The sequence below is a fragment of the Eubacterium oxidoreducens genome (assembly GCF_900104415.1).
In the GTDB taxonomy this organism is placed as follows: domain Bacteria; phylum Bacillota; class Clostridia; order Lachnospirales; family Lachnospiraceae; genus Eubacterium_C; species Eubacterium_C oxidoreducens.
Map to the genome: position 1 here is coordinate 1 of NZ_FMXR01000008.1, position 113669 is coordinate 113669.

General features: G+C 38.3%; 141 protein-coding genes and 2 tRNA genes. 136 read left to right on the top strand and 7 right to left on the bottom strand.

What is annotated here, in order from left to right; all coding sequences use genetic code 11:
• Positions 1-377: 377 nt before the first annotated feature.
• The 3 genes from BLS20_RS05205 to BLS20_RS05215 all read right to left on the bottom strand — a co-directional run bounded on the left by BLS20_RS05205 (position 378) and on the right by BLS20_RS05215 (position 2754).
• Positions 378-815 carry a hypothetical protein gene (locus tag BLS20_RS05205; protein WP_090172975.1) on the bottom strand — a complete coding sequence of 146 codons (438 nt, stop codon included), beginning with the start codon at positions 813-815 and terminating at the stop codon, positions 378-380.
• Positions 812-1309 (bottom strand): type II toxin-antitoxin system antitoxin SocA domain-containing protein, encoded by a 498-nt coding sequence (locus tag BLS20_RS05210; RefSeq protein ID WP_176762299.1) that lies wholly within the window; start codon positions 1307-1309, stop codon positions 812-814. Before BLS20_RS05210 ends, BLS20_RS05205 begins: the two co-directional genes overlap by 4 nt.
• Before the next feature lie 305 nt (positions 1310-1614).
• Entirely contained in the window at positions 1615-2754 is a 1140-nt protein-coding gene (locus BLS20_RS05215) for an RNA-guided endonuclease InsQ/TnpB family protein (protein ID WP_090172979.1), read from the bottom strand.
• 79 nt (positions 2755-2833) lie between these two features.
• On the opposite strand from BLS20_RS05215, the gene tnpA reads away from it, so the two are divergent.
• From tnpA to BLS20_RS05230, 3 genes are all read left to right on the top strand, one after another.
• Positions 2834-3238, top strand: coding sequence for an IS200/IS605 family transposase (gene tnpA / locus BLS20_RS05220; RefSeq protein WP_090172981.1), 405 nt, complete (start codon positions 2834-2836; stop codon positions 3236-3238).
• Between the two features lie 338 nt (positions 3239-3576).
• The gene (locus BLS20_RS05225; RefSeq protein WP_090172983.1) at positions 3577-8820 is read left to right on the top strand and encodes a hypothetical protein; all 5244 of its coding nucleotides are present in this window, start codon (positions 3577-3579) and stop codon (positions 8818-8820) included.
• 78 nt (positions 8821-8898) lie between these two features.
• On the top strand, positions 8899-9195 hold the full coding sequence (locus tag BLS20_RS05230; RefSeq protein WP_090172985.1) for a hypothetical protein: 297 nt from the start codon (positions 8899-8901) through the stop codon (positions 9193-9195).
• 35 nt (positions 9196-9230) lie between these two features.
• Here BLS20_RS05230 and BLS20_RS05235 read toward each other — a convergent pair whose 3' ends face one another.
• Complete coding sequence (locus BLS20_RS05235) at positions 9231-9785, bottom strand: hypothetical protein (protein WP_090172986.1); 555 nt, start codon at positions 9783-9785, stop codon at positions 9231-9233.
• Between the two features lie 334 nt (positions 9786-10119).
• Between BLS20_RS05235 and BLS20_RS05240 the strand changes: the two genes are divergently transcribed.
• The 90 genes from BLS20_RS05240 to BLS20_RS05680 all read left to right on the top strand — a co-directional run bounded on the left by BLS20_RS05240 (position 10120) and on the right by BLS20_RS05680 (position 63613).
• On the top strand, positions 10120-12543 hold the full coding sequence (locus BLS20_RS05240; RefSeq protein WP_090172988.1) for a fibronectin type III domain-containing protein: 2424 nt from the start codon (positions 10120-10122) through the stop codon (positions 12541-12543).
• A gap of 87 nt (positions 12544-12630) precedes the next feature.
• A complete protein-coding gene (locus BLS20_RS05245; protein ID WP_090172989.1) occupies positions 12631-12894 on the top strand; it encodes a hypothetical protein in 264 nt (87 codons plus the stop codon).
• Positions 12887-13399 carry a P-loop NTPase family protein gene (locus tag BLS20_RS05250; protein ID WP_090172990.1) on the top strand — a complete coding sequence of 171 codons (513 nt, stop codon included), beginning with the start codon at positions 12887-12889 and terminating at the stop codon, positions 13397-13399. Before BLS20_RS05245 ends, BLS20_RS05250 begins: the two co-directional genes overlap by 8 nt.
• On the top strand, positions 13386-13760 hold the full coding sequence (locus BLS20_RS05255; protein ID WP_090172992.1) for a hypothetical protein: 375 nt from the start codon (positions 13386-13388) through the stop codon (positions 13758-13760). The genes BLS20_RS05250 and BLS20_RS05255 overlap by 14 nt, the downstream gene beginning before the upstream one ends.
• 456 nt (positions 13761-14216) lie before the next feature.
• Positions 14217-14684: a type III toxin-antitoxin system CptIN family toxin gene (gene cptIN / locus BLS20_RS05260; protein ID WP_090172994.1), complete on the top strand. Its 468-nt coding sequence runs from the start codon at positions 14217-14219 to the stop codon at positions 14682-14684.
• 208 nt (positions 14685-14892) lie between these two features.
• On the top strand, positions 14893-15123 hold the full coding sequence (locus BLS20_RS05265; protein ID WP_090172996.1) for a hypothetical protein: 231 nt from the start codon (positions 14893-14895) through the stop codon (positions 15121-15123).
• A 330-nt stretch (positions 15124-15453) separates the two neighbouring features.
• On the top strand, positions 15454-17031 hold the full coding sequence (locus tag BLS20_RS05270; RefSeq protein WP_090172998.1) for a hypothetical protein: 1578 nt from the start codon (positions 15454-15456) through the stop codon (positions 17029-17031).
• Positions 17032-17410: 379 nt separating this feature from the next.
• Complete coding sequence (locus BLS20_RS05275) at positions 17411-18559, top strand: hypothetical protein (RefSeq protein WP_090172999.1); 1149 nt, start codon at positions 17411-17413, stop codon at positions 18557-18559.
• 57 nt (positions 18560-18616) lie between these two features.
• The gene (locus tag BLS20_RS05280; RefSeq protein ID WP_090173000.1) at positions 18617-19132 is read left to right on the top strand and encodes a hypothetical protein; all 516 of its coding nucleotides are present in this window, start codon (positions 18617-18619) and stop codon (positions 19130-19132) included.
• 2 nt (positions 19133-19134) lie between these two features.
• Positions 19135-19554, top strand: a complete 420-nt coding sequence (locus tag BLS20_RS05285) for a hypothetical protein (protein WP_090173002.1) — start codon at positions 19135-19137, stop codon at positions 19552-19554.
• A gap of 61 nt (positions 19555-19615) precedes the next feature.
• Positions 19616-20707: a PARP domain-containing protein gene (locus tag BLS20_RS05290; protein ID WP_176762300.1), complete on the top strand. Its 1092-nt coding sequence runs from the start codon at positions 19616-19618 to the stop codon at positions 20705-20707.
• Between the two features lie 255 nt (positions 20708-20962).
• Positions 20963-21217 carry a hypothetical protein gene (locus BLS20_RS05295; protein ID WP_090173006.1) on the top strand — a complete coding sequence of 85 codons (255 nt, stop codon included), beginning with the start codon at positions 20963-20965 and terminating at the stop codon, positions 21215-21217.
• The gene (locus BLS20_RS05300) at positions 21195-21449 is read left to right on the top strand and encodes a hypothetical protein (protein ID WP_090173008.1); all 255 of its coding nucleotides are present in this window, start codon (positions 21195-21197) and stop codon (positions 21447-21449) included. Before BLS20_RS05295 ends, BLS20_RS05300 begins: the two co-directional genes overlap by 23 nt.
• Positions 21450-21845, top strand: a complete 396-nt coding sequence (locus tag BLS20_RS05305) for a hypothetical protein (protein ID WP_090173010.1) — start codon at positions 21450-21452, stop codon at positions 21843-21845.
• Positions 21839-22363, top strand: a complete 525-nt coding sequence (locus tag BLS20_RS05310; RefSeq protein ID WP_090173012.1) for a hypothetical protein — start codon at positions 21839-21841, stop codon at positions 22361-22363. Before BLS20_RS05305 ends, BLS20_RS05310 begins: the two co-directional genes overlap by 7 nt.
• Positions 22364-22531: 168 nt before the next feature.
• Positions 22532-23677 carry a hypothetical protein gene (locus tag BLS20_RS05315; protein ID WP_176762301.1) on the top strand — a complete coding sequence of 382 codons (1146 nt, stop codon included), beginning with the start codon at positions 22532-22534 and terminating at the stop codon, positions 23675-23677.
• 68 nt (positions 23678-23745) lie between these two features.
• Positions 23746-25248: a hypothetical protein gene (locus tag BLS20_RS05320; protein ID WP_090173016.1), complete on the top strand. Its 1503-nt coding sequence runs from the start codon at positions 23746-23748 to the stop codon at positions 25246-25248.
• Positions 25249-25341: 93 nt separating this feature from the next.
• Complete coding sequence (locus BLS20_RS05325) at positions 25342-25548, top strand: hypothetical protein (RefSeq protein ID WP_090173018.1); 207 nt, start codon at positions 25342-25344, stop codon at positions 25546-25548.
• 94 nt (positions 25549-25642) lie between these two features.
• The gene (locus BLS20_RS05330) at positions 25643-26110 is read left to right on the top strand and encodes a Cas9 inhibitor AcrIIA9 family protein (protein ID WP_090173020.1); all 468 of its coding nucleotides are present in this window, start codon (positions 25643-25645) and stop codon (positions 26108-26110) included.
• Positions 26111-26123: 13 nt separating this feature from the next.
• A complete protein-coding gene (locus BLS20_RS05335) occupies positions 26124-26309 on the top strand; it encodes a hypothetical protein (RefSeq protein WP_090173022.1) in 186 nt (61 codons plus the stop codon).
• Entirely contained in the window at positions 26306-26569 is a 264-nt protein-coding gene (locus tag BLS20_RS05340; RefSeq protein WP_090173024.1) for a SpoVG family protein, read from the top strand. The genes BLS20_RS05335 and BLS20_RS05340 overlap by 4 nt, the downstream gene beginning before the upstream one ends.
• Before the next feature lies 1 nt (position 26570).
• Positions 26571-28256, top strand: a complete 1686-nt coding sequence (locus tag BLS20_RS05345) for a PcfJ domain-containing protein (RefSeq protein ID WP_090173026.1) — start codon at positions 26571-26573, stop codon at positions 28254-28256.
• A 90-nt stretch (positions 28257-28346) separates the two neighbouring features.
• A complete protein-coding gene (locus BLS20_RS05350) occupies positions 28347-28919 on the top strand; it encodes a DUF5688 family protein (protein ID WP_090173028.1) in 573 nt (190 codons plus the stop codon).
• 35 nt (positions 28920-28954) lie between these two features.
• Entirely contained in the window at positions 28955-29194 is a 240-nt protein-coding gene (locus tag BLS20_RS14000) for a DUF5688 family protein (RefSeq protein WP_143010228.1), read from the top strand.
• A gap of 147 nt (positions 29195-29341) precedes the next feature.
• Positions 29342-30367 (top strand): DUF262 domain-containing protein, encoded by a 1026-nt coding sequence (locus tag BLS20_RS05360; RefSeq protein WP_090173032.1) that lies wholly within the window; start codon positions 29342-29344, stop codon positions 30365-30367.
• Between the two features lie 16 nt (positions 30368-30383).
• Complete coding sequence (locus BLS20_RS05365; RefSeq protein WP_143010229.1) at positions 30384-30659, top strand: hypothetical protein; 276 nt, start codon at positions 30384-30386, stop codon at positions 30657-30659.
• Between the two features lie 123 nt (positions 30660-30782).
• A complete protein-coding gene (locus tag BLS20_RS05370; RefSeq protein ID WP_090173036.1) occupies positions 30783-31430 on the top strand; it encodes a hypothetical protein in 648 nt (215 codons plus the stop codon).
• A 48-nt stretch (positions 31431-31478) separates the two neighbouring features.
• Positions 31479-31982, top strand: coding sequence for a hypothetical protein (locus BLS20_RS05375; protein ID WP_090173038.1), 504 nt, complete (start codon positions 31479-31481; stop codon positions 31980-31982).
• Between the two features lie 126 nt (positions 31983-32108).
• On the top strand, positions 32109-32384 hold the full coding sequence (locus BLS20_RS05380) for a type II toxin-antitoxin system RelE family toxin (RefSeq protein ID WP_090173039.1): 276 nt from the start codon (positions 32109-32111) through the stop codon (positions 32382-32384).
• Positions 32385-32397: 13 nt separating this feature from the next.
• On the top strand, positions 32398-32607 hold the full coding sequence (locus tag BLS20_RS05385) for a hypothetical protein (protein WP_090173041.1): 210 nt from the start codon (positions 32398-32400) through the stop codon (positions 32605-32607).
• Between the two features lie 144 nt (positions 32608-32751).
• Positions 32752-33060 carry a hypothetical protein gene (locus BLS20_RS05390; RefSeq protein ID WP_090173043.1) on the top strand — a complete coding sequence of 103 codons (309 nt, stop codon included), beginning with the start codon at positions 32752-32754 and terminating at the stop codon, positions 33058-33060.
• Between the two features lie 215 nt (positions 33061-33275).
• Positions 33276-33479: a hypothetical protein gene (locus tag BLS20_RS05400; RefSeq protein ID WP_090173352.1), complete on the top strand. Its 204-nt coding sequence runs from the start codon at positions 33276-33278 to the stop codon at positions 33477-33479.
• 4 nt (positions 33480-33483) lie between these two features.
• Positions 33484-33723, top strand: coding sequence for a hypothetical protein (locus BLS20_RS05405; protein ID WP_090173047.1), 240 nt, complete (start codon positions 33484-33486; stop codon positions 33721-33723).
• A gap of 9 nt (positions 33724-33732) precedes the next feature.
• Positions 33733-34272 (top strand): replication/maintenance protein RepL, encoded by a 540-nt coding sequence (locus BLS20_RS05410; protein ID WP_090173049.1) that lies wholly within the window; start codon positions 33733-33735, stop codon positions 34270-34272.
• A complete protein-coding gene (locus BLS20_RS05415) occupies positions 34265-34477 on the top strand; it encodes a hypothetical protein (RefSeq protein WP_090173051.1) in 213 nt (70 codons plus the stop codon). Before BLS20_RS05410 ends, BLS20_RS05415 begins: the two co-directional genes overlap by 8 nt.
• Positions 34478-34724: 247 nt before the next feature.
• Positions 34725-34922 (top strand): hypothetical protein, encoded by a 198-nt coding sequence (locus BLS20_RS05425; protein ID WP_090173055.1) that lies wholly within the window; start codon positions 34725-34727, stop codon positions 34920-34922.
• A 57-nt stretch (positions 34923-34979) separates the two neighbouring features.
• On the top strand, positions 34980-35300 hold the full coding sequence (locus BLS20_RS05430) for a hypothetical protein (protein WP_090173056.1): 321 nt from the start codon (positions 34980-34982) through the stop codon (positions 35298-35300).
• Positions 35301-35416: 116 nt separating this feature from the next.
• Positions 35417-36097: a fibronectin type III domain-containing protein gene (locus BLS20_RS05435; RefSeq protein WP_090173058.1), complete on the top strand. Its 681-nt coding sequence runs from the start codon at positions 35417-35419 to the stop codon at positions 36095-36097.
• Positions 36098-36389: 292 nt separating this feature from the next.
• Positions 36390-36557 carry a DpnD/PcfM family protein gene (locus BLS20_RS05440; protein ID WP_143010230.1) on the top strand — a complete coding sequence of 56 codons (168 nt, stop codon included), beginning with the start codon at positions 36390-36392 and terminating at the stop codon, positions 36555-36557.
• A 14-nt stretch (positions 36558-36571) separates the two neighbouring features.
• Entirely contained in the window at positions 36572-36877 is a 306-nt protein-coding gene (locus tag BLS20_RS05445) for a hypothetical protein (RefSeq protein ID WP_090173062.1), read from the top strand.
• Between the two features lie 68 nt (positions 36878-36945).
• Entirely contained in the window at positions 36946-38595 is a 1650-nt protein-coding gene (locus BLS20_RS05450; RefSeq protein ID WP_090173064.1) for a single-stranded-DNA-specific exonuclease RecJ, read from the top strand.
• Positions 38596-38641: 46 nt separating this feature from the next.
• A complete protein-coding gene (locus BLS20_RS05455; RefSeq protein ID WP_090173066.1) occupies positions 38642-38995 on the top strand; it encodes a hypothetical protein in 354 nt (117 codons plus the stop codon).
• A gap of 11 nt (positions 38996-39006) precedes the next feature.
• Complete coding sequence (locus tag BLS20_RS05460) at positions 39007-39609, top strand: cell wall hydrolase (RefSeq protein WP_090173068.1); 603 nt, start codon at positions 39007-39009, stop codon at positions 39607-39609.
• 13 nt (positions 39610-39622) lie between these two features.
• A complete protein-coding gene (locus tag BLS20_RS05465; protein ID WP_090173070.1) occupies positions 39623-39868 on the top strand; it encodes a hypothetical protein in 246 nt (81 codons plus the stop codon).
• Positions 39869-40358: 490 nt separating this feature from the next.
• Positions 40359-40745 carry a hypothetical protein gene (locus tag BLS20_RS05470; protein ID WP_090173072.1) on the top strand — a complete coding sequence of 129 codons (387 nt, stop codon included), beginning with the start codon at positions 40359-40361 and terminating at the stop codon, positions 40743-40745.
• The gene (locus tag BLS20_RS05475) at positions 40746-41312 is read left to right on the top strand and encodes a hypothetical protein (protein ID WP_090173074.1); all 567 of its coding nucleotides are present in this window, start codon (positions 40746-40748) and stop codon (positions 41310-41312) included.
• 104 nt (positions 41313-41416) lie between these two features.
• Positions 41417-41830 carry a hypothetical protein gene (locus BLS20_RS05480; RefSeq protein WP_090173076.1) on the top strand — a complete coding sequence of 138 codons (414 nt, stop codon included), beginning with the start codon at positions 41417-41419 and terminating at the stop codon, positions 41828-41830.
• 71 nt (positions 41831-41901) lie between these two features.
• Positions 41902-42150: a hypothetical protein gene (locus BLS20_RS05485; RefSeq protein WP_090173078.1), complete on the top strand. Its 249-nt coding sequence runs from the start codon at positions 41902-41904 to the stop codon at positions 42148-42150.
• A gap of 283 nt (positions 42151-42433) precedes the next feature.
• The gene (locus BLS20_RS05495) at positions 42434-42664 is read left to right on the top strand and encodes a hypothetical protein (protein ID WP_090173083.1); all 231 of its coding nucleotides are present in this window, start codon (positions 42434-42436) and stop codon (positions 42662-42664) included.
• A complete protein-coding gene (locus BLS20_RS05500) occupies positions 42610-42900 on the top strand; it encodes a hypothetical protein (protein WP_143010231.1) in 291 nt (96 codons plus the stop codon). The genes BLS20_RS05495 and BLS20_RS05500 overlap by 55 nt, the downstream gene beginning before the upstream one ends.
• Entirely contained in the window at positions 42897-43190 is a 294-nt protein-coding gene (locus BLS20_RS05505; protein WP_090173086.1) for a hypothetical protein, read from the top strand. Before BLS20_RS05500 ends, BLS20_RS05505 begins: the two co-directional genes overlap by 4 nt.
• A 15-nt stretch (positions 43191-43205) precedes the next feature.
• Entirely contained in the window at positions 43206-43922 is a 717-nt protein-coding gene (locus BLS20_RS05510; RefSeq protein WP_242870536.1) for a DNA/RNA non-specific endonuclease, read from the top strand.
• Positions 43919-44104, top strand: a complete 186-nt coding sequence (locus tag BLS20_RS05515; RefSeq protein ID WP_090173090.1) for a hypothetical protein — start codon at positions 43919-43921, stop codon at positions 44102-44104. The genes BLS20_RS05510 and BLS20_RS05515 overlap by 4 nt, the downstream gene beginning before the upstream one ends.
• A 46-nt stretch (positions 44105-44150) precedes the next feature.
• The gene (locus BLS20_RS13705; RefSeq protein WP_176762302.1) at positions 44151-44303 is read left to right on the top strand and encodes a hypothetical protein; all 153 of its coding nucleotides are present in this window, start codon (positions 44151-44153) and stop codon (positions 44301-44303) included.
• Positions 44304-44306: 3 nt separating this feature from the next.
• A complete protein-coding gene (locus BLS20_RS05520) occupies positions 44307-44549 on the top strand; it encodes a DUF3850 domain-containing protein (RefSeq protein WP_090173092.1) in 243 nt (80 codons plus the stop codon).
• A 17-nt stretch (positions 44550-44566) separates the two neighbouring features.
• Complete coding sequence (locus BLS20_RS05525) at positions 44567-45007, top strand: hypothetical protein (RefSeq protein WP_090173094.1); 441 nt, start codon at positions 44567-44569, stop codon at positions 45005-45007.
• A complete protein-coding gene (locus BLS20_RS05530) occupies positions 45004-45435 on the top strand; it encodes a hypothetical protein (protein WP_090173096.1) in 432 nt (143 codons plus the stop codon). Before BLS20_RS05525 ends, BLS20_RS05530 begins: the two co-directional genes overlap by 4 nt.
• Complete coding sequence (locus BLS20_RS05535; protein ID WP_090173098.1) at positions 45432-45674, top strand: hypothetical protein; 243 nt, start codon at positions 45432-45434, stop codon at positions 45672-45674. Before BLS20_RS05530 ends, BLS20_RS05535 begins: the two co-directional genes overlap by 4 nt.
• Complete coding sequence (locus BLS20_RS05540) at positions 45671-45934, top strand: hypothetical protein (protein ID WP_090173100.1); 264 nt, start codon at positions 45671-45673, stop codon at positions 45932-45934. The genes BLS20_RS05535 and BLS20_RS05540 overlap by 4 nt, the downstream gene beginning before the upstream one ends.
• Before the next feature lie 3 nt (positions 45935-45937).
• A complete protein-coding gene (locus BLS20_RS05545) occupies positions 45938-46183 on the top strand; it encodes a hypothetical protein (RefSeq protein WP_090173102.1) in 246 nt (81 codons plus the stop codon).
• On the top strand, positions 46180-46449 hold the full coding sequence (locus BLS20_RS05550; RefSeq protein WP_090173104.1) for a hypothetical protein: 270 nt from the start codon (positions 46180-46182) through the stop codon (positions 46447-46449). The genes BLS20_RS05545 and BLS20_RS05550 overlap by 4 nt, the downstream gene beginning before the upstream one ends.
• Positions 46450-46623: 174 nt before the next feature.
• Positions 46624-46824: a hypothetical protein gene (locus BLS20_RS05555; RefSeq protein ID WP_090173107.1), complete on the top strand. Its 201-nt coding sequence runs from the start codon at positions 46624-46626 to the stop codon at positions 46822-46824.
• The gene (locus tag BLS20_RS05560; RefSeq protein WP_090173109.1) at positions 46825-47010 is read left to right on the top strand and encodes a hypothetical protein; all 186 of its coding nucleotides are present in this window, start codon (positions 46825-46827) and stop codon (positions 47008-47010) included.
• Between the two features lie 10 nt (positions 47011-47020).
• Positions 47021-47416, top strand: coding sequence for a hypothetical protein (locus BLS20_RS05565; protein ID WP_090173111.1), 396 nt, complete (start codon positions 47021-47023; stop codon positions 47414-47416).
• Entirely contained in the window at positions 47417-47824 is a 408-nt protein-coding gene (locus tag BLS20_RS05570) for a hypothetical protein (RefSeq protein WP_090173113.1), read from the top strand. It begins immediately after the preceding gene.
• Positions 47811-48146, top strand: coding sequence for a hypothetical protein (locus BLS20_RS05575; RefSeq protein WP_090173115.1), 336 nt, complete (start codon positions 47811-47813; stop codon positions 48144-48146). Before BLS20_RS05570 ends, BLS20_RS05575 begins: the two co-directional genes overlap by 14 nt.
• A complete protein-coding gene (locus BLS20_RS05580; protein WP_090173117.1) occupies positions 48143-48370 on the top strand; it encodes a hypothetical protein in 228 nt (75 codons plus the stop codon). The genes BLS20_RS05575 and BLS20_RS05580 overlap by 4 nt, the downstream gene beginning before the upstream one ends.
• On the top strand, positions 48370-48642 hold the full coding sequence (locus BLS20_RS05585) for a hypothetical protein (protein ID WP_090173120.1): 273 nt from the start codon (positions 48370-48372) through the stop codon (positions 48640-48642). Before BLS20_RS05580 ends, BLS20_RS05585 begins: the two co-directional genes overlap by 1 nt.
• Positions 48615-48929: a hypothetical protein gene (locus BLS20_RS05590; protein ID WP_090173122.1), complete on the top strand. Its 315-nt coding sequence runs from the start codon at positions 48615-48617 to the stop codon at positions 48927-48929. The genes BLS20_RS05585 and BLS20_RS05590 overlap by 28 nt, the downstream gene beginning before the upstream one ends.
• Positions 48926-49174, top strand: coding sequence for a DUF7336 domain-containing protein (locus BLS20_RS05595; protein WP_090173124.1), 249 nt, complete (start codon positions 48926-48928; stop codon positions 49172-49174). Before BLS20_RS05590 ends, BLS20_RS05595 begins: the two co-directional genes overlap by 4 nt.
• A complete protein-coding gene (locus BLS20_RS13710; RefSeq protein ID WP_176762303.1) occupies positions 49171-49332 on the top strand; it encodes a hypothetical protein in 162 nt (53 codons plus the stop codon). Before BLS20_RS05595 ends, BLS20_RS13710 begins: the two co-directional genes overlap by 4 nt.
• A 13-nt stretch (positions 49333-49345) precedes the next feature.
• A complete protein-coding gene (locus BLS20_RS05600; protein ID WP_090173126.1) occupies positions 49346-49555 on the top strand; it encodes a hypothetical protein in 210 nt (69 codons plus the stop codon).
• Positions 49556-49565: 10 nt separating this feature from the next.
• Positions 49566-49763 carry a hypothetical protein gene (locus BLS20_RS05605; protein WP_090173128.1) on the top strand — a complete coding sequence of 66 codons (198 nt, stop codon included), beginning with the start codon at positions 49566-49568 and terminating at the stop codon, positions 49761-49763.
• Between the two features lie 12 nt (positions 49764-49775).
• Complete coding sequence (locus BLS20_RS05610; protein WP_090173130.1) at positions 49776-50138, top strand: hypothetical protein; 363 nt, start codon at positions 49776-49778, stop codon at positions 50136-50138.
• Positions 50139-50477: 339 nt separating this feature from the next.
• Positions 50478-51341: a hypothetical protein gene (locus tag BLS20_RS05620; protein WP_090173134.1), complete on the top strand. Its 864-nt coding sequence runs from the start codon at positions 50478-50480 to the stop codon at positions 51339-51341.
• A gap of 99 nt (positions 51342-51440) precedes the next feature.
• Positions 51441-53933 carry a type IV secretory system conjugative DNA transfer family protein gene (locus BLS20_RS05625; RefSeq protein WP_176762304.1) on the top strand — a complete coding sequence of 831 codons (2493 nt, stop codon included), beginning with the start codon at positions 51441-51443 and terminating at the stop codon, positions 53931-53933.
• Between the two features lie 157 nt (positions 53934-54090).
• Positions 54091-55182: a S1 domain-containing protein gene (locus BLS20_RS05630; RefSeq protein WP_090173137.1), complete on the top strand. Its 1092-nt coding sequence runs from the start codon at positions 54091-54093 to the stop codon at positions 55180-55182.
• 26 nt (positions 55183-55208) lie between these two features.
• Positions 55209-55838: a hypothetical protein gene (locus tag BLS20_RS05635; RefSeq protein ID WP_090173138.1), complete on the top strand. Its 630-nt coding sequence runs from the start codon at positions 55209-55211 to the stop codon at positions 55836-55838.
• Position 55839: 1 nt separating this feature from the next.
• Entirely contained in the window at positions 55840-56040 is a 201-nt protein-coding gene (locus BLS20_RS05640) for a cold-shock protein (protein WP_090173140.1), read from the top strand.
• 15 nt (positions 56041-56055) lie between these two features.
• Positions 56056-56226: a hypothetical protein gene (locus BLS20_RS13715; protein WP_176762305.1), complete on the top strand. Its 171-nt coding sequence runs from the start codon at positions 56056-56058 to the stop codon at positions 56224-56226.
• 82 nt (positions 56227-56308) lie between these two features.
• Complete coding sequence (locus BLS20_RS05645) at positions 56309-57451, top strand: ATPase, T2SS/T4P/T4SS family (protein ID WP_090173142.1); 1143 nt, start codon at positions 56309-56311, stop codon at positions 57449-57451.
• Positions 57444-59066 carry a hypothetical protein gene (locus tag BLS20_RS05650; protein ID WP_090173144.1) on the top strand — a complete coding sequence of 541 codons (1623 nt, stop codon included), beginning with the start codon at positions 57444-57446 and terminating at the stop codon, positions 59064-59066. Before BLS20_RS05645 ends, BLS20_RS05650 begins: the two co-directional genes overlap by 8 nt.
• Positions 59067-59080: 14 nt before the next feature.
• On the top strand, positions 59081-59455 hold the full coding sequence (locus BLS20_RS05655; RefSeq protein ID WP_090173146.1) for a hypothetical protein: 375 nt from the start codon (positions 59081-59083) through the stop codon (positions 59453-59455).
• A 12-nt stretch (positions 59456-59467) separates the two neighbouring features.
• A complete protein-coding gene (locus BLS20_RS13720) occupies positions 59468-59614 on the top strand; it encodes a hypothetical protein (RefSeq protein ID WP_176762306.1) in 147 nt (48 codons plus the stop codon).
• A 10-nt stretch (positions 59615-59624) separates the two neighbouring features.
• Positions 59625-60140 (top strand): hypothetical protein, encoded by a 516-nt coding sequence (locus BLS20_RS05660; RefSeq protein WP_090173148.1) that lies wholly within the window; start codon positions 59625-59627, stop codon positions 60138-60140.
• Positions 60141-60154: 14 nt separating this feature from the next.
• Entirely contained in the window at positions 60155-60790 is a 636-nt protein-coding gene (locus tag BLS20_RS05665; protein ID WP_090173150.1) for a hypothetical protein, read from the top strand.
• Positions 60791-60802: 12 nt separating this feature from the next.
• The gene (locus tag BLS20_RS05670) at positions 60803-61141 is read left to right on the top strand and encodes a hypothetical protein (protein ID WP_090173152.1); all 339 of its coding nucleotides are present in this window, start codon (positions 60803-60805) and stop codon (positions 61139-61141) included.
• 336 nt (positions 61142-61477) lie between these two features.
• On the top strand, positions 61478-61963 hold the full coding sequence (locus BLS20_RS05675; protein ID WP_090173154.1) for a hypothetical protein: 486 nt from the start codon (positions 61478-61480) through the stop codon (positions 61961-61963).
• A 169-nt stretch (positions 61964-62132) separates the two neighbouring features.
• Positions 62133-62309 carry a hypothetical protein gene (locus tag BLS20_RS13725; RefSeq protein WP_176762307.1) on the top strand — a complete coding sequence of 59 codons (177 nt, stop codon included), beginning with the start codon at positions 62133-62135 and terminating at the stop codon, positions 62307-62309.
• A gap of 71 nt (positions 62310-62380) precedes the next feature.
• Entirely contained in the window at positions 62381-63613 is a 1233-nt protein-coding gene (locus tag BLS20_RS05680) for a tyrosine-type recombinase/integrase (RefSeq protein WP_090173156.1), read from the top strand.
• 78 nt (positions 63614-63691) lie between these two features.
• Here the strand turns inward: BLS20_RS05680 and BLS20_RS05685 are convergent.
• Positions 63692-63764: transfer RNA gene (locus BLS20_RS05685), tRNA-Thr, on the bottom strand.
• Positions 63765-64211: 447 nt separating this feature from the next.
• On the opposite strand from BLS20_RS05685, the gene BLS20_RS05690 reads away from it, so the two are divergent.
• Positions 64212-65483 (top strand): diaminopimelate decarboxylase, encoded by a 1272-nt coding sequence (locus BLS20_RS05690; RefSeq protein WP_090173158.1) that lies wholly within the window; start codon positions 64212-64214, stop codon positions 65481-65483.
• Between the two features lie 19 nt (positions 65484-65502).
• On the opposite strand, the gene BLS20_RS05695 is transcribed toward BLS20_RS05690, so the two are convergent.
• Complete coding sequence (locus BLS20_RS05695; RefSeq protein ID WP_090173160.1) at positions 65503-66678, bottom strand: ion transporter; 1176 nt, start codon at positions 66676-66678, stop codon at positions 65503-65505.
• Between the two features lie 109 nt (positions 66679-66787).
• Here BLS20_RS05695 and BLS20_RS05700 point away from each other — a divergent pair.
• The 40 genes from BLS20_RS05700 (at position 66788) to BLS20_RS05890 (ending at position 111036) form a co-directional block, all read left to right on the top strand.
• Positions 66788-66871 (top strand) — tRNA-Leu (locus tag BLS20_RS05700).
• 115 nt (positions 66872-66986) lie between these two features.
• Positions 66987-68240 (top strand): adenosylhomocysteinase, encoded by a 1254-nt coding sequence (locus tag BLS20_RS05705; protein WP_090173161.1) that lies wholly within the window; start codon positions 66987-66989, stop codon positions 68238-68240.
• 193 nt (positions 68241-68433) lie between these two features.
• The gene (rfbF, locus tag BLS20_RS05710; RefSeq protein WP_090173163.1) at positions 68434-69216 is read left to right on the top strand and encodes a glucose-1-phosphate cytidylyltransferase; all 783 of its coding nucleotides are present in this window, start codon (positions 68434-68436) and stop codon (positions 69214-69216) included.
• On the top strand, positions 69216-69875 hold the full coding sequence (locus BLS20_RS05715; RefSeq protein WP_090173165.1) for an acetyltransferase: 660 nt from the start codon (positions 69216-69218) through the stop codon (positions 69873-69875). The genes rfbF and BLS20_RS05715 overlap by 1 nt, the downstream gene beginning before the upstream one ends.
• 15 nt (positions 69876-69890) lie before the next feature.
• Positions 69891-70127, top strand: coding sequence for an acyl carrier protein (locus tag BLS20_RS05720; protein ID WP_090173167.1), 237 nt, complete (start codon positions 69891-69893; stop codon positions 70125-70127).
• A 9-nt stretch (positions 70128-70136) separates the two neighbouring features.
• On the top strand, positions 70137-70886 hold the full coding sequence (locus BLS20_RS05725; RefSeq protein WP_090173169.1) for an SDR family NAD(P)-dependent oxidoreductase: 750 nt from the start codon (positions 70137-70139) through the stop codon (positions 70884-70886).
• Entirely contained in the window at positions 70887-71693 is an 807-nt protein-coding gene (locus tag BLS20_RS05730) for a transketolase (RefSeq protein WP_090173171.1), read from the top strand.
• Complete coding sequence (locus tag BLS20_RS05735; RefSeq protein WP_207645151.1) at positions 71662-72660, top strand: transketolase family protein; 999 nt, start codon at positions 71662-71664, stop codon at positions 72658-72660. Before BLS20_RS05730 ends, BLS20_RS05735 begins: the two co-directional genes overlap by 32 nt.
• An 8-nt stretch (positions 72661-72668) precedes the next feature.
• Entirely contained in the window at positions 72669-73802 is a 1134-nt protein-coding gene (locus BLS20_RS05740) for a DegT/DnrJ/EryC1/StrS family aminotransferase (RefSeq protein ID WP_090173175.1), read from the top strand.
• Positions 73789-74826, top strand: a complete 1038-nt coding sequence (locus tag BLS20_RS05745; protein ID WP_090173177.1) for a glycosyltransferase family 2 protein — start codon at positions 73789-73791, stop codon at positions 74824-74826. The genes BLS20_RS05740 and BLS20_RS05745 overlap by 14 nt, the downstream gene beginning before the upstream one ends.
• Positions 74827-74839: 13 nt before the next feature.
• On the top strand, positions 74840-76852 hold the full coding sequence (locus BLS20_RS05750) for a radical SAM protein (RefSeq protein WP_090173179.1): 2013 nt from the start codon (positions 74840-74842) through the stop codon (positions 76850-76852).
• Positions 76853-79108 carry a glycosyltransferase family 2 protein gene (locus BLS20_RS05755; protein WP_090173181.1) on the top strand — a complete coding sequence of 752 codons (2256 nt, stop codon included), beginning with the start codon at positions 76853-76855 and terminating at the stop codon, positions 79106-79108.
• A 32-nt stretch (positions 79109-79140) separates the two neighbouring features.
• Positions 79141-80085, top strand: a complete 945-nt coding sequence (locus BLS20_RS05760; protein ID WP_143010232.1) for a hypothetical protein — start codon at positions 79141-79143, stop codon at positions 80083-80085.
• A gap of 12 nt (positions 80086-80097) precedes the next feature.
• Entirely contained in the window at positions 80098-81111 is a 1014-nt protein-coding gene (locus tag BLS20_RS05765; protein WP_090173185.1) for a radical SAM/SPASM domain-containing protein, read from the top strand.
• 12 nt (positions 81112-81123) lie between these two features.
• Positions 81124-82356, top strand: a complete 1233-nt coding sequence (locus BLS20_RS05770; protein ID WP_090173187.1) for a class I SAM-dependent methyltransferase — start codon at positions 81124-81126, stop codon at positions 82354-82356.
• Positions 82357-82367: 11 nt separating this feature from the next.
• Positions 82368-82841 (top strand): 3-hydroxyacyl-ACP dehydratase FabZ family protein, encoded by a 474-nt coding sequence (locus BLS20_RS05775; protein ID WP_090173189.1) that lies wholly within the window; start codon positions 82368-82370, stop codon positions 82839-82841.
• A gap of 59 nt (positions 82842-82900) precedes the next feature.
• Positions 82901-84145: a LicD family protein gene (locus tag BLS20_RS05780; protein ID WP_090173354.1), complete on the top strand. Its 1245-nt coding sequence runs from the start codon at positions 82901-82903 to the stop codon at positions 84143-84145.
• Positions 84108-85571: a Coenzyme F420 hydrogenase/dehydrogenase, beta subunit C-terminal domain gene (locus tag BLS20_RS05785; RefSeq protein ID WP_090173190.1), complete on the top strand. Its 1464-nt coding sequence runs from the start codon at positions 84108-84110 to the stop codon at positions 85569-85571. The genes BLS20_RS05780 and BLS20_RS05785 overlap by 38 nt, the downstream gene beginning before the upstream one ends.
• A gap of 17 nt (positions 85572-85588) precedes the next feature.
• Entirely contained in the window at positions 85589-86851 is a 1263-nt protein-coding gene (locus BLS20_RS14080; protein WP_176762308.1) for an adenylyltransferase/cytidyltransferase family protein, read from the top strand.
• 145 nt (positions 86852-86996) lie between these two features.
• Positions 86997-88376, top strand: coding sequence for an AMP-binding protein (locus tag BLS20_RS05795; protein ID WP_090173193.1), 1380 nt, complete (start codon positions 86997-86999; stop codon positions 88374-88376).
• Between the two features lies 1 nt (position 88377).
• Complete coding sequence (locus tag BLS20_RS05800) at positions 88378-89454, top strand: LuxE/PaaK family acyltransferase (RefSeq protein WP_090173357.1); 1077 nt, start codon at positions 88378-88380, stop codon at positions 89452-89454.
• A gap of 1 nt (position 89455) precedes the next feature.
• Positions 89456-90661, top strand: coding sequence for an acyl-CoA reductase (locus BLS20_RS05805; RefSeq protein ID WP_143010233.1), 1206 nt, complete (start codon positions 89456-89458; stop codon positions 90659-90661).
• Positions 90662-90665: 4 nt separating this feature from the next.
• Positions 90666-91721: a CDP-glucose 4,6-dehydratase gene (gene rfbG / locus BLS20_RS05810; protein ID WP_090173196.1), complete on the top strand. Its 1056-nt coding sequence runs from the start codon at positions 90666-90668 to the stop codon at positions 91719-91721.
• A gap of 119 nt (positions 91722-91840) precedes the next feature.
• Positions 91841-95803 (top strand): efflux RND transporter permease subunit, encoded by a 3963-nt coding sequence (locus tag BLS20_RS05815; RefSeq protein ID WP_090173198.1) that lies wholly within the window; start codon positions 91841-91843, stop codon positions 95801-95803.
• A gap of 10 nt (positions 95804-95813) precedes the next feature.
• The gene (locus tag BLS20_RS05820; RefSeq protein ID WP_176762310.1) at positions 95814-96938 is read left to right on the top strand and encodes a cation diffusion facilitator family transporter; all 1125 of its coding nucleotides are present in this window, start codon (positions 95814-95816) and stop codon (positions 96936-96938) included.
• Between the two features lie 125 nt (positions 96939-97063).
• Complete coding sequence (locus BLS20_RS05825) at positions 97064-97564, top strand: DUF2798 domain-containing protein (RefSeq protein ID WP_207645152.1); 501 nt, start codon at positions 97064-97066, stop codon at positions 97562-97564.
• A gap of 3 nt (positions 97565-97567) precedes the next feature.
• On the top strand, positions 97568-98164 hold the full coding sequence (locus tag BLS20_RS05830) for a cytidylate kinase-like family protein (RefSeq protein WP_090173202.1): 597 nt from the start codon (positions 97568-97570) through the stop codon (positions 98162-98164).
• Between the two features lie 175 nt (positions 98165-98339).
• Complete coding sequence (locus tag BLS20_RS05835) at positions 98340-100019, top strand: formate--tetrahydrofolate ligase (protein WP_090173204.1); 1680 nt, start codon at positions 98340-98342, stop codon at positions 100017-100019.
• A 90-nt stretch (positions 100020-100109) separates the two neighbouring features.
• Entirely contained in the window at positions 100110-100433 is a 324-nt protein-coding gene (locus BLS20_RS05840; protein WP_090173205.1) for a hypothetical protein, read from the top strand.
• A 96-nt stretch (positions 100434-100529) separates the two neighbouring features.
• Complete coding sequence (locus BLS20_RS13730) at positions 100530-100676, top strand: hypothetical protein (RefSeq protein WP_176762311.1); 147 nt, start codon at positions 100530-100532, stop codon at positions 100674-100676.
• A 54-nt stretch (positions 100677-100730) separates the two neighbouring features.
• A complete protein-coding gene (locus tag BLS20_RS05845) occupies positions 100731-101408 on the top strand; it encodes a hypothetical protein (protein WP_090173207.1) in 678 nt (225 codons plus the stop codon).
• A gap of 196 nt (positions 101409-101604) precedes the next feature.
• Positions 101605-102102, top strand: a complete 498-nt coding sequence (locus BLS20_RS05850) for a hypothetical protein (protein ID WP_090173209.1) — start codon at positions 101605-101607, stop codon at positions 102100-102102.
• Positions 102103-102511: 409 nt separating this feature from the next.
• Positions 102512-103867: an MFS transporter gene (locus tag BLS20_RS05855; RefSeq protein ID WP_090173211.1), complete on the top strand. Its 1356-nt coding sequence runs from the start codon at positions 102512-102514 to the stop codon at positions 103865-103867.
• Between the two features lie 170 nt (positions 103868-104037).
• Positions 104038-104445 carry a VOC family protein gene (locus BLS20_RS05860; RefSeq protein WP_090173213.1) on the top strand — a complete coding sequence of 136 codons (408 nt, stop codon included), beginning with the start codon at positions 104038-104040 and terminating at the stop codon, positions 104443-104445.
• 79 nt (positions 104446-104524) lie between these two features.
• A complete protein-coding gene (locus BLS20_RS05865) occupies positions 104525-105844 on the top strand; it encodes an ABC transporter substrate-binding protein (RefSeq protein ID WP_090173215.1) in 1320 nt (439 codons plus the stop codon).
• A complete protein-coding gene (locus BLS20_RS05870; RefSeq protein WP_176762312.1) occupies positions 105831-107666 on the top strand; it encodes a cache domain-containing sensor histidine kinase in 1836 nt (611 codons plus the stop codon). The genes BLS20_RS05865 and BLS20_RS05870 overlap by 14 nt, the downstream gene beginning before the upstream one ends.
• Positions 107641-109224: a response regulator transcription factor gene (locus BLS20_RS05875; RefSeq protein ID WP_090173220.1), complete on the top strand. Its 1584-nt coding sequence runs from the start codon at positions 107641-107643 to the stop codon at positions 109222-109224. Before BLS20_RS05870 ends, BLS20_RS05875 begins: the two co-directional genes overlap by 26 nt.
• Positions 109225-109275: 51 nt before the next feature.
• Complete coding sequence (locus BLS20_RS05880; RefSeq protein ID WP_090173222.1) at positions 109276-110151, top strand: hypothetical protein; 876 nt, start codon at positions 109276-109278, stop codon at positions 110149-110151.
• 3 nt (positions 110152-110154) lie between these two features.
• Complete coding sequence (locus tag BLS20_RS05885) at positions 110155-110613, top strand: DnaJ domain-containing protein (protein WP_090173225.1); 459 nt, start codon at positions 110155-110157, stop codon at positions 110611-110613.
• Between the two features lie 96 nt (positions 110614-110709).
• A complete protein-coding gene (locus BLS20_RS05890) occupies positions 110710-111036 on the top strand; it encodes a hypothetical protein (protein ID WP_090173227.1) in 327 nt (108 codons plus the stop codon).
• A gap of 105 nt (positions 111037-111141) precedes the next feature.
• On the opposite strand, the gene BLS20_RS05895 is transcribed toward BLS20_RS05890, so the two are convergent.
• Positions 111142-111927 (bottom strand): ZIP family metal transporter, encoded by a 786-nt coding sequence (locus BLS20_RS05895; protein ID WP_242870537.1) that lies wholly within the window; start codon positions 111925-111927, stop codon positions 111142-111144.
• 168 nt (positions 111928-112095) lie between these two features.
• Here BLS20_RS05895 and BLS20_RS05900 point away from each other — a divergent pair, with 168 nt between their 5' ends.
• Complete coding sequence (locus BLS20_RS05900; RefSeq protein WP_090173229.1) at positions 112096-112713, top strand: cyclodeaminase/cyclohydrolase family protein; 618 nt, start codon at positions 112096-112098, stop codon at positions 112711-112713.
• Between the two features lies 1 nt (position 112714).
• Complete coding sequence (locus BLS20_RS05905; RefSeq protein ID WP_090173231.1) at positions 112715-113566, top strand: bifunctional 5,10-methylenetetrahydrofolate dehydrogenase/5,10-methenyltetrahydrofolate cyclohydrolase; 852 nt, start codon at positions 112715-112717, stop codon at positions 113564-113566.
• The last annotated feature ends 103 nt before the right edge of the window (positions 113567-113669 follow it).

The window sequence follows — 113669 nt, forward strand, 5'->3', positions numbered from 1 at the left end:
AAAAAGTTGCACGATTGATTCCGTGTAATTCAAGCCATTCAGTGCCTGTCATGTCGGCCGGACGAGATTTGTAAGCTTCAACTTCAGCAATCCATTTCTGAAGTCGCATGTTTTGTTTAATTGTTGTTGGATTGTTCATCTGATAACCTCCCGTAGTTCATAGACTATATGGACTCTATAGAGTATATGGAGTCTATAGACTCTATAAAGTTTAACTACAGGAATTATCTCAAATGAACATGCTAGTTACGAGGTACCGATGGTTTACCGGTTACTAGAGAACGCAAACCACTCTCTTTTATAAAAGAATTGCACAAAAAAAGAGCCATTAATTCTTCTATTGTCAGAAGTTTTAATGGTTCTTTTTTTATACATAATTAGCGGTTCAATCGACTATTATATCCTTTAAGTTCAGATTCAGACACATAGACTTGCTTATTTTCATCTATATAATTGTTGTTTTGATAGTCGATATAAGCTCTAATTACTTCTTGAAATTTCTTATCGCTCAATTTGTCTTCTTGCCGTCGTAATAAACAAATATCATCAAAATATTCTATTCTTAAGCAATTATCTAACTGTATAAAGCTATCTTTATCTATTACTGTTTCAAGAGGGGCATCACAATAGATAATTTTGTTGCTTTTCTTTAACGCCTTATATTCCTTGTTTTTCAACGAATCTACCTGAGCGATTTCAATATAATTATCATCAGCATTAACGAATAAAACCAAATATGGATGTGGATTAAGGATAGTTCCAGAATTATTTACTCTCATTCGTAATGTAATAATCTGTCCGATTTCTATATTCATGCTATTCTCATACGATTTAATACTTTTATCATATCAGCGTATTGTTCTTCGTATATCTCCTTATATCGCAAGCTATCCATTTTCTGTTCTGCCATAGTTGTGCCATTATGTTTATCAATCCATGCCTTATCTTCATGGTCGATTTCGATAATTTCATCTATGTCAGCATTTTTTAATGCTTCAAATAGTTTCTTCAACAATACCTTTTGTTCATCACTAATGTTTGTATATTCATTTCTGCTATTCAATAATACACGATAGTCACGCTGAATATTTGGAATAACAGCTCCATTGCTGTATGCATAAAAAGGAGAATCTATTAACAAGTTGCCTGTCATGGCAATATAAATGTTTTGAGCCAAATGCATATACTTATTAAGTCTCGCATTTCCTTCATAAAATGTAGAGCCGTTGCGAACAATTAAGTTTTGATTAAAATACTGACGGTCAGGGTCTAAACTCAAAAAATAATTTGCTAAATCTCTTGCAGTCATTTTTGTCCTCCTTTTAACATGATTGAAATGTATCATTTCTATGCCATGATAGTAGCATAAATACGTGAAAAACTCAATAAAGTAAACAAATAATATCAGAGATGCAAGACATTGCACCTCTTTTTTCGGCAAAAATTAGTTTGGTGTACTTATATAAGTCAACTACCCATCACTTAAAGGTAATGGGCTTGTAACTGCCCAGTCGTAGTAACGGCTTATGCCTCCGACCTTTGACCCCAATAGGTATTATTACCTAAAGTGGCGTTACATTATAGGGTGGTTGACAGCACCCTTTACGACAAAGTTTACTCTGCCGTAACTGTATCCGGTACTTGGCTATCTGCAAGATAGTTGATTCCCATGCGGTACAGATTCATTGCTCCAATGCGGTCATCATTAGATTTGTAGCCACAGTTTTTGCAGGTAAACAGATGCATCTTCTTATCACGGTTAGCTTTTTCAATATGTCCACATACAGGACAACACTGACTCGTGTAACGAGGGTTGACCTTGATAACGGTAGACCGATTCTGTTTAGCCTTATAGATAAGTTTCTGTTCAAGGTCATAGAAAGACCATGACACAGAAACATAGCGGTCTTTAGTCCTGACACGCTCTGTAGCATTGCGAACGCCCGACAAATCTTCAATGACAAAGAGTGTATGCTTCGGGTTGTTCAGGGCGAGTGCCTTTGATACCTGGTGGTTTACATCCTGCATCCAACGGTTTTCTCGCTGACCGATAGCTTTAATCCTACGTCTTGCAGATGGAGTGTGACGCATTTGGAGTTCTTTACGAAGTTTAGAATAGTGAGCACGTTTCTGTTTGATAGATTTACCACTGACAAATCCAGACTTGTGCTCACTATCATAGGTGGCAACAACAAAGTTAATACCTCTGTCAATGCCAACAACATTGCAGATGTCAGAGATATTGCTTTCCTCTACATCATAAGTGACAGGGATATGCAAAAAATATTTGCCATGCTTATTTACAAGCTTGGCTGTACCAAACTTATAGATTGTATGGTCAAAGTATTTAGACATGCCTTTAGTGAAATAAGGCAGCTTAACACGTCCATTCAGCGTATTCACTGAAAAGCAATTTTGAGTCAGGGAATAATCCCTGTTCCAAACAAGGTCGTACTGTGGTTTCTTGAAATTAGGCTGAATCCACTCTTTCTGATTTTCAAGAATGGTTTTGTATCTTGCGATAACCGTCTTAAACACGGACTGAGCCATTTGGGATTTAAGACCAAACCTTTCTCGAAGTGTGGAATACAGAACCTTATTCAAGGAAAACTGCTTTAAGTCATGAGTACGGAATACATAGTTAGACACGTAGTTACAAGCATCAGAATAAACAGACATGGTTTCATCAAGTAAAACCTTACTGTCCGCATTAACGGATATCTGAATTTTAGCCGTAACTGTCATTTGTTCCATATATTCACCTCATAGATACTTCACTAGATATATGTTATACTATTCATTAGTGAAAGTCAATATGTTTGAGGAATTCGATATGGATAATAGATATAACCGTCATAACAGACGCAAATACAGTCTGAAAGTGCATATAGTTCTTGTTACAAAGTACTGCAAGCAGATACTTAAGGGTTCTATTGCTGATGATGTAAAGCAAAAGATATACGATATCTGTAATTCCAAAGGTTATGGCATTATTGCTATGGAAACTGACAAAGACCATATACATTTTCTTATTAACTACGATACTACAGACAGAGTTTGCGATATTGTAAAACTTATCAAACAACAGACTACATATTATCTATGGCAGAAATATCAAAACTTCCTGTCGAAACAGTATTGGAAGAAGAAAATCTTTTGGTCTGATGGGTGCTTTGTTTGTAGTATAGGCGAAGTATCGTCGGCTACCATACAAAAATACATTGAGAGCCAGGGTTAATGGCTACGAATTTACAAGGCTCCTCCCACCGCCCAAGGGCAGTGGGTTTCCGCCTATGACAACCGAAAGGATTTTATTTATGAAGTGAAAAAACAAACGGCTATTGAATTTTTGCAGGAACGTGAAAATGAGTCGTAATTTTTGAAGTACTTATGAAAGGGGATTCCCCTTTCTCCTCTAAGAAAGGAGATGGTGCTTATGTGCATTGTATAAAGCTATCCTATTTGCCTTTCGTCGCGAGAAAGAGCAGTGGGAAGAGGATTTTTCACATGTTACTTATGGGCTAAAACCCATTAGCTTTAGCTGATGGGTTTTAATTACTAAGGAGGAAGAAAATATTGAAACGATTTATTTCATTTATTTCAGGGCTTGCTATCACGGTTACTACAGTTGCAACTCCGCTGATGGCTTCGGCGAATGTAACCGAATTTGATAGAGCAAGCGAATTTTTAGCAAAAGTCGAAGCAAATGATAATGTCGTTTTGGTTTCGTCTGATGCCGATACGAGCGACTATGATACTGTATATAAATACAGGGGTGTTAGTGCAATCGTAGCGGAGGACAAAGATGAAGCGAAAGACATTCAAAAAGAAGTAAGCGGAGAAACCAATTATTCAAGTAAAATTGAAGATTGCGACATTGAAACAGTTGCAAAGACTCAGGTAGAAACGGATAAGGCTGATGAGGACGAGGTAATTGCCCTTATCGACACGGCTGTTGATACCGAATATGTACAAAATATTGTCAATGATTCTATGGCAGGAGATGGAGATACTTCTTCTCACGGCACGATTATGGCAAGTATTTTAAATGAATATTCTGATGCAAGTATTTTGCCACTTGGGGTATACTCTGATAACGGCACTGCAACAGTTTTGGAAACTTATGTTGCCATTGAACTTGCGATTCAGCAAAAAAATGTAACAGTTATCAACCTTTCTGTTGCAAATACAGGCAAAAGCAAACTTTTGCAAGAAGCCATTCAAGATGCGAATGACAAAGGCATTGCGGTTATTTGTGCAGTTGGTAATGATAGTGCGGATTCAAAAGATTATATTCCTGCAAATATAGATGGAGCGATTGGCGTTGGTGCGGTAGAAGGAGGTAGCCTTGCTGATTATTCCAACTATGGAGATTATGTAGATTTTGTTTCAGATGGCGAATACTCTTATGACGGAACGATTGTAAGCGGAACGTCTATCTCATCTGCCTATGTATCCGCTCTTTATTCAACGCTTGATGGCGACTTAGAAGAAAGACTTGACGGACTTAGCAAAGTTGCTACAAAAACAAGTGATGGTTATGACTTTGTTATGCCGACAAAGGTAAAGGAAACTGAGGAAGACGCATCTAATGATGAAGTTGAAACTATAAAAGAAGATGCCTCTGATGACTCAACCGAAGACACCTCTGAGGAAACGTCTGAGGACTTGTCTACGCAATATGAAAGCGTTCTGCAAGAAAAAAGCACTTCTTCTGATGACGGAAATCAGACTTTAAAAACAACAGTGGATTCTTCTATAAACAGATATCCTGTGCTGGCTACAAAAGACATTAAGATTGTATATTCTAATCCGACTTCAAGCGGAGTATATCGAACCGCTACTGTGTCGATTAATACGTCTGATTATGACAAAGGGGCAACGGCAACAATCGCATGGTTATTTAATCAGTTAGGTGCAGGAAAAATTACAGACAAGCATTATGTAAAGGCTAACGAAGTAGACATTAATTTAACGTCTTTAACAGTTAATGTAAATGCAGGTTTCACACAAAAAGCAGTCGAGAAAGGTGATTTTAAGTGGCGAGACGAAAGTGAATGCGGAGCGTTTTCAGGAACTTTTTCAAACAAATACGGCTGTTCTGCAACAATCAACCTTAATGGAAATAAAATTGTAGTTGGGGCAGGACTTAGTGATGCAGTAGTGATTAATGTTGATAACGGCAGTACGACTACTGTTACCTCAACAAATAGCAGTGGTTATACAAGCACACAAGGTGCTTATGGCGAGAATGGAAGTAGCGTTAATCGCTCGCAGGTTGCCTTTTCGGTAAAAGGTGGAGGTAGTCTTTACTTTAAAAATGTTGAAATACTAAACTTTAACAACACAGCAAGCAAAGATAGTGACACAAACACGTCTGTAGCTTATGCGGATAACTATTCAACACTTTCTTTTAATGGCTGTAATATTCATGGTAATAAGTCTTACAAAGGTCTTACCATTTCAGTTTCCACAGAATCAGGTGATAAAGGACATTGCGAGTTCGAAATGAATAAGACATCTAGCTCTATTACGAATGGCGGACGTGCTACTTCTTTTTATGATAATTACGGTGGAATTTCCACTCGTCTTGCGACAATAACATTAAATGAAGCAAGTCTTTCTAATAACCGTAGTTGCACCTATGTCAATAGCGGAAACACCCAAGATACAGCAAATGCCGTTTTTCGCATAAAAGGCGGTTCGACTGCTACACTAAGCGGTGTAGAAATTAAGAACAACACTACCTACGCAACAGGAACTATTGTTGTTACAAATTCCACAGTTACGCAAAACGGAAATGTGTCAATTCATGATAACAGTGTTAAAGCTCAATCAGATGAAAGTTGCGGCTCTGCGGGAGGACTATATCTTAATGGAAATTCGTGGTACATAGATGGACATACTTTAAATGTGTATAATAACACCGCTCAGCAAAATGGAGGTGGGATTGTAATTGGTTCAGGAACGCTTTATGCATCAGGAACATTAAATGTGCATGATAATACTGCAAGCAGTTCTTCGGGTGGAATTAGAGTTACAGGTGGAACGCTTGACGCATCAGGAACTGTAAAAGTTTATAAAAACAAGGCAACAAATGGTGGTGGAGGAATTCATGTATATGGAGGTACAGTTACTTCATCAGGAACAGTAGAGGTTTATAAAAACACGACTTCATCATCTGCAAGCGGAGTTTTAGTAAATGGAGGAGGAAAGTTCAATGTAAATGGCGGCACAATGACTGTATATGAAAACAGCGGTGGTTCAAGTAGTGTAAAAATTGGAGCAAGTAGTACTTTTACAAATACAGGCACTCTTACCATTCGGACGGATAAGACTTCAAGCGGTCTTGTAGCACTTTTGTACGACATTGGAACTTTCACAAATGACGGAACTCTCTCTTTGTACGAATCTCCAACTTATGGACTTCGAGTAGGAGATAGCAGTGATAGCGGAGTTTTTAAGTCAACAACTAACCTTTCGGTTGGAGTAAGCAAAGCAAATACATCAGGTGGTATTTATGTTACAAATGCATCATCGACAGTTTCTATCAGTGGCGAACCTGTTCTTTATGGAAATACAGGAAATGCCTTAACTGTAAACAACGGAAAAGTAACCGTGACAGGTGCAATGTTTGCCAATTCCAGCAAGATGCTCTATGTCACTTCTAATTCAAGCAAAACAGTAACTTTAACTAGTTGCAAAATGAGTGGTGACAGCTCATCTAGCACATCTAATTATGTGTACGATGGCGGAGAAGGAACTGTAAATCTTACAAAATGTTTTATTGGTTGCACGAGCGAAAGCTCTGTTAATACAAACGGGCAAATCGCAATTGTAAAAAATGGCAGTGGCAAAATGTTTTTGAATGAAAACCTTATTGCCTCTAGTGCTAAAGGAAACGGCGCAGTATTAGATGTTGAAAGTGGCAGTGTTTACAGCGGATTTTCTAATACTTCTTTTACCACTTCTTCAGGAAATACTTATGCAAGCCAAAACACCTCAGCTACATCAGTTGTAAAGGTTGCAAATAACGGAACTTTGTACGATTACAATTCTCAAATTGTAGGAAAAGGAACATATGGAGTCTATAGCACAGGACAGACAGCGTTAAACTACACGGAGATTGACGGAACAATCACCTACACGAGCACAGGAGCAGAGACAGGAAAGAACGGAGAGGACGTAACAGGATTTGAGACTGGCGTGTATGAGCCAAGTGCTAGTGGGGAAGATATTGACATAACTAAGACTAATCGTGAAAAACAATATGTAGACCTTGAAAACATCACAATCAAAGGAACTTCGAATAAGAGCGTAGTAGCAGAGACGGAATGCTTTTCTAGTGAGTATAAAGACGGTGTCGGTGGTAGTGAAAACTCTCTTGTCATGGGAGGAACATTGTCACTAGAAGATGCTGTTCAGCTAGGAGCATATGCAAGAGTTTCCGTATCTTCTAAAATCACTTCTGATGAAATTGAGCTTGTCGTTGCAACAGGCAGTGATTCGCAAGAAGATGGTCGAATTTTGACGGATATTGTGTCAAGTGAGAACATCAACGGAGATGGAAAATTAAAAATTGCTAATCAGGCAAGAGTGAAAGCCAACTCAGCTAATTCAAAATCCTTGTCTGTTTATTCAAGTAAAAAGACAACATCTTATCAGACACATGAAGATGAAGAAAATGCAATCATTACTTTTGTGTATGCAGGAACGACAGCAAAAAGTGAATCTGCTACTACAGATAACATTGGAATTGGAGAGTATGTGAAAAAAGAACCTGATAAATCAAATAATATGAATGGTTTATATTACCTTTACAGGGGCGACGTTCTAACAACCACTTCTTACGCACAATCCACCTTTTTGTCGAAACAGGTAGATGTCAATGTAGATACGTTTGTAAATACATTAGAGTCCTCTGTTCCAACAAGATTTGAATATACGGGTTACAATACAAATGTTAGCAATTATAAAATCACCTATGCGTCAAGTGATGATTGGTTTGAGAATTGGGATAATTCCAAAGATGTTTGCACTATACAAACATGGTGGTGCGAAGGTCTTGGCGTAAAAACCCCATCATCAGTCTCTTTGATTGATGATGGAAACGGAGATGTAAAAGATGTTGCAACTTTTAAAAAATGGGTAATTAACCATGATGGAACGTATACGACAGATACAAGTAAGATTGATGAAGACGATACGCTTTATGCAATCTTTGATACAACCTATGAGGTAGCTTATCATTATTCTAATCTTACGAAAGAAAAGACCAAAACAAAGACTTCTACTTATGACTTGGTGGATTATGAGAAAGCGGAAAATGCGATGGATATTTCAACGCAGACTTATTCGGATTCCATCACCGATACTACATACGATTCCTTTAGTGAAATTAACGAAATCATTGCAAAGGAAAATGCGGACGCAACAGACGAAGAATTGTTAAGCGTAAATTACTACGCATCTTCTAATGGAAGTGACGAAAAGGTCATTATGGAAACGGATGAAGATGGCAACATTGTAGGTGTAGGACAGTTCATGGGATGGTCTACAATAGATGATGCAAAGGTAGCCATTGATGATGAAAGCATTACAAGAGAAAATATCTTTGGTGATGATAGTTCTTATACAACTGGCGTATTGTCAACAGATAGTAGAACGCTTTCTGCATCTCAGAAGTCATCTGTTAAGAAATTGTTTAACAACGTAGATTACACAGCACTTCCGTGCACGAAAGTAATCTACTTATTTACCGCAAAAGACAAAATGCCATATTCAGTATTAAAGGCACAAAATTATCTAACAAACAATTAAGATTTATGTGGGGAGCAATTGCTCCCCCATACTCATATTATAAAATTACTTTAAAGTTAGTGAAATATGGAGGCGTGTATGAGTAAAATTTTTATAACAAATATAATTTCTGACACATTAAAAACAAATGGCAAACCTGAAATAACAAATCTAAAACTTCATGAGCTTATTTGCGACCGTCAAATAGAAGGTGGAACTTTAGAAAGACAGGTAACATCTATTTTAGATTTTAATGAATATCAGTCTGTTATCAGTAATGGTTTTTATACTGTAAATGATGAAAAGGATTCACCCTTATCCGTTGACAGTCCTTTTAACGAAAAAGAATATGAAAATGGTAAAATTATACAAATAGGATATCCGAAAAGATATTAAAAGGAAGAGGGCAAATAAGCCCTCTTTTTTTGAAATTAGATAATAGTATTTAGCCAATATATTGTTTCTATGAATTGCCTAGAATTAGGTTCTAAAAAGCTTAAGACTCTTTTATCTGCCAACATGAAACACTTAAAATTGTAATCCAAATTATTTATTTTTTCTAAAACGCGATGGTTGCCATCTATTATCAAGAATTTTGGAAATCCCGGCAACATCGCTAATACTATATAATCCCTCTTATTCTGAGATTTTAAACCTAGTTTAATTTCATTAAATACTTCACGTGTCTGCGGTGCATTAAAATCAATTATTGTTTTCAATTCCCTTACTGTATGATACTCAAAATCACATTCATTCGGTTCATATTGTAACAACTTTTCAATATTCCATGTAATGTTAATTGTTCCACAGTTAAAAATATTCAATTCTTGATAAAAGGATTCATGATTATTTGATAGGATATCTGGCAATTCGATATCTTTAAGCCGTTCTTGCAGTTTCTGACGATTATAGACTTTAAGTTTAGGGAAGTTGTTTAGAATTGTATGATAACAATGTTCTAATTCTTTCGTTTTGAATTTTGTCATATATTATTCTCCTTTTGATTTATAATGCAACAGCATCGTATAAGTTTAGCCAACTTGCGATGCTATTTTTGATGCATGAAGGCATCGCTATTTATATTTTATCTTTATATTTAGCAGACTTATCGAAATACGTCAATGGATTTTTTATCTTAACTTAACGACATTCTCCTTTTTTGTCTAATTTTTCTTGAATTAACACTATATATAAACGAAAAGAAGACAACCTTTTTTTACAAAGGAAAAGGCTTCGGGTTGACAATAAATAACAAATTTTACTACAATAACAATAACGAAAGAAAGTGAGGGAAGCTCTAGGTAGTAAGAGCGAATTGATATGATTAAGAAAATTTTAGCATTAGTTTTAATGGGAACAATTGGAATTGGGGGATTAAATATCACTAGCACTTGTTATGCGAATGCAAAAGATAACGTATCTTATTATTCAGGCGGAAAGTATTTGGGTTCTAGTTGGTTTGATTTTTTGACAGAAGATACTTATGATTCAGTAGGTAAGTATTGGCTGTATAATGAAGGTCTTTTTCTTATGAGTACGGGAAGTCTTGCTGCAACTTACGTTGATTACTATAATAAAAGTTCCTGTGAATGTTTTGGATTAAATTGTAAGGGAGAAGAAGGCACAGCATTAGAAGGCTATTATTATTCAAATCCAGCCGATTATGAAGATACAGATGAGTCAGTAATTGCGGAAAATAATGATTATACAGAGCTTCTAGTTGGAAACGAACAAGTGGCTTTACAAGAAGCTGATTCAACTGTAATCAAGGGTGCGGGAACATTTACTGATTATGAAGAATATTCGGATGGCTTAACAGTGACACTTCCAACTTGTTATCAGAATATTGAGATTAGTGGAAATGTACGATACTTATTTGATATTACTGATTCATCTGATAAATCAGAGTTTACTTGTCATTTTACTGATGGAGCAATTTTCATTCATACAAATATAGAAGGTGCAATTGAAGGAAATCCCGAAATTGATGATGATTTTATTGATACAATACAAGATTCTTTAAATAGCACAAGATTCTCGGCATCCATGGATTCTGTTAGTAGGTTTTTAAGTAATTATGGAATGTCGGGAACAGATTACGGACTTGCTTTTTCTTCCATTGATGAATATAACGAATATGTTTCCTCTCATACATTTAATATTCCTTCAGGAACGTATAGGTTTTATAATGATAATGGAGCAGATTTTTATTACTATACAACAGAAAATCCAACGTCTATAAATATTGATGAAATATATGAAAAATATGCATCAGGTGATTATCCTATTTTGATAGGTACTGGCGAGGTAGACGAGTATGAAGAAAAAAACGTATCAGAATTTTTTGCAACATATGTGGGAACATTTAACAATACCGAATTTAAAGTCGTAGATAACTCCACTAATACTGAATTAGAAACGTGTCAAGGTGTGCAGGTGGACCCATCTGAACTTTATGGAGGGGGAAATCAACTTGTTGCACACGTTACAGCGAATACAGATAATCTTGTAGATGGAAAATCTTCCATTCATGCAGGAATTAGTGGAGAAGATACGCTTATCTATGATGAAGATGAAAATGCGTTTATAAGCTCGAGTGATGGAATAAGTTATTCAATTGATGATTTAACAACTGAGGGTGTGTATTGTACTATGTGTACGGATGAGGTGTATCTTCAATACACAAGTACTACTAAACTTGAATTTGAGTATGGAATTATTGGATTAAATGATAATGGTGACGTAGCATTTGTAACAAAAAGCGGAGAAGATATAACAGATTGGCTAGATGATTATGGGTGCCTTTGCGACTATGTGACTCCTCACTCAACGAAAACGGTTTCCTCGACTGTCAAGGGCTTGTCGGTAACTAATAAAACGAATGGAAATGTTGCTCTGTCTTGGAAGAAAGCAGCGATAGAAGCTAAATTAGAGCTAGCAATGAAAGATTCGAACCTCGACTACGTCAATAGATATCTAACTTCCTACAAATATGCAGACAAATATAAGATAGAAGCATCTCTTGACAATGGAGCGAGTTGGAAAACAGTCGGAACAACTTCAAAAAATTCTTATACGTTTAATCCGCATGATAAGATAGGTGCAAAATATAAAACGGATATTAAGTTTCGGGTAACACCAATTTACAACAGCTCCTTCGAAAAGTTCAATCAAACGATTACGATAAATGCAAACCCGTCTAAAATAGCTACCCTTTATCTCTATAACTATTGCGTTTCAGCTCCGTCTAAAATAACCATTTCAGACAATGGCAAGATTTCTTGGAGTGAAACAGATGCGGATAAGTACTGTGTTTATTATAATCTTAATGGAACAAAGAAAGAAATCACAACCAAAAAGACATCTTTAAAGGTATCATCTTTAAAAGCAGGCTCTTATTTGGTCGCCTCAGTAATTGCGATAAAAAATGGATTTGAAAGCTCAGAAGTATCATCAAAAGTTGTTGTAAAAAAACCAAAGAAGGCAACGATAAAGAAAATAAAGGTAGACAAAAGAAGTGATTTTGCAACCGTAAAAGTTACTCCAAAGAACGTGCTGTGCACAAAATATGAGATAAGATATGCGACAAACAAAAAGATGAAAAATGCCACAAAAAAATCGGGTCTTAAGATTAATGGTTTATCACGACACAAAACGTACTATATCCAAGTAAGGGCAGTAACAAAATATGGCGGCACAACGAAATACGGCAAGTGGTCAACGATAAAGAAAGTAACGACCTAATGAAGAGGCATCCCATAGCGGGGTGTCTTTTTTTTGTCCCAAAAATCAAAAGATGTACTTATATATAAGAAAAGGAGGATAAAAAATATGAATAGATTTAATGGAAACGTGTATCAAAATGAAATAGATTTATCAAACCCTGACTTTGATGCAAATAACGACCAATTGTATTTTGAACTTGAAAAAAATGGCGAAAAAATTTTATTAGGATTAAAAGACTTGTTGATTTGCTTGCGATTTGCAGAGCTAAAAGGCGAAGTAATGAAATTACCAACTTCATGGTGGGTTCAAATGCAAAGTTTGTATGGAAATGATATACTTCTTTTAGACGAAAGGAGCTATCATGATTGAGATTAAATACCACAAAGGCTTTGTACCAACTTACCCTGTAGATAAAAAATCATTTGAGGACAAAACACATAGGGAATTTCCATATGCACAAAAAGACAATTATTATGCACTATGTCCAATTTGCGAAAACCCTGTTATTTTGTTGGGCTTGAAAAAAACAATTTTGAACAAAAAGCCTCATGCAAGGCATACAAAGTATGATGTTGAGGGCATAAGTGATTTTGAGGAAATAAAATACGAAAAATGCCCTAATCACAAAAAAACTTCCAATTATATTTTGGAAACAAGAAATGAAACCGCAGAAAGCATTGAACTGTACCATTTGGCAAGAGAAAATTTTGATAAAATCATTTACTTGATTCGGCAACATCTTCCAATTATTATCTCAACAAATGATGCAAAAAAATTATTGAAATATTTTATAACGCACAAAGGTTGGACTTACCCTAATGCAAATGAACATAATTTGTGGTTGATGTTTTTTAGACACAATGCATGGAATTGATTTATTTGGAAAGTTAGTGAAAAAAGACACTACGCTTTATCAGTTTTTGCAACAAAATAAGTCGGTTCGTCTTGTAGATAATAATGATAATACAGCAAAAATTCTCAACAAAGATGGCTGTTTTGTTGATTTGAATTTAATTGTTACTAAAATATGGTATTCTACAGATAATGCAGATAATCTTATTAATCATTTTGAATATGTTGTTGGGGAACATGATAAATGGGGAACATATAATACTGTTTTTTTAGACACAAAGGACGTTGACTATTATCATTTTTCTCACTTAATTCATTCGACAAAAGCATATAAAAATAAGGATTTGTTAGATATTGCAAAAGAGATGATGCCTTTAAGGTAGTGGCTTAAACTTTTTAAGAAAATTTCCACAAATAATTTACGAAGTCTATTGCATTTTACTTGTTAATAGGTATATAATGTACTTACAAAGAAGGGTGAACCTCCACCAATAAGCGAGGAACGATAAAGATGGGTGAACGTCCACCAATAAGCGACGGACGATAAAGTTTGGTGAACCTCCACCATATAAGAGAGAACCGAAAACTGAGAGACGGTTTTAAACGTCTCTTTTGTAGAATAAATGATTTTTAATGGTGAGGTTCTACCTTAGTGAACATGAGCGTGGTCCTGCTTAGTGGACGATTCAAAATTGTTTGTTTGCCGGGAACGTATATCGGCATAATATAAAAGGTACGTAGGCAAATGTTTCCGCTACCCGATATGCGGATAATAAAAGGTCGGGATGCAAATGCTTGCCCCCGCTATATAAGCGGGGCATTTTTTTGGAGAAATTGATGTGATTGAAAGACATTTTTACTTTGTAAAAAACGAATTTTACAACGCCTTACCTAATTGTTATCTTATGGCAAATAAAGGCGGTGGAACAGAAAAAGGCGGTCGACCTTGTCACTACTGTTTTAAGTATGATGATTTGTTTTGGATGATTCCAATTTCTTCACAAGTAGAAAAGTATAGGCGCATATACGAAGATAAGATTGAAAAACGGGGACATTGTGATACCATAAGGTTTGGTTATGTAAACGGAGAAGAGAGAGCCTTCCTTATTCAGAATTGCTTCCCGATTACTGAACAGTACATTGACACAGAATATACGATTCAAAATGGCACAGTTCCGGTTACCATATCAGCCGACTTTTCTGATAAATTGGATAAGCTGATGCGTAAAGTAATTCGGATGTATCATAAAGGGATTATACTCCCATTAACAAAGATTGATGAAATTACAAAGTTTTTAGAGCCGTAAGCCCCACGGTTAATTCCGAATGAAAATGAGATTAGCCATTTTTATTTCGTAACTAATCACACAGTTGCGATTTTAAAAAACTAGAAGACGCTTGTAAAACATATCAAAAATAAAAAGTAATAAAGAGACATCTCATAATGAGGTGTCTTTTTTTTATGTCCAAAAAAGATTTTAAAATACTTATTTATTAGAAAAGGAGGAATCTATCATGGCAAATATTATTCCAATCTTCGCACCAAAGTACAGCACGGAGTCGTTTTTGCTTGCACAATACAAGGTTAAGGACGGAGAGAATATCATCAAAATCACAAAGGCAAAGCATATGCTAGGCTACGAATTTTCCATTGATGGCGAAGATGCAAGGCAATATCCGTTGCGTTCAAACGGAAAGATAATGTGCTACGAAGTGCCGATTTCCGCTTGCAAACGTGTAAAATAGCCTAAATTCGAAGTTTTGCGTTCTATCGCAATTAAGGAGTAGCGGTGGGCTGAATAACGCCAAAATAAGGCAAATACGAAGGCTAGGAAGAACCTTCAAGACCGCCTTTGGCAAAATGAGTAAAGAGAGTCAAAAAAACGGCTCTCTTTTTTATGTGTAAAACAGAGAAAATTTAGAAAAAACCTATACACATTGCACAAAAGGGGCTTGGAATAAGGCTTTTTAGGTCAATCCTCCAAAAAACAAACTTTGTACTTATGAAGTGAAGGGAATTATTTGTCCAATTTTAATTCCTTTCAAACTACTTAATAACAGAAAGGAGGATTGAATATGAGAATCAGCGAAGAATATCAGCGATTTGCAACACAAAGACTAGCAGAAGACAACTTCGGCATAAATGAAGCTCTTTTAAAACTTTTTGGAACAACCGAAGACGGAATTTTTCTTATCAATTACTTTGGACATGATGAAGAAGTTTTTGACAGACATTTTCCAGCGTCTACTTCAAAACTTTGTCCAAAAAGACCGTCTACATTAAATATTGGTGACGTTTCTTCCAATTATTTACCATACAAAAACATGATAATGTCACCTGCTATTTACAGATACTCTAAATCGCAAAGAAAATATTATCCAATTTTTTCAAACATGATGATGGTTGATATTGACGATTGGGAAGATGTCTATGAGAAAGAAGACCTCTTGTTGGCTTTTTATGAAAAATATCCATTTATGAGAGATTTAGAGCCATACGCAATTATTGCAACAGGCTTTAAGGGTGCTCATGTTTTGTTCCGCTTTGACGAAAATCTTTTGAAAAAGAGAAAGCAAAGCGAAAAGTTGCAAAAATTACTTGCAATTTTATTAAACGGAGATTTAAATCATCTTGGTCTTGAGGCAGCCTTCCGTATTCCATTTTCTTACAACTACAAAAACGGCGAAGAAAGACAGACGAAAATGCAAATCAATTCTGATGCAAAACCTCTGTCTGTTTATAATGCTCTTAGTCTTGCTAGGGCAATGTCTGATAAAGTTGTTTATGAAGAAACCAACGATATGGATTATGTGTATTATTTAGCAGATGAATATGCTCATTATTATTGCGATTATGATGAAGATGATAACCCAATTTTCCCATCGACTGTATTAAATGCAAAGCAAATGTACGAACTTCGTTTTGGCGAGAATTTAGATTATTCTATTGCCAAAAAGGTAAGATATGCTCCAAAAAGACATAAATCAAACCCAAATAGGTATAAAAAACAAACACATCTTAGCGTCCGTTCAAAATTAATTTTAAATGATGTTGAGCGTTGGCTTAGTTTGCAGAACTATGATATTAAGGGAAAACGTAATTTAACCTTATTCATTCTCGGCTTAATTCATGCCAAAATCGCAAGAACACAGGCAGAAGTGTTTGATATCCTTATGAGATACAATAATTCGTTAAAAGAGCCACTCAGAGCGTCTGAGGTGCGTTCTTTGGCAAAGTACTGTTTCCGCAAGCAACTTCATTATTCTCCAAAAAAGATAGCATCCCTCTTAGGTTATAGCAAGGAGTTTATGGAGTCTTCTCAAATTGCTTATACAAAGGAGCAGTCTTTTGAACTTTATCAAAACAGACAAGAGAGAGCGAAAAACAAGAGAAAAAACAGAACTTTTAAGGCAAAATCAAAGAATATTAATAAAATTATCAACATTTATAAAAAAATGGGTGACAGTGACAATGCAATTAAATACATGATGAAAGCTACTTCTTGGTGCAAAAAAACAGTATTAAAATACATTGTTGTCGCAAAAATTAAAATTGCATTCAAGGAAAAGAAAATCACATTTTTAAGAGCGATTTATGACTTGTCGCTTTATTTAGCATGGTCGTATAACGAAAAACTTCTTTTAACAGGCTGACAGGGTGAGAAGTGAATATTTTTTACAGCAGGCTAGGAAACTAGTCTTTTTGTCGTGCAAAAAATTAGAAAATTATGGATTCAAAAGCCGATTTCGGCTTATTTTTTTGCTCATTTTTGCTCAAAACAAGAACTAAATTATAAATCTTGGAAAAAATCGTCACGCCTTTAGAGAGAGGGGCTTTAGAGAGCTTTTAGAGTAGCAATGTAGAGAGGAGGTATATAGAGTATAGGCACTAGTATAGGGCACTAGGGTGTGTGCAGGGCACTAGGATATACCGCTATCTCTCTACCCACCTTATTTACGTAGTACTTATAGATTGAAGAAAATAACAGCCTCTTAATCTATAGAGGACAAAACAATAAGGAGGATTTGCAATATGGCAAACTTTACAACCGTGGCATTAAAGCCACACGAAGAAATCAAATGCACGGACAAGGAAAACTTCTTTGAGGTTCTTTCGTCCATTGAGGAGCAGGAGTACTACAAAGAAGTTCCGTGCGACTCTCTATCAGTTATTGGCAGAGAGAATGCCCCGCTTATTTATCTTGGAGAAGAAAAGCGGTATGGGGCAAATTACGAGGAGGACGTAAAAACGAACCTCTTTCGCAATACTCTTTCATCTACAGGCATTTTTGTAGATGAAATTGGAGTAGAGGAACGAGGTTTGTTCAGTCTTGCAAAAAGATGCGGTGCTCATTGCGAAATGGTAATGAATACGGAGTCTAGCAAGATGGTGGACGTTCTCCCTAATGAGCAAAGAGGAAAACTTCTTGCTCTTGGAGCATCACTTCACCATGATACGGTGAAAGTATTTGTTTCTAACGGAATGATTTATTTCGTTGGAAGTAATGCTTATTTACCGTTAAAGGTAAGCAAGGGAGTAAACCTCGCCCTTGATGTTTGCCAAAAAGAATTTGAAGATTCGTTCTTTAAGTTCGGCTATATCTCTCATGATATGGCAATGGTAGACATTGGGGTAGACTCAGACCTTCGTTTTGACTTCGAGGAAAGGCTCAAAGAAAAGAAGGTTATTGGGGCAGATTCAGAAGTATCATTCACTTTTCGAATGACTACTTCGAACATTGGAAACTACAAGATGGCTGCCCGTCTTATGGTTTCTATCGGGAAAGTGCTTATCCCAATTTCTAAGGAAAAGGGAATTAAGCATATTGTTACCAAAGAGAACCCTTGGACAAAGCTCAAAAATGAGTGGTCTAAGGTAGGAAGTCTTATCAAAGAATTTGAAGACGAGATGGAAGGACTTGGTAACACCGATATTAAGCATCCACAAGGATGTTTATACCATGCTTTGAGGGCAGTTAAATGCCCGACAAATGAGGCAATGGTTCTTGCTAAGGCATATTCGCCTAGTGGAGATGTAACAGCTATTGATATTTATTTGTCGGTTGCAGAATACGCAAACTCTTTGCCATATTCAGGACGTTTCTTGGACGCTCTTGAACTTACGGCAGGACTTGCAAAATCCAACTTCAAAACTTTCGACAAGGTTTTGAACGAGGATTAAGTAACTAGAGTCATGGATTCTTCTGTGGCTCTTTTTTTAGAAGAAAGGAGAGAGTAAATGGCAGAGTATATTGATAAAGAAGTCGCTTTTCAAATATGTATGGGCTCGTGGGATGCATCAGAAGCAGGTCATGACATTAAATACGAGCCGTCAGCAGATGTGGTAGAGCGAGCAGAATATGACAAGATGGTGCAATCCTTTAGGGATAGGAATGAAAACCTAAAACAAAACCTTATCAATACTAGAGATAGTTACTTTAAACTCGAAAAAGAAATAGCAGAGTTAGAGGTTAGGATTGATAAGGCTATTGCAGAAATAGATAATCAAGAAACGTGGCTCTTAAGTGCGGGATATAACGCATATAACGCTGACATTGCTTTCAGTGCAATTAGAAGGTCGTTGAAAGAGCCTTGCGAAAAAAGCGGCAACCATGCACATTGGATTGACAACCATAACGGCACTGTTTCTTGTAGTTATTGCGGCACATGGTTTTACAAGGACGAGAGGTATTCTTATATGCATTATTGCCCTTGTTGCAATACAAAGATGACAGAAAGTGAGGAAGGAGAATAAATATGCTTTATCTTTGCTACCCTGCATCAGGTAAAACATTCAATGCCTCAGATGCAGTTTTGGATTTAGACTCACACTCTTTTGCGACTCATAAGGGCTGGCAAAAAGAGTTTGTCGATGCCATTGAAGAAAACTTGCCAAAATACACTCATGTGCTTGCAAGTTTCTCTCATGAAATTGCGAGAGAATGTGTAAGACGAAATTTAGACTTCATTGCAGTTCTTCCACGCATGGAGTCTAAGGAAATGATGATAGGTCGCTATTTGCTTAGAGGTGGGTTTCATCATTTAAAATGGATAAAAAGAAGAGCCAAAATGTGGGAGGCTTCTTTAAATCCACAGGTGCTAGAAGAAATTTTGGACGGACGGAAAGTACAGTGGCTTTCAGAGTCGCATCCATATTTAGAAATAGAGGAGGAGTAAGATGGAAACTATATATCTTCATTTTACGGACGGTGTGGAGAATCATAACAAAGATTATATTATGATTCCTCACAAAGGCTATTTTATTGCCGAGTATGGAAGAACGGGTGCTCGGCGAATGTCTAAGAAATATCCTATGTCCTCATGGGATAAAATCTTAAGGCAGAAGTTAAGTAAAGGTTACAAGATAAGAGAGAATTTTGTAGCGGGTAAAACAGAGTCAAAAGCAGTATTTAAAAATGACTCTAAAATAGTTGTCAAGTGGTTAGAGTTCCTGCTTAGTTGCTCAAAGCAATTTATTAGCAGAAACTATCAAATTGACGCTTCAAATGTTTCCGACAAGGAAATTAAGGAAGTGTCTATGCTTCTTGACAAGCTAGAAGGTTGCTTGGTTAGTGAATTTAATCAGACGCTAATTCAGGCATTTGACATAATCCCTCGAAAGATGAGAAATGTCAAAGACTTTCTTGCAACAAAGGAAAGCGACTTTGACAAAATCATTCGCAGGGAAAGAAAGTATCTTGAATCTTTGGAAAACTCTTCAAAGGTTATCAACGACTCGGCAAGAGGAGAAGATATATTAAAGGGCATAAAGATTCGAGAAGCGAATAAGGAAGAAGAAGAACAATGCAAAAAGCATCTTAGAGGTTCATCTTCTTTGTTCAAAAGGGCCTTCGTTATCGAAAACGAGGTTCAAGAGCAAATCTATCAGGAGTGGAAAACGAGCCATGATGCAAAAGAAGTTTATTTGTATCACGGTTCAAGAACGGAGAATATTCTTAGCCTTATCCGTTCAGGCGGTCCAACTCTTGATATTAAAGGGGCGAAAACCACGGGCAAAATGTTCGGTTTTGGAAAGTACTTTGCTCCTGATGCAGGCAAAAGCCTTGGCTACACTTCTCTAATAGGAAGTAGATGGGCGAAAGGCGGTAGCGACAAAGGCTATTTGCTTGTAGTAAAAGTCGCTTATACCAATGCTCTCCATGTAAATAAGTGGGAGTCTTGGTGCAGTAATTTAACCCCAAGTGAGATGAAAAGAAAAGGTTATGACCTTCTTTTTGCTCACAAAGGGCAGTCTCTTTTAAGAGATGAAGAAATCGTTTATGACGATAGGCAAACTTCTATTGCCTATGTAATCGAAATGAGCCGGTAAAGCAAAGAGCCATCCTAATCTTATTTTTGAGAAAAGGGTGGTTCTTTTTTTATATTAAAAAATTTTACAGTTTTCTTTCACATAATTTTTCGTTACACGTCCTTATTAAAGTATTTTTACAAATGATGGTTTATGCCACTGCGTGAAAACAGCAAGTTCTTTTTGTGTAAAATTACCAAAAACTGACCATGCAAAAGCCCTGTTTATTAGCAAATTGATGATGATGTACTTATAAAGAAAAGGAGGATATATATTATGATGAAAACAGTTTTTAACGATTTACATGAGTTTGCAGAAAACGCAAAAGACGCGAAGGAGCTTAAGGAATATTTTTCGGAGATGACAAAACTTTATGAGATTTTTAAGGTGTTTGAAATTTTAGACATCTCTGAGTTTTTCTTAGAAATGGCAAGACTTCATTCTTACAAGGAATTTGAGTTTGCTGTAAATATGCTGAAAGAGAGTATGAAAGAGGAGAGTGGTCTTATTGACAAAAAGAATGGTATGTAAAGAGATTATGGAATCTTTATCAAGTTCATTTCCCGATAGTGGACAAAATGGGATTTATGCAAAAGCAGATATTTGCGATGCCATTATCTTGCTTTGTGACCATATCACAAAGAATTACAAGACGATTGAGCATGACGGAAGGAAAAGACGTTTTTCAGGAATTGCAAAAGAGCACGAGTATTTGAAAGTTTCTCGTGAGCTTACCGATACGATAAAACGTCTTTGCAAGTAAATGGTTGAACATTTAGTTTCAAATATATCGGGATTTTTGACAGAGCATTTAACACAAATGAACTTAGAGCGGTCTGTTTTTGTAATCATATTTATTTATATTATTTTTAGCATTGTCTATCGAATGTTGTTAAAAGGTTTTGGAGCAGATGTTTCAAATTCCTTATTGCAGATTCCAAGATTGATTGTATATGCCGTTTCTTTTTTTATTATTTTGACCTTAATGGCTTTTTACACAATCAAATTAGCGGATAACTTTTATCTATCTTTTGGTCAAATGGTTGTGGTTGTCATTATCATGTGTGTGCAGGGAAAAGTGCTGCAAAGCCATTTTGTGAAAGAACGTGCACTTTCAAAAATAAAGAAACGAAAAGAGGAGGAGACAAAATATTGGTAGAAGATTTAACGAAAATGGAGTTTGCTCTTGCCAAAAAGGAAAAAGAGGTTTGGAAACTTAGAGAACAAATTATAGAAACGTATCCGCAAAGCAAAATCAAAGAATGGGAAAATGATTTTTATGACTTCCAACTAGAAGTAAAAAATGATGTTGTTTACATTCAAATTCCACGGTTAAAAATCCGAAAACGCATTTCCAAAAGACCAACTTTTGAAGCCCCGTTTATTGATTTTTTGAAAGACAACAAGCCTTCTATTTGTTTTGATTTTTGGAATGAAAACGAGATGATTCTTATTTTAAAACAATACGCTCCGTCCTTTTTTAAAGATGGAGATAATTGTGAAACCAAATCCGCAATTGATGCTCTCACTTTTGCAGGGTATCTTAAGACAGATAATTCTTTGTATTTGACCATGATTATCTGTTCTGAAAAAGCGGATTTTACAAGAACAGACCTTATTTTATGTTCAAAAAAGACCTTTTTAGAGCAAGCAAGTGAGCTGTTAGCACGAAGATAACAAGTGTTAATAAATGATAAACAGTATAAAGCCTTGTTTGTTAATACATATTCGCACTTATTGAAAAGTGTTTTATAGGTGTTAGGAAAAGGTTTTGTAGACGAAAAGACGCGAAAATAATAGGTATTAGCACGAAGTTAAAACTTATTTGTTTTCACGATTACCCACGTGGGTAAAACGGGATTTTTTAAAAAGCCCATTTTCCCATGGTGGGTAAAGCCCTTAAAAACCCTTATTTTATTAGGGCTTAGGGGCAAAATACACATAAGGAAATTAGACGAGGTGGAGGGGAACAACAAACTGTCCTCTTTTCACAGACTGAATCCCCCCTCCACGTGTCGAAAGGAGTTAGATATGTTAGAGGAACGAGTGAGACTAGAGAGCCTAGTAGCGAACGCATTGCGAATCGCAAAAGTGAGTGGAGGCGTTATATCCAAAGAGGTGTTCATGGATATAGGGCGGCGAAAGGCAAACTATGTAAAAAAAACCGGAGACGAAATGGTGGCAAAACGTCTCGTTAAAACCCGAAGTGTTCCTCATGATGTAAATGCATACCAAATACTTAAGGAAGGAGCGAAGCGGTGCGAAGCTCTTGGCAGTTATGAGTCAGGAAGAATGAAAGTTTCCGCTGATAGAATTGAAAGACGCGTAGCTCTTTCCCGTCTTATCTACGAATGCCAACTTGCAGGAATTGCATATGACGATAAAGATGTAAATAGAGAAGATGTGAGCGAAGCGTTTTATACAGGACTCGAATTAAAAGGGGACATGGGAGGAGACGAATTAAAATCCTCTCGTTTTTTAGGAATGATAGTAAATCGTGAAACCGAAACTATCTATATGTTTTACCCTCTCCTTTGTAATGGAATGCATAAACGAGGAGAGCTAAGAGCACGAGAGTATTTGCTGAATAAATTTAGGGCGAAGCGAACCGTAAATATCCTTTTCACTCGAAAGAAAGAAGAAATCGAAACATTCATTTCTCAGGAAGCATGGGAAAATGATGCAGGATTTGGCACACGCTTTATTGACGCAACCTTTTGGATTGTTACCGACTATCGAGAGTTAATGGAACTTCTTGAGAAGAAGAACGGAGAAAAACTTGTAAAATTCGCAAATGAAAAAGGTTTTAAAACCATCTATAATGCCGTGCCACTTTCCGTAGAAGTCATTAAGAAATTAAAAGAAGGACCGCTAGAATGCGTAGCCTGTCAGGAAGAATATGTAAACTGCTTAAAAACCATGAGTAAAAACACCCGCTTCGTGTTTGCGAAAACCGATAATTTGCTAGGAAAGGACGTAAGAGAGCTGTAAAAGGCTCTCTTTTTCGTGTCTAAAAAAGAACTTGGAATACTTATATATTAGAAAAGGAGGAAATATTTATGATAGAAAAAGATTGGACAACAACACTACTCGTAGCCATGCTGAGTGAATTTATGTATGACGAAAATGAGGATTTGCTTTATTTGGAGAGCCTTTTCCATGAAGACATAGAAAATACTGTTAAAGTTCAAAAAGGCACAGGCACGAATCGGAAAAAGAGATTTGTCACCGCACACGAGAGATTGTGTAAATACTACTTTAAGACAAAAGACGAAAGAGTCATCGAAGAAGCCTTGAAAATTTCAGAAAAGTATAAAAACACATCAAAGGACGCAAGGGCACTTTACGATTATAAAAATGGAATATTGGAAAAAATAAATGAGGAAGGCGTACTTTACTTCACCTGTGCCTGTTTGGAAGTAGAAGATAAAATGGTGCAATTTGAAGATTGCGGGGATGCCATGAAAAACATAAAAAACGTAAGAAATGCATATGCTAGGTTGACAGAGAGGATTTTCACCGAACTCGAAGAATGGGAATACTTTATGAATGGCACAAAGAATGTCAGAAAAGACGGTATTGGACGAAGCCTTTTAAAATGGGCGTATGGCATGGAGCAAGTGGGAAATGGCGGTTATTACGAAATAGACGAAATGGACTATATCGGAGTTACCACCACTATGATAGGAACGTATCGTTGCTTTTTGGATATGCCAAATATCCCCGTTGATGAGATAGTGCAAAAAACTCTCTATACCTATATTGGCAATTTGGTAGCAGATGAAATGAATAAGCAGGGTGAAAGAGACTTGTATCCGCAGGCAAGTAGAATTGTCAGAGAAAACGCCTCCGTAAGAGAAGCAATCGCTCATATTGGTTGGTCGCTTTGCTATTATATTCTGCTAAATTACACAAGAGCATTAGAAGATAATCGGGTAAAAGAAAAAGAAGTTGCCATAAAGCTAACGAATGAGCAAGAAGACGAGTATAAAAAGAGATTAAAAGAAAAGGATTTAGAAATTGCCCGCCTGAGAAAAGAACTTGAAATCAAATCCCATACCAAAATGGATGAAAAGGATTTGGAAATTGCTAGGCTTAAAAAAGAACTGCTAAAAGAATCTCGTAAAGAGAAAGATGCAAAAGAAATTATTGCTCCGCAAAAAATCTTTGCAAATGAGGAACGCCATATTTGCTATGACAAAGAAGAGGAGCTCTATGAAGGCGAAATCTCTCAGCTAGTCGGAGAAATCATGGAAGAATATGCCAATAACGCAAAAGATAGCCGAAAGAAAGATGTTGCAGAGCACTTGGCAAAGTTAAATCCGCATGAAGAACTAACTCTAGCAAAAAAAGAAATCGACAATATCTTTTCAGGCAATTCAAACCTTGATGCAGGAATGATAAGTAGACTTGAAAAGCTAGGCTTTACCGTAGTAAAAAATAAACACTATAAATTAAAGTACTATAACCAAGATAAATACACGATAGTTATGGGTTCGTCCACTTCTGATTATCGAGCAGGGCGAAATATAGCATCCATAATAAAGGAAAAGTGCTTTTAATTTGTTGTACTTATATAACAACAAATAATAATTACCTCGAAAAGTAGAGGTACAAGCAATAGCCCGAAGGTCGGGCAGAAAGGAGGGAAGGTGATGTTGGAAAAATATGACTTCATCATTATCCCGTTATTAAAAGTCCTGTCAATTGTTGCTCCATTTGCCTTGTTGGTAATTGGGGTCGTGATGCATAATCCAATCGTTTTTGTGCTATTTTTCATAGCGGAAATCGTTGGGCTGTGTGTTTTCGATGAACTCCGTAAGTATTTCAACTTCGGAGACATCGGATGCGAGGACGACTAAGAGAGGGGTTCGCCACCCCCTCTTTTTTTGTTGCCAAAAAACAAAGTACTTATAAATTGATAAAAATAATAATTCTTTAAGAAAGGAGAAAAGCATGAAAGAAGGATTAAAAAGATTCTCTGACCTTTTGTCAGTAGAATACAAAAAAATGGAAGAGAAAAATGAGGACGCACAATTGCAATATGCAAAAGTGATGTTTTCGCAAATCTTTAAGTACCTTGCAAAAGAAAGTAAGGAAAATGAGGACTTTGATAAAGCCCTTATGCAGGAACATAAGACTCCTGCCCGCCTCTATCAGTACTTGGAAAAAGAGGTAAAGAAACGCTCTCCGCAAGGCGTACGATACGCTTGTGTGCCTGATGATGAAGTGTTCGACCTCATTTCAGAATATGTCTTCTTAGACGATAAGGCTGAAATCGAGGCAGAAGAAAAGAAAAAGTTGGAAGAAGCGAAAAGAAAAGAAGAACGTATGAAAAATACGCCTGTTCCAAAGAAACAAGAAAAAAAGAAGAAAGTTGGAAATCTTGTTGAGGAAACAAGTGGACAGCTTTCACTATTTTAGAAAGGAGGCTATTATGCACGAGCCAAAAAGAATGCAAATGGGAAGAGTCGTTGTAACTCTCCAATACGATAGGGTAATTTCTGTCGATGAGTGCGGTGAAAATCTCGCCCACCTTGAAAACGGAGTGCTAGTAGACTCGGACGGAGAGGAAGTCGATATGAATGCCCTTAAAAAATACGCTTACGGAGGTGGCAAATGAAGGTAACAGAGATAAGGCTTAATCTTGTGGAAACAGATAACGCAGTAAAGGCAGTTGGTAGTTTTGCTCTTGACGGAGTGTTTGCTGTTCGTGGTGTAAGAGTCATGGAAGATAAGAATGGTTGCGATTTTGTTGCATATCCAGCCAGACAGAATGAAAGAGGGAAATACGAAGACCTAGCGTTTCCGCTCAGTAAAGAGTTGTATTATCACATTTCTGATGCAATTATCGCAGAATATAGGCGTTTGAAAGGAGAATAAAATGGAGTATTATATGACCATTGCAAGTAAAGAGAAGGACGGAGCAATCCGTCTTTCTGTTTATGTAAATGAGAATTATGATTGGCGAGAGGAGAAGCAGTCCTTGTGGAAAATCCATCGCAAAACCTTGCTGTATGCAAAAAAGGATAGCTTTTACACGGTTACGGACGGTAAAAAATCCGTAAGAGGACTTGAATGGATTGTCTTCGGTCAGGTTCTTGGGAGTCGGCATCTCTTGGACGGAATTTGCAAGTGGCAAGGAAGCCTTCGAGCTACCTTGATGAGTTATTCTCGCAAAATAAAAGAAAAAGAAGCAAGAGAAAGATGGCAAAAGAGGGTGAAAAAGTCAGAAGACTTCTTTAAACCACTTCCAAAAGTACTAAATGGCTTTTTAGAGTTTTGCGAAACAGACGGCACACAACCGTATGTCGTAGAAGAAAACGGAAAATGCTTTTGCACAGCGTGTAAACAAACATTTCCGTTAATCACCGCAAAACATAAGGAAGTTATAAAGTGCCCTTCTTGTAAAAGAGAGGTGGTTTTCCGTAAAGAACGCTATGCTCATTCCTCTTTGGTAGAGCGAGGAACGACAATGCTTGTTCAGCCATTTCGTGGAGATATTGCTGTGAGAATCTTTGATGTGAGAAAAGGATTGTCCGATTATCACAATAAGGCAGTTGTCCTTGAACGAGTCCGAGGAGTCTTTGCAAATGGACGAGACGAATACTTTGAGAATAAACGTGGATACTTCCAAAAAGTGAACAGAGTGCTTTACCGCTCGGCAGAGCGAAGTAGAGTGTATCAAAGATGTAGAGCACTTGATGCACCGACACTTAAATTAGCAGGTTTGCCAAACTTTAAGGAAGGATATATATGGGAGGTAACTGCTCACTTTGAAAGAGCCGTGCAACCTGCCTATGAAAAACTCTATAAAGCAGGCTTTGAGACGCTTTGCAAGGAAATTCGGCATTGCCGTCACAATATAGATGTGGGTAGCACACTTTCTCCAAAAAAACTGCTCAAAATCACAGGAGAGCAGTTTAAAGGGCTGAATAGAAAGAGCCTTACTACTAATGAGATAAAAGCCTTGCAAGAAAACCCTCACCTTACACATGAAGATGAGAAAAAACTCGCAAAGGCAGGGTATAAATCCTTTGATGTTTGCAAATATATCACTTGTCATAAGGCAGTAAAATTTGCAAAAGGTAAGGAAGACGTTTTGACGGAATACGTTGACTTCCTTCGTCTTGCAAAAGAAATAGGAGAGAAAAATCTGTTCCCAAAAGACGTTTTAAAAGCCCATGATGATGCATTTTCTAAGGCAAAGGCAGTGAGAAACGAAAGGTTATCTGAAAAGATTCGTGAGGTTAACGAAAAAAGAGATTGGTCTTACGAAAAAGATGACTTAAAACTCGAATTGCCAAAATCCTTTGATGACTTTGTAAAAGAATCCGATACCTTAAAGCACTGCGTAGGTAGAAGTGATTTTTACGCAAAGAAAGTTGCAAAAGAGGAAATTGCCATTGTTTTTGTCAGAAAAGAAGGAAAACCTCATGTAACGGCAGAACTAAGTCTTCCAAGTCTTGACTTTGTTCAGATAAGAGGACTGCAAAACTCTCGCCCATCAGATGAGGTAAAAACCTTTTTGAATGATTTTAGGATAATGCAAAAAATGCAGTGTGCGTAAGTAATTAGGGGAGTTAATTGCTCCCCTGTTTTAAATGTACTTATAGAGTGTAAAAAGTAATATTTTCTAAAAAAAAGGAGAAAAAGAAATATGAGAAATGAAATGAATTTTATCGAAGAAGTAACTAGAGTGGTTCGCATCAAAGCAGACTATGAGGTAGAGGAAAAGACCGTTTTGAAAAATAATGGTCTAAAACTCCATGGGTTGTCTTTCAAAGGTGAAAACCTAACTGCTCCAACTATTTATTTGGACAGTTATTTCACAAAATTCACAAATGGCGAAATGTCGTTTGATGAAATTGTGGATGAGGTATTGTCCTTGGCAAAAAATCATGAGACAAGCTCTTATGACCGTATTGCAAAGGATTATCAGGACTTTGCAAAGGTGTCAAGGAGGCTGATGCCGTGCCTCGTAAATGCTGAAAGAAATGCGGACCTTTTAAAAGAAGTTCCGCACCGTAAGGTTTTAGACCTTGCAATTATTTACAAGTATGCGGTACTCGGAAACGAAGCAGACGGCGTTGCAACAATCACTGTTCGTAATGAGTATCTTGATATGTGGGGAGTCACAGAAGAAGACCTTTTTAGTAAAGGAAATTTCTTCCCTGCAAAAATTCAGACTTTAGCCGAAATTGTAGGAATACCTACCCGGCTATGTATGTAGTGAGCAACTCCGTTTTGGTAAATGGAGCGATATATATGCTCGACACAAATACGCTTGATAAGATTGCAGAAACTGTTCATAGCGATTTGTATATCCTCCCAAGCAGTATCCATGAAGTTATCTGTGTAAGTACTGAGTTGACAGATGACTTAGACTTCCTTATGGGTATGGTAAGGACAGTTAATGGAACAGAGGTTAGAGAGGAAGAACAGCTCTCTGATAGCGTCTACCGCTACGATGCGTCTAATAAGTGCGTAAAAAGATGTACTTATTAGTAGAAACTTATTAACTTCCCCCCCCTAGATTAAAAGACTTCCTCCCTTTTTGGGAGGGAGCAAAGGAGGCGAAAGAGTTGCCACCTTAAGAGGGAAAGGTGTTTGCCTAATAACTTCGGGTTTTAAAAAGAAAGGAAGAATAAAAGAATGAATAAAAATAGCAGACCGTGGACGGTCAAACAAATTACAAAGATGATTGATAATGGTAGTCTTGTCTTTGACAATGCTGTGCAGCGTACATTCGTGTGGAATAAGAATCGAATGTGTTTATTTATTGATTCTATTTTACGAGATTATCCTGTACCTGCGTTTTATGCAATTACGGATGGCAGAAAGATAACTACTCCGAAAGGAGAGGTTTCCGTATACGATTGCTTAGATGGCAAGCAGCGTTGCACAACACTTCATATGTTCATCAATAATGAGTTTGTTCTTCAAGGGCTTGAACCTTTTAAGACTAATGAAGGTGAAGTTGATGTTAATGGCATGACTTATGAACAGCTTCCTGAAGAACTGCAAGATGCGTTCAAGAATTTCCACATGAATGCTTATTCATTTGATGATGCCACAGATGAGGACGTTGTTGAAATCATGGCTCGTCTAAATAATGGTAAGCCGTTGTCAGCTATTGATAATACTCGTATCAAGGCTAAGGATTTGGCAGGCATTAAGAGACTTGCGTTTCATAAGCTTTTCACGGAATTTCTTACCGAGAAAGCAATCGCACGTCGTCAGAATGAAGAAATCGTTGTTAAGACATATCTTCATCTTGCAAATCCTGAAAGCGGTCTTGATAACAAGGATATTAGACCTGTCTATGAAACACTAGAGGTTAGTCCTGATGTTGAAAAGATGCTTACTGAGAGATTTGATTACCTTTATGATGTCGTAGCTGAAATGACACGCAAAGGTGAAAAACTCACAAAGAAGGCTGTTAAGACAATCCTTAAGAAGACTCATATGGTATCTGTAATGTATATCATAGACAGAGCTGTTAAAGAAGGTGTTCCTTTTGAGGATGTAATTAAGTGCCTTACACAGTTTTACGACGAGGGTAAGCCATCTTCTGATGAAAGATATAACGAGGCTTGTAGTAATGGTTCTAATCATGCAGGTAACGTAATTGCTCGTAGAGAGGCTCTTAAGAAGCAGTATGATTGGTTTTTTAATTAAGAAATGGGAGTGTTTTATGAAAGTTGTTGCAACGGTAAGGGGCGACCAAGTAAGAATGGATAGCCTTAGTGACTTTGCAAAAAGTTTTTGTAAAAAAGAAGGATTTGGGAAAATTTCAAGCCTAGTCCTTTTTCATAACCTAAATAACCATCAACCGTTTTCCATTTTGGAAGAGAAAAGAATTATAGCGGTTGGGAGAAATAAAGGGATTTCCTTTGATTATCAGTCAAATGGAAAATACCTTGTAAAAACAAAGCACGGGGGTTTTACGATTTTCGTGCAGGAAGTGTAAAAAGGGAGCTTAGGCTCTCTTTTTTTATTGCCAAAAAAACAAAGTACTTATAGTTTGTAAAAGTAATCGTTCCGAAAAGTAGGAACATAAGAAATCGGGCAAAAGCTCAAGGAGGAAAATATTATGGCAAAAAAGAAAATTGTAGCAGGTATGGAGATTGGGTTCGTAAAGGTGTTATCCATTGACAATAATACCTGTAATTGTTTGTGTCAGTTGGATGATGTTATGTTCACAAGACATATTGAGACTCTCAAAAAGCACATTGGAGATATGGATTATTCTTGTGGGTGTAATCGCAGACTCCCGTGGAATGAGAAGGGTGTTTACTACGACACTACGCATGGAAAATGGGTAGCATATATCGGATATAAATCCAAAAGATATATTCTGTCCTCATTAAAGAGCCGTACAAAAGAGGAATGTATGGCTATCCGAGAAATTGCCGAACAAGCAAAAAAGCTCGGAGTATTTGCCGAGTGGTTTGAAGCTACTCGCTATATCCGTGGGAACAAGGCATATCAGGATGCCAATAAGAATGCCATGCATCACACGGAAAACGCTACTATCACAAAGCCTAGCGAGAAGGGTGATAAATGGCAGGTAAGAGTGTACCACAATGGTACGCAAAAAGCTCTCGCTACTTCGGAAAACAAGAAGTATATAGAGGAAGTTCATAGACTCGCTAAAAGTGCCCTAGAAGATGGGGTATATGACGAGTGGCGAGAGATGTTTAGAGCACGCAAAGCCGAAATCAAGGCAAAATGTGCATAAAAGAGGGGGCGAAATGCCCTTCTTTATCCAAAGAAAGGAGGAATTGCAATGAAAAAATGCGAAAATTGCATGGAATGGGAGCGCTTTGACGGATACGGTTATGGTTGTTTTTGCATGAAAACAATGACCCCAATAGATGCCGAAAAATGCGAATTTTATGCAGACAAAAGGTGTCTTGATGTACCGCATTCATGGAAACCATCAAAAGAAACTGTCAATACGCAAGAAATTAAGGAGGAATTGCAAAAAATGACAAGAAAGACTGCAAAAACAATAGCTGACTACAGTGACCATTGTGGGAATTGTGCAGTTATTGATTACTGCGATGAGCCGTATAGTGATATACATCTTTGCTGTAATCCCGTGATATGTGATATGTCCCCAACGGAATTTAAAGAATTGTATAACAATATACAATACAAGCACCCAAAATGGAGCAAGCGTAAGATTTTGAAATTTCTTACAGATGCATATGGTGCAGAAGATGCCCTTAATTCTGTAAGAGACATGATAAAAAATTACTGCCCTAATTGTGGGAGCAGGAATGAATAAGGAAAGGAGATTTTATGAGAGAAATCTTAAAACATACCAAAACAGGGCTATCACTAGCAATGATAGTTGTTTTGGCAACACTTAGAGAGTCTTTATAGGCTCTCTTTTTTAAAAAAGGAGGTAAAGATGAGAGAAGTAGATGCAGTTCGTTATTCTAAAGCGGCTCAAAAATTTATAAAAAAGCAAGACGCAAAAGAAAGAAATCGCATCAAAAAGGCTATTGAAGATAACCTAAAGCATGTTCCTGCTACAGGAGATATAAAACCATTGGCGGGATTTTTTGATGGCAGAAAAAGGTTGCAAATCGGGTCTATTCGTATTATATTTAAGTATGACAAAGACAATCATTTGCTTATTTTAAGCATTTTAGATATTGGCAACCGTGGAGACATCTATAAGTAAAGGAGGAATTGTAATGAAGACACGCACAATGGAAATTGCGGAACTATTGGATATACTTCCTGACGAAGATGTTTCGTTAGTAAACGCTTTAATAAAAAAACTCGTTCTTGCATGGGATAGAGATTTTGTCAAAGTCACTCCAAAAGAACAAAGGATTTTGGAACAAAGTGAGGAAGAAATGAAAAATGGCATCTTTGTCACAGAGGAAGAGATGTGGAATTAATTAAAGGCTCGCAATAGCGAGTCTTTTTTATTGTAACTGATGAAAAAATAACCTCATGAACATAAGAAGCTCCTTCGGGGCTTCTTTTTTTGTGTCTAAAATCACCTTCCTTTTCTCTATATATAACTGAAAGGAGGGCGAAAGATGCTACTTGTGAGAACGCTGAAATCAAGAGATGAACTAAAACAAACACTCGTTTCTTTGTGCGAATTTGATGATGACGTAAATGGGAAGAACGGGAAAATTTGGTCATGTGCGAGAAAAGAAGGATATAGTACGACTGCGGAATATTTGGCAGATGAGGTGCTAAAGTCAGAGCCAAAAACCATTTTAGATGCTGTTAATTTGTTTTTGTCCGAATGGGTAGATAAGGTCTACTACTACGGTGGATTCAATGCACAGACCATTGTGATTCATGATGTAACTGTCGTTTGCGTAGAGATAAAGGATTAAATTATGCGAGATGGATATAGAGGTTGTCGGTGCGACAATTGCCTAAAAAGGCTAGAACCGCATGAGGCAATAAAAATACAATTCAAAAAATATACAGATAAGGGCACAGGAGAGCCAATTCATGGGATTTATAAGACTTTTGGAAAAATGGACTTGTGCGAAGAATGTTTCAAGTTGGAATTTGGAGAAAAAGCAATGTGAAAGGAGAAAAATTTATGAAATACGACTTAGTAGGAATTGATGGGAACGCATTTTCGGTCATGGGATATACCGCAAAAGCCCTAAGAAGAGAAGGGCTTGAAGATAAGATTGACGAAATGTATGAACGAGCACAAAGCGGAGATTATAACAACCTGCTTTGCGTGTGTATGGAATACATTGATATGGCAAATGAAAAGGCAAATGCAAGGGGGGAATAAGAAAATGTACGAAAATATCACAGCCAAAATAACCGAACCAAATGGACATAGTTTCTATTATAGCGTCCTTGAAGTGGATGTTCAGACACCCGAAGACGAGATTTTAGAAGACGAAGAAGATGTAAAAGACCTTTTTTACAACATCATAGACAGAGAAACCCTAAATTCGTGGAGTGGGTGTACCGTGGAACTGACCTACACATGGGGCAAGGAAGTCCGAATTGAAACAGTTATTGAAATGTAAGGAGTATTGATGGAAAGCCTTTTTTTAAAAACAGACAAAATAAGTGATTTGGCAAATGCGGACAGCCTCGCCTTTGGTATATTCATGCATTTTGTAGAACATATGGACTACGAAAATAAGGCAGATGTCCTTCTTGTGGATATTGCAGAAAAGTTTGATGTATCACTTACGACAATTTCAAATAGGGTAAAGATGCTAGAAGAAATGGAATTTGTTAAGGTTATCCCAAGTGGGCGGTCTTTTATTTACTTCGTAAACCCTGATATTGTAATAGCTCATAAAAGCGAAATGCGATATGTGAAAGAGAAGTGCCATGAAGTGCGTTATTTAAAAGAACGGCTTTTGTCAGATGAAAAAAGAGTAAAGGAAGATGCAGAGAACATTTTAGATGGAATCTTCGCCACCAATATCGGGGAAGATGTAGAAAAAGTAAAGATTTCAAGAGTAAGGTATGAGCAATGCTATCAAGATGTATTACAACTTTGCAAATATCTTGGTGGGGAATATGTGAAAGTTTTCAAGCAGATTTTAGGAGGAGTAAATGAATAATATTAAGGACAATTTGCATACACAAATTTGCAAAGTGGAAAAAGATGCATCAAATGATATGACCTATTTGGAATGGATTTTGTATGTGCATCATGCAATAGGAAATCCGCTCACAATGGAATATATGAATTGGCTAATGGACGAAGCCACAAATGAGGAGCTTGTAAGAGAAGTGGAAATGGCAGATGAACTAATTGCAAAATAGTTTTCAGAAAAGAGAAAGGAAGTTTAAGACAATATGAGAAATACCAATTCTAAAGCAAGGATTCTAGGATACATTGGCTGTATTGCTGCGATAGTCTTGTCGGTGTTATCTCCAATATTTTGGTTACACGGTCACGAGAAAGCGGGAATACTGTGTGGTCTAGCCATGTGGCTGGTCATACTGTTCCTCTTATGTTGCATAATATTAGAAAAAATAAAAGATTTAGAAGATTAAAGGAGAAAAAATCATGGAAAAGACAAAGTTAAGGGGAATAATGCTCGAACACTCCGATGGAGATTTTGAGTATTACTGCCCCAAATTAACGAAAGAGGACGAAGATGCTCTCTTTAAAATCCTCGGCAAATACGGGGACAATAACCCGTCAACGAGAGGGGATATTCCAAAGTATTGTCATGAAATTGTGTCAGTTCTTGCGGAAGACTAATTTTGTCCAAAATTTGCAAAAATCACAGTAAATATAGATGATAGAAAGGAGAAAAGAATGAGAATTGAATTTGACGAAATTGCATCAAGCAATGGAAACACGATAGAGCTTTATTTTTCAGCCCCAAAGGAAATTTTGGGAGAGTATTTTCCCAATAAATCATATTCTTCGGCTGTAAGTGCTGAAATCTTAATTGAAATTGATGGAGATGATGTAATTAACACATATTTGTCTCCTTCTCGGCTTTTAGATGGCTCTTTAGAAGAATACGATTGGCAAGAAGTCTATTTTAATAAGAAATTGGTAAATAGGCTTGTCACTTTGGCAAAGTCAGATGATGCCATGTATGGGCTAGAAAATGTTAGCATTGATGTCTAAGACTAAAGAGGGCTGAGGCTCTCTTTTTTTAGTCAAGAAAGCCCACTTTTAGTCAAGGAATTAGTCAAGAACCTCTTTTTTTGTTGTACTTATAGAATTGAAAGAAGGGAATTGCATTGAAAAAGATTTTAAAGAAGATTGTGATGTTTAGTTTAATTGCTATGATTGGCGTTTCAAGTATGTATATTGGAACGAACACAAAAGCAGTGGTTACATCACAAGCAAAAATGAGTTGGACTACGCAAGCAAACTCTGTAAAGATTGTTGTAAAACCTACTTCTTCCGACTTTTCCAAAATGGGATATTCTAAGATTCGGTTAATGAAAAAGAAATCAACATGGAAAAATTTTGAAGTTTTTGCAACAAGTACTTCAAAGACAGGAGATACTTTCGTTGATAAATCTGTTGAAAGTGGGTGTTGTTATACATACCGAGTAATGGGTTGTAAAAAATCTACAAAAAAGTGGGTTTATCTTAACACAGGAACTTCGGGATATTTTATCAAACAGCCTACTATTACGGGAGTGTCCAACATCAAAAAGAGTGGAGCAACCGTAAAATGGAGCAATGCGAGCTGTAACTTCTATGAATACAAAGTTGTAAAAGTTTCAACAGGAAAAGTTGTAAAACATGCTCTTGTGAGTGGTAAATCAGTAACAACAATTTCCATAACAGGACTTTCCAAAAATACGAAATATAAAGTTCGCGTTCAAGGATTGCAATATAATGATAATACAGGAGCTTATGATGAAAGTGTATGGAGCAGTTGGAAAACATTTACAACAGAAAAAAAGTAAAAATTTGTTAGACAGTCGGTAAAATATAGTCTAATAATTTTCAGCATTAGACTATATATATGTGCAACGGAAAAGTGCTTCAAATATATATATGAAAGAGAGGTTGCTCGTTTTACTTCCCATTAGCGAGGTGCAATTCCTCGCCCGTTGCTTTGGCTTGTCAAGTCAAGCCAAAATTCCTCAACTTATTTAAGAAAGAGAGTCAATATGGCTCTCTTTTTTTGTCTAAAAGTCGCAAAAATTGCAATAGATATAGATGAGAAAAGATTTTTTATTTCAGAAAGGAGAATTTATGAAAGAGTATAAGGTAACAATTACAGAAACGAACATTTGCGAAGTAAATGTAGAGGCTGAGTCTGAGGAAGAAGCTCTTGCTATGGTGGAAACTGATTATTTTGCAAATCCAAATGATTATTTCTTAGAAATTGATGATACCACTTTTGATGTAGAAGAAGAATAGAAAGGAGAAATTTTATGAAAAAATATAATGTAATAGTTACAGACATGAAGACTTTCGAAGTTAGCGTAGAAGCTAAGTCAAGAGAAAAAGCACTTCTCGAGGTGCAATTTAATAGTTCTAAATATCTGCGTCACTTAGAACCCATCGAAAGCTCTTTATTTTTTAATGAAAAAGAAGACATAGGAAAAGAACTTGAAAGAAACATTGATAAAATCATACTGGCAAAAGATGTGACAGAGTTAAAAGAGGCTTATCGCCTTGCCAAAATTGAGTTAGATAAGCTAGTGAAAGAAAAAATGTACGAGATTTGCGAAGTTTAGCCTTTTTTCTTTGCAAAAAGCGTACTTATAGACAGTAAAAAGAAACATATTCAAAGAAAGGAGTAGAGATGAAAATCGAAATCAAAACAGGCGGGAAAAGGAGCGTGATTAGTCATTTAAAGAAAAACTATGGACTGTCAAATGCGGTTGCAACCATCATTGCAAGAAGAAGTGACGAATCCTTTTTCGTTATGCCGTGGGAAAGAAAGGAGCTTGAAGAAATTGAGGGAGAAATAACTGCCTCAAAGTTTATCAAAGCCAATAAAGACTTAAAGACAAGAGTGATAGGGGATTATGACATTGACGGAGTAATGTCAACCTTCATTCTTGTAGATGGTCTAAGGAGTTTTGGCATGAACGTAGATTACTATTTGCCAAAAAGAAAGACAGATGGTTACGGATTAAATCCTAATATTGTCAAAAAAGCCATTGAAGATAAGGTGGAAATGCTAATTACCTGTGATAATGGCATTTGTGCACATGAATCTGTGCAGATTGCAAAGGAAAATGGACTAAAGGTGGTCGTGACAGACCATCATATCCCATCAGATACTTTGCCAAATGCAGATGTTATTTGTAATCCGCATCTTAGCAAATCTCCTGAACAGTGCGGGGCAACTGTTGCGTATAAAATCATTCGGCATTTATTAGATGATATGCCAAATAAGTATTTTGAAGCAATGGCATTTGCTACTGTTGGAGATGTCATGCCACTTCTTGGCGAAAACAGACAGATTGTGCAAGAAGGGCTTGAAATGATGGAACAAAGTAAGTGGGAATTTCTAAACGTCCTTGTAGACCTTGCAGAAAATCCGCAATATGCATCAAATCGGATTACCGCAAGAGACATTGGTTTCACTTTTGGACCATGCATTAATGCAGCAGGGCGAATGTCGGATGCCGAAATTGCAGAAAGACTTTGCCTGTGTGATGACAAAAACGAGCTTGTCAAAGGTGTTCGAGGGCTAATTGACCTCAATGAGCAAAGGAAGGAGCTTTGCACGGTAGCAACCGAAGAAGCCATCCAAAAGGTAAATAAGGAAGACAAAATCCTTGTCGTGTGCCTTGAAAACGCTTCGGATTCCATTGTAGGGATTATTGCAGGACGATTGGTGGAACAGTTTTATAGACCTGCCATCGTGCTAACTCATATGCCTGATGGAACGCTGAAAGGTTCGTGTAGAAGTACGGACAATTACAATATTTACGAAGGCTTAAAGGAGTGCGAAAAGTATCTGACTCGTTTTGGTGGACATAAAAAAGCGGCAGGACTTGGACTTGAAGAAAAAAATCTTGATACTTTTAGAAGGGAGATTAACGCAAATTGCAAGGAAATTTTTGAAAAGAAAATCGTTTGTGATATTCGCCTTGCAAAAGTAAAAACTTCTGTCCTTTTGGTAAGAGAAATCAGTACTTTAGAGCCATTTGGAGAAGGAAATCCTGAACCAATTTTTGCAAAAGATGTAGTAATTACGTCCCTTCGTAGATGCGGAAAAGAAAATCAGTGCATCCTTGTTTTTTGCGAATCAGGAGATAAGGGAATTGCCTTTGACGGAGATGAGTTTGAAGAAAACTTAAATTCTCTTTTTGGCAAAGAAAAAGTGCAAAAGGTTTTTGATGCAAAAGATACCCTAAGTTGCACCCTTGCTTTTCGGCTTTCCGAGAGTGAATACAACGGAAATAGTGAAGTTTCGCTTCTCATTTTAGGTGCAAAATAGCACTTATTGTACTTATGGAGTAGAGAAAAAGAAAGGAGAAATGCTCATGAAAGGAAAGTCAGAGAAAATTGCAAGAAAAAAAGCAGAAGAACTACTTTCTTCTGTAAAAATGGATAATAAAGACATTGCCGTAGATTTGCTAACTGCAATGTACTTGTATCAGTTCTTTATTGGAAGAAGTGAGGTAGATAACGAAGAAGTCTATGAGATTTTGAATGAATCTAGGGAAGAAGTTATCAACGCACTTTTTATAGAGTTTGACCTGCAATATGACGGAATCAAGTCAAATGCAGCAGTCGAAGCCTATAAAAGGTATGCAGTACAACCGCCTGCTGTTAGAGGAGCGGTAAAAGGAGCTGTTATCTTGGCTCTTGTCAAGGAACTCACAGAAGACTCATAGGAAGGAGAGTTATGAAGTTTAAAATATGGCTGATAGTTGCGGGGCTTTTACTAGTCCCGCAATCTGTTTATGCATCGGCAGGACATACAGAGGCGATGGAAACCACTCTTGAAGCATCTATTGCCAAAAAAGAAAGTTCTTTGTCAAATGGTGTTAGCGATGTTATGACCAACGCAATTGACAAAGCAAAGAAAGCCGAGATTAAACGAAAGAAGCGAATTGCAAAAAAGAAGCAAGAAAAAAAAGAAGAAAAGGAAAAGAAAAAACGCCTTGCAAAGCAAAGTGACATTGACATTATGGCTCACGTTCTAATGGCAGAAGCAGGCGGAGAGAGCAAAGAATGTTTGTATGCGGTAGGCTCTATGATAGTCAATCGAATGAACGATAGTTATTATCACGGAACACTTGAAGAAGTCATTTATCGCAAAGGGCAATTTGAGTGCACATGGAACGGGGCAATCGAGAAAACCCCTACAGATTTGTGCTATGAAGTTGCAAAAGATGTTCTTACCAATGGCTCAACAATCCCTGAAAATGTCGTATATGCGGCAGAGTTTCTGCAAGGAAGTGGGCTTTGGAAGGAAATTGATGGCATGATGTTCTGTTATAAGTAAAGGAGGGCTTTTTTTGAAGACCATTAAAGAAAAAGTGGCTTACAAAGGTTATATCATTGAAGCCGAGTATAACCTTGATGGAGATAGAACCCATGGAGCAACTTTAGCAAGTGTATTTGACGAAGATGATAATCTTGTTAAAGAAAACGGAAAGACACTTAGCCATGCATCTACCAAAAAGATTGATGCAATAAATAAGTGCAAAGAGTTAATTGATAAAATGGAAGAACTTCCAAAAGGTCAATTAACTTTGTTTTAAAAGAGCAAAAAAAGGCTTTTTTTACAGTACTTATATAGTACAAAAAAGAAACAACTCTAAAGTTTAAGGGTTTAAGTAATCGCAAGGTGAATATCACGGCAGACTCGAAAGAGCGACATACCGATGACAACTTGCTTTAGAAATGTTTCAAGAAAGGAATGGGAGTGGACTCCTGTGCGTTGTGGGTGCTTTGCTTGACAAGGTACTGATACTTCGTACACAAGTGGGTTCGATTCCCTACCTTTCTTTATTATCTCTCCCTCCGCCACGGGGAGAGGTTTTTTTGATGTACTTATATAACGTAAAAGTTGTGGCGGCTTTTACAGTGGCTAAGAGAAAAATAGTTAGGACGCTAATTTATTTTTTTCTTGAAAAGGGAGCATCCGTGGACGCATGGGTGCTTTCTTTTTTTATGTACTTATAAATTGAAACAGAAATTAGAGCCAAAAAGTAGACTCAATAAATAATCGCCATAGAAAGGAGAATGATTATGGTAGATGTAATTTATGAAGGGTTCTTTTTAGATGAGCCTTTAAAAGGAAGTTTGGATAAAGTGGTAATAAATCAACATATCACCACAAACTTTCGCCCATATTGCCCGAAGAAAGATATGTATGGGCTGAAAGGGAAGTTCGAAGTCATTGGTTATGCTAATGACGGAAAGAACGAGGGTTATCTTGTTCGCCCTTACAGTTTGTGGAGTAGTGCACTTTGTGGGAAGATAAAGACTCCACATATTACCCTTTCGGTTTCCGAAAAGGGGAAACCTGTGGATACGGCGAAATTAAAGTTTCGACCATGTGAAAGAAAGGTTGTGACAGCAACCTTTGGTGCTTTCACTCCGCAGGGGCTTCTTTTGAAGGGAGGTGAGGTATAGATGTCTCACAATATCGAATACCACACCTTTTCGGAAAAAAGAAGTGAAAAATACATATCAGATGAGTTAAATCGGATATGTAGGGAAAGGTCAGATTCCCACGGTGGCTTGTATAACATTGTGGAGTTTCCGACAAGTAAAATTTTTCCTTCGTATGACGCAGCGGAGGAGTATATTGAGTCGATTGATACGATTCACAACTACCGCAACTTCGCTGTAAAGTTTGCAGTAGAAGTGAAAGAGTCAAAACGACTTGAAGAATTAGTTCAGCGAGAAAGGAAAATTAACGCTGAACTAGTCACCCTCAAGAACGAACATCACTTTAAAAACGCAAAAAGTTCGTTTATTGGGTGCAAAGAGTGTGGCTCGAAAATATCAACACTGTATATGGAGCGTAGAAATACCTGCCCCGTATGTGGTTTCGATATGCGACCAAAGACCGTTCTTGGACGGATTGCATCAAAACAAGATGTCTTGTTGCATTTAAGAGATGCAATTCGAGAGGAGCGAAAAAAGGCGAAGCCAACAAAGATAGCGTGGCTTGCCAAAATCGAGTACCACACGTAAAGAGAGGGGCATTTGCCCTTCTTTTTTCAAGTACTTATAAATTGATAAAAAGAAAACAGGCGAAAAAATGCTCGCCATTTTGTCACAAAAAGGAGATGATATATGTGACAAATGAAGAAATGTTAAAAGAATTCCAACGAGAAAAGGAGGAATTTCTAAAAAGAGATGAGGAGGTTGAATCTTCTCATCAAAAACTGCTCGCCTTATTCCCTGAAAGTGAGCAGAAAAAAATAATCTGCCATTATAAGGCAGAGTGGCGTATGGAAGAACTGTTCCATTACGCCAAAGATGAGGAGTGTTATGCTCCCCTCGGCGACTTCGGATTACTTCCTGAACGCCAAAAGGACACTTTAAAGCTCTTTTTGACGGAGTTTCGTGCTCCTGATGAAGACACGTTGTATTTCGCCCTCTGTGCGAGCGTAGCAGAGGACGAAGAAACGTATTGTTTCTTCCGTAAGCAATACTCATTGGCTACGTTCAGACTATTGGGCGAAGCCATAGAAGAGAGCCTGCATTAAGCGGGTTCTTTTTTTGTCTAAAAAATGTTTTGAAGTACTTATATACAAAAAGACGAAAGAAGAGATATTTTATGTCTGATTTAAAGAGAATGATAGTAAATTTACAGAAAAAGGGGATTGCTTTCAAACAATTTGGCAATTTGATTGTTTATCCTAGACAAAATAAATATATGATGCACATTTTTTCAAGAGAAGAAAGATGGTATAGCCGAAAGGTGCTGACAAAAGAAGAACTGGAGCAGTTTTTGAGAGAAACCCAAATTGTTTTTTCAAAAACTAAAAAAGAAGAAGATTTAGAGTCATTGATTGTATCAGAATAATGCAAAAAGAGCCTGTAAAAACGGGTTCTTTTTTGCGTTTCAAAAAAAGGAGAGAAGATGGAAATTCGAGACAACAACTTTTTATATAAAGATAAGCTAAATAACCTAAAAAGGACAAACATAGGCATTTCGTGTGGTTGCGATTGTCCTGTGTATGTATTTTTGCAAGTAGAAAGCACAAATATGGAATTAAGATGTATAAATTGCGGAAATGTCACCAAAAAGAGTCTAATTGTATAGTGATTTTTTCTATATATAAGTGAAATTAAAAGGAGAAATAAGAATGGTAAAAGATGTAACTTTGGAAGATGATAACTCGCCTTATGGTGGAGTTTCCTATGCAGGCGAAACGCTTTATGCTTTTTTAGATGAAGTAGGGATAAAGAGAGATACAAATATTGAAGAAATTAACAACACTTTAGCTTTATGCGGAATTAAGCAGGTAAAGGAGGAAGAAGTTTGGAAGTATTATATACCACTTGGGTGCAAGGAATTTGCGAAGAACACTTTGTAAGAGAACATATTAAGAAGATTTCACTTGGGGATTTGCAAAAGATTTTTCGTGATTTTGTAAAGGATGAACGCAACCGTCTTTGCTTGTATACGGACCATCAAATCCTCATGTATTTCGACACAGACGAAGATTTTAAGAACTGCATTGTGACAGTAAAGCAAAGAAAAGATACCAAAAAAGAGCCGTTTCATCAGGCAAAAGACAGATTGTGTAAACTGTTGGAGGTGGAATCTTGACCAAAAAGAAAATACTGAAAAACATTAAGGAAATTGAGACAAAAATTAAGGAAAAAGGGAATGAGAAATCTCTTATGGACGCACTTTTCATTTGCTTTACCTATATCTACAAGATTCAGGCATCACTAGTCGTTCCGTTTTTTGGGTATCAACTGTTTATTCAAAACGGAGACGTGTATCAAATCAAAGATGCAGATGGGAAAGAGGTCGCAAAAACGATAAACAAAAAACTAAGAGGGTTAGATGGAAAGGCTGTAAATGTCAAGGAATTTATCCTTAGTATTGTTTAACGAAAGGAGAAAAAAGTGAAAAAGTTTATTTTCCCCTTAATGGGGCTGTTTGCAATAGTATTTTTAACAGGGTGTAATTTTGATATTCCTGCTGAAATATCCACAAGCGAAAGAGAATATGTAACGGTAAATAGCGAAGATAGTGCAAGTGCAGAGGAAGAATACGAATCCGCATATAAAATCCTTAATAATAACGAAACTTCTTTTACTGAAGAAGAACTTGAAAAGGGCAAAATTTCCTTTGAGGAATATTATGACCTAGATTCACTTGGCAGATGCACAGGTGCATTTGCATCAGTTGGAACAGATTTAATGCCTGATGATGACCGAGAGGACATTTCAGAGGTTTATCCTACAGGTTGGGAACAGACAAATTATGGTTCTATTGACAATGGTGGTTGGCTGTATAACAGATGCCATTTAATTGCATATTGTCTGACGGGAGAAAACGATAACGAAAAAAATCTAATCACAGGTACTCGATATTTAAACATTGAGGGTATGTGGCAGATGGAAGAAAGTGTAAAGTTTTACTTAGAGGAAAACCCAAATAATCATGTGCTTTATCGAGTAACTCCTGACTTTGACGGCAATAATTTATTAGCAAGCGGAGTTGAGATTGAGGCAAAATCTGTAGAAGATGACGGTCTTGAATTTCACGTTTATTGCTACAATATTCAGCCAAATATAACAATTGATTACGCAACAGGAGAAAGCGAGGAAACGAAGTGAAAGAACGATTAAAAGAAATTGAAAACTATGCAAAAGAGATTCAAAAAATTGCAGAAGATATTGCAAAAGATAGCAATAATCGTTTTGTAAAGCAGGACATAAGTGGGTTTGTTTATGCCATTATCAACGGAGAAGAAATTGACGCTGATTTTATGAACGAATGTCTAAGTATCAAGGGTTAATGCCTATATATAATTAGAAAGAGAGGTAAAAAAAACGATGGGAACTATGGACGAAGAAAAACTCAAAGGAAAAGTAATTGTTGATGCCGAAATAACAGGTTATGGCATAACTTTAAAATTAAGTGATGGAACTATCTTTAAATACGAAGCATCTGATGGTGGGTACTCTGTTTGGGATTGGGCAGAAAGCGAGGAATAGAGAATGACACACGAACTTAAAATTTTACCTCAATATTATGAAGATATATTGAGCCGTAATAAAAACTTTGAATTAAGGAAAGATGATAGAAATTATCAAGTAGGTGACTTGATAACGTTTAGAGAGTGGACGGGTAAAAAATACACGGGGGCAGAAATTAGAAATGTGCCTATTGTGTATATCCTCAGAAATGCCGAGAAATACGGACTAAAAGAGGGGTATTGTATTTTAGGCTTAAATCGTTAAAAAGGGAGGAGTAAGAAATGACAAGAGAGCAGGCAAGACGTAAAATCGACTCATTGGATTTTTACTTACAAAACCATACGGATGATTATGGGGAGGAAAGCCACACGGCTATGATGATGGCAATCAAAGCATTAGAGCAAGAGCCTTGCGAAGATGCGGTAAATAGAGCAGAAGTTATTAGAGCGTTTGATAAGTGGATAAAGAGCAGAGAAGATTTTGCGGAGCATCCTGTGTGGTTTGCACGAGATATTGTTAGTATGCCATCCGTAACACCTGTACGCAAGAAAGGCGAGTGGCTTAGAATGTCGGATTTATCAGAACAAGAGGACGATAGATATAGATGTTCACGTTGCGGAAATGTAATTCATTATAAAGACAAAATGAATTTATATACATTTAACAGTTGGTGCGGTAGATGTGGAAGCGATAATGGAAGAAAGATTGAGGTAGGAGTATGACAAGAGAAGATTTGAGAATTCATTGTGAAAAGCAAATCCAACACTGTGAACAGTGGGCAGAATGGAATAGAGAAGAACCACATGGAAAAGTTTATGAAGAACATAAACTCATACTTGAATTGTTAGAACAAGAGCCTTGCGAAGATTGCTGGAGTAAAAAAGAGGTAGTAGACATTATAAATAGGCAAAGATTTGGAATACAGAAAATCAGCATGAGCATTATTAAGGAAAAACTAGAAGCCTTATCATTAGTAACACCTACACGCAATAAAGGTAAGTGGCTTGGAGATAAGGCATATCCAATTTGTCCTAAATGTAATTGCAATATCATAGAGGAATACATATCTTGTTCAGACTATGCAGAAATGTATAAACCTATGAAATTTTGCCCCAAATGTGGAGCAGAAATGGAGGAGGATGAAGAATGAGCAAAGAAAAACAGATACAGGACCAGCAAAGCAAACAGTTAATAGATGGATTGTCAAAAATGCCACCTATGGTAATAGCAGCCGCATATCTTCACGCTATTAACTATACATTGTATGGTGAAGACGTTACAGAAAAGTGGGTAACAGCCACTCAACAGTCGTACGTATTAGAAAAGGCATATAGAAAAGGCTATTATGATGCCTTACAAAGACAGGCAGAAATGGAGGGTGAAGAATGAAATATATAGCAATAATTGATAGTGACGATGAATTATCAGAAGACGCAATCAAAGAGTTAAAAGACACAGTGTTTATAGGGGATGAAGAAACTCCATACGGTTTTAATATTACAAACATTAAGCAAGCACCAAGACCTAGATGTAATCTAAAAGGAATTACAGAAGAAGACTTTTGGGAAAGAGTAGGCTACGACAGAGCATTAAGAGATTGTGGCTTGGATGCCATTACCACAACCATACAAGGCAGAAATGGAGGGTGAAGAATGAGGTGTGAAAGATGTAAAGCATCTTGTGAAATTCACTATGCAGAATCATACGCAATAGATTGGTATTGCGATGCAGGTGTTCCCGAGGATGAAATGAACGAAAATAAAGACGGAGAATGGGGCTGTAATTTACATTGGAAAACCATTCAAAAGCGAATAGAGGAGAACGAAAAGGCTTGGCTAAAAGACAAGGAAGCGTATGTGGAATGGTTCTTAAAGAAAGAAAAGGAGAACGAAGAATGATAGCAATTAAAGATATGGAAATGCCAAAGAGTTGCAAAGAATGTCCTATGTCGCATTATGTTTTCGGAGATGGTTGGGAAATTTGGTGCAATTTCACAAAAAAGAATGTTGCTACTCCAAATCATAACTGTCCTCTAGTAGAAATCATCACTTGCGAGCATTGCAAGTATTGGCACGATGATGGAATTATGACAACTTGCGATAAGAACATTGGCAATGGATTCCCACAAGATTATTTTTGTGGCGATGCAGAAAGGAAAGAATAAATGTTATCGATAACAAATGAAGAACTTAAAAAGCTGATAAAAAAGATGAATTACAAAGGTTGTAAAAATTGTGCTCACCAAATAGCACCATTAAGAATGTGCAAGTGGGCTGAATTAGGTGGTGACGGTCTTTTGCATTCTATTTGTCCTAGATGGGAAGAAAGGAGAGAGTAAATGTTCATAAGAAGAAGCAAATACGAATGTGAAAAGCTAATCGCAAAACAACGAATCGAAACATTAGAACGTATTATTTGTCCTGACGGTCACGATTACAAGAAAGTTGGTACGAAAACGGTTGCTTTTGATACGTTGTTTGGAAATGATTTGGTACACGATGTGTACGTTTGTAGTCGGTGCGGAAAGGTGAGAGAGTAAATGACAGGGGAAGAATTAAAGCAAATTAAGAAACGAGCATTTAATGAAGGTATAGCTAGTGTGTGGAAAGATATAGCAAAGGTAACATCAAGACAAGGTGATTATAACTGTCTTTACAATGCTATACACGGAACAGAGAAGTATCCTAACGGATTTAATGTTCAGATTAACCCAATACACGAATAGGAGAGAGTAAATGGCAGAGTATATAACAAAAGAGCAAGCACTAATGCAATTGACAGGTAGATTTCCTAACGGTATAAGCCTTGAAAAATATATAAGGCTTGTTAACTTTAGGCTAAATGGACTTGAACCCGCAGATGTGGTGGAGCGAGTAGAATATGACAAGATGGTGCAATCATTTAGGGATAGGAATGAAAACCTAAAACAAAATCTTATAAATACTAGAAATAGTTACTTTAAACTCGAAAAAGAAATTACAGAGTTAGAGGTTAAGATTGATAAGGTTATTGGGGAAATAAAAAGTATAGATTTAATAGTCCATGATGGAATAAACCATTACTACAGAAGTGGAGAGGAAATCAAAGCAGCAGTTATTGAAATTTTAAAAATGAATATAGGGGAGCGATAAATGAAACTATATGGTGAAAGTATAATCAACTCAATAGTGGACATATACAGAACAAGTCCTATCAATCCTAACTATCCGCACGGAATGGATTGTAAGATTTGTGAAAAAGCAGGAATTGAATGTTATGCAGATGGCGGTGATGGGTATGAATGTAATACGGGTTATGTCAAATACCTTGAACAAAAATTAACTGAAAGAAAGCAACCTACAGTAAATGCAATCCCTATTCCCGAGGGAGCAACTAACGGAGATGTGGTGAAACTCATGTTTCCAGATGGTGAGTATGGAACTAATGGCAATTTTGTTCATGTATATATCCCATTTGGCAGCATTATTCAGACCATGACTTTTGACCTATCTTGGTGGAACGCACCATATAGAAAGGAGTGGAAGAATGAAACGATATAAATTATTAAAAGAGTCAGACCTTATTCCAAACAATCAGTATGTCGCTATTGTATACTACCCTTATTCATCGCCTAATAGAAATGCTATGTCGGAGTGGGTTTATTATGATGACTATAAACAATGGGGCGGCACGGATAAAGATGTTTCTAAAGTAGTTGACGAGAGTGTAATATCTGTATTGTTTGAATGCAACCCTGAAAGAGCATATGAAATTATGCAAGGTGGATATGAAGAAGATGGAACTTATATTGATATATTAAAAGGATATGATTTCAGATTACAGAAGAAACTTGATGAATATTTAAGCGAGGTGGAAGAATGAAATTGATTGATGTGAATAATATAGACTATGTGAGCCTTGAAGATTCAGAACACAAAATTGAGCATGAAAAAGGTGACGAGGTTTATTGCGTAATAGCAGCGGAAGTAGTACAAGCCATCCCATTAGATAAGGTTAAGCGAGCTAGAGAAGAAATGAAGGATAAGTCGTGTTATGGTTGTTTGCAAATTATGGACAAGCTGATAGCAGAAAGTGAGGTAGAGTAATGGATTTAGGAGCATACGCACAGATAGAAAAAATTGAAAAAATAGCAAAGGCTAACGATATAGAAGTTCCACGCTTGCGTGGGTATAGGCTTATGAAAGACGAAGAAAAAGTTAATTACATCGACCTATTTGATGGCATAGATATAACGTGTGTAGAAGACTTATGCGAATCAGTGCCGTTTTGGTCAACTAAACCATATTATTGGGTGTCAAGTAGTTACACAGATTATCCTAAGCGTTTTTTTTGGAATATAAAGATAACAAACCCGTAAGAGTAAGATGGGAACGAATACACGGATGGAAAAGAAAGAGATTAAAACTTGCTATTCACAACCGCAAAAAGTATATTAAAGCACAATATGATGTATGGAATAAATATGTAGGTCGTGAAGATGTGTTATATATCCATTCGAGGATTGGCGGTGATAATTGGCATCACTATTACAAAGAAGTAGTAGGGAAACCGTGGTTTATTGAAAAAGTAGATGATTGTTTTGATGAAACATACTGTGACATTTATGCACATATTAAGCAGTTAGAAAGCGAGGATGAGGAATGAAAAATAATAAAGTCTATGTCTTAACAGCAGATGGTTGGACATATGGATACGGTTCAGATATATATCTTTTAGGAGTGTTCTTTGATAAGGAAATGGCTGAGGAAAAAGCAAAAGAACATGCAGAAGAACAAGATGATATTTATGTGAAGATAACTGAGATTGAAGCGAATAAGATATTCCCATTAAAAACGAATGACATGAAAGAAAACACCAATGATTATTATTTAGGAGGTTATATTGAATGACAATTAAGGAATTATACGAAATGGCAAAAGCTAACCATATTGAAAATTTTAATATAGAAATTCAATATCGTGATGGTGGCGGATATTACGAAGGTACTTCTGAATTAATGGAAGAAGAAATCGAGGTAAACGATACACAAAAAACAGTAATATTATAAAGGAGTTGTAAAAATGAGCAGTGTAAGCAGTTCAGTAGAATTATGGCTTAGCAAAGAAGACAAAGAATTGTTGAAAAAAGCAATTGCAAAGATTGAAGACATCAAGCAAGCTTTGTGGAATGAGGATTTGTTCTTAGAAGGGCAAGATATTTACTACGAACTTGAAAAAGAGTATCGTCAGCATGATTGCAAATTGCCGACAATAATTGATATTAGCGAGTGAGGCAAGAAAAATGAAAGTAACACAAACGATTGAATTAACAGATGCAGAAAGAATAACCGTGCAGAAATTTCTTAAATTAAGTGACGATATATCAAGCATGACGAGAATTTCAATGAGCGATGTTTTTGAATATTTCGTAGATAATGCAGATATTCAGGATGATGATACTTATGTAATTAGCGAATTGCATCAAATAAATGATATGTAAGGAAGTGAGTTCATGTTAAGAAAAAGACGTTTTAATCGAATTATAAAAGATGCAGAAAAGAAGTTTAAGGATAAATACGGAGTATTTGTCTTTGTCGAGGAGTTTTTAAACGGAAATAATCGTAACTTATATAAAAACATATGCTGTAGAAATAATTGTGATGACCAATTTGTTGCACTCCCAAAGCCGTATATATCCGCAGTGTTTTCAAGTAAGGAAGAAGCAGAAAAGGCGGGAAGTGTTTTGCGAGGATATTTTAAGACAGTCATTACTTCGCCCGAAAGTTTGTTTGACATTATGGTGAAAATGAACTTTGGGTGCGATTTTACTTGTTTCCCAAATGCAGATAAGGCGGTGATTGAAAGTAATAGATAAGGTTTGGTCAAAAAGGGCAGGCGAAAGCGACTTTGCTTTTTTGCAAAGAGCGGCAAGAGGGATTACTAAAAGGTATCAGACAAGTATAGATATTGCTGAAAAAGAGAACTTTTCGTTTTATGCGAAAAATAGATTATTTAAAATCACAGTAAAAAGAGGCAGATGTATCGTAGAGTATTAAGGAGGAAACATAGTGGATAGACTTTTTATTAAAGCCAAAACGTGGCTTGAAACCAACGAGAAGAACAAAAATGTCATTCGGGCAATGCGTATTTTATCAAAACTTTTTGTACGGAAATAATTTTTATGTACTTATCCTTTAGAAAAGGAGGAAAATGCATGAAAAAGAAACTAATTGCACTAATGTTAACTTGTGTTATGACCGTCATGCCAATGAGTGCATTTGCAAATATCACAATGGAAAAGACAGGAGAAGCCGTTGATGCTAAGCTGTCTGAAACTTCGTATACCTATGATGAAGACTCGCATATCCCTGAGGTTTATTTCAGTTATTACGGGCTTTCGTTAATTGAAAAGACACATTATACAATTTATGGTGTGTATTCTGATGCAAATTGCACAACAAAAGTGAAAAAGCCGAAAGAAGTCGGCACGTATTACTTAAAATGCTATGCAGTAAGTGGAAGTGGTTTTGTAGGAAGTGAAACACTTCCTTATCAGATTACGGGGGTTTCGGCGAAAAAGCTAAAAATCACGTTAAAGACAACTTCTTATGACTATGATGGGAAAGCAAAAGAGCCGTCTGTTACTGTAAAATATGCAAATGGAACAAGTGTGGATAAAGACGATTATACCGTCACTTATTCTAATAACAAAAATGCAGGTACGGCAAAAGTTACCATTGCAGGAACAGGAAATATTACAGGAAGTGTTACAAAGACCTTTAAAATCAAAAAGGTTGCATCAAGCACATCTGTAAAAAACGAAAGCAAGACGTATAGTTATTCCAAAACCTCAGCAAGGAGTTTTAAGATTGGAGCAAGCAATACGTCAGGGGGCAAGATTACTTATTCCATTACAAAATATCCGAGTGGTGGGAAAAAGTATATAAAGGTAAGTTCAAAAGGAGTGGTGACGCTCAAAAAGAAAGCACCAAAAGGCACTTATAAAATTAAAGTAACATCAAAGGCAACTACGAATTATAAAAAATCGTCAGCAACGGTTGTGGTAACGGTTAAATAAGGTAAAAGGAGAGCAAGGATAATAGTCTTTGCTCTTTTTTTTATGCCAAAAATGCCTTTTGTGTACTTATATAAAAAAAAAATAGAAAGGAGATTTTTTATGACAAATAACGCAAAAATATTTGCAGAAAGTATTGGGAACGGAAAGAAAATAAGAAAACCGCCCAAAGAAGACTTAAAAAAGGGAGCAATTGTATATGTCATTGCCCTTGCTTTACTTGTTTATGTGGTAGGTGTGCTAGTTAATTTTGGCAAAACATCAAAATTGTCGTTTGGCTTTCACCTATACGCCTTTACTTCGTCAGCAGGAAATATGATGTTTGTAATCTTTGTGATTGCAATAAGTGCTTTGTTTTTCTACGCATTGTTCGTAGGGGAAAGTGACGATTTAATTGAAATGAACGGAGTGAAGTATAAAAGAAGTGGACCATATGGAAATTCTCATGAACTATCATATAGAGAACTTCCTGATGCTTTTGGCTTGCATGATTCCGTTTTGGAAACAAAGGATATTATATTAGGAATTAAAGACAAAAAATGGTTGTCCGTGGATATTAACGCAACGACTAATAAAAACATAGCCATTTGTGGACCACAGGGTTCAGGAAAATCCGTGTGGTTACAGTCCTATATTTTCCAATGTGCAAAAAGAGGCGAGTCTATCATGGTAAACGACTCAAAAGGAGAGCTTTACCGAGATAATTTGTATTATCTGAAAAAGCAGGGCTATGAAGTGTATCAATGGAATGTTATTCCCGAAGCACGAATCCACTCTGATGCATGGAATTTAATGAATGAGTTTTTGGGAAATGATGACCTTTCCGTAGAACGAGTTGACCAATTAACAGAGGCAATGGTTGTTATTACAGGTGGAGATAAAGAAGAAAAGTTCTACCATGACCTTGCAGTTTCCTTGTGGTCGTCCGCAATTCACTATGCAAGAACAGAGATTCCGCATTGCACAATTGGAGATGTCTATAATTTGTTCACCATGAACACAAAGGACGAACTGAAAGCAAAGATTACCGCCTTGCCGTCCTCTCACCCTGCACAAATCTCATTTAAAGGTTTTTCAGATATTAAAAGTGACTCTATTCAGGACTCCGCTTATATGGGAATCCGTTCAAGATTTCATTTTTTAAGTTCTGAAATTTGTCAGCAGATGCTTGGAAATGATGGTATTCATATCAATGATTTGGCAGATAAAAAGGTTGCTGTCTTTGTTATCAATAACGATTCATCAAACCCATATATGCCAATGCTGACACTGTTTTTTAAAACCGCCTTTTCAAAACTTTTCACTTATGCAATGGGAAATGGGCTTGGAAAGTGTAAAGTTCCTGTCAATATTTTGCTTGATGAGTTTCCAACCGTTGGAACGATTGATGACTTTAAACATAGACTTGCTCTTGCGAGAAGTTTAAATATTGCCGTTGTACTGATTTTCCAAAATATTCCACAGATGCAAAATAGATTTCCAAATGGAGAATGGGAAGAATATTTGGCGGGTTGTTCGTATAAAGTTTGCCTCGGCGTTGGGGATAACACAACCGCTGATTGGTTTTCAAAGCTTAGTGGAACGACAGGAATTGAAGTTAATACGGTAAAGAAAGATTATAAGACAATTCGAATGACGGATTATACCCCCGGTTATGCCGAGTCAACGGGATATGGTAAAAAACCTGCTCTTATGCCTGATGATTTGCTTGCAATCGGACAAGGTGTTTATGATGGAGATGACGAAAAGACCGATTTTTGCTATATCTTTGTCACAGGTGGATATGATGGATTTTTAAAGGTAGGAAAGCCAAAGTATTATAAAATGCCTGAATGTGCAAAAATGCGTAAGATTCCGTATAGTCATTTAACTCCGCTTTGGCGAGTAGGAGATGATTATACAACGGATAAGGTAACGGGAGATGAAATTATTGACGTTGACGCATTGATTGAAGATGCCGAAAAGACGGATACCTATGTTGTTACAGACCCGTATGGACAAGAAATCGTAGAATCAAGAGTCGTTTTGCATGAATCTATCCGTTCGAGCGTAGAAAAAGAATTAAAAGCAATGATTAAAAAGTATAAGGTGGAAGGCAGATTCCCAAATGGAGATGCGTTCTTTGATGCAGACGGGCATGAAGTAGAAGAAGAAGTTTTTGAGGACATTCCAAAGAAAACTTTAAAATCTATGAAAGAGCAAAAGATTGCAAGTGTGACCGAAGAAGATGAGGAAACAATTCATGAGGCAAAAGAGGAAGAAAATGCCTTAAAAGAGCAGATGGAGGAACTTTTGAAACAGCAAAGAGAATTTATGGAGAGGCAAAAAGAACAACAAGAGTTTATGCAACAGCAAAAGGCAGAACTTGAAAAGCTAAAAGAGGAAAAAGCATCTTTAGAAAAAGAACTTCGGGAGAAAGAATCTCATAAAGAAGAAAAAGATAAATCAAAAGAAGATACTCCACCTGCAAAACAAGAAGAGAATCCTCATACAAAGCAAGAGGGAACTCCTGCTACAAGACAAAAGCCGAAAAGAGATAACCAACCCGTAAGAGAATCAGGGCTTTCAAATACGGATATTTTCAACTTTTTGTAGAAGAAAACGAACAAACCTAAAAGCCCCAAAAACCGTATAAATACAGCATTTATAAGCACCAAGTGTCCAAAATTACCCACTATATGGATACTTGGTGTACTTATTTTATGAAGGGTGAAAGCTCTTAGAATAATATCGAAAAAGGAGGGTGCAAACTATGGCAGATGAAAAACCAATTGACGAAAACATCCGTGTTTCAGACGAAGATTTAGAAATGGAAATGTCTGAAATGGATATGCCTGATGAAGTGCAAGAGCCAAGCGAGCCTGAAAAAACGCAGGAAACAGACAAGTCTGATGAAACAAAGGAACAGGCAAAGAAGGAAGAAACACCAAAAAAGGCAGCGTCAAAATCTGTTACACCGAAAAAGAAAAAGAGTGTTCTTCGGATTAACGAAGATGCTCCTGACTACGAAGAAGATGAAGCTAGTGAGTCTTATTGGAATGACATTCGCACATCAGCACGAACAAAGAAAGTTCTTACAGGTCTGATTGCATCTGTAGAAGCTCATAAGATTGGAGATGCGAAAGTCACACTTGTAGTTGTGTCTTATCACAGCTATCGGGTAATGATTCCAATTGATGAGATGAACATTGCAAGCACAGGTAGACAGTTCTCTGTGCCTGAGCAGATTCGTATTGCAAACACCATGATTGGAGCGGAAGTTGACTTTATCGTGACAAATGTACGAGAAAAGGACAGACAGTGCATGGGTTCACGAAAGGGAGCAATGGAGGCAAAGCGAAGAGATTTTTACTTAGCGAAAAAGCCAAAGATTACAAAAGGAACAATTGTTGAAGCAAGAGTGATTGCGGTAACAGAACAGATTGTTCGTTTGGAAGTATTTGGAGTTGAAGTATTTGCAAGAGTCTTTGATTTCGATAAGAGATGGACGGCAGATGCAAGAGAAAGATACTTTATTGGACAGCGAATCGTTGTTTCTATCAAAAATGTTGTAATTGGAGAAGATGGCAGCGTAAAAATCGAAGTTGGAGATAAGAACTTAGACCAAATTCCCGTACCTGAGTGTGTACGAGGTGGAAAGTATTTAGGTCAGGTTACGGCGACCGCAAATGGTGCGTATTTTATTCGTTTACAGATTGGAGCAAATGCGATTGCACATTCAGCGGAAACAGGTTATCCCCTTCCGTGTAAACGAGATGATGTAGTGTTTGTTTGTACGAAGCAGGACGAAGATACAGGCTGTGCGTATGGAGTCATCACACGAATTGTAAGACCTGCTAGGTAAATATAAAAGGAAGGACGAGAAAAGTAGTGAATTTAAGACCAATTGACAATTATGCTTTTTGTGTCCAAAGGGATATTGAGCAGATAAAAAAATACTTGCTTGTTTGTTTGATAGTTGGAATCACTCTTAGCGGAATTTTGGGAATTGTCTCCCCACCTCTTGTCTTAGTTGGAGTTTTACTAACCGCTCTTAGTGAATTTTCACTTACCAAAACTTTGAATAAGAAAAAAGAAGAGGTTTCCGACTATCGTAAATCGACAATAAAACTAACAAAAGAGCGGTTTGAGGTTGTACAATCAGCCCCAAATTTAACATATGAAACCTTGTCATTACCTGTATCAAGCATTAAAAAACTTGTGATAGGAAGTGATTATTCATCATTTTATGTGTATATGACTGAGGGTGAGTATGTAGAAATCAATGGCATCTTGCAAGAAAGTAACATTTTCTTAGTTGATACAAGAGCCTATGACAAAAAAGATATACTCACGCTGTTTCAAGAGTTAATGATATATACGGATGATGTAGAAGGAAATATGTCAAATTTAAAAGGAAAGAGCGTTGGAAAGTTAATTAAAAACGCATCTATCTATAGTGTAGGGCTGATTATTTTTACCATCGCTATAGGCGTTTACAAATACATTGGAGGATTTTAACATGAGAGGAACAGTAAAGTGGTATAACGCAGGCAGAGGCTATGGGTTTATCGCAGGAGAGAACGGAACAGAGTACTTTGCTCATCATTCAAACATTAAAGCAGAAGGCTTTCGTAGACTTAGACAAGGACACAAGGTCGAATTTGATGTAGGAAAAGATGAAAAGGGCAGAGAACTTGCAGAGTCTATTGTGGAATTTTAAGAAAGGAGTTTATTTATGAGAGAAATTTTTGAAGAGTATGGCGGAGCAATTATTACAGCTATTGTAATTGTAGCATTTATTGTTGTTATGGTTGCACTGATTAAGAACGGAGTATTGACAGACCAGTTTGAAGCATTGATTGAGAACTTCTCAAATAATGCAGATAGTGCATCAGGATTAGGATAAAAGTCGATAAACTTCTCGGCTTGACTGACAGGCGAGGTGAAATATCCTCGCCTATTTTATTAAATGAGAAAGGGAACGAAAGATGCAAAACAAAGAATTAAAAATTGAAAAAACACAATTTGGACCATTTGCTAAATATATTGAAAACGAAGACATCACGGATGTGGATTATAACGGAAGAGATATTTGGCTTACAAATGTAAAGAGCGGACGAAAGAAGATTAGTGCTAAGGAAGCAGGGGTAACACAAGACTTTGTTGTGAAGTTTTCACAGATTGTTTCAAATGCCGTAAGTGGCTCGTTAAATCAGATGAATCCTGTATTAGAGGCTGAAACAAAAACACTTAGAATTAGTATTGTGCATGAATCAAAGGCAGTAAGCGGAAGAAGCATTTGTCTTAGAAAATCACTTGGACGTATGCGACTTACGACAGAAAATATCTTGGAAGATAAATATTTGCCACCCGAAGCACTTGCATTTTTTATCAATGGAATTAAGGCAAAACTTAATTTTGTTTTTTGCGGAGAGCCGGGAGCAGGAAAGACGGAAATTTCTAAGTATGTGTCACAATTCATTAACCCGACTGAAAGAGTTATTACGATTGAAGATAACCTTGAATGGCATTACTCCTCTATTAACCCAACTGCTGATAGCGTAGAGCTTAAGGTAGACGATAGAATTTTCACTTATGTAGATGCAATCAAGGCTTGCCTTAGACAGAATCCAAAGTGGATTATGCTGTCAGAAGCTCGCTCGGTAGAGGCAAAGTATTTGCTTGAATCTTTGTCTACAGGTGTTCACGGAATCACTACTATCCATTGCGATGATGTACGCAAAGTTCCTGCACGACTTTTAAATATGATGGAATCAAGAGAAGATGCAGACAGACTTGAAAATGATGCATATGAATTTATTGATGTAGTCGCACTTGTTCGTAAGAAGGCAAAGCATGACGGAACATCATTTAGATACATTGACCAAATCGGGCTTTTGTCAGTAGAAAATGGAGAAAAGAAAATCACAATGATTATGACGAATGGAAAGATGACAACGCAAAACTTGCCTTCGTCCATTTTAAATAAGTTCCATTTTGCAGATATTATCAGTCCTTTTGAAAATGCATATGTAAATGATGCATTAAATGGTCAGGCGGGAGCAAGCGAATTTGATTATCGCAGAGCAGAAGATGTGCAGAGTTTTTTAGAGGAGGAAGATAATGGATAAAGAAACGAAGCGGAGAGAAAAACAAATCGTTAAAGAAGAAATGCGAAAGCAAAAGGCATTAAAAAAGCATTATAAAGAAGATGATGAGTTTTACGACCGCAATAATGAGTTGTTAAAAGAGAGGGTAAAGAAAAGGAAAAATCCATTTAAGGAAATTAGGGATTACGGATATAAGGTAAACCCACTTCATTACCTTTTAGGGATTTTGATTTGCTTTGAATTTTGCGTTTTGTTCCATTTTGTTTTCTATTTTGGAATTAAGACGTCGATTCCGATTTTTGCAACCTTTATGGTTATCATGCCGTATTTGATGCGAAATCACTATAAGAATAAATACGAGCTTAGACGGTTTCGAGATGTCAATGTTTATGTAAAGCAGATGCTGTATTCGTTCAAAAGACATAGCAAGATTTTAGATGCACTTGAAGATGTTCATAAGATTTTCCCCGAAGGAGAAATGAAAACAGCTATTGCAGATGCTATTTTTGAAATCAAAAATCCAACCTCAGCCGATTATACGCAAATTGAAGAAGGCGGTTTGGCGATTATTGAGCGAAAGTTCAAGAATAAAAACATCATGAGTCTTCATTCTTTCATGCTAAAGGTAGAGGCAATGGGTGGCGACCCGAATGCAGCGGCAGACATTTTGTTGGAAGAGCGAGAACTTTGGGAGTCAAGGACAAATGTTTATAAAGGCAATGTAAAGCATAAAAGAGTGCTTGTCATTATTTCCGTTATCCTTGCAACAGGACTTACGGCAATGATGCTCCATTTGTTCCCAAATGGTGTTGCAGATGAATTTACGAATGTAAAAGAAGCGGTAGCAACAAATTCTACTGTTTTGCTTATTGATATGGCGGCAATTATTATAAACCTGCTTATTTTGACAAAAGCAGATTCAAGACTTGCCGTGTCACTCATTTCACGAAAAGTCCTTCGTACAGATGATGAAATGGAGATTTTGTATGAGAAATACACAAGTTATGATGCAAAGAAGGCAAAAGTATCAGGTGCAATTTTTGCAGGTATCTTCTTTGTCGTTGGCTTAGTGTTCTTCTTAGCAAAAGATGCGTCCTTCGTTATGCTTTTGTTCTCCCTTGTGTCATGGGTAATTGGCTTTATGATGGCTGTTTTTGGACCACTCGACCATGCTTTAAAGGGTTTTGTTATTAAAAAAGACTTGCAGACCGCTTTCCCTGAATGGATGAGTGAAATCGGACTTGCAATTCAAAGTGATAACGTACAGGTTTCCATCTTTAAATCAAGAAAAACTTGTGCAGGAGTTATGCGAAAAGAATTAGATGCTTTGATTCAAGGCATTAACGATGAACCTGATAAGGTTGAGCCGTATTTAAACTTTTTTAAAGACTTTAATTCTTCGTTTATCACCACGTCTATGCAGATGCTTTATTCCTTGTCAGAAGGAACAGGCGGTAATGCAGAAGAGCAGATTGCAACCATTATTTCCGAAGTAAACAAAGAAGCAGATAGAGCGGAGACAAAGGCAGATGAAAACTCTCTTGCAGGTCTTGAAATGCTTTTCTTATTGCCAACGCTCGTTGCCTCTATTGCAATGATTGTGCAGATGTTTTGCTTATTGTTTAACGTATTTTAAAGGAGGGATAGTAAATGAAAGAAGTATTTGATGTATATGTAGGATTTTTGTTTATTATCCTTGTGTCAATCACTTCAATGTCTGTCATTACGGCAGGCGTTGAAGTCAGAGAGGCGGATGCCTATTGCTCCGCAGTCGTAGAAGAACTTGAAAATAGCGACTTTAATAAGGACGTTTTAAACGCTTGTTTGTCGCAAGCTGAGGAAAACGGATACGAAATGACAATTATTACCTCAGACAATGCAGGAAACCAAAATACATATACAAATGAAAGCGGAGCAACCTCAACGGACGGTGTTACATTTGCAGAAGTTGTATTGGAATACGATTTTTCCATTAATTTCCTAAATGCGGACAGTTCGCATACCATGAGAGGTTTTGCAAGCTAAAAGGAGGATTTTATGCATACAATTTTTGAAACCTATGGAGAAAGTTTTATTTCAGCATTTGTCGCACTTTTGATGACCATTGTAGCCTATTCCATGTTTCATGGAGTTCTTGGAACGACTATCGGAAATTTGGTTGTAAAAGCGATTTGTGCAAGTTAGGAGAAAATAGATGAAACAAATTTTTCGAGAGTACGGACTTGCCATTATTGTTGCAATCTTGTTTGTCGCAATTTTGGCAATCACAATTGGAACGGGTTATTTAAATAATATCGGAAATACAGCAGTAGAAAGTGGCGGGAAAACCGCCACAAACTACACGTCTTATCAAGATAGCGAGGCAACAAGAGTGGCTTCTTCTTTAACGAAGCCAACCATTGAAAACAACTCTCCTAGAGTGAGTAGTGGAGAGTGGAAAGTTTCTGATTTGGTTAAAAAGGTTGCGAAAATAACGGATTCAAACGGAGAAGTGGTAAGTTCTTATTCAATAAGTGTTGCTCTTTCTAAATCAGAAATATCAGCGGAAGGTCTTTATGTACTGTATATAAAAGATTCGACAGGAGAAAACTTAGTGGAAAGTGCAGATACGATTACACTAAAAAAGGGAAAGATTTATACCATAAAAATGTATTATATAGATTCCAATAACAAGTCAACAGAAACCTATTTTCGGTTTATTTCAAGCTAGGAAGGGGAAAGTATATGCGAACAGCGATTATCAGTATTGTCATTGGACTGATTGCGGCGATGACAATTATTGCGGTAGTTTTAATTGGAGGAGCGAATACAAGGGAGCAGACACTTGAAAACGATATGTCGGATGCTCTTAAAAATGTGCTTGTAGAGGTTCTTTCAGGTGAAATTGATGATGAAGAAGAAATGAAAGGTGCAATCATTGGAAACATTGTAGAAACCATTGGAGATGAAAATTCCTCACTTAATGTTAAGATTTTGGAGCTTGATATTGAAAAAGGTCTTGCTTGTGTTCAGGTAACAAAGACCTATGAGCCGAGTGCAAATGACCAAAGTGGGAATAAAGAGTCAACCGTTTCTTGCACAAGGTGCGTAATTGTAAACAGAACAAATGAAGAAGCATCGGAAACGCTTTATACAGTTGATTTTTACGCAAGTCCAAAAAGCGTAAATTCAACGATTAAATATCAATCCGTAACCGTTGAAGAAGGTACGTGTATTCCAACTTCACTTTTAAGCGGTGTTGCCGATTTTGCAGGAGTCGAAAGCGTGTCTTGGAAGTGCAGTGATGGAAATGTTTACACAACAGAAGAATTAAGCGAATTGGAAGTAGATAAAAACTTGACATTTACACTTGTCCAATAGAAAGGAAACTATATGGAAGTATTTACACCTGTTCAGTTTGTAATTGAGCTTAGTGTTTCAGAATTAAAAAAGTACTTAAAAGGAAAGGATTTGGAAGATGCTCTTAATACTCTTTGCAAGGAGAAAGACGCATTTCCCGTTTACTTAGCCGAAAGAAAATCTTTTAATAGTGCAAAAAGTGTTATCAAGAAATCAAATGTCACGTCTTTTGTCAATAATGGGGTTAAATATGTTGATTTAACCTGTAGTGCGGTAGAAGAAGGACATTATGAAGGAGTAAGCTATGTAACCGATAATTTGCACTTTTTGGGATGGGATGAAGAAGTACTTGAAAAAATTAAAGAATGTTAAAAGGAAGAGGGCAATTTAGCCCTCTTTTTTTGTGTACTTATATAGCAGTTAAGGAAAAGCCCGAAAACGTAGGGCAATAAAAAAATAGAGAGAGGAGTAGCATCTAATCTCTAGAGGAATCGGTTAAGCGTAAATCGTTCCCACCCCAAACCTCACGAAGGGCGAAAAATTGGTTAGTGAGGGAAAATCCTTTGCCGAGGCTAAGGCGAAGGTAGAAAAGGGCTAAAGAAATAAATCCTTCCATTAGGGATTGTGTTTCAAAAGCTCTTTTTTTAATTGGAACTATAAAAACAGCCTCCCGAAAAGTAGGGAGGTCTTAAGAAAGGAGGGTGTTTAATGAACGCCTTGTCTCTTTTGAAACAGGGTGCTCATTACACCCGTCTCGTCAAGGTTCAAATCTTTGACGAGTTAGCAAAAGACACTTTAGAGGCAACTCGTATCCTGTATGAGGATGCAAAGGTGTCTTTTGTCAGATGTCGTATGAGGCATAATCGCACATACTTCTATGGCAAGAAAGAAGAGGCTTTAGCCGAACTTCTTGAACTGTCAAAAGAAGTATGGTGGGATTACCACATTTACGGCAAGTGTTGTTGTGCCATCTATACGAAAGTGAATGAGAGTCTCTTCGCTAGTTGGCATACAACAAAAAAGGCAGATGAGCTGCCAAAGGAAAACGAGCTTGATTGGAAGTCGCATCGCAAGATTGACGGACTAATCATAGACCACGAACAAGCTCAGGTAGTGGGGGATGCTCTCATGTGGCTTCGTGCCAACAGTCCACTACACTACGAGCAACTATTAAAACTAGTTAAGAGCTTGTAGTCCTTTGGCTTTGCCACAAATACCATGAGATGCGGCATGGGTGTTTGTTAGATAAACCGTATCACCTTCAGGGGGAATCCTGCCACATTCCCCTAGAGGGGTAAAAAAAACTGAATATAGTAAATATAGCCCTCTTCCTAGAGGGCTTTTTTAAGGAGGAATTGCAAAAATGGCAAAAGAAAAAATCTTGGTTAAGGACGCACGGCAAGCGTCTATTGACCAAATGAGATTCGCTCATGACAACAGTTACGCTATTTGTCACGGCGGATTTCATGGCAAAAACAAAAAAGCCCAGCACAAAGCAGACAGACGGGCAAACCGCAAGGTCTGTAGGGATTGGGCTTAAACCTTAGCCCCTTTGCCCGCTGTGGCAGGGGCTATTTTTGCGTACTTATGTATTGGAGGTGATTGAAGATAGTGGGCGATTATGATAGACTTGAAGCGGTCAAGTCGATGTATCGAAAATTGGAAAAAGAAGCAATTATTAGCAATTATACATTGCCAAAGAAACCATCAAAAGATGGATATTATCGGGTAAATGTAACAGATGCTACAAAGAAAAGGACAACAATAAGTGCAAAAAGTATTGAAAAGTTAAAAGAAAAACTTTATTTGCACGAAAAAGGAATGACAAAAACATTTAAAGAGATGTTTGAGCTTTTTGAAGAAAGGAGACTTAAGTGGACCACAAATAAGGATAAAAGAGCAAGTGTGATTAACACCATTCAAAAAGAAAAAAGTGAATATAAAAGGTTCTTCTCAGGAACAGAATTTGAAAACCTTCCTATGGAAGACATCACAAAAGAGCAAATTGAGGAAATTGTATATTTGAATTTAAAAAAGCATTTATTAAGGAAGAAAGGCTTTCATTCCTTAAAAGGAATTTTGAGAATGACTTTCCGTTTTGCTTATGAAGAATATGTCGTGAGAGACAATGTTTTTGAGCGAGTTAATTTTCAAAAATTCAATAACATGATTCAAGATGAGATTCCGATTAAAGATAGGTGTCATACAGACAAAGAAATTAAACTAATTTTAGATAAAATTAAGTGGTATTACAAAAATCGTCCTTATTACGTTCCTGCTTATGCACTTGAATTTCAAATCTTGACAGGGCTTCGAAGGGGCGAAATTCCACCGCTTAGATGGAGTGACATTGATGAAACCTCGATTCATATTGCAAGAGAGCAAATTACTCTTCAAAAAGTCAAAGGAATTGTAGATAAAAGAAGATTTCAAATTGTGCCCCATACAAAGACGTATAAGGATAGAAATATTGTTCGTTTTGACGTGCTTGATGAGTTTTTAAAAAGACTAAAAGAAATGCAAAATAGGTTTTATCCAAATAGTGAATTTTTATTCCCTGATGATAGGCAGGAGATGGAAGTCATTACGAATGAAACGGTTTATAAATTATATTCTCGGATTTGTAAAAAATGTGGGATAAAAATTAGTAAAGATTTGATAAAAGGAACACATTCGTTTCGGCGAAATGCAGTTACAAGGCTTTTAAATGAAAGTGGTGGAAATACACTTCTTGCATCAAGTCAATTTGGGCATTCAGCAGTGGTCGCAATGAAACATTATTACACGGGAATGAATGAAGAAAAAGCAAGAGAGATGCTGAACAAAGCACATGAAAAAATTTAATCAAAAAGGGTAAAATTTAATCAGCAATTTGACTTTGAAAAGTGCGTAAAACCCAGTGTTTATGCGGGTTTCATAAAAAGCTGCCAACGGGAATCGAACCCGTGACCTCCGCACTACCAATGCGACGCTCTACCGACTGAGCCATGGCAGCTAGTCAAATTGCTGACTAATCAAATATACTATAAGTTATAGGCAGTGTCAATTGCTTTTTGGCAGATTCGGAAAAGAAATACAGGTGTAATTGTACGGAAAAAAAGGCAAAAGTTTACTTGAAATCAGTGTTATTTGATGTTATGCTAAAAAAGACTTAATTAATTTAAGTTATTTTCCACCCTTTTTGGGAAACAGTAGTTTTCCATAAAATTTTCCCTATATTAAGCAAGGACTCCGAGAATCGGGGTCCTTGCTTAGTTTGAGAGGAACAATTTTTTGTTGCATTTCTATTGCCGGATAGGCTATAATAGGCAAGTAATTTAAAAGTGTAAGGTAAGAAAAGGAACTGCATTCAACGGAGAAGCATTTTTCTCAGGTGAGGTGCGTTCTTTTTTTGTTTTAAGCGCTAAGGGGAATAGTAGTATTAAGATTAAGGAGAATGAAGATGAAGAAAACACCATTTGTAACTTTGGAAAAATTACAGGAAATTACGAAGCAATATCCAACACCATTTCATTTGTATGATGCAAAGGGGATTCGTAAGAATGCTCTTGCAGTGAAGGATGCCTTTTCGTGGAATAAAGGATTTCGAGAATATTTTGCCGTAAAAGCTACGCCAAATCCTTTTATTGTCAAAATGCTTCATGAGCTTGGGTGCGGTTGCGACTGCTCATCGCTTACGGAACTTATGATGTCAGATGCCGTAGGTGTTCGTGGTCATGAGATTATGTTTTCATCCAATGATACGCCGGCTGAGGAATTTGTTTTGGCAAACCAGCTTGGAGCAATCATTAATCTTGATGATTTTACGCATATAGAATTTTTGGAAAAGACTCTTGGTAAGATTCCGGAGACGATTAGTTGTCGTTTCAATCCGGGTGGAATATTTAAAAGCGCTAACGGGATTATGGATAATCCTGGAGATTCTAAGTATGGATTTACAAAAGAACAATTGCTTGAAGGTTATAAGATTTTAAAGGAAAAAGGTGCGAAGCACTTTGGAATCCATTCTTTCCTTGCAAGTAATACCGTATCCAATGATTATTATCCGACTCTTGCGAAGATTTTGTTTGAATTAGTTGTGGAAATTAAACAGGTAACCGGATGCAGCATAGAATTTATTAATTTATCCGGAGGAGTGGGAATTCCATATCAGCCGGATCAGACGCCAAATGATATTTATGAAATTGGAAAAGGTGTAAAAGAAGTATATGAAGAAGTTCTAGTTCCGGCAGGACTTGGCGATGTTGCAATCTATACGGAGATGGGACGATTCATGACAGGCCCATATGGATGCCTGGTTACAACTGCAATTCATGAAAAACATACGTATAAGGAATATATTGGCGTTGATGCATGTGCTGTGAATCTTATGAGACCGGCTATGTACGGCGCGTATCATCATATTACCGTAATGGGAAAAGAAGATGCACCATGTGATCATAAATATGACGTGACCGGATCTTTGTGTGAGAACAATGATAAGTTTGCGATTGACCGGATGTTACCTAAGATTGAGAAAGGCGATCTTTTGGTAATTCATGATACGGGAGCGCATGGATTTGCTATGGGATATAATTATAATGGAAAATTAAAATCCGCAGAAATTATGTTAAATGAAGATGGAACATTTGACTTGATTCGAAGAGCAGAGACACCAAAAGATTATTTTGCGACATTTGACTGTTTTGATATTATACAAAATATAACGAAATAAGAAAAAAATCACCTCAATATTAACAGAGGTGATTTTTTTTGGTGCATACCGTAACGATGTCTCCAAGCTCAATACGGGTGTTACCATTTGGAATGATAGATTTTCCGCGTCGCAAAACAGAGACAATTACACTTTGGTCATCTAGATTTATGTTGCGGATGAATTGGTGGTTCCACAGGTGATTTTCCGTAATCGTATTTTCATATATCGTAATACCGATATCGTCTTTGAATTCAATAGCGCCAAGAACCACACGGTCGCCGACTTTGATCAGAGTATTACCATTTGGAATAATGATATCTCCACTTCTTATGATGGTTGCAATCATGAGCTCGCTTGGGAGCGAAAGCGCATGAATCGGGCGTTCGGCCCAAGGATGCATATCCTCTATGGTTAAATGGATAAATCGTAAATCCGAGTTTTCGCTGGCCGTAGAAAGTGTTTTCATGCGTGAATATTGTTCCACAAAACCGGCGGAGATAATACCGGTTGGAATTGCAACCAGTCCTACGCCTAAGAAACTGATGATAATGGCGATAATTTTACCGGTGAGTGTGACAGGAACAATGTCTCCGTAGCCAACCGTGAAGATGGTTGACACCGTCCACCAGATTCCGGAAAAGGCATCCTTAAAAACATCGGGTTGTGCATTGTGTTCCAGTGAGTACATACATAATGAGGAAGCCAGCATCATCATTAAAATCAGGCAAACGGATGAAAACAGCTGGTTCTTTTTTTCGTTTAATACTGCAAATACAACGTTAAATGCATCATATTGAGTATTTAAACGAAATAGTCGAAAGACACGAAGAACACGAAGAACACGAAAAGCGATAAAGCCGGCCGGAAACAAGAGTGGTAAAAAATATGGAAGAATGGAAAGTAAATCAATGATTCCGTTGAAAGACAAAAGGAACTTGCATCGGCAGACAGCTTTGCTTTTGGCTTCATACAAAAAATCTGCTGTGATAATTCTGCAGATGTATTCGACTATGAAGATTGCGAGCGTGATGTATTCTATGAAATCGAGTACAGCGCAATCAGACAAAACGGTATCAAATGTGTCAAGAACCAATAGCGTAATATTGACAATAATAGCAATGATAATGATGTAGTCGCATAATCGGCTGTAAATGTCACTGCGGCTTCCAATTTGTATCAGTTCGAATAATCGTTTTCGTTTGGAATCTATCATAGTTTAACTCCTTTTGTGATAAACTGTAAAAAAATTATAACTTATTTGCGGAAAAAATGAAATAATATGTTGACTTTAGACTGTGCTATGGATATAATATTTTTGTTGCGCCGGTGTGTCGGAATTGGCAGACGAGGCAGACTCAAAATCTGTTGAGAGCAATCTCGTGCGGGTTCAAGTCCCGCCACCGGCATTTGGACAGAGGAAGTAGCCCTCTGTCCATTTTTTATGGAAAGAAGGTCTGTTTCTTAGACCGGTTTTACGATATAATACATGTAACTGAGAAATTAGTATTGTGGAGGAACACTATGAGTAAAGTAAAAGATATGTCACTAGCACCATCCGGAGCTCACAAGATTGATTGGGTAAGAAAGAATTGTCCGCTTCTTAGAAGCTTAGAGGCAGATTTTTCAAAAGATAAACCATTTGAAGGAATTCGCATTGCGCTTTCCATTCATCTGGAAGCAAAGACGGCATACCTGTGCAAGGTGCTCGCGGCAGGCGGCGCTGAGATGTATATCACAGGAAGCAATCCGCTTTCTACACAAGATGACGTTGCGGCAGCACTTGCTGCAGACGGTCTGAATGTATTTGCTTGGTACGACTGTACGGAAGAGGAGTATTTTTCATGCATCGAGGATGTGCTTTCTAACAACTGTAATATCATCATTGATGACGGTGGCGATCTGGTGCATATGCTTCATACGAAGATGAAAGACAAGATTCAGTATGTGATCGGCGGATGCGAAGAGACGACAACCGGAATTATTCGTTTGATTGCCATGGCGAAAAATGATGAGTTGTCCTTCCCGATGGTGCTGGTTAATAATGCAGATTGCAAGCATTTATTTGACAACCGTTACGGAACCGGTCAGTCGGTATTTGATGGTATTAATCGAACCACGAATCTGATTGTTGCAGGTAAATACGTTGTCGTTGCAGGATACGGCTGGTGTGGTAAAGGCGTTGCGATGCGTGCAAAAGGTCTTGGCGCGAAAGTCATTGTGACAGAGATTGATCCGATCAAAGCAATTGAAGCTGTTATGGATGGATTTGATGTGATGCCGATGAAGGAAGCGGCGAAGATTGGTGATTTCTTTGTCACGGTAACAGGATGTGCAGGTGTTATTGATGAAGAAGATTTTAAACTGATGAAGAATGGAGCAATTCTTTGTAATGCAGGTCATTTTGATGTGGAAATCGATATGAAGAGACTGCGCGAAATAGCACTTGATACGATAGAGCAAAGAAAAAATATTGTAGGATATCAAATCAGCAAAGACAATTGGATTTATGTACTTGCGGAAGGTCGTCTTGTGAATCTGGCGGCAGGAGACGGACATCCGGCTGAAATCATGGATATGAGCTTTGCAATTCAGGCATTGTCAGCAAAATACCTGGTTGAAAATAAAGGTAAGTTAACTGAGAAACTGATCAATGTGCCTCGCGAAGTAGATCTTGAGGTGGCAAACCGCAAGCTGAAATTCCTTGGTATGGAGATTGATACATTAACTCCTGAGCAGGAAAAATATCTGAATTCTTCAAGTATTGATTTGGCATAAAAAAAGAAAATGAGATCGCGATCCCGAAAGTAAGCTTTCGGGGTCGTTTTTTTGCTTATATGCAAAACGAAGCGAAAACTACTAAATCTTCGCATTTTAATTGCCGATATATACTATAAGTTGTAAAATAGTACATAAGTATAGTTTGTACGTGAAATGCCGGGGGGTAAATACCCGGTAGAGGGGTTAAATTATGAAGGTTGTAATCTTGGCGGGAGGACTTGGAACCCGTATCAGTGAAGAAAGTCATTTGAAGCCAAAGCCGATGATCGAAATCGGAGGAGCTCCTATCTTGTGGCATATTATGAAGTATTATTCGTCTTTTGGATTTGATGAATTTATTATCTGTGCCGGATATAAACAATATGTGATTAAGGAGTATTTTGCGGATTATTATCTGCACCGTTCTGATGTAACTTTTGATTTTTCCGATGATAATAAGATGATTATTCATAATAATGTAGCGGAGCCATGGAAAGTAACGATTGTGGATACCGGATATAATACCATGACCGGTGGTCGTTTAAAACGTGTAGCGAAGTATATTGGCGATGAAACTTTTATGATGACATATGGAGACGGTGTGTCGGATGTGGATCTTGATGCACTTGTTAAGTTTCATAGAGAACATAAAAAACTGGCAACCATCACAGCCATACAACCGGGCGGAAGATTCGGTGTGCTGGATTTTGGAGAACATGATCTGGTAAAGGATTTTTCAGAGAAAGGCAAAGAAGACGGGGGCTGGATCAATGCAGGGTTTATGGTGCTAGAGCCAAAAGTTCTTGATTATATTGCGGGAGATGCAACATTCTTTGAACGAGAACCGATGAATCATCTTGCTGCGGATGGACAACTAGCAGCATATCGACATGAAGGATTTTGGCAATGTATGGATACGCTTCGAGATAAAGAATTGTTAGATCTGTACCTGGCTAGAGGAACTGCGCCTTGGAAAATCTGGGAGGACGACTGATGAAGGACATGAGACTGGGAATATTTTGTGCCGGTAACCTGGGACGGGAAATCTATGATATAGCGCTTCGAATCAATGAAATCGAGCACAGATGGCAGGAGATTGTGTTTGTCGATAATGATGAGACAAAATCGGAATATTATGGGCAGAAGGTCTATCGACTGGCAGACCTAGAAGGCAGACAAGACGAGATGGAATTTGTCGTAGCCAACGGAGAACCGCAGACAAAAAAAGAAATCTATCTGCAGATTAAACAGGCAGGCTTTCATCTGACTAATCTGATTGATCCGACCGCAATTATCTCACCGACGGCAACAATCGGAGAAGGCGTCATCGTAACACCGTATTCCACGATCAATTCCAATGTCACAATTGGGGACAATGTACTGGTGCAGTCTTATGTCAGAGTTGGACATGATATTAAGGCAGAAAGTCACTGCGTGATATCTGCCAACACGGCAATAGGAGGAGCAACAATAGTAGGGGAAGGCGCCTTTATAGGAATGGGAGCCGCCATCAAAGAAGAGTTACACATCGGAGAATATGCCATTGTAGGTATGGGAGCCGTTGTATATAAAGACGTGGCCGCACATGCGGTCGTCATTGGGAATCCGGCAAGAGAGACAAAAGGAAACAGAGCCGGTAAAGTATTTCAATAACGAAGGAGATTTATTATGACAAATTTAGAAAAGTATAACGAGGCATTTATTACCAGCTTTGAGGTCGATGAAGCGCAGCTTAAAGACCTTAAGTATCAAGGCGTAGAAGAGTGGGACAGCATTGGACATATGTCTTTAATTGCGGAGATTGAAGAAGCGTTTGACATCTCTCTTGAAACGGATGATGTTATTGACTTTTCAAGCTATGAAAAAGGGATTGAGATTCTAAAAAAATACGATGTAGAAATCTAGGAGAACGATATGCTACTACAAGGGAAAAATGTATTGCTCACGGGATGCAACCGTGGAATCGGACTTGCGATATTGCAGGAGGCGGCCAAAGAAGGCGCCAATGTCTGGGCAGTTGTTCGGCATGAAAATGAGCAATTTACAAAACAGTGCGAAGAACTTGAAAGAAAATATAATATCCGGATTAAGATTCGATATTGCGACTTTATGGATGAAGAGCAGATTAATAGCTGCATGAAGGAGATTAGAAGCGAGAAGCTTCCAATCGATGTACTGATTAACAATGCCGGGATTACCTACAATGCGCTCTATCAGATGACCTCAATTGAAAAATTAAAAGAAGTGATGCAGGTTAATTATATTGCGCCGTATATGATTACGCAGTATGTCCTAAAATCGATGACCAGAGCCCGCAAGGGAAGTATAGTCAATATTGCATCTTCGACCGGGATTGACGCAGACGCCGGGCGAAGCGCATATGGAGCGAGCAAGGCGGCTGTGATTAGTAGTACGAAGATACTTGCAGCAGAAGTAGGAAAAGCCGGGATTCGGGTCAATGCTATTGCACCTGGAATGACAAAAACACAGATGGTATTGGGAAACACGCCGGAGCAGGCAATTGAACAGACAAAAGAAAAGACGATGTTAAAGCGTCTTGCAGAGCCGGAAGAAATTGCACATATGGCAGTCTTTCTGGCATCGGACAGGGCATCATTTGTAACAGGACAAGTGATTCGCGTAGATGGAGGACTTGGTCAATAGATGAATGATTTAACACAAGTTGCAAAAAGAATGCGACTGAATATTTTAAAGATGGCTTATGAGTGTGGGACAAACGCACATCTTGGAGGTGCACTTTCCATTACAGATATCTTAGCAGTTCTGTATGGAAAGCAACTTAAAAATCTGGGAAATCAGTTTCCTTATGATGAGCAGGATAAATTTATCTTAAGTAAGGGGCACGCAGTACTCGCTTTATATGCAGCGCTGAAAGAAGCCGGTATTATGACGCAGGAGGACTTGGATTCCTTTCAGGCAGACGGAAGTGCGCTGGTGGCACATCCGGTTATGAATCTTTCGCTGGGGATTGAATCGTCAAATGGAAGCCTTGGACAAGGCATTTCTATGGCGGTCGGACTTGCACTTGCCGCAAAGAAAAAGAAGAAACCATATCATACCTATGTATTGATTGGAAATGGAGAAAGTAATGAGGGGATTGTCTGGGAGGCACTTATTAGTGCGGTGCATTTTGGCCTCGACAATCTTACGATTATCCTGGACGATAACAAGATTCAAAGCGACGGACCAAGCAGTGAGATTATGGCAATTCCCAATTATAGTGAAAGGCTAAAAGCATTTGGGTTTCAGGTGATTGAAATTGACGGCAATCAGGTAGAAGAAGTGGTAGCTGCACTAGAAACACCGATGCAGGAAAGCAAGCCAAAATGTATTGTAGCCAATACGATAAAGGGAAAAGGTGTATCGTTTATGGAACAGGATAATACCTGGCATCATAACAGGTTGACGCAAAAGCAGTATGAAGCTGCAATTGAAGAGATTCAAGGATAAGCATATGGAAATAAAAAAATCAGAAATTAAAGCCTGGGGAAGACTGGGAACAAGAGCAACATTTGGACTGGCAATCTTAAAACTCGCTGAAGAAAATCAGGATTTTTACGTAGTCAGCGCCGATCTTGCGAAGTCTTCAGGACTTGACAGATTCACAAATAAATATCCGGATATGATGATTAATGCAGGCATTGCAGAGCAAAATATGATTGGTATGGCAGCAGGACTTGCCAAGGATGGAACACCGGTATTTGCAACTTCATTTGCCCCATTTATTTCTATGCGTGCAAGTGAGCAGATTCGCATGAATATGGGATATATGGGACTTAATATTAAGGCTGTTGGATTGGGAAGCGGTCTTGCAATGACAACGCTTGGGGCTTCTCACTACGGGCTTGAAGATGTTAGCGTGATGCGAACGATTCCGGGGATGACCATTTTGTCGCCGGCAGATACCTTAGAGACGGCAAAATGCGTGGAAGCTGCAAAAAATCATAAGGGACCGGTGTACATTAGACTAACGGGTAGTCCGGAAAACAAGCCTGTTTATACAGAAGATTATGAGTATGAAATTGGAAAATCCATCGTTCTAAGGCCGGGGGATGACATCGTCATTGTGGCTGCAGGAACTATGGTTTTCTTTGCGTTACAAACAGCCGGGCTTCTTGCTGAAAAAGGCATAGAAGCAAAGGTAATCAATATGCATACCATAAAACCGCTCGATGAGAAGATGCTTGATGATATCGCAGATGCAAAATTGCTGGTCACCATGGAAGAACATACTACGATTGGCGGTATGGGAAGCGCGGTAGCAGAGTATTATGCGGGTAAAGAGGTGAGGCCAAAACATCTGTTATTAGGAATCCCGGATGTGTATCCGCATGCCGGAAGCTACCATTATCTGCTTGAGCAGTGCGGCCTCATGCCGGAGCAGATGGCGGAAAAAATTATACAGAATATGGGATGAAGTACGATATGAGTAAACGAATCTATCTATCACAACCACAGCAGACAGGCGGAGAAATGGAATATGTGAAAAAAGCATTTTCTACAAATAACCTGACGCTGTTTGGCGATAATATTACCGAATTTGAACACAGGATGGCGCAGTATTATAACGTGCCAAAGACATTGGCGGTAGCAAGCGGAACGGCAGCACTTCATATGGGACTTAGAGCACTTGGTGTAGGTAAGGGAGACTATGTATTTGCTCAGTCTTTTACCTTTATCGCAAGTACGAATCCGATACTGTATCTGGGGGCAACGCCAATCTTTATCGACAGCGACGAAGATAACTGGAATATGTCGCCGGAGGCGTTAAAGAAGGCATTTGAATGGGCAAAGAAAGAACATAAGATGCCAAAAGCAGTTGTGATTGTAGACCTCTATGGTCTTCCGGCTGCGTACGATGAACTGATACCAATCTGCAAGGAATATAACGTGCCGATTCTAGAGGATGCAGCAGAGGCACTTGGCTCTATGTATGACGGAGTCAAATGCGGACTTTTTGGAGACTGCGCCGGTATCTCATTTAACAGTAATAAGATTATTACGACCGGTGGCGGAGGACTTGCTTTGGCTAAGGAAGAAGCGATAATTGACAAGATGCGTTACTGGTCGCAGCAGGCAAGAGAGCCGCTTCCGTATTATGAGCATTATGAATCGGGCTATCAATATCGCATGTCGAATATACTTGCCGGAATCGGCTGTGCGCAGGTGCCTCAGATAGATGCCTATGCAAGGCGAAGAAAAGAAATCTTTGAATATTATAAGGCGAGGTTGTCAGATCTTCCCGTTTCCTTTATGCCATCAAGTAAAAAGGCGCAGCCGAATTACTGGCTTAGCGTGGTGCAGTTAGAAGAAAAAGAAGATGTACTGCCTTTGATTGCGTATCTCGAAGAAGACCTTATTGAGACAAGAATGGCATGGAAACCGATGCATCTGCAGCCAATCTTTCAGGACGCTGTATATATTACGGCGAAGGAAGGAACAGATGTGTCTCAAAAATTATTTTTACATGGTCTTTGTCTTCCGTCAGCATCTGTTATGACAAGGGAAGAACAAGACCGCGTGATTAAAAGGATTAGGGAATATTATGAAAATAAATAAGCCACTTGTCAGTATCTGTATTCCGAATTATAACTACGAATCCACGATAGCGGCAAGTATTGAGTCAGCACTGAATCAGACCTATGAGAATATTGAAATTATTGTACTTGATAATCACTCTACAGACCGGTCTTATGAAATTGCAAAAAAATACCGGAAAAGAGGGGTGCGGGTATACCGAAACAGAAAAAATCTTGGGGCAGCGTCTCATAATAGATTAATACTAATGGCGCGCGGAACCTATATTCAGATTCTTCATTCGGATGATATCTTAGAACCGACTTATATAGAAGAATGCGTCAAAGTGATGGAAGAACATGAGAATGTTGCAGTGGTCTGTACGGAGAGACAGGAGATTGATGCTCAGGGGAATGAGATTAAGATGCCGCCGCCATTTTACAACTGTAGCTGCATCATACCAAAAGAACGGCAACAGGCTGTGATGATTATGGCATCTTATTTTGTACCATCGCAGACATTTATCCGTATGAGCACATTGGAACAAACCGGGTTATATGAGATTGATGTTACCTACTTTATGGACTGGTGGCTCCTTTATAAATGCTGCAGAGTCGGTGATCTTGCAGTGATTAATAAGCCGCTGATGAGATATCGTATTTGGTCATCGAGTGATTCGTCTTATATGACACTTCATATGATTATGCCGATGGCCGGATTTTTGAACCGGATGTGCATATTAAAACAGGGAATTGAAGATGAAAATTCGTATGTGACAGAGCGGGAAGATATGTTTGTGTATAAGCATGCAGATTTGACAGTAAAATGGGGAATTACCGTAATTCGTGGGGGACATCTGGATGTTGGAAGAAAATATCTGTATCTGGCAGAAGCATTTGATGAAAACATCGTTAACAGTCCTTTGTATCAGGCCGTGGATGAATTCTTAAACGGGGAGCATCCTGTAGGAGAAAAAATAGATGATTTCTTAAAAGAGCGAAATCTGGTGGGAGTAAGAAACCGGTCCTATGATCCGCCGGAAGGCTCAATCGTATTAGACATATAGGAGAGATAAGATTATGTTTACAAGAGAGACATATGCGGCAGAGTATGTAGAAGAGTATGTTAGAGCACATAAAGAACTATTTACAAAGCATGAAAAATTATATATTTATACCGTTTGTGAGCAGGCAGTGAATCTATATGAGATCTTACAGACAATGCAGGTGCAGGTGACGGCATTTATTGATCAGGGTAAAAGCTTTCTTGGAAAACAAATCTATGGCACACCGGTTGTAACGATAGATGAGGTTAAGGGAGACTATTACATCATCATTTCTTCTGCAACGCAGGCACTTCATGATCAAAGAGTGCTTGAGACAAAAGGAATTGATAAGGATCGGACTTATACGCTTTTTGAAAAAGTGACGAGATATTATAGTCTTAAGAATCTGGAAATTGATAAGAAACGCTATGAAGGTATTACAAAAGAGCAAAACGATGCATTGTCCAAAAAGGAATTGGATCATAAAGAGATTGAGATTCATGCGATTCCGACTCAGATGATTATGGATCTGACACCGAGATGTAATCTTAACTGTCGTCATTGCGAAGCGCATCATAATAAAGAAATCTCCAAGATTCGTAATCTGGAAGAAGATTACACGCCGGTAGAGCGCTATCAGTACCTTCTCGATTATGCAGATTTTATCTATCTAAATATAAGCGGGGAACCTCTGATGAGTCCGCGTTTTTGGGATGTGCTGGATTATGTGGATGCTTCTGATAACAAGCCGGAACTGTTTACCGTTACGAATGGAATTTTATTAGATGAAAAGGCCGCAGATCGCATTGTTCATTCAAAATTCGAAAGAATCTATATCTCGATGGATGGTACTAGTGATTTGACTTATAAGAGACTTCGCGGCGGAGATTTTGGAGTCTGGAAGAAGAATGTGAAGTATCTTGCGGACAAGAGAACGGCGGAAGGAAAGAAACTTGAGATTCATCTGCATCATACGGTGAGCCGGGAATCACTGGAGGAAACAATGCTTGCAGTACAGCTGGCGGAAGAACTTGGCGTGGATAGAATTGTGGTTCGCCCGCTCTATGAAGAGATTGCCGGGATGGAAACCTGGCGCGTTCCGATGGATGAAGATAGAGAATATTTCTATCCGCAGCAGATGACAACTTATTATCCGCATCTGACCAAACGAATTATGGATGAGGTGCGTGAGTTTGGCAAGACAAGTCGCGTAACGGTGGATGTGTCGGACCGATTTGATGCGAATCTGGATATGAGTGTTGAAGACATCCCTTATCCGATATCGGTTGAAGAGTTTAATGAGTACCGAAGTAAATGGCCAAAGCCAAAGAACGTAATCCAGGAAGTACCGCAACATGCGAAGGATTATGCGTTGTGTAAGTACCCTTGGAATCTTATGATGTTTTTCGTAAATGGTACCATCATGCACTGCAATCGTATGGTGCAGATGGAAGGAAATATCAATTTCTCTCCGTTATATGAACTAAATAATACACCGGTAGCGCAAAACATCAGAAGAGGTTTAAGAGACGATCATCTCGATTGGAGCTGTTATCACTGCTCCGGCTGTGTGCGTTCGGATTATGAAAAGCATTTGCCAAGAGCGCCGTATTATCTAAAACGTGGAGAAGCAATCGTATTTGACTTAGATGATACAAGAGTATTGCGAGAACTTGAATACAGCGGAATCAGCCGTATTCAAAGAGACGGAGCATGGAACAATCTTCGAACTTCTAAGATATCGTTTTATCTTAGCGAAAAAGGAGATTATGAAATGATGCTCGAAGCAGAAGCATTTGTGATACCGGGAATTGTAAACGAGCAAAATGTACAGGTGAAAGTAAATGGACATGAAGTCTGTATGCTTCACTATGATTCTGACAAGGTGACGCAGCATTCATTTGCCATTAAAAAAGAATGGCTCGGTCAAGATGATCTGGTAACGCTTGAACTAGAGTATCCGGATGCGGTGTCTCCTTTGAAACTTGGTTTTGGAAGAGATGACAGGCAGCGTGCGATTTTTATAAAAAAGATGGAGATTAGATAAGTGGAAGAACATAGCTTGTATAAGAAAGCAAAAGAATTATATAAGGCAAAAAAGTATGATAAGGCGCTTTTGATGGTTAATCAGTTAATTGAGGAGTCATCACCGGAACTTGCCTATCAGGTTCTAAAGGGGCAGTGCGAGTTGGAACTTGGAACGATGAAAACAAGTCCGATTCTATGGTCGTCCATGGATTATAAGAATCCGACACAGACGGACTTTGAAGCGTTGGAACTTACAAGACAATATCTGCTTTCTTGTGGGGTGACAGATCAGGCAAAACGTTTCGCCAATATTGCACGATATGCCCGAGGAGAAAACGAAGATGATGAGGAGGAATCAACTTGGATTGCGGAGTTTGATCCGGACAAAATCGAGCATTATGGAGAAATATCAAAAAAATACTTTTGGCAAAACGATGTTGTGCTTGCCACAGGATATGAATTGATTGGGTTGATTCGGCAAGGACGTAAGCCTAATAGCAATGCAATACTGCGTAATACGGACAATATGTATCAGTTTATGACAATGTATGATACTTTTGCTGTTGTGCTGGATGAGAAGGAGCACTGTGACCGATACATGGCATTTGCCATGACACTGGCTGCATTTGGAAAAAGGGTAATTTTTGTGACACTTCCGGTGGAAGTGGAGATAACTGAGCGTCCAAAAGACTTAGAGAATTATATACAGTTAAGTCTTGAGAATATGGAAATTGTAGACGGGGTAGAAGTCTATGTACCACTTCATCTGATATTAGAAGGTGAATTTTATGAATCTACAACACTGGCATTGGTGGACTATTTATCAAAGCAAACGTCCAAGACATCACTACCATTATTTGCTGATCTAAAAGCATTATCAAGAATGCGCTCAAACTATGTTTCAAGAAAAATTCTTCACTATGTGTGCAGAAATACGGCAATTAAGAATGCACAAAGTGATACCTGTTTTGCTTACGTCAATGGATATGGAATCTATGAATCTATCTTGTTTGGAACGGATTTTGATAAAGCGTTGTATCGGGAGGCAAAGCATGCACTCAGCATTGTGCTACCTGTCAGAAATAATGCCGAGACTATTGGCGCTACGCTAAAAACATGCTTAGAACAAGATTATACGGATTACGAAATTCTGATTTCCGACAATTCGGATAATGATCGCTATGAAATCTATGACTTAGTAAAGCAGATGGATTCTGAGAAGATTCGTTATATCAGAACGCCGAGAGTGCTTCCGATTACCAAGAGCTTTGAGTATGCCTATCTGAATGCACTTGGAGATTTTATTATGCCGATTGGTGCGGATGATGGAATCAACATCAACGCACTTAGCCGATTTATGCAGATTAAAGGGCTGATAGAAAGAGAAACAAAAAAGAAAACGAATATCCTGTCCTGGGACCGTATTCATTATTGTTGGCCGAGTATGACGGCTTCCGGTCAGCAAGACCAGCTGATTATTCCGAAGCCATATCGTCTTGATGGAGAGTTGTATCAGGAAAAAACACAAAGAGATATGCTGGATTTGATTCTTTGTTATCCAAAGACCATCTATTCTCTTCCGGTCAGTTATATTAATTCCGGTATGAGCCGGAGGTATATGCAGGAGATTTATGAGAAGACAGATGCACTTATTGATGGACATTCTCAGGATTTATATACCGGTGTGTTAAATGTAGCATTAAATGAATCTTACTATCATATCAATCTGCCGATTACGATTGCGGCATTAAGCGGACATAGTTCCGGAGCAGCATCTATTGCAGGAGCCGTGAAACGGGAAATTGCTTTGGCACAGGGAAGAGAAGAACAACTGACGAATATTTCATTTCCGACGCAGCGAGATATTGAAGATATTTTGTATCCATCCGATGGTGATGTTGCCAATATGGTATGTCAGGTGCTAAGACTGATTGACATGGAAGTGTTGTCGGTATCCACGCTAAAGAGAATTCCATGGGAGATTATAGGAAAGGCCATTCTAGGGCAGGTGCAATATAAGGATGTAAATAAAACCAAGGTGATTCATCAGCTGCTTGACAGTATTAGGGTATTTTCATCTGAGGCAGCCGATATACTTCAAAAGGAAGTCACAATGAATACGAGAAGTGTTGCACATTATGAGGTCGTAGACGGCAAATTCTATTATCAGGGCTTTCAAAAGAATGGCGGGATTGCGATGGATGCGTCTGAGTTCGCGGTAAAGGATGTCTATGATGCGGCAAAACTGGTGCAGCGTCTTACGCATCTGTTTTAGGATAGGAATTTTATATTTGAATGGTAATCAATATGAAACGTGAAATTGGAATTGTAACTTGTGCATTCAATATAGAAGACGCACAAAAAATGATGAAAGCAATAAAAGAAAGCGAGCCGCCTAAGGGAACGGAAATGGTAATCGTTTATCCACAAAATAATAAACCGCTTGGAAGATGGCTTCGCGCACAAGATATAAAAGGGTGCAAGGTGCGGGTTATGGAAAGAAAGTTGAGTGTTCGCTCTAAATATGTATCATTTATTCGACGGATGAAAGGGCAGAGGTTTCTGCGTCCGTTTGACCTAAGCATTGCGCAAGGTGGCATAAAGAGAAAAGAAATCTATTTAAGTTATGCTTCCAAAAAATGTCGTGCAAAGTGGATATTATATCTGTATCCCGATATGCGTCTGAAAAAAGAATTTTGGACACAGATAAATAAGTACAAGGAACAACTTAATAAAAACGGAGTTATTATCCTTGATTATTCGAAAAAGAATGAAATGAAAGCATGCTGGAATAAGAAAGGGCATCAATTAGAGCAAATGGTCATGGCGATGAATGGAATGCAATATGCTGTATTGTGGAGGAAAAAAAGGTATCGTGAAACAAAACGTTGTTTAAAGTTTACATCCACAAATGCTTCCTACAATATGGAGTTTGCTATCTATACGAGAGCTTTGGAGGATAACTACGGAATTCTATTCGGACCTATAATTGGATATGATCAAAAGACATTTGATGGGGATATTTCGAATATGTTTAAACCGATTGAAAGAATTGCTTTTTTGAAGGGGATGTTTCGCTTTTATCATACAGTAAATAATAAAACAAAGGTTGATTATTCCCCGTATATATCTATGGGGCATAAACCGGAAGAGTTATTCGTGCAGGAATTAAACATAATTGCAGATAATTTTGAAAATGCCGGAGATGACTATACCGCAAAAAGATATCGAAATTTAATACAATCTATTTAAAGGAGTTGTTACGTGGATTTACACAATAGACGAGTGATTGAAAAAATGCGTTCATATAATGCATATATAACAAAGGAAGGCGGAACCGGAATAAAACCGCGAGGTTTAATTATCAATTACAGTAATGCCTGTAATTTTAACTGTCAGCAGTGCTTTACCGAGTCACCGACCAAGCCGCTTAAGGGAAGTCTGACGCTCGTGGAGATGAAAAAACTAGCAGATGAAGCAGATGCACTTGGTATGTATGAAATTCTGATAGAAGGAGGCGAGCCACTTGTTAGCAAGGAAATCTATGATTTGATTCAGACTTTTGGTAGTGACAGATTCTATCTGGAAATGACGACAAACGGATATCTGCTCACACCGCAGGTGGCGAAGAAACTAAAAGAAGCAGGACTATCCAGGGTTTCGATTAGTATCGATAGTATGGATCCTAAGGTACACGACGAATATCGCGGGACGCCGGGGGCTTATGAGCATGCCATAAAAGCAATGGAATATGCGAAAGAAGCCGGCATGCAGGTGTCTGTCAATTTTCTGGTGGGACATTATAATATTCATTCCGGTGAGATTGAACAGGTCTGTGAGTTTTGTCAAAGCAGGGGATACCATATCGGACTTCAGACTGCTACGCCGACAGGCAACTGGCAGGGAAAGTTTGAGATTATGACAACGCCTGAAGATGCAGCGTATCTGGAAGAAATACGTCATAAGTATAAGCATGTATGGAGAGATATCTGGCCACCGCTTCCGAATAAAAAGGTTGCCGTAAGTGGCTGCGTGGCGGTCAATCGTCCGTATATTAATCCGTATGGAGATGTGCTTCCTTGTTCTTACATGCATATGAAGCTTGGCAATATCAAGGAGCAGAGTTTAAAAGAGATTCTAGATATTGGATTTTCTTATGAATGCTTTCGAAATTCTCATAAGAAATGTTATGCCGCGGAAGATCCGGAGTTTATGAAACAGTATTGTATGCACAAGATGTCGATATTAGAACCAATCGATATTAAAAAAGTGATGTAGTGAGGAACGGTTATGGAAAATGTAGAATTATTTTATCAGGCAATGGATGATGGTTTGTTAACGAAAGATGAATTGCAATCTGAGATGAGTCGTTATGACAGGGCTTTTTTATCAGGTATGTTAAAATTAAAAAAACCAAAGAAAATATTGGAAATTGGAATATCCGGAGGTGCAACAACTTCTCTGATACTTCATTGTCTGGATGTGTTAGGAATTCATCCGCAAGTGTATTCGGTAGATATTACCAAACAATGGTATGTAGATCCGTCTAAAGTAAGTGGACATATTGCAAAAGAGCGTAGCGAAGCATATGGGGATGCTCATCAGTTTATGTTGGGGCATAGCATTGCGTATTTTATTGATGAAATTGGAGATGAAATTGATTTTGTCATCATCGATACCATGCATTCGCTTCCGGGTGAATTATTAGATTATATTTCGGTTAAGAAACATCTGGCAAAGGATGCGACGATTGTTTTTCATGATGTTTCGCAGAATTTACTGGGGATTAATTCAACATATGGCCTTCCGTTTGAATATGCTTCATTAGTGACGCTTTGTGCAATTTCCGGAAAGAAATATATCGGAGATGATGATTCGAATATTGAAAATCTTGCCAATATCGGTGCTGTTGCTGTAGACGGTGATTTTGATGGGGATGTTGACAATTTGTTCCAGGCATTATTTGTGAACTGGAATTATATTCCGGATGAACTGTCGCTGGAGGAATATCGGGTAAGAATAGAAAAGGATTATGGACCAGAGTACCTTGCCCTGTTTGAGAAAGCTTTGGCAGGAAATCGCTTTGCGTTGTATAGAAGAAAGGGCGCCGGATGTACTAGGGCTTCTATAATAAAGCAGCTTGAAGAGAAGGTTGCAAAGGCGAAGGAAGTATATATCTACGGAAATGGGAAACTTGCTAATCAGGTAGAACGATATCTAAATAAATGCTATCGGATACAGCCTAAAAGAGTAGTCACGAAAGAAGAGGAAACAATTCCTTCGGTTCATACATTAAAAGGGAAAAAAGAGGATGTTTTAATTGTATTGGGAATAGGAACGCAGCATCACTATCAGGTGCTTACATTACTCCATCAGCTTGGCCTTGAAAAAAATGTTTTTCCATATAATGGAACAGGATTTTATGAATTTCTGGAAATCATGGATGAAGAACTGCTGGAAGGTAATGATTTTATTAACGGTAATTTTTATGAGCAATCAATACATACCGCAAGATTTTTATAAGGAGAATCAAAATGGAAGAATATAATACACTGTATGACCTTAATGCAATTGACATACAGACATATCAAAAAAACCGTTATCCAATGCTGTTTATTGATTATGTAACGGAAGCAAAGCCGGGGCAATATGCCAAGGGCTTTAAGAATTTTTCGTATAATGAGTGGTATTTTCCGGTTCACTTTGATGATGAACCGAATGTGCCTGCATTTGTACAGATAGAAGGACTTACGCAAATGTTTCTTATGACATTTCTTACCATTCCGGAATATAAAGGAATGAAGACCGGATTCGTATCCATTGATGGAGCAAAGTTTAAAAGAAAGATTGAACCGGGAGAGCGGCTTGATATTGAAGCAACGCTTGATTCCTTTAAAAGAGGCGTTGCAAAGGGACACGTAGAAAGTTATGTAAATGGAGAAGTTGCCTGCACGATTAAGCTGACAATTACGATACCGGATGTATTAAAAAAGTATCGACCTGCATAAGTTGATTAGGCGAGCGAGTCTTGACTTTCTCTGAATGATATTAGGATAGAGGAAAAACAATGAACACATTTGATCGAATAAATCGAGAAGAATTTTTAAAACCGGAATATCGAGATGACTGGTATGTAGATGAACGTATGAAAGCCATCTGGTATTCGCAACTTGAAATGATTTGTGAAGTAAATAAAATATGTGAAAAGCATCAGATTAAATGGTTCATTGCACATGGAACTTTGCTTGGGGCAGTTCGCCATGGAGGATTCATTCCGTGGGATGATGATATTGATATCAACATGCCGCGAGAAGACTATGAACGTTTTCGTAAAATTGCGAATGAAGAATTAAAGGCTCCTTTTTTCTTTCAATGCAGCGAAAACGAATCAGATTATTTCCTGGGATTTGGACGAATCAGGGATGAACGAGGAACGGATTGTTTTTTGGCAGATTGTAATAAAGCGATTAATAACGGAATCTATATGGATATCTTTCCAATGGATGATGTGATTGAAGATGAGAAAAAGCGTTATAAGCAATCTAAAAAAATTGAGAAATATCGAAGGCTTAATTATGCCTCTATCTACGCGAAGACCAATCGGGCTTTTTATGAAGTCAGGCCTTTACAGTGGTGGTGGTATTGTATTCGCGCTCGTTTTCTACAAAAGTTATATGGAAAACAATATTTAATAGAGCAGTTTAATAGGGCTTGTCAGTTAGGTAATCATAAAGGAGGCATTCGAAGTGCCATTCATTGTCTTCGCACAAATTATGAGTGCTGTTACTGGTATAAAGAAGATTATGAGAAACTTACAAAACTCTCTTTTGAAGGCTTGATGATGCCGGCACCGGCAGGATATAAACGGTGTCTTGAAATTAAGTGGAAAGATTATATGGCTTTGCCACCGGTTCATGAACGTGGTTATAAACATGTTGAACACATTATTGATCCGTTTGTCAGTTATAAAGAATTCCCATTTGAACGATTTACCGATTTCCCAAAATATAACCGGGAAAGAGAGTTGATTCTTTATGCTGCAGGAACGGCCTGCGAAGATTTTTTGAAACGGTATGGAAAAAACTATCCAATTCGTTATATTGTGGATGGAAATCCAGATAAAGTGGGGACGATATTTCACGGTTGCCGGGTGATTTCCTTTGAACAGTTAAAAGAAGATATCAAACAGGCAAAGAATTGTCAGATTTTAATCACAAGTATGTATTACCAGGAAATCGGACAGCAGCTAGACAATATTGGATTGACGGAACATTATGTATTTATCAGGGATCGAAGATATGAATGTAATTGATAATCTGGCTTCAGAATTACAATGTACCGGCTGTATGGCCTGCGTGAACAGATGTGATTATGGAGCATTAACGGAAATAGTAAATCATGATGGATTTATTACATGGGAATATAATGCTGATCGATGTGTGGAATGTGAAAAATGCATTGGAGTATGTCCCATTACGCATCCGGTTAAACCGCATAAAATTCAAAAGATTTATGCGGCATTCAATAAAGAGGAAGCGATTCAGATGAAAAGTTCGTCTGGAGGAATTGCATATGCATTAGGCGAGGCAATCCTGAAGGATGGGGGAATGGTTGCAGGCGTTGCATGGGAAAAAGGGTTTAGAGGCGTTTCTTATCAGCTTGCATACAACCAGGAACAGTTGAGTGGATTTTGTCAGTCCAAATACTTACAAAGTTATATCAAGGATATCTATCAGAAGGTAGAACGACAATTAGAGAAGAGGTGTCCGATTCTGTTTGTGGGATTACCTTGTCAGATTGCCGGTCTTAGAGCCTATCTTGGAAAAGAATATAAATTGCTATATACGGTGGAATTGGTATGTAGAGGAAATCTCTCAATAAAAGGATTTCAAAAGTATATTTCTTTTCGCAAAGCGCAAGGCATTAATGAAATATCAGCGGTTTCGATGCGCTCAAAATTAAGAGGAGGCCATGCACAGATTACTTTAGAGATCGATACAAAAGATGGGGTGCAACATATATTTTATGCAGAAGAAGATCCGTATTTTGTATCAATGTGGAGAGGATATGCATTAAATAATAGTTGTTATGATTGTAGATTTAAAGGGGAGTCCAGAATGGGAGACCTGTCCTTAGCGGATGCCTGGGGGAGTGAATTCTTATATACGGATGTATTCGACGATAAAGGGATTTCACATGTGCTTGTTAATTCTAATAAAGGCAATGCGCTGATGGAAAAGATTGCACATAGATTATGGATTCGAAAAACTGATATAAATAATGTCGTATGTGTTTCAAAGAGCTTGCTGACATCTGCTAAAAGGCCGGAGCATAGAAAACAGTTCTATCACGATCTTGATCAAATATCATATGAAGAAATTATAGATAAATATTTAAAGCCAATACCAAAACGTAGATTGGCTACCGTAGAAGATGCCTTTTATTATCAAAAGGAATCAGAACAGGGAAAGCTATTATGCGCGTATGGAATCGGGGAAACTTATTTTCGCTTGCAGAAAGAAAAGATTCTTAAGTTTGATTATTACACCAGCTCTTTTGGGGAGGATCAAAGAGCGAATCAGATTGAGCCGGTATATCTTCCATATAAGGAAGTTAAACATAGAGAGGATATCTTTGTTTATATTACGGTACATGATTATCATTCGGCAAAATCAATTCATGAGCAACTTTATAAAGATCGGATTCCGCATAAATTGTTTTGTGATGCCACATTATAAAAAGGAGGATGCGCCATATGAAAAAATATCGAGTTGGATATACAACCGGTGTATTTGATCTGTTTCATAAAGGTCATTTGGAAATTTTAAAAAAGAGCAAGGAACTTTGCGAGACGCTGATTGTGGGAGTATCAACAGATGAGTTGGTAATGCAATATAAGGGGCATATGCCAATTGTTTCTTTAGAGGAGAGGATGGAAATTGTGAAATCCATTCGCTATGTTGACAAGGTGGTTGTACAACAATCCATGGATAAGGCGGAGGCATATCAAAAATTGCATTTTGATGTTTTATTTCATGGAAGCGACTGGAAGGGTTCTAAGATGTATGAGGATGTGGAAAATAAAATGCAGTCTCTTGGTGTGGAGGTTGTTTACTTTCCCTATACAAAGAATGTATCCTCTACAATGCTTCGGGATAAAATCAACCCATCCGGTCAAAAGAGGATAGTATTTCCATCCGGCAATATGGCAAAGAAGTATTTAACCATTGAGCAGTTGGAACATGTGGATTATTTTATTAATTCGGATCCGGCGGTGCAGGGAAGTCATTTCTATGGTAAGAAGATTGAAGCTCCGGAAAAATTAAAAGAAGAAGATCCTGATAAAATTGTTGTTTTTATCGTAAATGAATTATATTACGATGAGATAGCACAGCTTCTTAGGTCCTATGGATTAAAAGAAAACGTGCATTTCTTTAAAGGATATGAGCTTGGTGAAGAGTATTACCTTTGCAAAAAACAACAATGGGTGCAGCTAGAAGGGCAAGAGCAAGATGTGTTTCAAAATAATTGCTGGGGGAAAAGGGCAAAAGCAGCTGTTCAACTGTTGCCATCAACGGTTCATTCCATTGCGGATATAGGATGCGGAGATGAAAAGCTGCGAAAAATTCTTCCAAATGAAATCAATTATTTTGGAGTAGATTACGTAAAACGAAGCGAAGATACAATTGTTGCTGATTTAAACAAAGATCCCCTGCCGCAATTAGATGTGGATTGTTATGCACTGCTTGGAGTACTTGAACATTTAAAACATCCTGAAAGAATTATTGAACAATTCCATAGTCCTTATGTGATTTGTTCCTATCGGGGAATTGATTCCTATCAAAAATTATGGAATGAATTTGAACGGGAACAACCTTTTTGGGGAGAACATTTTTATTCATATGATTACTTTTGTGGATTGTTTTTTGCACAGGGGTATCGAATGAGCAATCTTAGAAGATATGCGGATGGTCGGTATATATTTGTTTTTGAGAAGAATATGATAGGAGAGGAATAAGATGATGCGGTACATTTTTGTGATCTCTATCCACAGATACAACGAGTATGTCTGTGGGGAGTCAGCGAACTTACCGATCTGTGGTACCTTATACGCAGAAGCAGCTAAAAAAATCCGAAAAAAATGGGAGAAAGAATGATGACTTATGAATAACACAGCATTTATAGACGATCAAAACAATTCCATAACATATGAAGAACTAGAAGAGATGAAATCACAGCTTGCAGCAAAGCTTAAGGGACGCCGCAATCTGGTCTTTTCGTTTTGCAAAAATTCGATTGGTTCTGTAGTAGGATATCTGGCATTTCTGGCAAGTAAGAATGTACCGCTGTTATTAAAGGCGGATATCGATCAGGAATTAAGAGAGAATCTGATTCAAATCTACAGGCCGCAGTATCTGTATGTGCCGGTAGAGATGAAAGAAGCCTATGCGGCCTATAAAGAAGTGTGGAACAGGTATGATTATGTACTGTTACAGACCGCTAATGAAAAAGAGCCGATGGCAGAGGAACTTGCACTTCTTCTTACGACGTCGGGAAGCACGGGAAGTCCGAAGCTGGTAAGGCAAAGTTATCGAAATATTAAGTCGAATGCCGAGGCGATTGCGCAGTATCTAAAGCTGGATGAGACAGAAAGACCGATTACCACGCTTCCAATGAACTACACATACGGATTATCTATCATAAATAGTCATCTGCTGTGTCATGCAACAATTTTGCTGACTGATTATACACTGATGCAGCGAGAGTTTTGGGATTTTTTAAAGGAACAAAAGGCTACAAGTTTTGGAGGCGTTCCGTATACGTATGAGATGCTTAAGCGTCTTCGATTTTTTCAGATGGATTTGCCGTCTCTACGCTATATGACGCAGGCCGGAGGAAAGCTTCGGGCTGAGCTTCATAAAGAATTTGCCGAATATGCCATAGAGCAGGGAAAAGAATTTATTGTGATGTACGGACAGACTGAAGCGACTGCAAGGATGGCATATCTTCCGGGCGAAAAAGCACTGGAGAAATACGGAAGCATGGGAATCGCAATCCCGGGCGGTAAGCTGTGGCTAAAAGATGTAGACGGACAAGAGATTACAAAGCCGGATGTGGTCGGGGAACTGGTATATGAAGGAGAGAACGTGACGCTTGGCTATGCTCAGCAACGAGAAGATCTTGCGCGCGGCGATGAAAGGGGCGGAGTCTTAGAGACCGGTGACATGGCAAGAATGGATGAGGAAGGCTATTTTTACATTGTTGGTCGAAAGAAACGTTTTTTGAAGATCTTTGGCAATCGCGTAAACCTAGATGAGACAGAACGATTGTTAAATGGAGAATTTGAAAATCTTGAAATTGCCTGCGCAGGAAGTGACGATAAGATGGCAATCTATTATGTCGGAGAAGCCGATGAAGCAAGCATCAGACATTATATCAGTCAAAAGAGCGGACTTCATCCAAGTGCATTTAAAGCTGTGCAGGTAGAGGAAATTCCGAAAAATGATGCCGGTAAGATCTTATATAACAAATTGGAGCAATGATATGGATTATGAGAAGATACTAAGCTATCCGGTCTATGCGTTATCGCAAGCGGAAAAAGAGAAGATTCTAATTGCATATATGAATGAACTTACAACGTATCATAAGAGGCATTGTGAGGAGTATCGGCGTTTTCTTAAGGTGCAAGGAATAGAAAGTGAAGCATTTCAAGAAGAAAACGAGATTCCTTATCTTCCGGTTCGAATCTTTAAAGATATGGAACTTCGAAGTATTGAGAAGGAAGATGTCTTTAAGGTAATGACATCATCGGGAACAACCGGGCAGCAGGTGTCGCGTATTTACCTGGATAAAGAAACAGCTGCGCATCAGCAAAAGACATTGTCTAAGATTATGCAAGAGTTTCTGGGGAAAAAGAGAATTCCAATGTTGATTATCGATACGCCGTCTGTGATAAAAAACAGGCAGATGTTTTCAGCCAGAGGAGCCGGCATCTTGGGATTTTCCATGTTCGGCTCAAAGAAGATGTATGCACTTGATGATGATATGAAGCTGGATGTGGAAGGCGTTCGCGCATTTGTCAGGGAGCATGAAGGTGAACCAATCTTTATCTTTGGATTTACCTTTATGATCTGGCAGTATTTTTACAAACCTTTAAAAGAAGCCGGAATCCATCTGAATCTGGAACGAGGAATTATGGTGCATGGCGGCGGCTGGAAGAAGCTGGTTAGCGAAGCGGTAGAACCACTTCAGTTTCACAAGTGTATGAAAGAAGTGGCCGGTATTGAAAGTGTACATGATTATTATGGCATGGTGGAGCAGACCGGATGTGTGTACATGGAATGTGAAGAAGGCCATCTGCATGCGAGCGTATTTTCAGATGTCATCATGCGAAGAGCGGAGGATTTTTCTGAGTGTGAGATTGGAGAAGAAGGAATTGTACAGGTGCTTTCCATGATTCCAAAGTCTTATCCGGGGCATTCTATCTTAACGGAAGATAAGGGAATTATCTTAGGAGTGGATGATTGTCCGTGCAAAAGAAAAGGCAAGTATTTTAAGATAACAGGAAGAATCAAGCAGGCAGAAGTAAGAGGATGTTCGGATACATTTGAGAAAAAATAAGATGGATGATATTAAATTTTTAGTGGGAAATCAGGACAATTTCATACAGATGTGTGAAGAAGACGCCGGTATATTATATGAACCATATGATGAGCAGGTCATAAACTTTTTACATGCGTTATCCAGAAAAATTATGAAAGATAATGAGGCAAAGCAGTATCCGGATGTGGTTTCGCTTGGGTTCTATCTTAGAAGTGCGAATCTGAATCGGTTAAAAGAAGAAGCTAAGATCAACGAGATACGGATGGGGCGAGGCATGATTTTTCACGTGGCACCGTCCAATGTACCGGTGAATGCATTCTTTTCTTTGACCTTTGGATTGCTTGCTGGAAATGTTAATGTGCTTCGCGTTCCAACAAAAGAATTTGGACAGATTACCTGTGTATGTCGATTGATGCGGGAATTATTGGATGATGAGTATTCGTATCTGGAGCATAATATTGCAATTGTATCTTATGATCGAGATTCTCAATGGAGCGCTTATCTGTCTAAGCATTGCAGTGGCAGAGTTATCTGGGGCGGCGATGAAACGATAGCTTCGTTTGCACCACTTAAGATGCACCCAAGAGCTGTGGAAATACATTTTGCAGATCGTTATTCCTTTGCCGTACTTAGTGCAAAGGCAGTACTTGGTGCAGATGACAAGCAGATGCAATCGCTTGCGGAAGGATTTTATAATGATACCTACCTAATGGATCAAAATGCCTGCTCATCCCCGCATCTAATCTGCTGGAAGTCTGATTGCGATGACATGCAAGATGCAAAAGACAGGTTTTGGAATGCGGTATATGAGACTGCAAAAAAGTATGAGCTCGCAGATATTAAATGCACCGGGAAATATACCACTCATACGGAAAATGTAATGCGTTATCCGCAGATTACATCTGTGAAAAGATATGAGAATCTGTTATATGTATCACAGCTTAGCGAAGTGCCGGATTCGTTTGAACAGCTAAGGGGAAAGTTTGGAGATTTTTATGAAATCGAGATAGAAGACTTAGGAGAACTTGGCGAAGCTTTGACGCAAAGAACGCAAAGCTGTCTGTACTTTGGCCTAGAACCTCGTCAAACCTATCAGGAGCTTACTAGCCGGAAGAGGAAAGGGGTAGACCGTATTGTGCCAATCGGAAAAGCCCTCGACATCACTGTTTATTGGGATGGATACGATATTATCAGGGAACTATCAAGAATTATCACATTGGAGTAAAGATATGGATACATCATTTTGGAAAGACAAGACGGTTCTTGTGACCGGTCATACGGGATTTAAAGGTTCGTGGCTTAGTATCTGGCTGATATCGATGGGAGCGAAGGTGATTGGTTATGCGCTCGATCCGCATACGCCGGATGACAACTTCGTGCTCGCGCATCTGGAAGAAAAGATGGTAGATATTCGCGGAGATATTAGGGATACGAAGAAGCTTAGGGAAACATTTGAAACCTACCGGCCTGAGGTGGTATTTCACCTGGCTGCGCAGCCACTTGTTTTAACTTCGTATGAAAATCCGGTGGAGACATATGAGGTAAATGTCATGGGAACGCTTCATGTGCTCGAGTGTATTCGCTTTACCGATTCGGTGAAGCAGGCCGTTATGATTACGACGGATAAATGCTATGATAATAAGGAAACATTAAAAGGGTATGTGGAGACCGATCCATTTGGTGGATATGACCCTTATAGTTCCTCAAAAGCCTGTGATGAGATCTTAATCGCGTCTTACCGAAATTCTTATTTTCCGATTGATGCATATGAAAAACATCACAAGGCAATTGCAAGTGTACGTGCCGGTAATGTCATCGGCGGAGGTGACTGGGCCGCTTACAGAATCTTGCCGGATTGCATTAGGGCCATTGAAAGTGGTCAGCCGATTGAGATACGAAACAAAAACGCAGTGCGACCGTTTCAGCATGTGCTTGAGCCGCTAAGTGGTTATCTGATGCTTGCTCAAAAGCTCGCACAAGATCCGAAGAAATATTCGGGTGGATGGAATTTTGGCCCTAAGGAAGATGATATCTGGACCGTATGGGATATTGCAGGAGAAGTCATAAGGTGCTACGGAAAGGGAGAGCGCCTGGACTGCTCAAAGGCAGATGCACCTCATGAAGCTGGGAAGCTGACCTTAAATACGCAAAAAGCGATGACGCAGCTTGGCTGGTGTCCAAAATTAGATGTGAAGCAGGCCGTTCAATATACTACTGACTGGTATCGGCAAAGAAAAGAAAAGGATGTATATGAAATCTGCTTATCACAGATAGCATCTTATTAAAAAAATCTAAAATATACCCCGGTTTGGTACTTACGACTTGTTAGTCATTGCTAAACTGGGGTATAATTAATAAATATAATTTAGGATAACTAGTCTATGAGTTTGGAGAGGAAAAGATTATGACAAAGATATTTGTAAGAAAACCGTTTTTGGTATTGGTAACGGTCGTCATTGTTTTGGTAATCGGAGCAGTATCTTTGAGGAAGTTGCAAACAGACCTTCTTCCGCAGATGGAACTGCCCTATATTATGGTCATCGTGACGGAGCCAGGAGCTTCGCCGGATGAAGTGGAAGCAGACGTGGTGGAGCCGCTGGAAAGTTCGCTTGGAACGGTCAGCGGCGTTGAGAATGTATTAAGTACGTCTTCGAATAATTACGGTCTTGTGACGTTGGAATTCGGTAGTGATACCGATATGAACTCGGCTTTAGTCAGAGTATCACAGGCTGTTGATACGATTGAATTCCCAGAGGGATGTGGCACACCGAACCTCATGGAAATCGGTATGGATATGATGGCTTCTATGTATGCCAATGTGAACTATGAGGGCATGGAACTTAGTGAGCTTACGAACTTTACCAATGAGATCGTGAAACCATATCTGGAAAAGCAAGAAGGCGTGGCATCGATTGCGACAGCCGGTGGTATAGAGACAACGGTTGAGGTGCGTTTAGACGAGGATAAGATTAAGGATGTCAATAAGAGAATTCTTGCGCATACCAATGAGGAACTTTCTGACGCACAAGAAGAGATCGATGACGGAAAGTCAAAGCTTTCCGATGCCAAGTCTGAACTTAAGGAGAAGCAAGAGGAGTTGTCCGATTCAGAGTCGGAAACTTATGAAAAGATTGCAGACGGACAGGTGGCATTGTCAAGTGCACAGGCAACGAAGGCTGCTTATCAGGCGAATCTGACTGCGTTAAAAGCCAACCAAAGCGCTCTAAAAGGAGAAAAGCAGGCATACGAGGATGCGAAGATTGAAGAGACCTATGAGAGCCTTGATGCGATGTTTGAGACATTTGAAACGCAGCTTGGCGCAGTAGCGGATGCAGCAGGAATTGAGATTCCGTCTTCTGTGGAAGATGCGGTCAATGATACCAAGAAATTTACCAAGTTTAAGACCTGGCTGACAAGCATCGGTTATGGCGATCAGGTCAAGGACATTACGGTCAGCTCGCTGAAGCAGGTTTATAATGTTGTTAAGGTTCGAATTCCGCAGATTGATACAGAACTTGCGAATTTGAAGATCGAGATAAAAGCTGCAAAGGCCATGATTAAGGCTTTAAATAAGCAGATTAAGAATCTTGATGAGACGCAGTCGGAGACGATTGCCGGTGGATACTCAGCAGCATCCGGATTTGGCTCCGGCTCTGCGCAGCTGGCCAATGCCTTGTCAGATTTAGAAAGCTCTGAACAGAGCCTTGAGGATGCACAAGATCAGCTCGATGACTCCATGGAAGCGGCGATTGAAAATTCTAACCTAGATGCGCTTCTCGATCTTGAGACTTTGTCGAATCTGATTACGGCGCAGAACTTCTCTATGCCGGCAGGCTATATCTCCGATGAGGACGATACGCAGTGGCTGGTGCAGGTCGGCGATGAATATGAGACGCCGGAGGATCTGCAAGAGATGGTGCTGACGAAGATTAAAGGTGTCGGCACGATTAAGATGTCAGATGTGGCGGCGGTCACCGTGGTAGAGACCGGCGATGAAAGTTATACTAAGGTCAATGGAGAAGATGCCCTGATGCTGATGGCCTACAAGACTAGCACAGCGTCTACAACCACCGTAACCAACCAGCTCTTGGACAGCTTTGATAAGCTTGAGCAGGACTACGATGGATTGTCCTTTACCGTTATGATGAACCAGGGGGATTACATTAACACGATTGTAAAGAGCGTACTTAGTAGTATCTTGCTTGGTGCAATTCTTGCGGTTGTGGTACTGGTGTTATTCTTAAAAGACGTAAGACCAACGCTCGTGGTTGCATTCTCCATTCCGTTTAGTGTGCTTTTTGCGCTGATTGTTATGTACTTTACGAATCTGACACTGAACGTTATGACGCTGGCGGGATTGTGTATCGGTATCGGTATGCTGGTCGATAACTCCGTTGTGGTTATGGAAAATGTCTATCGTCTAAGGGGGCAGGGTTACCCATCTCCGAAGGCGGCTGTCTATGGAACGAAGCAGGTAGCAGGTTCGATTATCGCGTCGACCATTACGACGATCTGCGTGTTCTTGCCGATGGTATTTACAACGGGATATATAGCAGACCTTTTGATGCCATTTGCATTTACGATTTCTTATGCACTGATTGCGTCGCTTCTTGTATCGGTAACGATTGTACCGGCTATGGGAACGGTTCTTCTTCGAAAGCCAAGGGATATTAAGCATCCGCTGCTGGATCGAATTCAGGATGCCTATGGAAAGGCACTTTCATTTTGTCTTCGTAAGAAGGTGGTACCGCTTGCCATCGCAATTGTACTGTTTGTACTTTGTGGTTCGAGGGTAGCAAGTACCGGCCTTTCTATGCTGGATGATATGGAGAGCAACCAGATTACGGGAAGTATGACGATGAAAGAAGATACTTCGGATGAAGATGCCATAGCGCTGGCAGATCAGGCGAGTGAATTAATCTTGCAGGTCGATGGCGTCGATAAGGTCAGTGTCTTAGATGGCAGTGCCCAGTCTGATTCCATGGTTGCAGGAGCGGCTGCAGAGGCGGATTATTCATCCTTTGTATTTTATGTGATTACCGATGAAGGAATCACGAAGACAAAAGAATACCGAAAGATTCTTAAGGATATTCGAGCTAAGGTAGCAGATCTTGACTGCGAAGAATTTACCGTGGAATCCTCTGCCATGGGAAGTGCCTCTTCTTTGATGTCAAGCGGCGTAGAGGTGAAAATCTATGGAGATGAGCAAGAGCAGCTGATTGCTATCAGTGAAGATGTCATGAAGATAATGGCGGATGTCAACGGACTTGAAGAAATTGATAATGGAGTTGCAGAAGATGATAAAGAAATTCATCTGACGATTGATAAGGATAAAGCGGCCAAGAAGGGATTGACGGTTGCAACCATCTACCAGCAGATTGCGGCAGCAATTACGACAGAGCAGGATTCCATTACGATGGACATTGACGATACGGATGTCGATGTGAAAATCATAGACGAGAGCGATGAACTAACGTATGAGAATCTGCTTGACTGTGAGATTACGGCGACGGTAACGAATACCGACGGTACAACCGAAGAAAAGACCTATAAGTTGTCGGATTTTGCAACGACTAAAGAAGGGTATGCAATGTCTTCGATTAACCGCGACAATCAGGAAAAATATCTGTCGGTTACGGCGTCTGTTTCGGATGATTATAATGCGACAAGGCTTTCGGAAAAGGTGGAGAGTCTGCTTGCTTCCTATGATACACCGGATGGATATAAGATTGAGATGGCAGGAGAGATGGAAGAGGTAATGGACATGGTAAGACAGCTTGTCTATGCGATCGCACTTGGATTCTTACTGATCTATCTTGTTATGGTTGCGCAGTTCCAGAGCTTGATGTCACCGTTTATCGTAATCTTCACGGTGCCGCTTGCATTTACCGGTGGTATGATTGGACTGATTATCTTTGGCATGAATATTACGGCGATGTCTCTGATGGGATTTATGATCTTGATGGGAACCGTCGTCAACAATGGTATTGTATTCGTGGATTACGCGAACAGGCTTCGTGGTAATGGAGTTGAGAAAAGGCAGGCGCTTGTCATTACCGGTAAGGTCCGTATGCGTCCGATTATCATGACGGCGCTTACGACAATCCTTTCACTTAGTGTTATGGTATTTTCACAGGATGCCGGTAATGCGATGCAAAAGGGTATGGCCATCGTGGTATGCTTTGGTCTGTTATATGGAACTCTGATGACATTATTTATTGTGCCGGTACTATATGATATCTTCTATCGCAGACCACCTCGTTATGTGGATGTTAAGATGGATCTTAATGAAATCGAGGATGAGACGGCGCAGGTTGTAGCAGAATACGGTATTGATGCGACACGTGGGGAGACGGGGAATCAATAAGGAGCTAATCATGGATAACCGAAAAAATATCGTAATAAAAGCAAGTGTATTTAACATATTGGCAACTGCCATCATGGCTTCGGCTAAAGTGGTGGCAGGAGTTTTGTCATCTTCTTCTGCGATGATAATGGATGCCGTCAGTTATTATTCTGACGTTCTTGTTGCGCTTGTGGTTTTGGTCGGCGTTGTGCTGGCTCATAAGGAAGCTGATCAAAAGCATCCGTTTGGATATGGAAGAATTGAATACATCTCGACGATGTTAATTGCCCTGTTTTTGTTATACACAGGAGTGCAGTCTCTTGTAGGCGCAATGCAGGGGCTGATTGCCTGGATGGAAGCACCGCTTGATTACGACCCAAGTTATTCGGCGGCTTCTATCTTTATATTGGTGTTAACGCTGGTAATCAAATATGTAATCGGTTTGTATCTAAAGAAAAAGGGAACTCAGATAAAGTCGGATGGTCTTATGGCTGCCGCGGGAAGCGCAATTAAGAAGGCTCAGTTTTCATTTGCAACATTGTTTATTGCACTGTTATTTATTCTGACCGGGTTTAGTGCAGATAAGATTTTGTCGGTAGTGATTGCCATCTTTGTATTAAAGGCGGGAATTATGTTGCTTCTTAAGACTGTTGGTAATATTCTGGGCAAGAGAATTGCACCGGAACTTTCCTCGCAGGTAAAGAAGGCCATTGCATCGATGGAGGGGGTCAATGGAGCGTACGATTTGATTCTACATAATTATGGCCCGGATAATTACCAGGGTTCTGTTCACATTGAGGTGGACGATGCGATGACATTGCCACAGCTTGACACTTTGCAGCGTAAGATAGTGAATAAGATTTATACGGAATACGGGATTATCCTTACGGGAATCGGAATCTATGCTTCAAATTCAAGTCAGCAGGAGGCTTTGGATGAACTAGTGAGGATCAGAGCGCTGGCGAAAGAGTATGAGGTGATGGCAGTGCATGGATTTTATATGAATCCTCAGGAGAAAGAGATATCATTTGACGTCGTATATAGTTTTGAACATCGAGAAAGAAAGAAGCGATTCGAAGAATTAAAAACAGAAATTAAAAGCCGCTATCCTGAGTATGAAATTACGATGGGTATGGACTTAAATTATTCAGATTGACAATAGAATCCGGTAAAAATTGGACATAATTTCGTCGATATTCCCATTGGATTTTTCCCTTTAAAATTTAGTAGAATAGTAGAAGTTGCTTGAAAACGGATATGAAAATTTGGAGGATAAAAATTATGGGAGACGCTAGATTACCGCGTTCCGGAAAGGAAGGCTTTGCATACGGAAGCATTATATGTGCGCTTACCGTATTGGTGATGCTGGTTTTGAATCTTGGAACGACATTTGGATCATTAGATGCAAGTACATGGGCAAGTATCGGGAAGGCTTACATTCCGGTATGGATTGTGGCAATGCTTTTGGAGACTTTTGTAGTTGGCAGGTTTGCGAACTTTATGGTTGGTAAGTTTTCTGAGCCGTCTGATGGATTTAACGCTAAGATTTTGTTTAATATTTTATTTGTCGTATTTGGAATGTCTGCAAGTATGACCTTTATAGGACCGGTGATGTTTCTGCAGCCGGTTAGTGAGGCTATTGCAGATTGGCCGCTTCATTGGCCGAGAAACTTCTGCGTGGCAATGTGGTGCGAGCTTTTGTTTGCACAGCCGATTGCCCGACAGGTGATGAAAAGATGGCATAAACATCAGGATATGAAAAGAAAAGCGCAGGAGGATTAGATAATGAAGAAGGATAATCTTATTATTAATATAGGAAGACAAAAGGGGAGCGGCGGTCATTATGTGGCTGAGATGGTTGCTGGGAAGCTTTCTATCCCGTGTTATGATGAAGAGGCTTTCATTAAGGAGACCGCAAAACGTTATAAACAGGCTGAGGCTGCGGTTACCAGACAAGATGAAAAAAGACCGGCACATCCATATTATTTTGCAGGCCAGTCGGTTCCGGCTGAGATATTTAATCAACAGTCCAAGCTGATTCGGGAACTTTCGATGCAAAGTGACTGTGTCTTTGTTGGCCATTGCGCGGATTATGTTCTGAAGGATTTTGAGAATACGGTTAATATATTTATCACTGCTCCTTTAGGAGATCGAATTGCTCGTGTGGCAAGACGTGAGGAGATTTCTATTTCCAAAGCGGAACGTTTAATTAAGGATACCGACCACGAAAGGGCAGGTTATTATCAGTTCTATACACAACAGCGCTGGGCAGATTGCCAGAACTTTCATTTGTGCATCGATACTTCACAACTCGGATTGGAAGAAAGTGCAGAGCTGATTTATCATTTTATAAAGCATAGAAAAAAAGATATTGAAATATAATGAATCAGGAAGAACCGATGATATTTACTATCACAGAATATGTCAGGGGTTCTTCTTTTTTTGCAGTTACTAAAATGAAAGCTCTTGATGAATTTGTATACAAGCATTAAAATAGAGGCGTAGGAAAATTTTATTAAGAGAAAACTGTTTAAAACAAAAAAGGAGACATTGAATCATGGCAGATTACAAGACAGATATTGAAATCGCTCAGGAATGTGAAAAGCAAAAGATTACGGAGATTGCGAAGGTTGCAGGAGTTGATGATCAATATTTAGAACTTTATGGTAATTACAAGGCGAAGATTGATTATCAGATGCTCAAAGACAAAGCAAACGAACCGGATGGTAAGTTGATTCTTGTTACTGCAATCACACCGACTCCGGCTGGAGAAGGTAAGACGACAACTTCCGTTGGTCTTGCAGATGGAATGAGAAAAATCGGTAAGAAGACAGTCGTTGCGTTAAGAGAGCCATCTCTTGGACCGGTCTTTGGAATCAAAGGTGGAGCTGCCGGCGGTGGATATGCACAGGTTGTTCCGATGGAAGATATTAACCTTCACTTTACCGGTGATTTCCATGCAATTGGTGCTGCGAATAACCTGCTTGCCGCAATGCTTGATAATCATATTCAGCAGGGCAATGCGCTTGGTATCGATCCTAAGCAGATTACCTGGAAGAGAGCTGTAGATATGAACGATCGCCAGCTTCGCCACGTGATTGACGGTATTGGTGGTAAGATGCAGGGAGTACCTCGTGAAGATGGTTTTGAAATTACGGTTGCATCTGAAATTATGGCAATCTTATGTCTGTCTTCTGATATTACAGATTTGAAAGAACGTTTGTCTAGAATTGTTGTTGGATATACCTATTCCGGAGAACCTGTGACGGCAAAGGATCTGAAAGCACAAGGTGCCATGGCTGCACTTCTTAAGGATGCCTTAAAGCCAAATCTTGTGCAGACACTGGAAGGAACACCGGCACTGATTCATGGTGGTCCGTTTGCCAATATTGCACATGGATGCAACTCTATTACCGCTACAAAGATGGCACTTAAGCTTTCTGATTATACGATTACAGAAGCCGGTTTCGCCGCAGATCTTGGAGCTGAGAAGTTCCTGGATATTAAATGTCGCGTGGCAGGATTAACTCCTTCTGCAGTTGTTGTGGTAGCAACTGTTCGTGCACTGAAGTATCATGGCGGAGTTGCGAAGAATGATTTGAATGAAGAGAACTTAGAAGCACTGAAAGCAGGTCTTCCAAATCTGTTGCAGCATGTCGGCAATATTAAAGATGTCTATGGTCTTCCTTGCGTGGTTGCGATTAATGCATTCCCAACCGATACCAAGGCAGAACTCGACATGGTAGAGGCAGAATGCAAGAAGCTCGGTGTAAATGTTGCACTTTCTGAAGTGTGGGCTAAGGGCGGCGAAGGCGGAAAGGCTTTAGCTGAAGAAGTTGTTCGTTTGTGCGAGGAGCCGAATCACTTTAAGCAGTCCTATGAGCTTGATCTTAGCATTGAAGAGAAGCTCGAGGCAATCTGCAAGAAGATTTATCATGCGGATGGTGTAGAGCTGACTGCCGGAGCCAAAAAGCAACTTACGAAATTAGAAGAACTTGGTTATGGAAATCTTCCAATCTGTATGGCTAAGACGCAGTATTCGTTCTCGGATAATCCGAAGCTTCTTGGAGCACCGAAAGGATTTACCGTTACGGTTCGTAATCTTAAGGTATCAGCAGGAGCCGGATTTATTGTGGCACTTACCGGTGATATCATGACTATGCCGGGTCTTCCGAAAGTACCTGCTGCTGAGAAAATTGATATTGATGAGAATGGAGTTATTACAGGACTCTTCTAAAGAAAATAGAACAAAAAAGACGGACTTTTGGCGAGCAGTCAAAGGTCTGTTTTTTTGAGTATGTTGAGAATTGGAAAGGAATGGTAGAGAATGATTAATTTATTAGAAGCGTTAATGATCTTTTGCTGGGGATTATCCTGGCCGGTTTCGATTCGAAAGTCGTGGGTTTCAAGGACGGCAAAGGGAAAAAGTGTTGTATTCGAAGTGTTTATCTGGTTTGGTTATGTGTGCGGAATTGTACGTAAATTTTTGCAGATCTTGCAAGGTGGAGAGTTTGATTGGCTTTTTTATTTGGCATTTATTTTTTATTTTCTAAATATTGCCGAAGTGACAATTGATATGTGCTTATGGTTTCGTAATCGTAGATTGGATCGAGAAATGGACAAAAATCAAGAAAAATGTCGGTTTTCTTAGAAAATTTGCGAAAAGACTTGATTTTTTTTTTTTTCAAATAATATATTCATAGCTTGGTTAATAAATGTCGAGCAAAAAAATCAAGGAGGCATAATTATGAGGGAGAAAAAATCTAAAATTAGTGCATTGGTAATCGCCTTTGCCGTGTTGTTAACGGCTGTTGCTTTACCAACAATGACGTATGCTAAAACAACACCGAAATTGAGCAGTGTAAAGTATTATTATCAAAGTGATGAGGGGTAGTCATTAAGTAACAAGGTTTCGTATGTGTATACGCAGTCAGGAGCTATAAAAAAAGTGAATACAGCTTCTTATAGTGATGGAGCTAAAGATTATTCGTCAAATATGAAGTATACATATAAGAAAAAAGGAAAGACGGTTACCGCCACGGGAAAGATATATGTAGGAAAAAGCTATCAAGGAAAAGAGGTGGTCAAAAGCACCTATTACGACAAGTCCTTGAAACATGTAAAAAAAACGGTAAGAAAAGTTTATGATAGTAGTAATAATCTGATAACTAAGTACATTTATACATATACTAAAAAAGGTGTTGAAAAGAGTTATGCATACTACGTGGAAGGTGAGTTGTTGACGAAAGAGTCATATAATTTCAACAAAAAAGGAAAGAGAACGGACGGAACAGTTACAGAATATGACGCAAATGGAACAGCTACAGAATATCAGTTAAAATATTCTTATAAAAAGGGCTATACATATGAAACAATAATGAATAGTGACGGTACTGTTCATAGTAAGTCAAAATATAAGACTGATGCAGCAGGAGTTGATGTATATTTATATAAGACTGATTATAGTTACTCTAGCGATGAAAGTGGTAATGTTACTTATTCTGAAGTAAAATATACTTATAAGAATACCTATTACAAAAAAGGTGTTTCTAAGGGGTGCTTGAAGACAACTATTGCATATGTTAATGGTGAAAAAAAAATAAAGACAACTTACAAATACAAATAATATAAAATGATTTTAGGCTATCGCTTTAGATAATGTGGTTATTAAAAGCGATAGCTTTTTGTTTGAAAAATATAAAAACATGTCACTTTCTTAGAAAAGTGTGAGAAAACATTTCTTCTTTTTCTTTTTTGATAGAATATTTTTAGGTTGCTTTATGAAATGAGGGGATTAACAAGTTAGAGAGGAGAGAGGGAAAATGAAAGTAAAATTTAAAATGCCGATTATCATAATTGGGTGTCTTATTGTATTTGGATTTGGATCCATTGCAACAAGTAATGGAATCAATAATCTATTTATAGTTACAGTGGAGGCTGCAAGCACTGAGACAGTAAGTGGAACAATAAAATCAGTATCATGCACCTATCATTACGGTATAGGGTTCGGAACCTGTAATACAATAGCAAAAAATTATACTTATAAGTTAAAGGTGCCGTTGACAAGTAAAGGAAATGTGTATCAGTCAAAAGTTACTAAAACGTATGTTGATAATAATACAACATTAAAACGTATAAAGTTGTCGGTAGCACTTACCTGCGGATACGCATCATCACCAATCGTTCAATCTGTTTCTACTACATCAAGTAGTGTTAGAGTTGTTTACCAAGTCCCAGTGTTTGGAAACTTTAATCCAACTGATACATATAACTGTGTAGGAACAGGTGTAGTGCAAGTAAAAGTCGTTTATAAAATTTAAAATATAACAGATTTATAATTAAAGCATTCCTGAATTTGAATAAAGCAGCTAAGAGGTTAGAAGCAAGTGAAAAGTATGTGGGATTGTTCGTAAGTTCTTACAGATTTCGCAGGGGGGCGAATTTGACTGGCTTTTTTATTTGGGGTTTGTATTTTATTTCTTAAATATTATAGAAGTAAGTATTGATATGTGTTTGTGGTTTCGAAATCGAAGACTGGATCGAGAACGAGATCAAATTGCTCTTTAGGTATATACCAACTATAAACCTTCTAAGAAAATGACACATTTAGCACAGAAAAGGTCGTTTTATTAGATGGAAACCTGTGCCATAATATATTCATAAAGAAACTATAAAAAATTTCTAAAGAACCTTATAAGAAGGTATCTTAGAAAAGGAGGTATTTTTATTATGGCAAGTAATGCTAACAGAGGAAAGTTCCTCGCAAATGCGATACTATTATGTATCTTAGGTGTCATTTTCATGTTCCTGTATTCAGGACTGCAAAATGACCAGATCAACATTATTTGGTCTTTTATCACTGAAGCAAATGGGGGCTGGAGTCAAAATGCAACAATTTTGCCAATGACAGTTGGTAACTTTGTATGTATTCCATTAACATTTCTTTATGGTACTTTATTTGTAAAGTTTGGCGTAAAGAAACCACTTATGGTAGTGTTGATTATTACAGCTATTGGCGTGTTTGGAATTGTTGGGGCTAACGGTCTTGACTGCAATGGTGGTGCGGCATCAGGAAACTATGCGTTGTTCTTTGTATCATTATTTGTAGTAAGATGCGGATGTATGATTCTTCAGATGGCAGGCTTCATGCTTGTTGCAAACTGGTTTATCAAATTCCGTGGACAGATTATGGGTATCGTAACAATCGGTTCTCCGCTGTTCTCGGTAGTTGGTACTGGTTTGATGTCTTCTGTCATTCAAGATAAATTTGATGGAGATTACAGATATTTTTATGTAGGAATCGCAGTTGTTATTATTGTAATCATCGTTGTTGTGGCGCTCTTTGTTAGAGATACACCGGAAGATGTGGGATGTTATCCGGATGGATTTGATCATGCGCCGGTTTCTGAGAAAATTGATGAAGTTAAACTTACGGTACGTCAGGTATTAAGCCAGAAAAAGGGATGGCAACTTATTATTGCGTTCGGTGCATTTCAGTTTATCATTAATGCTTGTATGGGATCTATGGCAGCTCGTTATATTGCGTTAGGTGGTGGAGATCCAACCGTAGCATGGGTAGGCGTTGCAACAAAATGGTTAGCTGTTGGTGCTGTGCTTGGTATTCCAATGTCTTATGTGTTTGGATTCCTCGATGATAAGTTTGGTTCTATAAAGGCTTCCATCGTTTTGGGACTTTGTGAATTTATTCCGGTTCTTTGCTTAATGCTTCAGCCACAAGGCGGTTCGGTGCCTCTTATGATTGGTTGGGGAATTGGCGTAGCTTGTATGACAGGTGGTGTTCCAACACTTCATCCATGTATTACATCTTATGCATATGGCCGTAGAGAATATCAGTCAGCAAACAGAATTATTATGGCAATCCAGCTCATCCCTTCAGCTTTTGCAGCTCAGATGATGGTTATCTTGATTAATCAGGGAAAAGCAACTATGGGATATGGAATTCTTATTGTTGTAATCATTATTGGTTTAGTTGCAACAATTTCTATGCTGAAGTTAAAAGATGCGAATGCTGCAGACCGTATGTATGCATCAGCACAGGAGAATTTGGCAGATAATGTAAATTAGAAATGTTACTCTCAAAATAATTAGTTTGTGAAAATGGCTTCTGCAATAAGCAGAAGTCATTTTTACAAGACAGATATTCACATCAATTAGATGGGATATCGTTATTGTAAAAAAAACATGATTTATTATAATTAATTATAAGGGAATGAAATAAATAGGAGGTTGTTAGTATGGCAGCAAATGTATGTAATGTCCTTCATGTAGGAATCAGCGTTATGGATATGGAACGTTCTCTTGCATGGTATGAAGAAAATATAGGATTTAAAAAAGTAAAGGATGAATATGCTCCACCACTTGGAGCAAGAATTTGTTTTATTGCAGATCCAAATGGATTTGAGATTGAATTGTTTCAATATGACGAACCAAAGGCAATTCCGGAAGAACGAAAAATGCCAAATTCTGACTTGCAGACAGTAGGAACAAAGCATATGGCAATCAGGACAGACAATATGCCAGCGCTTCGCGAAAGGTTTGTAAAAAATGGTGTGGATATCGCACATGAAGTAACGATGGGGACAGAGTCTGTCATGTTTGTAAGAGATCCGGATGGAGTGCTGATTGAATTTATTCAGAAGTAAAAATGGGGGCCTGGCAGATAATGGATATCTGAGCGGGTCTTTTTCCCATATATTGAGAAAAATTTGCTAAAGGATATTTATGAAAAAAGAGTTTATCAAGACGAGTTATGGCATCATATTGATTTTGGCCTTTGCACTTCTTTTGCTTTGTTTATATCTGTTCGGAAAACCGAAATCAGAAACGCTAAAGGAAGAGCAGAAGGTGACAGAACTAACATTGGTTTATGCATACCAAAATGCTATGTGGGACAGTGCGATCGAGCAGGCAGTTACAGATTTTGAAGAGAGTAATCCGGATGTTAAAATTGTTGCGGAAGTGAATTATGGAGACTCTGTTTATGAAAAAATATTAAATAAGCTCATAGCAAGAAATGAACTTGGAGATATTGTACAGGTAAAGGCACCACAGTCTTATGTGAAAAATGGAATCTTTGGGGTCATACCGGAGGAGGTTACCAAACTTATAAGTGAGGAAAATCTCTATAAGGTTGGGGAAGATACCTATGCGGTAGGTATTGTAAATACAACGTCCGGGATTATGTATAATAAGCAAATATTTGAAAAGTATAATCTTAGCGAACCGACAACTTATGAAGAATTTTTAGAATGCTGTGAAGTACTAAAGAGCCATCATATTACACCGATTGGGATTGGTGGTAGTGATTTATGGCATATGGAGTTTTGGATAAATTATTATATGAGAACCTGTATTCTTTCGCAAAATGAAAACTGGTTAAGTGATTGTAGTGAAGGAAGTGTTGCATGGACGGATTCAAATATTACCCATATGTTAAGTCAGCTTAAGACATTATTTGATAAAGGATATGTTAATAGTGATTGGCTTAGTACGACGGATGGTTCCTTGCCGTATCTTCTGTCAGAAGGAGAAACCGCAATGGCTATGACAGGTCCGTGGGTGACGGCAGAGGTTACGGCTTTGGCAGACTCGACATCCTGGGGATGGTTTTATCTGCCGGATGAAGATGGACAGGTTTATATTGGAGAAAATCGGGATACATTTTTTGCAATTTCAAAAGATTGTCAGCTAGATGAGGAGAAGTTAGAGGCAGCAAGTAGATTTTTAACTTATTTTTATTCGACGGATAATTATGAGCAGGTTTTGGATGGAATTACATCATTTTCGACAACAGTAGAGAGCATAAGTTATGAACAAGATGAGTTTCAAACAGATGTGGTAGATTCTTTTTATGGAGAAGAAAAGCATATTACCGGCTATGTGGGCGATATGGATACTCCGGAAGGCTTTGAAAATGAAATGCTTTCCCTGATTCAAAAGATGTTGCAGGGTGAGAATAGCATTCAAAAAACACAAAAGCAGCTGCAACAATGTTGGGAAAAATATCAGAGTGCGGGGGAAGATGACGATGAAGAAAATTAAAATACAGTCGACCTTCCAAAAACTGACATTGGCTTTTTTGCTGTGTGGTATGTTACCGCTTTTGGTTTGCGTGTTTTTCTTCTTTGTTCGTGAATACAAAGTGGTTCGTGATGTTATGGTAAGTAATTACAGTCAGATTACCAATTATTTTACCAGAAATGTTGAAGACATTCTGGAATCTGTAGATTCTGTGATGGAAGTGATGTATGACTATGATGATGGCGAACAGACTTTAGCAGAGGTTCTTCAAGATGAAGATATGCAGCAAAGCGAAAAGGCTTTATATATGCAAAAGATGTTTCGAACTTTAATCGCACAAAGCGAATACATATCATCGGAAAGATTTGCAGATAATGCAGGGAATGTTTATTCGTATTATTTTGATCCGAATAAGACATTAAGAAAGGGAGCCGATTTTTATACCTCATATGCAGGGGACAAATACGATGAGGCGATGGCGGATACATCTCTTACGATTTATGCGGCAACGCAAGAAAGTAAGTTTTGTATTAATTCGGATGATTTTGTCTTTGTCATAAGGCGAAATTTTATGAATATTTCCAATGTGAAGAGTATTCAGGAAAAACCACTTGGAACGATGTACATGGATATTAATGTCGAGAACATTGGAGAAGTTGTTGACAATATGCAATTGGATCATGCACAAGTCTACCTCTATCTAAAAGAAGAACAACGATATTTGTATAGTGAAAACGATGAGGATTATATAGATGGAGCCGATCCTCTAGGTGATTATGTGGATAATATGAAGGATTCTTCAGGATATTTTATTTCCAAAGACCATATGCTTGTGATCTATGAGAAGATTGAAGATACGGATATATATTCCGTTGTGGTTGCAGATGAAGAGATTGCTTATTCGAATATTGGTCATAGCAAGCTGATGTTGGTATTAATCCTTTGCTTTGTTGTGTTCACCTTGCTTATTTTGTACATGAATTTTTCAAGATGGATATCATCTCCGGTTGTTGAGCTTAAACGTGTTATGGAGAAGGTACAGACGGGCGATCTGTCTGTTCGGGCCAAAAGTGAATCTAAGGATGAGATGGCTTATATTATTGATGGGTTTAACAAGATGGTGGAAGATCTTGATGCTTATATTAAAGAGGTCTATATGGCTAAAATCTGTAGACAGAATGCAGAATTAAATGCGTTAAAAATGCAGATTCAGCCACATTATCTGTACAATACGCTTGATGTGATTCGCATGACAGCATTAGATCAAGAGGATCGTAAGACGGCGAAATTATTAGAGTCTCTTGCAAAGCAGCTGCGCTATGTTCTTGGAGAACAAGCGGAAAGAGTACCAATTCTTGATGAAATAAATATGCTGAAAGAATATGCCGTTATTATGCAGGTTCGCTTTCGGGAATCTTTTGATTTTCATGTTAGTCTGAGTGATGAGGATGCTAGGCTTATGACTTTGAAAATGCTTTTTCAGCCGATTGTAGAAAATGCAATTAAGCATGGAATTCGGCCGAAGAACAAAAAGGGTCGCGTTGCAGTTGAAGTATCAAGACAAGAGTCATTTTTAATGGTGACAGTTATGGATGATGGAGTGGGTATGAGTGAAGAACTGGTTACTCATATCATGGATAGTTTACAAAACCAGCCAATCGGATACCGTGATCAGGATGGCATTTTGAGTATCGGAATGAAGAATGTGTATGACAGAATTCGGTTGAGCTGTGGAGAAGAATATGGGTTCGTAGTAGAAAGTATTGAAGGAATGGGGACAATCGTAACCTTCCGCTTACCGATATGGGAGGAAGCAGATGAAGAAAGTAATCATGGCCGATGATGAGGCTGTTATATTAAATGGACTAAAAAAGATGATTCCGTGGGAAAAGCTTGATCTTACATTGGTGGATGAGGCGGAAAACGGAAACGAATTACTAGACAAAATTATGGATAAACATCCGCAGATTGTAATTTCTGATATTAAGATGCCTGGCCTTACAGGATTAGAGGTTGTAAAAAAAGTAAAAGAGGCCGGAAACGGAGATGTTAAGTTCATATTTATCAGTGGTTTTCAGGAATTTTCCTATGCACAGGAGGCTCTTGCACAAGGAGCGGTCGATTATTTGCTAAAGCCGGTTGGAGAATCAGACCTGGAAGATTCTTTACAAAAGGCAATTGCACTAGCAGAAGAACATTCCGTGAGCGAGTTATTTAAAGAAACAGAGGATGAAATTGAAGTTTTATTTCATAAGATTAACGAGGGAAATGAAGTTGACAGCAAGGAACTGAAAAAAAGTTTTGAAGCATCACAGATTGACCTGACCAATAAAATCTTTGTAGGCATTAGCTTTGGAATATTGCCTCCGGATATTAAAAGGCTACGTATGCAGTCTTTGACAAAGTATCATTTGACACAGTTTTCTATTTTTAACAGATTAACAGAGTATTTTAAAGATAAACGATTGGGGTTTGCTGTTAAAAAGGATGAGGATGTGATTCATATGATAGCCGTCTTGCCAAGAGAAGAGACGGTGGGATTTTTTGAACGATATATACAGCCGATTCGCAGTGAGCTTGAAGCGGAATATGATGTGGATCTCCATATCGGAATTGGCATGCGTACGGAAAATATAACCCAGCTTAAGAATGTTTATAAGACGGCGAAGTTCGCATTTGCCAATTATTTCTTTGAAGAGCGTGCAGTGCTTGATTTTGAGCATATGCATAAGGATTACAAAGTTTCTTTTGAGGAGTATTCTAAGCAGTTAGAAGAAGTATTCCAATCAATCTTATTGAAAGATGGATGTGTTTTAGAACAGGTCGACAGTGCGCTTTTAATGATTCATGAAATTCATTATGGAAATCCGTATGCTGTTAAGACCAGGGTGATTAACATGGTTGATGAACTTAGTTTTAAAATGAAACAATATTCGTTATTGCCAAAAGATGGAGAACATGGGACTGAGGAGTTGCAAACGAAGATTGAAAATTCAATCAGTTTTTCGCAGCTTCACAAAGTTGTGATGAAGTTTTATGAACGTCTTGTAGCAGAAATTTATCAAAACGATCGTGTTTACGAGGCAAGTTCTATTGAGCAGGTCAAAAAGTACATTCGTGAGCATTATATGGAGGATCTTTCGGTGAAAAAGGTGGCACAGGTAGCCTGTGTGAGTCAGAATTATTTTAGTGCGATGTTTAAGAAGGAGACCGGAGAGAATTTCAAATCTTATTTGACAGGTATTCGTATGGCGGAGGCGATGAAACTTTTGCTTGATACCGATATGAAAACTTATCAGATTGGTGAGGCCGTAGGGTATAATAATGTTAGGCGCTTTGTAGATGCTTTTCGTGCAAAATACAAGATGAGTCCAATGGATTATAAAAAGTCCTTAAGGTAATTATTGTAAATACGCAATTACCCTGGTTTTGTGGCGGTTTGGAGGATTCTATTGTATAATTACGATATGGATGAAATCAATTACTATCTTCCGGAATTCTATGGAAATTTTAAATATATTACTTATCTGCATGATTGGATGAAAAAAGAGCCACAATACTTTTATTCGAATATTCGAATCAGAGCAGCTTATGGATGTTTTCCGGGAAATATATGGAATGGTGGACGTGTTGTTATAGGAGCGGCATCGCGTGATGATATTGTATATGCGGTAGAAGAATATAATAAAAGGGGAATTGCAATTCGCTATACGTATACAAATCCGATTCTTGAGCAGTGGCATGTTTTAGATACGTATTGTAATCTTTGCATGAGATTGGCACATAACGGGAAAAATGATGTGCTCGTGAATTCGTCTGTGCTCGAAGAATTTTTAAGGGAAAATTATCCAGATTATCATTATATCTCATCGACGACAAAGTGTATCGGTAAGATGGATTCCTTTTTAAAGGAATTACAAAAGGATTATGATTTAGTGGTATTAGACTCGGCACTTAATCATACCGATGAATTATTTGCAATAGATCATAAGGATAAAATTGAATTAATCGTTAATCATTATTGCGCGGATGATTGTAAAAGGAGACAGGAGCATTATCGGGCAGTTGGAGAGGCACAGCTGGAATATGCATCAGCTGATTTTGCACCATGTATGAATATTAACCGCAGTTTTGAAGAGATAAAAAAGAATGCATCATTTATTCGTGTTGAAGAAGTTATGGGGAAATATTATGATGCAGGTTTTCGTCATTTTAAGCTGGACGGAAGAGGTTTTCGCAAGAAAAAGGTTTTACAAAGTTTTGCCTATTATTTTGCAAAGCCTGAATTTGAGGAACTGGTGTTAGAACGTTTAAGTGAGATTAAATAGTTTATGAATCAGATTAGATATTTGGCTTGTCGTACATTGGGAGTCCGTACGGATGCGAGCGAGGAAGAAATCAAAAAAGCATATAAAACTCTTGTAAAGATATATCATCCGGATGCCGGAGAGACTGGAGATGCAGAACATTATGATGCCATCGTAAAGGCCTATGATTTTTTGTGCTCTCATCCTGCGGTAAAGGAGAAGCCTATGGGAAAAATCCTTGGCAAAGATACCGGTTATTACAAGGATAGTTCATATGCTACTTTTGATAAGAGATATCAAAAACAAAGGCAAAGACGCAAGGAAGAATTTGCACGCAGGACGAAAGAGGTTCACAATCGAAATGAACGTGAAAAGCAACAAAAGCAGCAATATAAAGATGCTATGGAAGCAATTCGGGCAATTCGTGCGGCTCAATTAATTCAATCTTTGCTTGACAAAGCAAAAGAAGAACAAGATAAATAAATGAGAGCAATGAGGATGCTCCCGAAATATGGTACTTTGTTCTTCTTATAATGTATTTGTAGACAGACAACAGCAAGGATGATCGGAGGGCATGATATGGGATTTTTTGATGATGAAGTAGAAAATGGTTTGGATGAATTGTTTGATTATAATCAGGATGATTTGATTGACCCTGGAGAACGAGCTGAACAGATGGAGTTTATCTTTCAGGATGATGAAAAAACGTTTGCAGTTGATCAAGAGGATAGTTTTCGCATTTATGATGATTTTGATGATTGTGATGAGGAGAATGAGGAGGAAATTTTTTTAACAATCGGCCTGACAAGAGCGCAATGGGCCATGATGGATTATGATGAAAGACGAGAGGTGCTTGAAGATAACGGAATTGATCCGGATAATTTTGAGTTTTTGGATGAATTTTAATTCATATTTTTAAATAGACTCGCGAGCGAGTCTTGACAGCCCACTACCTTTAGGTGGTGGGTAATTTATTGGCAATACTAACATTAATTTTTAAATCAATCTTTTTTAGGAAAGAGCGACATCTAAAGTCATCATGACAGAAAAGCCAATTGCAAACAGTAAAACGCCGACATTCGAATGGTGCTTTCTGCCGGCTGTTTCCGGAATTAGTTCTTCTACAACAACGTAGAGCATAGCACCTGCTGCAAAACAAAGAAGATACGGAAGAGCAGGAACTAAAATGCTTGAAATTGCAATTGTAGCAAGTGCCGCAACAGGTTCTACAATGCCGGATAAAATACCTAGAATAAAGGATTTTTTCTTTGCGATTCCTTCTGAACAAAGAGGCATACTGATGATGGCACCTTCCGGAAAGTTTTGAATGGCGATTCCTAAGGATAAGGAAAGTGCGGCAGCTATAGTGATTCCGGGTTGGTGATGGAGCCAACCGGCATAGACAACACCTACAGCAATACCTTCCGGGATATTATGAATCGTTACCGCTAGAACAAGCATAGAACTTCGACTTAAGTGGGAGGATAAGCCTTCTGCTTTTTTACTGCCTAAATGCAGATGAGGAGTCATGGTATCAAGTAAAAGTAAGAATAAGATACCAAGCCAAAAACCTATTACAGCAGGCAAAAAAGCCATGCGTCCCAGGTAAGAACACTGTTCGATGGCTGGAAGAATCAGACTCCAGATGGATGCGGCTACCATAACGCCGGCAGCAAATCCAATCAGTCCTTTTTGTACATTTTCTTTAAGGTTTTGTTTCATGGCAAAGACACATACCGCTCCTAGTGAGGTCCCGGCAAACGGTATGAGAATGCCTTCAAGTACTTGTATATTCAACAGATTCTCCTAAAATGTCAGATTGATATAAGTATATCACAAAAGGGTAGTTACAACAAACTGCAATTAGAAAGAACAATGTTATATAGAATAATTGTTTTCTAGGCGAAAGCCCTAAGTGTATGATAGAATAGGAACAGTATTAATATGTTAGGAGAGAATGTGAATATGGAATACAAGAAATATTCTCTAACGGGCTTTGCAGAGGATGCAGCATCTTCTAAGCCGACTCCGGGAGGTGGAGGCGTAAGTGCTTATGTTGGAGCACTTGGTATATCTCTTGGCAATATGGTTGGAGAATTGACGGTTGGAAAGAAGAAATACAAAGAGGTAGAACAAGATATTCTTGAGCTTATGCAGAAAGCAAAACATATGCAAAATGAGCTCTTAGAATTGATTGATGCAGATGCACAATGTTTTCATCCATTGGCGAAAGCTTACAGCATACCAAAAGATGATCCATCCAGGCAGGTGATTATGGAGGAAGCATTGCAGACAGCATGCACGGCACCGATGGATATTATGAGAGCATGTGCCACTTGCATTGAACTGATAGATGGATTTGCACAGATGGGATCCAAGCTTGCGCTTTCTGATGCGGGATGCGCTGCTATTATTGCAAAAGCAGCAATGCAAGCGGCAGTATTAAATGTCTATATTAATGCAAAGTCTATGAAGGATAGAAAATATGCAACAGCTCTTGTGCGAGAGGCAGATCAGCTGCTTTTGGAGTATTGTGATAAGGCAGATATTATTTATCAAAAAGTATTAGAGGAAATTAAATAAGATGGCAATATTATTAAAAGGTGCACCGGTTGTGCAGGCATTAAATAAAAAGATGGAAAGACAGGTTGTAAAACTTGCAGAACAGGGAGTTATTCCGACACTTGCAATTTTGAGAGTTGGGGAAAGGCAAGATGACCTGGCATATGAAAGAGGAGCGGTAAAACGATGTGAGAGTGTTGGTGTGGCGGTTAAAAAAGTGATTTTGCCCCATGATGTACCGGCGGATGAGTTTTATCAGACTTTAGAAGCATTAAATATGGACGAAGGGGTTCATGGAATCTTGATGTTTCGACCGCTTCCGGAACAGATTGATAATGAAAAAGCCAGACAGATGCTTAGACCTTCAAAAGATGTGGACGGATGTACAGACGGCTCATTATCCGGAGTATTTACGAATTCACAGATTGGATTTGCCCCATGTACAGCGCAGGCAGCTTTAGAAATTCTGGATTATTATGGAGTTTTGTTGGAGGGAAAGAAAGTTGCGGTATTAGGAAGATCATTAGTCGTAGGACGTCCGGTTTCCATGATGCTTCTTCATAAGAATGCAACAGTGGCAATTGCACATTCTAAGAGTATAGATGTGCCGGAGACAACGAAAAATGCGGATATTGTTATTGTGGGAATCGGACGTATGGAAAGCATTGGACAGGAGTATTTTGCAAAAGGTCAGATTGTAATTGATGTGGGAATTGGCTGGAACGAAAAGAAAGAAAAATTGTGCGGCGATGTAATGTTTGATGAAGTCAATCCGATTGTATCTGCAATTACACCGGTACCCGGAGGAGTGGGAGCAGTGACAACTGCGGTTTTGGTTTCTCATGTTGTAGAGGCTGCATGTAAAAAACTCTAATCTTTCATATAGAATTCACATTCTGCTGTTACGATATGCATATGTTAACTCAGTCGGGGTACAAGCTCCGACTGAGTTAAACGCTCCGCGAGGATGCGCACGG

Coding starts and splice junctions, on each gene's coding strand:
- BLS20_RS05425 (WP_090173055.1), top strand. CDS start 34,725: ATGGAAAAGACAAAGTTAAGGGGAATAATGCTCGAACACTCCGATGGA.
- BLS20_RS05495 (WP_090173083.1), top strand. CDS start 42,434: ATGGTAAAAGATGTAACTTTGGAAGATGATAACTCGCCTTATGGTGGA.
- BLS20_RS05285 (WP_090173002.1), top strand. CDS start 19,135: ATGCTTTATCTTTGCTACCCTGCATCAGGTAAAACATTCAATGCCTCA.
- BLS20_RS05415 (WP_090173051.1), top strand. CDS start 34,265: ATGAATAATATTAAGGACAATTTGCATACACAAATTTGCAAAGTGGAA.
- BLS20_RS05705 (WP_090173161.1), top strand. CDS start 66,987: ATGAGTAAAGTAAAAGATATGTCACTAGCACCATCCGGAGCTCACAAG.
- BLS20_RS05760 (WP_143010232.1), top strand. CDS start 79,141: ATGAAACGTGAAATTGGAATTGTAACTTGTGCATTCAATATAGAAGAC.
- rfbF (WP_090173163.1), top strand. CDS start 68,434: ATGAAGGTTGTAATCTTGGCGGGAGGACTTGGAACCCGTATCAGTGAA.
- BLS20_RS05750 (WP_090173179.1), top strand. CDS start 74,840: ATGTTTACAAGAGAGACATATGCGGCAGAGTATGTAGAAGAGTATGTT.
- BLS20_RS05455 (WP_090173066.1), top strand. CDS start 38,642: ATGAAAGGAAAGTCAGAGAAAATTGCAAGAAAAAAAGCAGAAGAACTA.
- BLS20_RS05850 (WP_090173209.1), top strand. CDS start 101,605: ATGAAAGTAAAATTTAAAATGCCGATTATCATAATTGGGTGTCTTATT.
- BLS20_RS05905 (WP_090173231.1), top strand. CDS start 112,715: ATGGCAATATTATTAAAAGGTGCACCGGTTGTGCAGGCATTAAATAAA.
- BLS20_RS05275 (WP_090172999.1), top strand. CDS start 17,411: ATGGCAAACTTTACAACCGTGGCATTAAAGCCACACGAAGAAATCAAA.
- BLS20_RS05280 (WP_090173000.1), top strand. CDS start 18,617: ATGGCAGAGTATATTGATAAAGAAGTCGCTTTTCAAATATGTATGGGC.
- BLS20_RS05290 (WP_176762300.1), top strand. CDS start 19,616: ATGATTCCTCACAAAGGCTATTTTATTGCCGAGTATGGAAGAACGGGT.
- BLS20_RS05735 (WP_207645151.1), top strand. CDS start 71,662: ATGAAGCTGCAATTGAAGAGATTCAAGGATAAGCATATGGAAATAAAA.
- BLS20_RS05715 (WP_090173165.1), top strand. CDS start 69,216: ATGAAGGACATGAGACTGGGAATATTTTGTGCCGGTAACCTGGGACGG.
- BLS20_RS05655 (WP_090173146.1), top strand. CDS start 59,081: ATGAAAGAAGTATTTGATGTATATGTAGGATTTTTGTTTATTATCCTT.
- BLS20_RS13730 (WP_176762311.1), top strand. CDS start 100,530: ATGAGGGAGAAAAAATCTAAAATTAGTGCATTGGTAATCGCCTTTGCC.
- BLS20_RS05215 (WP_090172979.1), bottom strand. CDS start 2,754: ATGGAACAAATGACAGTTACGGCTAAAATTCAGATATCCGTTAATGCG.
- BLS20_RS05380 (WP_090173039.1), top strand. CDS start 32,109: ATGAGAGAAGTAGATGCAGTTCGTTATTCTAAAGCGGCTCAAAAATTT.
- BLS20_RS05565 (WP_090173111.1), top strand. CDS start 47,021: ATGGCAGAGTATATAACAAAAGAGCAAGCACTAATGCAATTGACAGGT.
- BLS20_RS05335 (WP_090173022.1), top strand. CDS start 26,124: ATGCACGAGCCAAAAAGAATGCAAATGGGAAGAGTCGTTGTAACTCTC.
- BLS20_RS05545 (WP_090173102.1), top strand. CDS start 45,938: ATGAGGTGTGAAAGATGTAAAGCATCTTGTGAAATTCACTATGCAGAA.
- BLS20_RS05660 (WP_090173148.1), top strand. CDS start 59,625: ATGAAACAAATTTTTCGAGAGTACGGACTTGCCATTATTGTTGCAATC.
- BLS20_RS05730 (WP_090173171.1), top strand. CDS start 70,887: ATGAATGATTTAACACAAGTTGCAAAAAGAATGCGACTGAATATTTTA.
- BLS20_RS05720 (WP_090173167.1), top strand. CDS start 69,891: ATGACAAATTTAGAAAAGTATAACGAGGCATTTATTACCAGCTTTGAG.
- BLS20_RS05600 (WP_090173126.1), top strand. CDS start 49,346: ATGAGCAGTGTAAGCAGTTCAGTAGAATTATGGCTTAGCAAAGAAGAC.
- BLS20_RS05830 (WP_090173202.1), top strand. CDS start 97,568: ATGAAGAAGGATAATCTTATTATTAATATAGGAAGACAAAAGGGGAGC.
- BLS20_RS05825 (WP_207645152.1), top strand. CDS start 97,064: ATGGGAGACGCTAGATTACCGCGTTCCGGAAAGGAAGGCTTTGCATAC.
- BLS20_RS05785 (WP_090173190.1), top strand. CDS start 84,108: ATGTATTTATCAGGGATCGAAGATATGAATGTAATTGATAATCTGGCT.
- BLS20_RS05390 (WP_090173043.1), top strand. CDS start 32,752: ATGCTACTTGTGAGAACGCTGAAATCAAGAGATGAACTAAAACAAACA.
- BLS20_RS05400 (WP_090173352.1), top strand. CDS start 33,276: ATGAAATACGACTTAGTAGGAATTGATGGGAACGCATTTTCGGTCATG.
- BLS20_RS05740 (WP_090173175.1), top strand. CDS start 72,669: ATGAGTAAACGAATCTATCTATCACAACCACAGCAGACAGGCGGAGAA.
- BLS20_RS05815 (WP_090173198.1), top strand. CDS start 91,841: ATGACAAAGATATTTGTAAGAAAACCGTTTTTGGTATTGGTAACGGTC.
- BLS20_RS05795 (WP_090173193.1), top strand. CDS start 86,997: ATGAATAACACAGCATTTATAGACGATCAAAACAATTCCATAACATAT.
- BLS20_RS05410 (WP_090173049.1), top strand. CDS start 33,733: ATGGAAAGCCTTTTTTTAAAAACAGACAAAATAAGTGATTTGGCAAAT.
- BLS20_RS05640 (WP_090173140.1), top strand. CDS start 55,840: ATGAGAGGAACAGTAAAGTGGTATAACGCAGGCAGAGGCTATGGGTTT.
- BLS20_RS05580 (WP_090173117.1), top strand. CDS start 48,143: ATGAAATTGATTGATGTGAATAATATAGACTATGTGAGCCTTGAAGAT.
- BLS20_RS05360 (WP_090173032.1), top strand. CDS start 29,342: ATGAATAAAAATAGCAGACCGTGGACGGTCAAACAAATTACAAAGATG.
- BLS20_RS05875 (WP_090173220.1), top strand. CDS start 107,641: ATGAAGAAAGTAATCATGGCCGATGATGAGGCTGTTATATTAAATGGA.
- BLS20_RS05585 (WP_090173120.1), top strand. CDS start 48,370: ATGGATTTAGGAGCATACGCACAGATAGAAAAAATTGAAAAAATAGCA.
- BLS20_RS05240 (WP_090172988.1), top strand. CDS start 10,120: ATGATTAAGAAAATTTTAGCATTAGTTTTAATGGGAACAATTGGAATT.
- BLS20_RS05365 (WP_143010229.1), top strand. CDS start 30,384: ATGAAAGTTGTTGCAACGGTAAGGGGCGACCAAGTAAGAATGGATAGC.
- BLS20_RS05330 (WP_090173020.1), top strand. CDS start 25,643: ATGAAAGAAGGATTAAAAAGATTCTCTGACCTTTTGTCAGTAGAATAC.
- BLS20_RS05560 (WP_090173109.1), top strand. CDS start 46,825: ATGACAGGGGAAGAATTAAAGCAAATTAAGAAACGAGCATTTAATGAA.
- BLS20_RS05320 (WP_090173016.1), top strand. CDS start 23,746: ATGATAGAAAAAGATTGGACAACAACACTACTCGTAGCCATGCTGAGT.
- BLS20_RS05305 (WP_090173010.1), top strand. CDS start 21,450: ATGGTTGAACATTTAGTTTCAAATATATCGGGATTTTTGACAGAGCAT.
- BLS20_RS05885 (WP_090173225.1), top strand. CDS start 110,155: ATGAATCAGATTAGATATTTGGCTTGTCGTACATTGGGAGTCCGTACG.
- BLS20_RS05470 (WP_090173072.1), top strand. CDS start 40,359: ATGGTAGATGTAATTTATGAAGGGTTCTTTTTAGATGAGCCTTTAAAA.
- BLS20_RS13705 (WP_176762302.1), top strand. CDS start 44,151: ATGGACGAAGAAAAACTCAAAGGAAAAGTAATTGTTGATGCCGAAATA.
- BLS20_RS05535 (WP_090173098.1), top strand. CDS start 45,432: ATGAGCAAAGAAAAACAGATACAGGACCAGCAAAGCAAACAGTTAATA.
- BLS20_RS05245 (WP_090172989.1), top strand. CDS start 12,631: ATGAATAGATTTAATGGAAACGTGTATCAAAATGAAATAGATTTATCA.
- BLS20_RS05630 (WP_090173137.1), top strand. CDS start 54,091: ATGGCAGATGAAAAACCAATTGACGAAAACATCCGTGTTTCAGACGAA.
- BLS20_RS05860 (WP_090173213.1), top strand. CDS start 104,038: ATGGCAGCAAATGTATGTAATGTCCTTCATGTAGGAATCAGCGTTATG.
- BLS20_RS05460 (WP_090173068.1), top strand. CDS start 39,007: ATGAAGTTTAAAATATGGCTGATAGTTGCGGGGCTTTTACTAGTCCCG.
- BLS20_RS14080 (WP_176762308.1), top strand. CDS start 85,589: ATGAAAAAATATCGAGTTGGATATACAACCGGTGTATTTGATCTGTTT.
- BLS20_RS05520 (WP_090173092.1), top strand. CDS start 44,307: ATGACACACGAACTTAAAATTTTACCTCAATATTATGAAGATATATTG.
- BLS20_RS05555 (WP_090173107.1), top strand. CDS start 46,624: ATGTTCATAAGAAGAAGCAAATACGAATGTGAAAAGCTAATCGCAAAA.
- BLS20_RS05265 (WP_090172996.1), top strand. CDS start 14,893: ATGGCAAATATTATTCCAATCTTCGCACCAAAGTACAGCACGGAGTCG.
- BLS20_RS05870 (WP_176762312.1), top strand. CDS start 105,831: ATGAAGAAAATTAAAATACAGTCGACCTTCCAAAAACTGACATTGGCT.
- BLS20_RS05745 (WP_090173177.1), top strand. CDS start 73,789: ATGAAAATAAATAAGCCACTTGTCAGTATCTGTATTCCGAATTATAAC.
- BLS20_RS05805 (WP_143010233.1), top strand. CDS start 89,456: ATGGATGATATTAAATTTTTAGTGGGAAATCAGGACAATTTCATACAG.
- BLS20_RS05890 (WP_090173227.1), top strand. CDS start 110,710: ATGGGATTTTTTGATGATGAAGTAGAAAATGGTTTGGATGAATTGTTT.
- BLS20_RS05255 (WP_090172992.1), top strand. CDS start 13,386: ATGCATGGAATTGATTTATTTGGAAAGTTAGTGAAAAAAGACACTACG.
- BLS20_RS05525 (WP_090173094.1), top strand. CDS start 44,567: ATGACAAGAGAGCAGGCAAGACGTAAAATCGACTCATTGGATTTTTAC.
- BLS20_RS05325 (WP_090173018.1), top strand. CDS start 25,342: ATGTTGGAAAAATATGACTTCATCATTATCCCGTTATTAAAAGTCCTG.
- BLS20_RS05345 (WP_090173026.1), top strand. CDS start 26,571: ATGGAGTATTATATGACCATTGCAAGTAAAGAGAAGGACGGAGCAATC.
- BLS20_RS05835 (WP_090173204.1), top strand. CDS start 98,340: ATGGCAGATTACAAGACAGATATTGAAATCGCTCAGGAATGTGAAAAG.
- BLS20_RS05800 (WP_090173357.1), top strand. CDS start 88,378: ATGGATTATGAGAAGATACTAAGCTATCCGGTCTATGCGTTATCGCAA.
- BLS20_RS05840 (WP_090173205.1), top strand. CDS start 100,110: ATGATTAATTTATTAGAAGCGTTAATGATCTTTTGCTGGGGATTATCC.
- BLS20_RS05405 (WP_090173047.1), top strand. CDS start 33,484: ATGTACGAAAATATCACAGCCAAAATAACCGAACCAAATGGACATAGT.
- BLS20_RS13710 (WP_176762303.1), top strand. CDS start 49,171: ATGACAATTAAGGAATTATACGAAATGGCAAAAGCTAACCATATTGAA.
- BLS20_RS05625 (WP_176762304.1), top strand. CDS start 51,441: ATGACAAATAACGCAAAAATATTTGCAGAAAGTATTGGGAACGGAAAG.
- BLS20_RS14000 (WP_143010228.1), top strand. CDS start 28,955: ATGCTCGACACAAATACGCTTGATAAGATTGCAGAAACTGTTCATAGC.
- BLS20_RS05295 (WP_090173006.1), top strand. CDS start 20,963: ATGATGAAAACAGTTTTTAACGATTTACATGAGTTTGCAGAAAACGCA.
- BLS20_RS05695 (WP_090173160.1), bottom strand. CDS start 66,678: ATGATAGATTCCAAACGAAAACGATTATTCGAACTGATACAAATTGGA.
- BLS20_RS05550 (WP_090173104.1), top strand. CDS start 46,180: ATGATAGCAATTAAAGATATGGAAATGCCAAAGAGTTGCAAAGAATGT.
- BLS20_RS05385 (WP_090173041.1), top strand. CDS start 32,398: ATGAAGACACGCACAATGGAAATTGCGGAACTATTGGATATACTTCCT.
- BLS20_RS05900 (WP_090173229.1), top strand. CDS start 112,096: ATGGAATACAAGAAATATTCTCTAACGGGCTTTGCAGAGGATGCAGCA.
- BLS20_RS05575 (WP_090173115.1), top strand. CDS start 47,811: ATGAAACGATATAAATTATTAAAAGAGTCAGACCTTATTCCAAACAAT.
- BLS20_RS05475 (WP_090173074.1), top strand. CDS start 40,746: ATGTCTCACAATATCGAATACCACACCTTTTCGGAAAAAAGAAGTGAA.
- BLS20_RS05690 (WP_090173158.1), top strand. CDS start 64,212: ATGAAGAAAACACCATTTGTAACTTTGGAAAAATTACAGGAAATTACG.
- BLS20_RS05440 (WP_143010230.1), top strand. CDS start 36,390: ATGAAAGAGTATAAGGTAACAATTACAGAAACGAACATTTGCGAAGTA.
- BLS20_RS05540 (WP_090173100.1), top strand. CDS start 45,671: ATGAAATATATAGCAATAATTGATAGTGACGATGAATTATCAGAAGAC.
- BLS20_RS05665 (WP_090173150.1), top strand. CDS start 60,155: ATGCGAACAGCGATTATCAGTATTGTCATTGGACTGATTGCGGCGATG.
- BLS20_RS05205 (WP_090172975.1), bottom strand. CDS start 815: ATGAATATAGAAATCGGACAGATTATTACATTACGAATGAGAGTAAAT.
- BLS20_RS05270 (WP_090172998.1), top strand. CDS start 15,454: ATGAGAATCAGCGAAGAATATCAGCGATTTGCAACACAAAGACTAGCA.
- BLS20_RS05865 (WP_090173215.1), top strand. CDS start 104,525: ATGAAAAAAGAGTTTATCAAGACGAGTTATGGCATCATATTGATTTTG.
- BLS20_RS05605 (WP_090173128.1), top strand. CDS start 49,566: ATGAAAGTAACACAAACGATTGAATTAACAGATGCAGAAAGAATAACC.
- BLS20_RS05610 (WP_090173130.1), top strand. CDS start 49,776: ATGTTAAGAAAAAGACGTTTTAATCGAATTATAAAAGATGCAGAAAAG.
- BLS20_RS05775 (WP_090173189.1), top strand. CDS start 82,368: ATGGAAGAATATAATACACTGTATGACCTTAATGCAATTGACATACAG.
- BLS20_RS13715 (WP_176762305.1), top strand. CDS start 56,056: ATGAGAGAAATTTTTGAAGAGTATGGCGGAGCAATTATTACAGCTATT.
- BLS20_RS05770 (WP_090173187.1), top strand. CDS start 81,124: ATGGAAAATGTAGAATTATTTTATCAGGCAATGGATGATGGTTTGTTA.
- BLS20_RS05210 (WP_176762299.1), bottom strand. CDS start 1,309: ATGACTGCAAGAGATTTAGCAAATTATTTTTTGAGTTTAGACCCTGAC.
- BLS20_RS05675 (WP_090173154.1), top strand. CDS start 61,478: ATGAACGCCTTGTCTCTTTTGAAACAGGGTGCTCATTACACCCGTCTC.
- rfbG (WP_090173196.1), top strand. CDS start 90,666: ATGGATACATCATTTTGGAAAGACAAGACGGTTCTTGTGACCGGTCAT.
- BLS20_RS05450 (WP_090173064.1), top strand. CDS start 36,946: ATGAAAATCGAAATCAAAACAGGCGGGAAAAGGAGCGTGATTAGTCAT.
- BLS20_RS05370 (WP_090173036.1), top strand. CDS start 30,783: ATGGCAAAAAAGAAAATTGTAGCAGGTATGGAGATTGGGTTCGTAAAG.
- BLS20_RS05350 (WP_090173028.1), top strand. CDS start 28,347: ATGAGAAATGAAATGAATTTTATCGAAGAAGTAACTAGAGTGGTTCGC.
- BLS20_RS05530 (WP_090173096.1), top strand. CDS start 45,004: ATGACAAGAGAAGATTTGAGAATTCATTGTGAAAAGCAAATCCAACAC.
- BLS20_RS05820 (WP_176762310.1), top strand. CDS start 95,814: ATGGATAACCGAAAAAATATCGTAATAAAAGCAAGTGTATTTAACATA.
- BLS20_RS05250 (WP_090172990.1), top strand. CDS start 12,887: ATGATTGAGATTAAATACCACAAAGGCTTTGTACCAACTTACCCTGTA.
- BLS20_RS05375 (WP_090173038.1), top strand. CDS start 31,479: ATGAAAAAATGCGAAAATTGCATGGAATGGGAGCGCTTTGACGGATAC.
- tnpA (WP_090172981.1), top strand. CDS start 2,834: ATGGATAATAGATATAACCGTCATAACAGACGCAAATACAGTCTGAAA.
- BLS20_RS05650 (WP_090173144.1), top strand. CDS start 57,444: ATGGATAAAGAAACGAAGCGGAGAGAAAAACAAATCGTTAAAGAAGAA.
- BLS20_RS05445 (WP_090173062.1), top strand. CDS start 36,572: ATGAAAAAATATAATGTAATAGTTACAGACATGAAGACTTTCGAAGTT.
- BLS20_RS05235 (WP_090172986.1), bottom strand. CDS start 9,785: ATGACAAAATTCAAAACGAAAGAATTAGAACATTGTTATCATACAATT.
- BLS20_RS05620 (WP_090173134.1), top strand. CDS start 50,478: ATGAAAAAGAAACTAATTGCACTAATGTTAACTTGTGTTATGACCGTC.
- BLS20_RS05595 (WP_090173124.1), top strand. CDS start 48,926: ATGAAAAATAATAAAGTCTATGTCTTAACAGCAGATGGTTGGACATAT.
- BLS20_RS05855 (WP_090173211.1), top strand. CDS start 102,512: ATGGCAAGTAATGCTAACAGAGGAAAGTTCCTCGCAAATGCGATACTA.
- BLS20_RS05485 (WP_090173078.1), top strand. CDS start 41,902: ATGTCTGATTTAAAGAGAATGATAGTAAATTTACAGAAAAAGGGGATT.
- BLS20_RS05230 (WP_090172985.1), top strand. CDS start 8,899: ATGAGTAAAATTTTTATAACAAATATAATTTCTGACACATTAAAAACA.
- BLS20_RS05725 (WP_090173169.1), top strand. CDS start 70,137: ATGCTACTACAAGGGAAAAATGTATTGCTCACGGGATGCAACCGTGGA.
- BLS20_RS05340 (WP_090173024.1), top strand. CDS start 26,306: ATGAAGGTAACAGAGATAAGGCTTAATCTTGTGGAAACAGATAACGCA.
- BLS20_RS05570 (WP_090173113.1), top strand. CDS start 47,417: ATGAAACTATATGGTGAAAGTATAATCAACTCAATAGTGGACATATAC.
- BLS20_RS05670 (WP_090173152.1), top strand. CDS start 60,803: ATGGAAGTATTTACACCTGTTCAGTTTGTAATTGAGCTTAGTGTTTCA.
- BLS20_RS13725 (WP_176762307.1), top strand. CDS start 62,133: ATGGCAAAAGAAAAAATCTTGGTTAAGGACGCACGGCAAGCGTCTATT.
- BLS20_RS05780 (WP_090173354.1), top strand. CDS start 82,901: ATGAACACATTTGATCGAATAAATCGAGAAGAATTTTTAAAACCGGAA.
- BLS20_RS05645 (WP_090173142.1), top strand. CDS start 56,309: ATGCAAAACAAAGAATTAAAAATTGAAAAAACACAATTTGGACCATTT.
- BLS20_RS05430 (WP_090173056.1), top strand. CDS start 34,980: ATGAGAATTGAATTTGACGAAATTGCATCAAGCAATGGAAACACGATA.
- BLS20_RS13720 (WP_176762306.1), top strand. CDS start 59,468: ATGCATACAATTTTTGAAACCTATGGAGAAAGTTTTATTTCAGCATTT.